The organism is Pseudomonas caspiana (genome assembly GCF_040224095.2).
Taxonomy (GTDB): Bacteria; Pseudomonadota; Gammaproteobacteria; order Pseudomonadales; family Pseudomonadaceae; genus Aquipseudomonas; species Aquipseudomonas caspiana.
This window is the reverse complement of the sequence record NZ_CP167995.1, coordinates 6031996-6147338: the sequence shown is the minus strand read 5'-3', so window position 1 is coordinate 6147338 and position 115343 is coordinate 6031996. Positions and strand designations below refer to the sequence as shown.

The 115343-nt window shown below is 56.9% G+C and carries 98 protein-coding genes (2 of these 98 only partly in view); 61 read left to right on the top strand and 37 right to left on the bottom strand.

The features are described 5' to 3' along the window. Positions 1 to 1071: the 3' portion of a Trk system potassium transporter TrkA gene (gene trkA, locus ABRP31_RS27685; RefSeq protein WP_087269476.1), read on the top strand. 303 nt of this gene lie to the left of the window's left edge; only the last 1071 of its 1374 coding nucleotides appear in the window; its start codon lies off the left edge, out of view; it ends in the stop codon at positions 1069 to 1071. A 154-nt stretch (positions 1072 to 1225) separates the two neighbouring features. Here the strand turns inward: trkA and ABRP31_RS27680 are convergent, their stop codons facing one another. Together ABRP31_RS27680 and ABRP31_RS27675 are read right to left on the bottom strand one after the other, a co-directional pair. Next, the gene (locus ABRP31_RS27680; protein ID WP_087269473.1) at positions 1226 to 2113 is read right to left on the bottom strand and encodes a lysophospholipid acyltransferase; all 888 of its coding nucleotides are present in this window, start codon (positions 2111 to 2113) and stop codon (positions 1226 to 1228) included. A gap of 38 nt (positions 2114 to 2151) precedes the next feature. Continuing rightward, a complete protein-coding gene (locus tag ABRP31_RS27675; protein ID WP_349971720.1) occupies positions 2152 to 2703 on the bottom strand; it encodes a DNA-3-methyladenine glycosylase I in 552 nt (183 codons plus the stop codon). An 80-nt stretch (positions 2704 to 2783) separates the two neighbouring features. Here ABRP31_RS27675 and glyQ point away from each other — a divergent pair, with 80 nt between their 5' ends. Genes glyQ through ABRP31_RS27655 form a run of 4 tightly spaced genes read left to right on the top strand, consistent with a single transcriptional unit; the run spans position 2784 to position 7171 of the window. Beyond that, positions 2784 to 3737 carry a glycine--tRNA ligase subunit alpha gene (gene glyQ, locus ABRP31_RS27670; RefSeq protein WP_020292021.1) on the top strand — a complete coding sequence of 318 codons (954 nt, stop codon included), beginning with the start codon at positions 2784 to 2786 and terminating at the stop codon, positions 3735 to 3737. Further along, complete coding sequence (glyS, locus tag ABRP31_RS27665; RefSeq protein WP_349971718.1) at positions 3734 to 5788, top strand: glycine--tRNA ligase subunit beta; 2055 nt, start codon at positions 3734 to 3736, stop codon at positions 5786 to 5788. The genes glyQ and glyS overlap by 4 nt, the downstream gene beginning before the upstream one ends. Before the next feature lie 14 nt (positions 5789 to 5802). After that, positions 5803 to 6354 carry a D-glycero-beta-D-manno-heptose 1,7-bisphosphate 7-phosphatase gene (gene gmhB, locus ABRP31_RS27660; RefSeq protein ID WP_349971716.1) on the top strand — a complete coding sequence of 184 codons (552 nt, stop codon included), beginning with the start codon at positions 5803 to 5805 and terminating at the stop codon, positions 6352 to 6354. Positions 6355 to 6400: 46 nt separating this feature from the next. Continuing rightward, positions 6401 to 7171 (top strand): lysophospholipid acyltransferase family protein, encoded by a 771-nt coding sequence (locus ABRP31_RS27655; protein WP_349971715.1) that lies wholly within the window; start codon positions 6401 to 6403, stop codon positions 7169 to 7171. Positions 7172 to 7519: 348 nt separating this feature from the next. Here ABRP31_RS27655 and ABRP31_RS27650 read toward each other — a convergent pair whose 3' ends face one another. Continuing rightward, positions 7520 to 8443, bottom strand: a complete 924-nt coding sequence (locus ABRP31_RS27650; protein WP_349971714.1) for an alpha/beta hydrolase — start codon at positions 8441 to 8443, stop codon at positions 7520 to 7522. Between the two features lie 106 nt (positions 8444 to 8549). On the opposite strand from ABRP31_RS27650, the gene ABRP31_RS27645 reads away from it, so the two are divergent. After that, positions 8550 to 9521, top strand: a complete 972-nt coding sequence (locus ABRP31_RS27645; protein WP_372489250.1) for a cupin domain-containing protein — start codon at positions 8550 to 8552, stop codon at positions 9519 to 9521. Between the two features lie 69 nt (positions 9522 to 9590). On the opposite strand, the gene gyrB is transcribed toward ABRP31_RS27645, so the two are convergent. From gyrB to dnaA, 4 genes are read right to left on the bottom strand one after another with little or no spacing between them, the layout of a single operon-like run. Beyond that, positions 9591 to 12008: a DNA topoisomerase (ATP-hydrolyzing) subunit B gene (gyrB, locus tag ABRP31_RS27640; RefSeq protein WP_349971713.1), complete on the bottom strand. Its 2418-nt coding sequence runs from the start codon at positions 12006 to 12008 to the stop codon at positions 9591 to 9593. A 4-nt stretch (positions 12009 to 12012) separates the two neighbouring features. Next, positions 12013 to 13116 carry a DNA replication/repair protein RecF gene (recF, locus tag ABRP31_RS27635; RefSeq protein ID WP_349971712.1) on the bottom strand — a complete coding sequence of 368 codons (1104 nt, stop codon included), beginning with the start codon at positions 13114 to 13116 and terminating at the stop codon, positions 12013 to 12015. Between the two features lie 20 nt (positions 13117 to 13136). Beyond that, positions 13137 to 14240, bottom strand: a complete 1104-nt coding sequence (gene dnaN, locus ABRP31_RS27630; protein ID WP_087269449.1) for a DNA polymerase III subunit beta — start codon at positions 14238 to 14240, stop codon at positions 13137 to 13139. Between the two features lie 38 nt (positions 14241 to 14278). After that, positions 14279 to 15790, bottom strand: coding sequence for a chromosomal replication initiator protein DnaA (gene dnaA, locus ABRP31_RS27625; RefSeq protein WP_349971710.1), 1512 nt, complete (start codon positions 15788 to 15790; stop codon positions 14279 to 14281). A 585-nt stretch (positions 15791 to 16375) separates the two neighbouring features. On the opposite strand from dnaA, the gene rpmH reads away from it, so the two are divergent. From rpmH to mnmE, 5 genes are all read left to right on the top strand, one after another. Next, positions 16376 to 16510: a 50S ribosomal protein L34 gene (gene rpmH, locus ABRP31_RS27620; protein ID WP_003213577.1), complete on the top strand. Its 135-nt coding sequence runs from the start codon at positions 16376 to 16378 to the stop codon at positions 16508 to 16510. Positions 16511 to 16526: 16 nt separating this feature from the next. Continuing rightward, complete coding sequence (rnpA, locus tag ABRP31_RS27615) at positions 16527 to 16928, top strand: ribonuclease P protein component (protein ID WP_087269447.1); 402 nt, start codon at positions 16527 to 16529, stop codon at positions 16926 to 16928. Continuing rightward, on the top strand, positions 16921 to 17166 hold the full coding sequence (yidD, locus tag ABRP31_RS27610; RefSeq protein ID WP_027901580.1) for a membrane protein insertion efficiency factor YidD: 246 nt from the start codon (positions 16921 to 16923) through the stop codon (positions 17164 to 17166). Before rnpA ends, yidD begins: the two co-directional genes overlap by 8 nt. A gap of 2 nt (positions 17167 to 17168) precedes the next feature. Then, a complete protein-coding gene (gene yidC / locus ABRP31_RS27605; RefSeq protein ID WP_087269444.1) occupies positions 17169 to 18851 on the top strand; it encodes a membrane protein insertase YidC in 1683 nt (560 codons plus the stop codon). Positions 18852 to 18929: 78 nt separating this feature from the next. Next, positions 18930 to 20300: a tRNA uridine-5-carboxymethylaminomethyl(34) synthesis GTPase MnmE gene (mnmE, locus tag ABRP31_RS27600; RefSeq protein WP_349971708.1), complete on the top strand. Its 1371-nt coding sequence runs from the start codon at positions 18930 to 18932 to the stop codon at positions 20298 to 20300. A gap of 52 nt (positions 20301 to 20352) precedes the next feature. Here mnmE and ABRP31_RS27595 read toward each other — a convergent pair whose 3' ends face one another. The 3 genes from ABRP31_RS27595 to ABRP31_RS27585 form a co-directional block, all read right to left on the bottom strand. Continuing rightward, positions 20353 to 22743, bottom strand: coding sequence for a TonB-dependent siderophore receptor (locus ABRP31_RS27595; RefSeq protein ID WP_372489244.1), 2391 nt, complete (start codon positions 22741 to 22743; stop codon positions 20353 to 20355). 155 nt (positions 22744 to 22898) lie between these two features. Continuing rightward, positions 22899 to 23846, bottom strand: a complete 948-nt coding sequence (locus ABRP31_RS27590; RefSeq protein WP_349971705.1) for a FecR domain-containing protein — start codon at positions 23844 to 23846, stop codon at positions 22899 to 22901. After that, positions 23843 to 24352, bottom strand: a complete 510-nt coding sequence (locus ABRP31_RS27585) for a sigma-70 family RNA polymerase sigma factor (RefSeq protein WP_087269432.1) — start codon at positions 24350 to 24352, stop codon at positions 23843 to 23845. Before ABRP31_RS27585 ends, ABRP31_RS27590 begins: the two co-directional genes overlap by 4 nt. Before the next feature lie 535 nt (positions 24353 to 24887). On the opposite strand from ABRP31_RS27585, the gene mnmG reads away from it, so the two are divergent. The 16 genes from mnmG (at position 24888) to glmS (ending at position 40708) form a co-directional block, all read left to right on the top strand. Beyond that, positions 24888 to 26780: a tRNA uridine-5-carboxymethylaminomethyl(34) synthesis enzyme MnmG gene (mnmG, locus tag ABRP31_RS27580; protein ID WP_349971704.1), complete on the top strand. Its 1893-nt coding sequence runs from the start codon at positions 24888 to 24890 to the stop codon at positions 26778 to 26780. Positions 26781 to 26785: 5 nt separating this feature from the next. Next, entirely contained in the window at positions 26786 to 27421 is a 636-nt protein-coding gene (gene rsmG, locus ABRP31_RS27575) for a 16S rRNA (guanine(527)-N(7))-methyltransferase RsmG (protein WP_087269429.1), read from the top strand. 18 nt (positions 27422 to 27439) lie between these two features. Then, positions 27440 to 28231: a ParA family protein gene (locus tag ABRP31_RS27570; RefSeq protein WP_087269426.1), complete on the top strand. Its 792-nt coding sequence runs from the start codon at positions 27440 to 27442 to the stop codon at positions 28229 to 28231. A gap of 9 nt (positions 28232 to 28240) precedes the next feature. After that, positions 28241 to 29113 (top strand): ParB/RepB/Spo0J family partition protein, encoded by an 873-nt coding sequence (locus ABRP31_RS27565; protein WP_349971703.1) that lies wholly within the window; start codon positions 28241 to 28243, stop codon positions 29111 to 29113. 146 nt (positions 29114 to 29259) lie between these two features. Next, positions 29260 to 29667, top strand: a complete 408-nt coding sequence (locus ABRP31_RS27560; RefSeq protein WP_087269420.1) for a F0F1 ATP synthase subunit I — start codon at positions 29260 to 29262, stop codon at positions 29665 to 29667. A 16-nt stretch (positions 29668 to 29683) separates the two neighbouring features. Next, positions 29684 to 30553, top strand: a complete 870-nt coding sequence (atpB, locus tag ABRP31_RS27555; protein WP_027901591.1) for a F0F1 ATP synthase subunit A — start codon at positions 29684 to 29686, stop codon at positions 30551 to 30553. 147 nt (positions 30554 to 30700) lie between these two features. Then, entirely contained in the window at positions 30701 to 30958 is a 258-nt protein-coding gene (gene atpE / locus ABRP31_RS27550; protein ID WP_002555987.1) for a F0F1 ATP synthase subunit C, read from the top strand. Positions 30959 to 31015: 57 nt separating this feature from the next. Further along, complete coding sequence (locus tag ABRP31_RS27545; protein WP_087269418.1) at positions 31016 to 31486, top strand: F0F1 ATP synthase subunit B; 471 nt, start codon at positions 31016 to 31018, stop codon at positions 31484 to 31486. 12 nt (positions 31487 to 31498) lie between these two features. Beyond that, positions 31499 to 32035, top strand: coding sequence for a F0F1 ATP synthase subunit delta (locus ABRP31_RS27540; protein WP_027901593.1), 537 nt, complete (start codon positions 31499 to 31501; stop codon positions 32033 to 32035). Between the two features lie 21 nt (positions 32036 to 32056). Beyond that, positions 32057 to 33601, top strand: a complete 1545-nt coding sequence (atpA, locus tag ABRP31_RS27535; RefSeq protein ID WP_032628510.1) for a F0F1 ATP synthase subunit alpha — start codon at positions 32057 to 32059, stop codon at positions 33599 to 33601. A gap of 50 nt (positions 33602 to 33651) precedes the next feature. Further along, a complete protein-coding gene (gene atpG, locus ABRP31_RS27530; RefSeq protein ID WP_087269415.1) occupies positions 33652 to 34512 on the top strand; it encodes a F0F1 ATP synthase subunit gamma in 861 nt (286 codons plus the stop codon). Between the two features lie 27 nt (positions 34513 to 34539). After that, entirely contained in the window at positions 34540 to 35919 is a 1380-nt protein-coding gene (gene atpD, locus ABRP31_RS27525; protein ID WP_087269412.1) for a F0F1 ATP synthase subunit beta, read from the top strand. A 44-nt stretch (positions 35920 to 35963) separates the two neighbouring features. Then, entirely contained in the window at positions 35964 to 36389 is a 426-nt protein-coding gene (locus tag ABRP31_RS27520; RefSeq protein WP_027901597.1) for a F0F1 ATP synthase subunit epsilon, read from the top strand. A 116-nt stretch (positions 36390 to 36505) separates the two neighbouring features. After that, a complete protein-coding gene (gene glmU, locus ABRP31_RS27515) occupies positions 36506 to 37873 on the top strand; it encodes a bifunctional UDP-N-acetylglucosamine diphosphorylase/glucosamine-1-phosphate N-acetyltransferase GlmU (RefSeq protein ID WP_349971702.1) in 1368 nt (455 codons plus the stop codon). 222 nt (positions 37874 to 38095) lie between these two features. After that, positions 38096 to 38863 carry a DeoR family transcriptional regulator gene (locus ABRP31_RS27510; RefSeq protein ID WP_349971700.1) on the top strand — a complete coding sequence of 256 codons (768 nt, stop codon included), beginning with the start codon at positions 38096 to 38098 and terminating at the stop codon, positions 38861 to 38863. Positions 38864 to 38872: 9 nt separating this feature from the next. Then, positions 38873 to 40708, top strand: coding sequence for a glutamine--fructose-6-phosphate transaminase (isomerizing) (glmS, locus tag ABRP31_RS27505; protein ID WP_349971699.1), 1836 nt, complete (start codon positions 38873 to 38875; stop codon positions 40706 to 40708). 29 nt (positions 40709 to 40737) lie between these two features. Here glmS and ABRP31_RS27500 read toward each other — a convergent pair whose 3' ends face one another. From ABRP31_RS27500 to lpdA, 8 genes are all read right to left on the bottom strand, one after another. Next, the gene (locus tag ABRP31_RS27500) at positions 40738 to 41283 is read right to left on the bottom strand and encodes an ankyrin repeat domain-containing protein (protein ID WP_349971697.1); all 546 of its coding nucleotides are present in this window, start codon (positions 41281 to 41283) and stop codon (positions 40738 to 40740) included. 69 nt (positions 41284 to 41352) lie between these two features. Then, positions 41353 to 42879: a catalase KatB gene (gene katB / locus ABRP31_RS27495; protein WP_349971696.1), complete on the bottom strand. Its 1527-nt coding sequence runs from the start codon at positions 42877 to 42879 to the stop codon at positions 41353 to 41355. 141 nt (positions 42880 to 43020) lie between these two features. Next, complete coding sequence (locus tag ABRP31_RS27490; protein WP_349971770.1) at positions 43021 to 43809, bottom strand: transporter substrate-binding domain-containing protein; 789 nt, start codon at positions 43807 to 43809, stop codon at positions 43021 to 43023. 134 nt (positions 43810 to 43943) lie between these two features. After that, the gene (locus ABRP31_RS27485) at positions 43944 to 45836 is read right to left on the bottom strand and encodes an acyltransferase family protein (RefSeq protein WP_349971695.1); all 1893 of its coding nucleotides are present in this window, start codon (positions 45834 to 45836) and stop codon (positions 43944 to 43946) included. 41 nt (positions 45837 to 45877) lie between these two features. Further along, positions 45878 to 47191 (bottom strand): hypothetical protein, encoded by a 1314-nt coding sequence (locus ABRP31_RS27480; RefSeq protein WP_349971693.1) that lies wholly within the window; start codon positions 47189 to 47191, stop codon positions 45878 to 45880. A 2-nt stretch (positions 47192 to 47193) separates the two neighbouring features. Continuing rightward, on the bottom strand, positions 47194 to 48501 hold the full coding sequence (locus ABRP31_RS27475) for a hypothetical protein (protein WP_349971691.1): 1308 nt from the start codon (positions 48499 to 48501) through the stop codon (positions 47194 to 47196). A gap of 414 nt (positions 48502 to 48915) precedes the next feature. Further along, positions 48916 to 50538 (bottom strand): glucan biosynthesis protein D, encoded by a 1623-nt coding sequence (locus ABRP31_RS27470; protein WP_349971690.1) that lies wholly within the window; start codon positions 50536 to 50538, stop codon positions 48916 to 48918. Between the two features lie 446 nt (positions 50539 to 50984). Then, on the bottom strand, positions 50985 to 52385 hold the full coding sequence (gene lpdA, locus ABRP31_RS27465) for a dihydrolipoyl dehydrogenase (RefSeq protein ID WP_349971689.1): 1401 nt from the start codon (positions 52383 to 52385) through the stop codon (positions 50985 to 50987). Between the two features lie 461 nt (positions 52386 to 52846). Between lpdA and ABRP31_RS27460 the strand changes: the two genes are divergently transcribed. The 5 genes from ABRP31_RS27460 to cfaB all read left to right on the top strand — a co-directional run bounded on the left by ABRP31_RS27460 (position 52847) and on the right by cfaB (position 60308). Next, positions 52847 to 54799, top strand: coding sequence for a protease modulator HflK (locus ABRP31_RS27460; RefSeq protein WP_349971687.1), 1953 nt, complete (start codon positions 52847 to 52849; stop codon positions 54797 to 54799). 11 nt (positions 54800 to 54810) lie between these two features. Continuing rightward, positions 54811 to 55863 carry a protease modulator HflC gene (locus ABRP31_RS27455; RefSeq protein ID WP_349971686.1) on the top strand — a complete coding sequence of 351 codons (1053 nt, stop codon included), beginning with the start codon at positions 54811 to 54813 and terminating at the stop codon, positions 55861 to 55863. Next, positions 55860 to 56927, top strand: coding sequence for a protease modulator HflK (locus ABRP31_RS27450; RefSeq protein WP_349971685.1), 1068 nt, complete (start codon positions 55860 to 55862; stop codon positions 56925 to 56927). The genes ABRP31_RS27455 and ABRP31_RS27450 overlap by 4 nt, the downstream gene beginning before the upstream one ends. After that, on the top strand, positions 56924 to 58849 hold the full coding sequence (locus ABRP31_RS27445; RefSeq protein WP_349971684.1) for a cation-translocating P-type ATPase: 1926 nt from the start codon (positions 56924 to 56926) through the stop codon (positions 58847 to 58849). The genes ABRP31_RS27450 and ABRP31_RS27445 overlap by 4 nt, the downstream gene beginning before the upstream one ends. A gap of 274 nt (positions 58850 to 59123) precedes the next feature. Continuing rightward, positions 59124 to 60308: a C17 cyclopropane fatty acid synthase CfaB gene (cfaB, locus tag ABRP31_RS27440; protein WP_087269334.1), complete on the top strand. Its 1185-nt coding sequence runs from the start codon at positions 59124 to 59126 to the stop codon at positions 60306 to 60308. A gap of 184 nt (positions 60309 to 60492) precedes the next feature. Here the strand turns inward: cfaB and cls are convergent, their stop codons facing one another. Further along, complete coding sequence (gene cls / locus ABRP31_RS27435; protein ID WP_349971683.1) at positions 60493 to 61932, bottom strand: cardiolipin synthase; 1440 nt, start codon at positions 61930 to 61932, stop codon at positions 60493 to 60495. Between the two features lie 169 nt (positions 61933 to 62101). On the opposite strand from cls, the gene ABRP31_RS27430 reads away from it, so the two are divergent. Then, positions 62102 to 62623 (top strand): DUF3617 domain-containing protein, encoded by a 522-nt coding sequence (locus ABRP31_RS27430; protein ID WP_027902491.1) that lies wholly within the window; start codon positions 62102 to 62104, stop codon positions 62621 to 62623. A gap of 1 nt (position 62624) precedes the next feature. Here the strand turns inward: ABRP31_RS27430 and folE2 are convergent, their stop codons facing one another. Next, a complete protein-coding gene (gene folE2, locus ABRP31_RS27425) occupies positions 62625 to 63524 on the bottom strand; it encodes a GTP cyclohydrolase FolE2 (protein ID WP_349971769.1) in 900 nt (299 codons plus the stop codon). A 105-nt stretch (positions 63525 to 63629) separates the two neighbouring features. Here folE2 and ABRP31_RS27420 point away from each other — a divergent pair, with 105 nt between their 5' ends. The 3 genes from ABRP31_RS27420 to ABRP31_RS27410 all read left to right on the top strand — a co-directional run bounded on the left by ABRP31_RS27420 (position 63630) and on the right by ABRP31_RS27410 (position 66923). Continuing rightward, positions 63630 to 64853 (top strand): N-acetylmuramoyl-L-alanine amidase, encoded by a 1224-nt coding sequence (locus ABRP31_RS27420; RefSeq protein WP_349971682.1) that lies wholly within the window; start codon positions 63630 to 63632, stop codon positions 64851 to 64853. Between the two features lie 211 nt (positions 64854 to 65064). After that, entirely contained in the window at positions 65065 to 66273 is a 1209-nt protein-coding gene (gene zigA / locus ABRP31_RS27415) for a zinc metallochaperone GTPase ZigA (protein ID WP_349971681.1), read from the top strand. Then, entirely contained in the window at positions 66273 to 66923 is a 651-nt protein-coding gene (locus tag ABRP31_RS27410) for a DUF1826 domain-containing protein (protein WP_349971680.1), read from the top strand. Before zigA ends, ABRP31_RS27410 begins: the two co-directional genes overlap by 1 nt. Positions 66924 to 67059: 136 nt before the next feature. Here ABRP31_RS27410 and ABRP31_RS27405 read toward each other — a convergent pair whose 3' ends face one another. Then, entirely contained in the window at positions 67060 to 67407 is a 348-nt protein-coding gene (locus ABRP31_RS27405; protein WP_372489485.1) for an NADH:ubiquinone oxidoreductase, read from the bottom strand. 41 nt (positions 67408 to 67448) lie between these two features. Here ABRP31_RS27405 and ABRP31_RS27400 point away from each other — a divergent pair, with 41 nt between their 5' ends. Next, positions 67449 to 68426, top strand: a complete 978-nt coding sequence (locus ABRP31_RS27400; RefSeq protein WP_349971677.1) for a CobW family GTP-binding protein — start codon at positions 67449 to 67451, stop codon at positions 68424 to 68426. 28 nt (positions 68427 to 68454) lie between these two features. Here ABRP31_RS27400 and ABRP31_RS27395 read toward each other — a convergent pair whose 3' ends face one another. Continuing rightward, entirely contained in the window at positions 68455 to 68847 is a 393-nt protein-coding gene (locus ABRP31_RS27395) for a DUF3301 domain-containing protein (protein WP_349971676.1), read from the bottom strand. Between the two features lie 113 nt (positions 68848 to 68960). Between ABRP31_RS27395 and pdxY the strand changes: the two genes are divergently transcribed. Then, positions 68961 to 69827 (top strand): pyridoxal kinase PdxY, encoded by an 867-nt coding sequence (pdxY, locus tag ABRP31_RS27390; RefSeq protein WP_027901707.1) that lies wholly within the window; start codon positions 68961 to 68963, stop codon positions 69825 to 69827. A 168-nt stretch (positions 69828 to 69995) separates the two neighbouring features. Here the strand turns inward: pdxY and ABRP31_RS27385 are convergent, their stop codons facing one another. Further along, positions 69996 to 70481 carry an acyl-CoA thioesterase gene (locus ABRP31_RS27385; RefSeq protein ID WP_027901706.1) on the bottom strand — a complete coding sequence of 162 codons (486 nt, stop codon included), beginning with the start codon at positions 70479 to 70481 and terminating at the stop codon, positions 69996 to 69998. Between the two features lie 298 nt (positions 70482 to 70779). On the opposite strand from ABRP31_RS27385, the gene ABRP31_RS27380 reads away from it, so the two are divergent. Next, entirely contained in the window at positions 70780 to 72543 is a 1764-nt protein-coding gene (locus ABRP31_RS27380; RefSeq protein WP_087269307.1) for a cation:proton antiporter, read from the top strand. A 138-nt stretch (positions 72544 to 72681) separates the two neighbouring features. Here the strand turns inward: ABRP31_RS27380 and ABRP31_RS27375 are convergent, their stop codons facing one another. The 3 genes from ABRP31_RS27375 to uvrD all read right to left on the bottom strand — a co-directional run bounded on the left by ABRP31_RS27375 (position 72682) and on the right by uvrD (position 76599). Further along, positions 72682 to 73089, bottom strand: a complete 408-nt coding sequence (locus ABRP31_RS27375) for an SMI1/KNR4 family protein (RefSeq protein ID WP_027901704.1) — start codon at positions 73087 to 73089, stop codon at positions 72682 to 72684. A 132-nt stretch (positions 73090 to 73221) separates the two neighbouring features. Further along, a complete protein-coding gene (locus tag ABRP31_RS27370; protein WP_087269304.1) occupies positions 73222 to 74070 on the bottom strand; it encodes a Tim44 domain-containing protein in 849 nt (282 codons plus the stop codon). 345 nt (positions 74071 to 74415) lie between these two features. Then, entirely contained in the window at positions 74416 to 76599 is a 2184-nt protein-coding gene (uvrD, locus tag ABRP31_RS27365) for a DNA helicase II (protein WP_349971673.1), read from the bottom strand. Positions 76600 to 76837: 238 nt separating this feature from the next. Here uvrD and ABRP31_RS27360 point away from each other — a divergent pair, with 238 nt between their 5' ends. The 3 genes from ABRP31_RS27360 to ABRP31_RS27350 all read left to right on the top strand — a co-directional run bounded on the left by ABRP31_RS27360 (position 76838) and on the right by ABRP31_RS27350 (position 80723). Next, the gene (locus ABRP31_RS27360; protein WP_087269298.1) at positions 76838 to 79345 is read left to right on the top strand and encodes a bifunctional diguanylate cyclase/phosphodiesterase; all 2508 of its coding nucleotides are present in this window, start codon (positions 76838 to 76840) and stop codon (positions 79343 to 79345) included. 152 nt (positions 79346 to 79497) lie between these two features. Then, on the top strand, positions 79498 to 80364 hold the full coding sequence (hexR, locus tag ABRP31_RS27355) for a transcriptional regulator HexR (RefSeq protein ID WP_087269295.1): 867 nt from the start codon (positions 79498 to 79500) through the stop codon (positions 80362 to 80364). A 134-nt stretch (positions 80365 to 80498) separates the two neighbouring features. Then, positions 80499 to 80723, top strand: a complete 225-nt coding sequence (locus tag ABRP31_RS27350) for a PA3496 family putative envelope integrity protein (protein ID WP_087269292.1) — start codon at positions 80499 to 80501, stop codon at positions 80721 to 80723. Here the strand turns inward: ABRP31_RS27350 and ABRP31_RS27345 are convergent. Then, positions 80677 to 81627 carry a LysR family transcriptional regulator gene (locus ABRP31_RS27345; protein ID WP_349971672.1) on the bottom strand — a complete coding sequence of 317 codons (951 nt, stop codon included), beginning with the start codon at positions 81625 to 81627 and terminating at the stop codon, positions 80677 to 80679. The genes ABRP31_RS27350 and ABRP31_RS27345 overlap by 47 nt on opposite strands. A gap of 184 nt (positions 81628 to 81811) precedes the next feature. Here ABRP31_RS27345 and ABRP31_RS27340 point away from each other — a divergent pair, with 184 nt between their 5' ends. The 4 genes from ABRP31_RS27340 (at position 81812) to ABRP31_RS27325 (ending at position 86971) form a co-directional block, all read left to right on the top strand. After that, positions 81812 to 83227: an acetyl-CoA carboxylase biotin carboxylase subunit gene (locus tag ABRP31_RS27340; protein ID WP_087269286.1), complete on the top strand. Its 1416-nt coding sequence runs from the start codon at positions 81812 to 81814 to the stop codon at positions 83225 to 83227. A 10-nt stretch (positions 83228 to 83237) separates the two neighbouring features. Continuing rightward, positions 83238 to 85046 (top strand): sodium-extruding oxaloacetate decarboxylase subunit alpha, encoded by a 1809-nt coding sequence (gene oadA / locus ABRP31_RS27335; protein WP_349971671.1) that lies wholly within the window; start codon positions 83238 to 83240, stop codon positions 85044 to 85046. A gap of 333 nt (positions 85047 to 85379) precedes the next feature. Beyond that, positions 85380 to 86696 (top strand): HipA domain-containing protein, encoded by a 1317-nt coding sequence (locus ABRP31_RS27330; protein ID WP_349971669.1) that lies wholly within the window; start codon positions 85380 to 85382, stop codon positions 86694 to 86696. Then, positions 86693 to 86971: a helix-turn-helix transcriptional regulator gene (locus tag ABRP31_RS27325; protein ID WP_087269276.1), complete on the top strand. Its 279-nt coding sequence runs from the start codon at positions 86693 to 86695 to the stop codon at positions 86969 to 86971. Before ABRP31_RS27330 ends, ABRP31_RS27325 begins: the two co-directional genes overlap by 4 nt. Before the next feature lie 93 nt (positions 86972 to 87064). Here ABRP31_RS27325 and ABRP31_RS27320 read toward each other — a convergent pair whose 3' ends face one another. From ABRP31_RS27320 to ABRP31_RS27305, 4 genes are all read right to left on the bottom strand, one after another. After that, complete coding sequence (locus ABRP31_RS27320) at positions 87065 to 87655, bottom strand: hypothetical protein (RefSeq protein ID WP_349971667.1); 591 nt, start codon at positions 87653 to 87655, stop codon at positions 87065 to 87067. A 221-nt stretch (positions 87656 to 87876) separates the two neighbouring features. Continuing rightward, a complete protein-coding gene (locus ABRP31_RS27315) occupies positions 87877 to 88551 on the bottom strand; it encodes a GNAT family protein (RefSeq protein ID WP_349971666.1) in 675 nt (224 codons plus the stop codon). 11 nt (positions 88552 to 88562) lie between these two features. Then, complete coding sequence (locus ABRP31_RS27310; RefSeq protein WP_349971665.1) at positions 88563 to 89009, bottom strand: GNAT family N-acetyltransferase; 447 nt, start codon at positions 89007 to 89009, stop codon at positions 88563 to 88565. 171 nt (positions 89010 to 89180) lie between these two features. Then, entirely contained in the window at positions 89181 to 89804 is a 624-nt protein-coding gene (locus ABRP31_RS27305) for an FMN-binding negative transcriptional regulator (RefSeq protein ID WP_349971663.1), read from the bottom strand. Between the two features lie 89 nt (positions 89805 to 89893). On the opposite strand from ABRP31_RS27305, the gene ABRP31_RS27300 reads away from it, so the two are divergent. Continuing rightward, entirely contained in the window at positions 89894 to 91453 is a 1560-nt protein-coding gene (locus tag ABRP31_RS27300) for a PLP-dependent aminotransferase family protein (protein WP_349971662.1), read from the top strand. Between the two features lie 215 nt (positions 91454 to 91668). Beyond that, a complete protein-coding gene (locus ABRP31_RS27295; RefSeq protein ID WP_087269259.1) occupies positions 91669 to 92880 on the top strand; it encodes a YeeE/YedE family protein in 1212 nt (403 codons plus the stop codon). A 117-nt stretch (positions 92881 to 92997) separates the two neighbouring features. On the opposite strand, the gene tkt is transcribed toward ABRP31_RS27295, so the two are convergent. Continuing rightward, positions 92998 to 95073, bottom strand: a complete 2076-nt coding sequence (gene tkt / locus ABRP31_RS27290) for a transketolase (RefSeq protein WP_349971661.1) — start codon at positions 95071 to 95073, stop codon at positions 92998 to 93000. Between the two features lie 263 nt (positions 95074 to 95336). Here tkt and ABRP31_RS27285 point away from each other — a divergent pair, with 263 nt between their 5' ends. Then, entirely contained in the window at positions 95337 to 96185 is an 849-nt protein-coding gene (locus ABRP31_RS27285) for a bestrophin family protein (RefSeq protein WP_372489484.1), read from the top strand. Positions 96186 to 96245: 60 nt separating this feature from the next. Here ABRP31_RS27285 and ABRP31_RS27280 read toward each other — a convergent pair whose 3' ends face one another. From ABRP31_RS27280 to ABRP31_RS27270, 3 genes are all read right to left on the bottom strand, one after another. Next, positions 96246 to 97214 (bottom strand): asparaginase, encoded by a 969-nt coding sequence (locus ABRP31_RS27280; protein WP_372489483.1) that lies wholly within the window; start codon positions 97212 to 97214, stop codon positions 96246 to 96248. A gap of 63 nt (positions 97215 to 97277) precedes the next feature. Beyond that, on the bottom strand, positions 97278 to 98726 hold the full coding sequence (locus ABRP31_RS27275) for a sodium:alanine symporter family protein (RefSeq protein ID WP_087269245.1): 1449 nt from the start codon (positions 98724 to 98726) through the stop codon (positions 97278 to 97280). A gap of 228 nt (positions 98727 to 98954) precedes the next feature. Further along, positions 98955 to 100379 (bottom strand): aspartate ammonia-lyase, encoded by a 1425-nt coding sequence (locus ABRP31_RS27270; RefSeq protein WP_087269243.1) that lies wholly within the window; start codon positions 100377 to 100379, stop codon positions 98955 to 98957. Between the two features lie 389 nt (positions 100380 to 100768). Here ABRP31_RS27270 and ABRP31_RS27265 point away from each other — a divergent pair, with 389 nt between their 5' ends. The 5 genes from ABRP31_RS27265 (at position 100769) to ABRP31_RS27245 (ending at position 104533) form a co-directional block, all read left to right on the top strand. Continuing rightward, positions 100769 to 101680 carry a LysR substrate-binding domain-containing protein gene (locus ABRP31_RS27265; RefSeq protein ID WP_087273817.1) on the top strand — a complete coding sequence of 304 codons (912 nt, stop codon included), beginning with the start codon at positions 100769 to 100771 and terminating at the stop codon, positions 101678 to 101680. A gap of 213 nt (positions 101681 to 101893) precedes the next feature. Then, a complete protein-coding gene (purE, locus tag ABRP31_RS27260; protein ID WP_027902272.1) occupies positions 101894 to 102385 on the top strand; it encodes a 5-(carboxyamino)imidazole ribonucleotide mutase in 492 nt (163 codons plus the stop codon). Between the two features lie 9 nt (positions 102386 to 102394). Then, positions 102395 to 103477 carry a 5-(carboxyamino)imidazole ribonucleotide synthase gene (locus tag ABRP31_RS27255; protein WP_349972593.1) on the top strand — a complete coding sequence of 361 codons (1083 nt, stop codon included), beginning with the start codon at positions 102395 to 102397 and terminating at the stop codon, positions 103475 to 103477. A gap of 188 nt (positions 103478 to 103665) precedes the next feature. After that, positions 103666 to 103914 carry a GlsB/YeaQ/YmgE family stress response membrane protein gene (locus tag ABRP31_RS27250; RefSeq protein ID WP_027902270.1) on the top strand — a complete coding sequence of 83 codons (249 nt, stop codon included), beginning with the start codon at positions 103666 to 103668 and terminating at the stop codon, positions 103912 to 103914. Between the two features lie 85 nt (positions 103915 to 103999). Beyond that, positions 104000 to 104533 (top strand): DUF3299 domain-containing protein, encoded by a 534-nt coding sequence (locus ABRP31_RS27245; protein WP_349972594.1) that lies wholly within the window; start codon positions 104000 to 104002, stop codon positions 104531 to 104533. Between the two features lie 123 nt (positions 104534 to 104656). Here the strand turns inward: ABRP31_RS27245 and ABRP31_RS27240 are convergent, their stop codons facing one another. Both ABRP31_RS27240 and ABRP31_RS27235 read right to left on the bottom strand, forming a co-directional pair. Further along, on the bottom strand, positions 104657 to 105565 hold the full coding sequence (locus ABRP31_RS27240) for a D-hexose-6-phosphate mutarotase (RefSeq protein ID WP_349972595.1): 909 nt from the start codon (positions 105563 to 105565) through the stop codon (positions 104657 to 104659). Between the two features lie 191 nt (positions 105566 to 105756). Continuing rightward, positions 105757 to 106158, bottom strand: coding sequence for an acyl-CoA thioesterase (locus ABRP31_RS27235; protein WP_027901946.1), 402 nt, complete (start codon positions 106156 to 106158; stop codon positions 105757 to 105759). 481 nt (positions 106159 to 106639) lie between these two features. Between ABRP31_RS27235 and ABRP31_RS27230 the strand changes: the two genes are divergently transcribed. From ABRP31_RS27230 to ABRP31_RS27200, 7 genes are all read left to right on the top strand, one after another. Next, on the top strand, positions 106640 to 107932 hold the full coding sequence (locus ABRP31_RS27230; protein WP_087273815.1) for an MFS transporter: 1293 nt from the start codon (positions 106640 to 106642) through the stop codon (positions 107930 to 107932). A gap of 171 nt (positions 107933 to 108103) precedes the next feature. Next, positions 108104 to 109093, top strand: coding sequence for a phosphate ABC transporter substrate-binding protein PstS family protein (locus tag ABRP31_RS27225; protein ID WP_087273813.1), 990 nt, complete (start codon positions 108104 to 108106; stop codon positions 109091 to 109093). 389 nt (positions 109094 to 109482) lie between these two features. Then, positions 109483 to 111516, top strand: a complete 2034-nt coding sequence (locus ABRP31_RS27220) for an ABC transporter permease subunit (RefSeq protein WP_372489482.1) — start codon at positions 109483 to 109485, stop codon at positions 111514 to 111516. Positions 111517 to 111585: 69 nt separating this feature from the next. After that, positions 111586 to 113202, top strand: coding sequence for a phosphate ABC transporter permease PstA (pstA, locus tag ABRP31_RS27215; protein WP_349972639.1), 1617 nt, complete (start codon positions 111586 to 111588; stop codon positions 113200 to 113202). 195 nt (positions 113203 to 113397) lie between these two features. Further along, positions 113398 to 114231 carry a phosphate ABC transporter ATP-binding protein PstB gene (gene pstB, locus ABRP31_RS27210; protein WP_027901941.1) on the top strand — a complete coding sequence of 278 codons (834 nt, stop codon included), beginning with the start codon at positions 113398 to 113400 and terminating at the stop codon, positions 114229 to 114231. 68 nt (positions 114232 to 114299) lie between these two features. After that, a complete protein-coding gene (gene phoU / locus ABRP31_RS27205) occupies positions 114300 to 115061 on the top strand; it encodes a phosphate signaling complex protein PhoU (protein WP_087273810.1) in 762 nt (253 codons plus the stop codon). Between the two features lie 207 nt (positions 115062 to 115268). Continuing rightward, positions 115269 to 115343: the start of a response regulator gene (locus ABRP31_RS27200; RefSeq protein ID WP_087273808.1), read on the top strand. It continues 840 nt past the right edge of the window; the window shows 75 of its 915 coding nt (coding positions 1-75); its start codon is at positions 115269 to 115271; its stop codon lies off the right edge, out of view.

Genomic DNA, 115343 nt, shown 5'->3' with positions numbered 1-115343 from the left:
GCGGCTTATCTGACTCGCGCAGGCCTGTTCGACAATGACGCGATTCCGGTCGACGTGCTGATCAGCCCTGAGCAAGTCGTCACCAACTACATCAAACGTCTGATCGAATACCCCGGCTCGCTGCAGGTGATCGACTTCGCCGGCGGCAAAGCGCAACTGGTGGCGGTCAAGGCCTATTACGGCGGACCGTTAGTGGGTCAGCAACTGCGCCAGTTACGTGAACACATGCCTAATGTCGACATGCGCGTGGCCGCCATCTTCCGCCGCGACCGGCCGATCTTGCCGCAAGGTGATACGGTCATTGAAGCAGACGATGAAGTGTTCTTTATTGCTGCCAAGGCGGACATTCGTGCAGTCATGAGCGAAATGCGCCGTCTGGACGAGAACTACAAACGCATCGTCATTGCAGGCGGCGGGCATATCGGCGAGCGCTTGGCGGAAGCCATCGAGAGCCGCTATCAGGTCAAAATCATCGAGATGAATCCAGCGCGCTGCCGACAGCTGTCGGAATCGCTGAACAGCACAGTCGTGCTGCAAGGCAGCGCGTCAGACCGTGATCTGCTGCTGGAAGAAAACATCGCCAACACCGACCTGTTCCTGGCCCTGACCAACGACGACGAAGCCAACATCATGTCGTCGCTGTTGGCCAAACGCATGGGTGCGCGCAAGGTGATGACCATCATCAACAACCCGGCGTATGTCGATCTGGTGCAGGGCGGCGAAATCGATATCGCGGTCAGCCCGCAACTGGCAACCATCGGCACCTTGCTGGCCCACGTTCGACGGGGTGATATCGTCAGCGTGCACTCACTGCGTCGCGGTGCAGCCGAGGCTATCGAGGTGGTTGCTCATGGCGATACCAAGTCCAGCAAGGTCATCGGCAAGGCCATCAAAGACATCGCACTGCCGTCGGGCACCACAATTGGCGCCATCATCCGCGCTGACGAAGTGCTCATCGCCCACGACGCCACCGTGATCGAAACCGGCGATCACGTGATCATGTTCCTTGTGGATAAAAAGTACATCCGCGATGTGGAGAGGCTGTTTCAGGTGGGGTTGAGCTTTTTTTAAGCAGCCAACTAGTCCCTCTCAATTGAAATGTTATTTCTGTGGGAGCTGGGCTTGCCCGCGATAAGGCTGGACGCGGTTCACTTTAGATCGTGCCCAGCCTTATCGCGGGCAAGCACCGCTCCCACAGGGTTCATCATTTCAAGTCATGACCTCATCAATACCAGCGGGCCTCTCCGGCAGGGCGTTTCTTGAAGCGCTTCATGGTCCACATGTACTGGCTCGGATAAGCCCGCACATATTTCTCCACCACCTGACTCATGGCCGCCGCCGATGTCGCAGTGTCGGTGCTGTACATGGCCTCGGGCGCAGCTTCCAGAACCACTTTGTAACCTGAACCATCCGGCAAGCGCATGGCATGCAGGAACACGCCGACGGCTTTGCCACCCGCCAGCATGTTGGGCACAAACTTGCTGGTCAGGGCTGTAGTGGCGAAAAACGGTACGAAGATCCCCGCTGATTCGGCTGGCTCTGGATCGGCCGGAATACCCACCGAGCCGCCTTTGCGCACCTCCTTGATGACGCTGAGAATGCCTTCCTTGGTGGACGCCGCCACGCGGTTGCCCAATTGCACGCGCTGTTTGCGCAGCAGGTCATCGACCGCCTTGAGCTTGGGCGGACGATAGAAAATGATCGGTTTGCACTGGCTGCAGTAGAAGTGGTTGAGCACTTCCCAGTTGCCCAGGTGACTGGTGATGCCAACGACGCCTTTACCGGACGCCAAGGCATCCTTGAGGACGTCGAGGCCTTCAACTTCACGTACCAGATCGATGGATTTCTGAGCAGGCCAGATCCAGGCACATGCGCTTTCGGTGAGGGTCTTGCCGATGTCCATCAAGCTACGGCCGACCAGACGCTCGCGCTCGGCAGGGTCCATTTCCGGAAAGCATTTAGCCAGATTGATGCGCGCAACCTCACGCGAACGGTTCGGCAGTTTCCACATCAGCCAGCCGATGCCTGCACCGACCCACTGCACCACGCGCCAGGGCAACAAGGCAAACAGTCGCAATGCGCCCACCATGAGGGCACCTTTAAACTTTTCCACAGATCACTCCCCAAAACTCAAGGCAGCCATTGTAACCGTCAGCGGACCAAAACCGCGTATCGATCACAATCCACGGTATGGTCCATGACCATGCCGCTCGACTGCATGTAGGCATAACAGATGGTCGGGCCCACAAAGGTAAACCCTGCTTTCTTCAATGCTTTGCTCATGGCCTCGGCCTCTGGCGTGATGGCCGGGACTTCGCTGCGGTCCTTGCGGTGGTTGATCTTCCTTTCACCGCCAACAAACGACCAGAGGAATTCAACCGGGTCGTCCAGCTTCAACCACGCCTGCGCATTGCGTCGCGCGGCATTGAGCTTGAGGCGGTTGCGGATGATGCCCGGCTCCTGCATCAGGACCTCAATGTCATCGTCGGTCATGGCGGCGATTCGATGCACATCAAAACCGAACATCACCTCGCGATAACGCGCGCGTTTCTTCAAAACCGTGATCCATGAAAGACCGGCCTGGAACCCTTCGAGCAAAAGCAACTCGAAGAGCTTCTGCGCGTCGCGCAACGGCACGCCCCACTCCTGATCGTGATAATCGATGTAAATCGGCTCTTCGTTGCACCAATAGCAGCGTGGCATAGGGCTTCCAAGGGTGGAGGTGCGGCCGAATCGGGTATACTCCCGCTCTTTAAATCGCAGCCCCAGTACAGGTGAATTTCGTGAGCCAGCCTACGCCAGCCGTGCGTACCTTCCAAGACTTGATCCTCGCCCTCCAGCAATACTGGGCCGAGCAAGGTTGTGTGGTACTTCAGCCCTACGATATGGAAGTAGGCGCCGGCACTTTCCACACTGCCACGTTTCTGCGCGCCGTAGGCCCGGAAACCTGGAACGCAGCCTATGTACAACCAAGCCGCCGTCCGACTGACGGCCGTTATGGTGAAAACCCGAACCGCCTGCAGCACTACTATCAGTTTCAAGTAGTTCTCAAGCCAAACCCGGACAACTTTCAGGAGTTGTATCTGGGCTCGTTGAAGCATGTCGGTCTGGACCCGCTGGTTCACGACGTGCGCTTCGTCGAAGACAACTGGGAATCGCCAACACTCGGCGCCTGGGGTCTGGGCTGGGAAATCTGGCTCAACGGCATGGAAGTGTCGCAGTTCACTTATTTCCAGCAAGCGGGCGGCATCGAATGCTACCCGGTGACCGGTGAGATCACCTACGGCCTGGAACGTCTGGCGATGTACCTGCAGAACGTTGACTCGGTTTATGACCTGGTCTGGGCTGACGGCCCGTTCGGCCGCGTGACCTACGGCGATGTGTTCCACCAGAACGAAGTGGAACAATCGACTTATAACTTCGAACACGCCAACGTCGACAAACTGTTTGAGCTGTTCGATTTCTACGAAAGCGAAGCCAAGCGTCTGATCGAACTGGATCAGCCACTGCCGCTGCCAAGCTACGAAATGGTTCTGAAGGCTTCCCATACCTTCAACCTGCTGGACGCTCGTCGCGCTATTTCGGTAACTGCTCGTCAGCAGTACATCCTGCGCGTTCGTACTCTGGCTCGCTCGGTCGCTCAGGCGTATCTGATGGCTCGCGCCAAGCTGGGCTTCCCGATGGCTCCACCTGATTTACGTGACGAAGTGCTGGCCAAGCTGGAGGCGCAACAATGAGTGCTCAAGATTTCCTGGTTGAACTGGGTACCGAAGAGCTGCCACCCAAAGCGCTCAACACATTGGCCGATGCATTTCTGGCTGGTATCGAAAAAGGCCTGCAGTCTGCGGGGCTGACTTACAGCGCCAAGCAGGTTTATGGCGCACCGCGTCGTCTGGCCGTGTTGATCACCGACCTGTCCACGCAACAGCCTGATCGCAGCATCAACCTTGACGGCCCGCCACGTCAGGCGGCTTTCGACGCGGAAGGCAACCCGACTCAGGCAGCCCTGGGTTTTGCCAAGAAGTGCGGCGTTGACCTGAGCGAAATCGATCAGAGCGGCCCCAAGCTGCGTTACAGCCAGAACATCGCTGGCAAGCCAACCGCCAGCCTGCTGCCGACTATCGTTGAAGACTCCCTGAACGACCTGCCGATTCCCAAGCGCATGCGCTGGGGCGCTCGCAAGGAAGAGTTCGTGCGTCCAACCCAATGGCTGGTCATGCTGTTTGGTGATCAAGTCATCGATTGCACGATTCTGGCTCAGACGGCTGGCCGTGAATCCCGCGGCCATCGCTTCCACCACCCGGAAAGCGTTCGCATCACCTCGCCAGCCAGCTACCTGAGCGATCTACGCAAAGCGTATGTATTGGCTGACTTCAACGAACGCCGTCAACTGATCACCAAGCGTGTCGAAGAACTGGCGACCCAACACGAAGGCACTGCCATCGTGCCGCCTAGCTTGCTGGACGAAGTGACTTCGCTGGTCGAGTGGCCGGTTCCGCTGGTGTGCTCGTTTGAAGAGCGCTTCCTGGAAGTGCCGCAAGAAGCCCTGATCACCACCATGCAGGACAACCAGAAGTACTTCTGCCTGCTGGATGCAGACGGCAAGTTGCTGCCACGCTTCATCACCGTTGCGAACATCGAAAGCAAAGACCCTCAGCAGATCGTGCTGGGCAACGAGAAAGTCGTTCGTCCACGTCTGACTGACGCCGAGTTCTTCTTCAAGCAGGACAAGAAGCAGAAGCTGGAAACCTTCAACGAGCGTCTACAAAACGTGGTGTTCCAGGCTCAGTTGGGCAGCGTTTTCGACAAGGCTGAACGTGTTTCTAAACTGGCTGCATTCATCGCGCCACGTATCGGTGGCGATGCTCAACGCGCAGCGCGCGCAGGTCTGCTGTCCAAGTGCGACCTGGCCACCGAGATGGTCGGCGAATTCCCTGAAATGCAGGGTATCGCCGGTTACTACTACGCCAAGGCTGACGGCGAAGCTGACGATGTAGCCTTGGCGCTGAACGAGCAGTACATGCCGCGCGGTGCAGGCGCTGAACTGCCAACGACGTTGACCGGTTCGGCAGTGGCCATCGCTGACAAGCTGGACACCCTGGTCGGTATCTTCGGCATCGGCATGCTGCCTACCGGCAGTAAAGACCCGTACGCATTGCGCCGTGCTGCATTGGGTATCCTGCGTATTCTGATCGAGAAGCAACTGGACCTGGATCTGATCGAGACTGTGAAGTTTGCAGTGGGTCAATTCGGTGCCAAGGTCAAAGCCGCAGGCTTGCAGGAACAAGTACTGGAATTCATCTTCGACCGCCTGCGTGCGCGTTATGAAGACGAAGGCGTCGAGGTGGCGGTTTATCTGTCGGTTCGTGCACTGCAGCCCGGCTCGGCGCTGGACTTCGATCAGCGTGTTCAAGCCGTTCAGGCGTTCCGCAAACTGCCGGAAGCTGCCGCGCTGGCCGCAGTGAACAAGCGCGTTTCGAATCTGTTGAGCAAGGCTGAAGGCAACATTGCCCAGACCGTCGAGCCCAAATACTTCGATAACGCTAACGAGTTCTCACTGTATTCGGCTATCAAGCAAGCGGATCAAGATGTGCAGCCAATGGCAGAAGCGCGTCAGTACAGTGAAACCCTCGCGCGTCTGGCAGCCCTGCGTGAGCCGGTGGATGCCTTCTTCGAAGCCGTGATGGTCAATGCCGAGGACGCCAGCGTACGCGCCAACCGCTATGCACTGCTGGCGCGTCTGCGTGGGCTGTTCCTGGGCGTCGCTGACATCTCGTTGCTAGGCTGAAGAAGGGACGTATTGTGAAGTTGCTGATCCTTGATCGAGATGGAGTTATCAATCATGACTCCGACGCTTACATAAAGTCGGTGGCGGAGTGGATTCCGATTTCAGGTTCGATCGAGGCCATCGCGCAACTGAGCAAAGCCGGCTGGACGGTTGCAGTCGCAACCAACCAGTCCGGCATCGCCCGGGGTTATTACGACCTGGCGACTCTGGACGCCATGCACGCGCGCTTACGTGAGCTGGTGGCGGAGCAGGGTGGCGAGGTCGGTTTAATCGTTTACTGTCCGCACCGGCCCGACGAGGGTTGCGAATGCCGCAAACCGAAACCGGGCATGCTGCAAACCATAGCCCGACACTACCAAGTGGATCTGGCAGGAATATGGTTTGTGGGCGACAGCAGCAGTGACCTGAAGGCCGCACTGGCCGTCGACTCACAACCGGTTTTGGTAAAAACCGGTAAAGGTGAGAAAACACTGGCCGGTTCGTTGCCCGCCAGCACGTTGGTTTTTGACGATCTTGCGGCGGTTGCCGCAGAACTTATCCACAATAGCGCTCCGCAAAAAAACTAGCGGTACGCTTGATGAACGGGCATTCGCCCGTACGGTAAAAGCAACTATGTCGATCATCCAGGCAATCAGGACTTTTTTCTTCTACCTGTTGCTAGGCACCAGCTCTCTGCTGTGGTGCACATTAAGCTTCTTCATCGCTCCGTTTCTGCCATTCAAGGCTCGCTATCGCTTCATCAACGTCTACTGGTGCCGCTGTGCAATCTGGTTGACTCGCGTATTTCTGAATATCCGTGTTGAAGTGACCGGTGCGGAAAATGTCCCCAAGACGCCCTGCGTGATCATCTCCAACCACCAGAGCACTTGGGAAACCTTCTTCCTGTCGCAGTACTTCTCGCCACTGAGCCAGGTGCTCAAGCGTGAGCTGCTGTATGTCCCGTTCTTTGGCTGGGCGATGGCGATGCTGCGTCCTATCGCAATTGATCGCGAGAACCCCAAAGCAGCACTCAAGCAAATCGCTAAGAAGGGCGACGAGCTGCTCAAAGACGGCGTCTGGGTACTGATCTTTCCGGAAGGCACCCGCGTCCCGTTTGGCCAGGTTGGTAAATTCTCTCGTGGCGGTACTGCATTGGCGGTCAACGCAAACCTGCCCGTGCTGCCAATCGCGCACAACGCTGGCAAGTTCTGGCCGAAGGAAGGCTGGGCGAAAAAGCCAGGGACTATTCAGGTCGTGATTGGCGAACCGATGTACGCAGAGGGCGAAGGCCCACGTGCCATTGCTGCACTGAACGACCGCGTTCAAACATGGAACGAAGACACTCAGAAAGCCTTGGGCTCGATCGCCGCACCGGTGTCGAGCAGCGAGCGAGCCGTAATCTGAGTTTTGTGGATAACCTGTGCACTGTTTTTGAATTTTTCGAAAAAATCGGCGGCAAAGCCTTGGATTTACTGCTTATTTCCGATGCTCATTAAGGGGCCAAAAACGTGCATAAGTTTTTATGAGCTTCTAAAACCGACCTTTTGGGGTCGGTTTTTTTATGTCTGATTTTGGGCATTTACCATAGAGACTTCTAGCGGCTCTGGTGGACTACCCCCCTTTCAAGCTATCCCTCATGGCGAAATCACTTCTGGTACCAAATACACGTTCCACGTGGAACATAACCTCATCCAATTCCGGTCTGAGGATCGCACCAGTCGCACATCGATCCGTTACCAAGCTTAGATGCGGTCACTTACTCGACGGCGTGGCACCTGTTGGTGATGCCATGAACGTCGATAAATCGTGATTGAAACGCGCCGATTCTTCCAGGAACGGAGCGTGGCCTGAGTTCTCATATACCTTTGTCTGAACGCGAGGATTCAACTGCTTTGCGCGCGCCACAGAGGGCTGAACATTGACGAGCTGATCCTTCGCCCCATACAGCATCAAGATGGGCACCTTTGCCTTGGGTATTCCCTCTGCGGCGGCCACCGTCATTGACGGAGTTGCGCGTGTCATTGTCCATGACGCCATCGCAGCATTCGACAACAGCAGTTCGAAAGTGGGCACATCCGGCTGGGTGTGGAAGCAAAGAGCGAGGAATTTACGTATGGCCTCCAGGTGTTTTTTGAGATCATCAGACGCCAGCCCCGTGTACACCTCCGGGTGTGAGGTAATCAACGCAACGTTAAGCTCGATCACGCCATCGACATACATGATCCCACCGAGATCAGCGTCACCATAAGCGGCCAGGTAATTGGATATAACTACTCCACCCAAAGACCAACCAACCAGCACCGGGCGCGGGCTGCCCGTCGCCTTCATAACAGCAGCCAGATCATCTGCGGATCGACGCCCGTCGAGATAAGCGCTGGAGTCTTCAGGCTTGTCGGAAAGGCCATGGCCTCGTAGGTCATAGGTGACCATACGGTAGCGTTGCAGCTCCGGACTACCCGTCTGCTTTTCCCAATTCAAGCGGCTACCGAGTAAACCATGAATGAAGATGATAGCCGGGCCATCTGGATTACCAGCCTCCTGAACGGCGATTCTGACGCCGTCCGGAGCAGTTACCGTGTAGCTCTTCTCAGCTGCGATAGATAGAGATGAAAGAGCTGCCAATAACGCTATCGCCCAAGCGCTGCCTAGCAATTGATAACCAAAACGATGACCCATGAGATGACTCCAGTGCCCAAAGTTGAGCATTGGAGTCTAGGTAGGCGGCAGACGGCGGTCTATGATCTGAGCTCTATAGATATTGATCAATCGTCCTGGAGTGATAATGGCTTTGCCTATTCAAACTGATCCAAGTGAGCTGATCAGCGAATTGTTATCAGGCATGCGTCTTACGGGCGTACAGTTTCGCAGAATAGAAATCCGGGACTTTCCGGGGGTGGGTTTCAGTAATGCAGTGGGTCGCGCGCAGTTTCACTTCGTAGGACGCGGGCCTCTCTGGCTCCGCAGCCCAGGCAACAACCTGTATCGAATGGATGCAGGGACCGCAGTCCTGATACCTCGTGGCGGACCTCATGCGATTTTGTCTTCCGAGAGAACGCCTTCGTCCAGCGCAAAGCCATTCGCCTTTGATTTTTTTAGCGAAGAGGAGGGGAGTGCTTGCCAAGGTCCGGTTATTTTCAGTTGCTGTATGGAGTTGGAACTTGGCGGCATGCAACCGCTGGTTGCTGCCATGCCAGAGGTATTACTGGCGAGTACACTGTCGCAGGCGTCACCCGAGATCTGCCCCATGCTGGACGCTATGGAGCGTGAGTCATTGATGTTAAAAGCCGGCCACCTGGGGATTCTGGCGCGCCTCGCCGAAGTGGTCGCTGCACTTGTCATAAGGGATTGGGTGGCAGATGAACGCGCTGGTGCAGCAGGATGGTTGGGAGCGTTACATGATCCTCGGCTGAGTAAAGCTCTTGTAATGATGCACAAACACCCCGGTAGAAGCTGGACAGTAGCGTCTCTGGCAAGCGAAGCAGGGCAGTCGCGCTCTGTTTTTGCCCAGCGTTTCCTTCAGGCTACTGGCGTTTCCCCGCTTCGATACCTCACGGATTTAAGGATGCGACTGGCTCTGCTTAGCCTGAGTCGCGAGCGACACCCCATAGAAACCATTGCAAGCCAGTTAGGTTACGGTTCATTGGCCGCGTTTGGCCGTGCATTCAAACGCTCGGTGGGTGTGTCTCCAGGCACGATCCGCACCTACAGTGAGGGCCTGAACACGCCTGAGCACCCAAGCAATTCAACGCCATAAAAAAAGCCAACCCAGAGGTTGGCTTTTTCATGGCGTAGTGAGAATGGCCGTTTCCGGCCACAACCTTATTTAGAAGTCCAGGTTAGACACTGCCAAAGCGTTGCTTTCGATGAAGTCACGGCGAGGTTCTACCGCGTCACCCATCAAGGTATTGAAGATCTGGTCTGCACCGATAGCGTCTTCAATAGTGACCTTGAGCATCCGGCGAACCGATGGGTCCATCGTGGTTTCCCACAACTGATCAGGGTTCATTTCACCCAGACCTTTGTATCGCTGGATGGTGTGACGCTTGGTGCTTTCTGCCATCAACCAGGCCAAAGCTTCCTTGAACTCGGTGACCTGCTTCTTGCGCTCGCCACGTTGAACGTAAGCGCCTTCTTCCAGCAATGTGCTGATCTGCAGACCCAAAGCGGTAACCGTCTTGTAGTCGTTACTGCCGAAGAAGTCACGGTTGAAGGTCACGTAGTTGGACAGGCCGTGGGAGATCAGTTCGACCTCTGGCAGCCAGACATTACGTTCGCGATCTTCACGCAGGCTGGCTTTGTAGACCAGACCCGACTTCTCACCAACGCGCAGACGTGCGTCAAACAGCGCCAGCCAGGCTTGCATGCCTTCGTGGTCAGACAGCTGCTCGAGAGTGACAGGAGGCAGGTAAACGAAGTGCTCGGTCAGTTCCTGCGGATACAAGCGCGACAGACGCTTGAGGGTCTTCATGACCATGCGGAAATCGTTAACCAGACGCTCAAGCGACTCGCCGGAGATGCCAGGTGCGGACTCATTCAGGTGCAGGCTCGCATCTTCAAGAGCCGACTGGGTCATGTACTCTTCCATGGCGTCGTCGTCTTTGATGTACTGCTCTTGCTTGCCTTTCTTGACCTTGTACAACGGTGGTTGAGCGATGTAGATGTAGCCACGCTCGATCAACTCAGGCAGCTGACGGAAGAAGAAAGTCAGCAGCAGGGTACGGATGTGAGAACCGTCGACGTCAGCATCGGTCATGATGATGATGTTGTGATAGCGCAGCTTGTCGATGTTGTACTCATCGCGGCCAATGCCACAGCCCAGGGCCGTGATCAAAGTACCTACTTCTTGCGACGAGATCATCTTGTCGAAACGCGCTTTCTCGACGTTAAGGATCTTACCCTTAAGAGGCAGGATCGCTTGGGTTTTACGGTTACGTCCCTGCTTGGCTGAACCGCCAGCAGAGTCACCTTCCACGAGGTACAGTTCGGAAAGGGCAGGGTCTTTTTCCTGGCAGTCAGCAAGCTTGCCCGGCAGACCGGCAATGTCCAGTGCGCCTTTGCGACGGGTCATCTCGCGAGCTTTACGAGCCGCTTCACGAGCGCGCGCAGCGTCGATCATCTTGCCAACAACGGCTTTGGCTTCGTTCGGGTTTTCCAGCAGGAAGTCAGAGAAGTATTTACCCATCTCTTGTTCAACTGCGGTTTTAACCTCGGAAGAGACCAGCTTGTCTTTGGTCTGCGAGCTGAATTTCGGGTCTGGCACTTTCACCGAAATAATCGCGGTCAGACCTTCGCGGGCATCGTCACCGGTGGTCGCAACCTTGTGCTTCTTGGCCAGACCTTCCTGCTCGATGTAAGCGTTAAGGTTACGCGTCAACGCCGAGCGGAAGCCCACCAAGTGCGTGCCGCCATCGCGTTGCGGAATGTTGTTGGTGAAGCACAGCAGATTCTCGTTGAAGCTGTCGTTCCACTGCAGAGCGATCTCGACGCCAATGCCATCGTCACGTTGAATATTGAAGTGGAATACCTGGTTGACCGCAGTCTTGTTGGTATTCAGATATTCAACGAAAGCACGCAAACCACCTTCGTACTTGAACAGCTCTTCCTTACCACTGCGCTCGTCACGAAGAACGATACCTACGCCAGAGTTCAGGAAGGAGAGTTCACGAATCCGCTTGGCGAGGATGTCCCAGCTGAAGTGGATGTTCTTGAAGGTTTCAGCGGAAGGCTTGAAGTGGATCTCGGTGCCGGTGGTATCGCTATCACCGACTATGCGCATTGGCTCCTGTGGAACACCGTGCACATAAGTCTGTTCCCAAATCTTGCCGCTACGACGCACGGTCAGTAACAACAGTTCGGACAAAGCGTTAACTACAGAAACACCTACACCGTGCAGACCGCCAGATACTTTGTAGGAGTTGTCGTCGAACTTACCACCAGCGTGGAGCACGGTCATGATGACCTCTGCCGCCGACACGCCTTCTTCTTTATGCACGTCTACCGGAATGCCACGGCCGTTGTCACGGACGGTGATCGATTCGTCAGGGTGGATGGTGATAGTGATGTCGTCGCAATGGCCAGCCAATGCTTCGTCGATCGAGTTATCAACAACCTCAAACACCATATGGTGGAGACCGCTGCCATCGTCAGTGTCACCGATGTACATTCCGGGACGCTTGCGTACGGCATCTAGCCCTTTCAGTACCTTGATACTGGAGGAGTCGTACGTTTGGTTTTCGCTCATGCAATCACTCCCGATGATCGTGGGTCTGGGTGATACGGCCTTGTTCCACGTGGAACAAAGCGACTGGCGTTTCCGTCTGCCAGCCGTCCCTCAGTAATTCGTGGTCTACACAGGTGATAAAAACCTGGCAGCGTAAGTCCTCAAGCAAGCGGCAAAGCGCGCGGCGATGGTGGTCATCCAGTTCAGACGGCAAGTCGTCGACCAGGTAAATGCACTGACCACGACGAGCCTGACTAACGAGATGACCTTGGGCAATACGCAGCGCGCACACCACCAGTTTCTGCTGACCCCGCGACAAGATATCTGCCGCATTATGCGCACCTAATCTAAGCCGCAAATCAGCTCTCTGTGGTCCCGCTTGCGTATGGCCCATTTGTTGATCGCGCTGGAGGGAAGAAGCGAGCACTGTGCTCAAGTCTTTTTCCTTGTCCCATCCACGGTAGTAACTCAGGGTCAAACCTTCGAGTTCAACCAGCTCGCTCAGAGTCTGTTCGAATACAGGTTTTAACGCCTTGATGTACGACCGGCGATACTCATCAATTTCATCGCTGGCGAGGCACAGTTCCCGGTCCCAAGCCGCTTGCGAAGCGCCGTCAAGTGTACCATGCCGAAGCCACGAGTTACGCTGCTTGAGGGCCTTCTGGAGGCGCTGCCAAGTAGCCATAAATCGAGGTTCCACGTGGAACACTCCCCAATCCAGAAACTGCCTGCGGATCTTTGGAGCGCCTTCGAGCAAACGGAAGCTGTCGGGATTGATGAGTTGAAGAGGTAATGTCTCCGCGAGCTGCGCAGCGCTACGAGCATTCTGCCCATCTATGCGGATTTGAAAGTCACTCTGACGATCTCGGGAAACACCGAGATTGCTGTGCCCACCTTCAACCAGATCTACCTGGCCAAAGACCGTACAAGCCGGTTGTTCGTATTGGATTACCGGCAGCAGTCGGGCGCTACGAAACGAGCGGGCGAGGCCGAGCAAATGGATAGCTTCCAGCACGCTGGTTTTGCCACTGCCATTAGCGCCGTGAAGGATGTTGATACGGGGGGAGGGGGAGAAGGTCACCGGGTGCAGATTGCGCACCCCGGTGACCGAGACGCGACTAAGAGACATCTAGCTTCTGCTGAACATGGTTACAGACGCATCGGCATAACTACATAAGCAGAGTCGTCATTATCAGATTCCTGCACCAGCGCACTGCTGTTGGAGTCAGACAGGATCAAACGAACTTGCTCGGTAGTCATTACGCCCAGCACGTCGAGCAAGTAGCTGACGTTGAAACCGATCTCCAGAGAAGCGCCGTTGTAGTCGACGCTGATTTCTTCTTCCGCTTCTTCCTGCTCGGGGTTGTTCGCTTGGATTTTCAGCTGACCACTGGCCAGTTGCAGACGGATGCCGCGGTACTTCTCGTTGGACAGAATTGCTGTACGGCTGAACGCTTCACGCAATGCCTGGCGATCGCCCAGTACGAGTTTATCGCCACCCTTAGGCAGGACACGCTCGTAGTCCGGGAATTTACCGTCAACCAGCTTGGACGTGAAAGTAAACTCGCCGGTGGTCGCGCGGATGTGATGCTGACCCAGAACAATACTGACGATACCGTCCTGTTCTGTCAGCAGGCGCGCCATCTCCAGAATGCCTTTGCGTGGAACGATTACCTGGTGACGATCAGCCTGTTCGATCTCGGCAGTCATCGAGCACATGGCCAAACGGTGACCGTCGGTGGCAACAGCTCGAAGAACACCGGCGCTCACTTCCAGCAACATACCATTGAGGTAGTAACGAACGTCCTGCTGAGCCATCGCAAAACTGGTGCGCTCGATCAAACGACGCAGCTTGCTTTGAACCAGGTTAAAGGTCAGCGAGCCAGGGCCTTCTTCAACGGTAGGGAAGTCATTGGCAGGCAATGTCGACAACGTGAAGCGGCTACGGCCAGCCTTGACGATCAGCTTTGCATCGTCAACCTTGATGTCGATCAGCACGTCGTTCGGCAGGCTTTTGCAAATGTCCATCAGCTTGCGTGCAGGGACAGTGATCTCGCCCGGCTCAGCAGGTTCTTCCAGCTGAACACGGCCAACCAGTTCGACTTCAAGATCAGTGCCGGTCAACGAGAGCTGCTGCCCTTCGACAACCAGAAGAACGTTGGAGAGCACCGGCAGGGTCTGGCGGCGTTCAACAACGCCGGCGACCAATTGCAGGGGTTTCAACAGGGCTTCGCGTTGAATGGTGAAATGCATGGTCTAGTCCCTTGCCTTAATAAGCTGCGCTGATGTCATCAAGTGGTCAGTGTACGCAGCAGGTTCTTGTAGTCCTCGCGAATATCCGCGTCGGATTCCTTCAATTCATTGATCTTGCGGCAAGCGTGCAGCACCGTGGTGTGATCGCGACCGCCAAACACATCGCCAATTTCCGGCAGACTGTGGTTAGTCAGTTCCTTGGACAACGCCATCGCCACCTGACGCGGCCGGGCTACAGATCGGGAACGACGCTTGGACAGCAGGTCGGAAATTTTGATCTTGTAATACTCGGCTACAGTGCGCTGAATGTTATCCACACTTACCAGCTTGTCCTGCAATGCCAACAGGTCTTTCAACGACTCGCGAATCAGCTCGATTGTGATCTCACGGCCCATGAAGTGCGAGTGAGCAATAACACGCTTGAGCGCACCTTCAAGTTCGCGAACGTTCGATCGGATACGTTGCGCAATAAAGAATGCAGCATCGTGAGGCAGATCCACCTTCGCCTGATCCGCTTTTTTCATCAGGATCGCGACCCGGGTTTCAAGTTCTGGCGGCTCGACAGCAACTGTCAGGCCCCAGCCGAACCGAGACTTCAGACGCTCTTCCAGCCCCTCAATCTCTTTCGGATAACGATCGCTGGTCAGAATGACCTGCTGACCGCCTTCGAGCAGAGCGTTGAAGGTATGGAAAAACTCTTCCTGAGAGCGCTCCTTTCGGGCAAAAAACTGAATGTCATCGATCAGCAACGCATCCACCGAACGGTAAAAACGTTTGAACTCATTGATTGCGTTCAACTGAAGCGCTTTGACCATGTCGGCCACAAAACGCTCCGAATGCAGGTATACCACTTTGGCATTCGGATTCTTCTTGAGCAGGTGGTTACCCACAGCATGCATCAAGTGCGTTTTACCCAAGCCCACACCACCATAAAGGAAGAGCGGGTTGTAACCATGCTTGGGATTATCCGCCACCTGCCAGGCAGCAGCGCGGGCCAGCTGGTTGGACTTACCCTCGACAAAATTCTCGAAGGTGAACGTGCGGTTCAGATAGCTGGTGTGTTTGAGGGCACCTTCAACCTGAACAGTACGTTGCTCGGCTCGAGCAGGCGCTTGCTGAGAACTGGCACCAGCCATCGGATCGAAGCTATCGCGAGAGGGCTCGTCGTTTACCTGTGGCTGTACGGGTACAGGAGTGGCCACCTGAGCAGGTGCGGGCGCCTGACTCACAGGCTGGCTCGCCGCTATGGCTTGCGAAGCAGCCGCAGCCAATGGCGCATTCGGTGCTGCACGAGGGGCGGAACTGCGCTTGCTACCTATTAATAGAGAAAGCGCGGGGGCCAAGCCTTGGCCATGCTCCCCCAACAGTTCAAGCAAACGACTCAGGTACTTTTCGTTGACCCAATCGAGAACAAAACGGTTCGGTGCATAGACACGCAACTCGTCGCCTTCGGCTTCAACCTGTAGCGGACGGATCCAGGTGTTGAATTGCTGGGCAGGCAGCTCATCGCGCAAAAGCTCTACGCATTGCTGCCAAAGTTCCAATGACACGGACATCCCCTAGGTTAAAAGCCGGTGAGGCAAAAACAGCCGCCATTGTACCGACCGCCGCGGTACTTATCCACATGTAGGTGGCTTGGAGTCCGGGATAAATCCAGCGTTTATATACAATCAAGCCGACCAACGGCATGTGCATAAGCCCTGTGGATAACCTAGCCTCAGCTCGTTGCATAACCAGACCCTGAAATCTGTGGATAAACGCTCTGTGGATAAAAGGCCATTCCACACACAGGTTTTCCGACAGCGCAGCACAGGCAGAGCACTGTTTCTCGACAGTGTTGTCATTCTCTGTACAGCTTGATTCTAGAGGCTTTAGAGTAGTTATCCACAGAAGATGTCCTGCCTTGCTTTAATAAGCTCTATAAAGAAGCTTTAAATACTTCTCTTCTTTATTTCTATATCTGGGCAAGACGTAAAACCTCGGGAAGCGGTGAAAAGTGATCCGAGAGCAGTTACATAACTAAATGAAGGAAACGTTGGTTGGAAATTGACCTAGAGGCTTGCTTTCTCTAGAATCCCCGGTCTCTTAAAACGGGGGCCATTCCGGCCCGTTGTGGACGAACCAGGTAACACGCCATGAAACGTACTTTCCAACCAAGCACTATCAAACGCGCTCGCACTCACGGCTTCCGTGCTCGCATGGCCACCAAGAACGGCCGTGCCGTCCTGTCGCGTCGCCGCGCCAAAGGTCGTGCGCGTCTGGCAGTTTGATAATCCGGCACTGGAGGTGAGTCAGGACTTCAGTCGGGAAAAGCGTTTGCTTACTCCCCGGCATTTCAAGGCAGTCTTTGACTCCCCTACCGGCAAGGTTCCGGGGAAAAATCTCCTGCTCCTTGCGCGCAACAACGACCTTGATCACCCCCGTCTGGGGCTGGTTATCGGTAAAAAGAGCGTCAAACTCTCCGTTGAGCGCAACCGCTTGAAACGCCTGATGCGCGAATCATTTCGCCACCACCAAGACAACTTGGTCGGCTGGGATATCGTGATTGTCGCGCGTAAAGGCTTGGGTGACGTAGAAAGCCCCGAATTGATTCAGCATTTCGGCAAGCTATGGAAACGTCTGGCACGCAGCCGGCCGACTCCAGAGGCAAAAACCGAAACTGCAGGGGTAGATAGTACCGATGCGTAAACTGGCACTCGTTCCGATCCAGTTCTATCGCTATGCCATTAGCCCGCTGATGGCCAGTCACTGTCGTTTCTACCCCAGTTGCTCCTGCTACGCGTATGAAGCCATTGAAAATCATGGCCTTCTGCGCGGTGGCTGGCTGACCTTTCGTCGATTAGGTCGCTGTCATCCGTGGAATCCCGGTGGTTATGACCCGGTTCCGCCTGTCCCTACCTCCCGTTCTTCTTCGATGGCCGAGTAATCATGGATATTAAACGCACGATCCTGATCGTCGCCCTGGCAATCGTGACCTATGTCGGGGTTCTGAAATGGAACCAAGACTACGGCCAAGCCGCCTTGCCGACTCAGAATGTTGCTGCCAGCACACCTGCACCGGGCATTCCGGACACGGCCACTGGTGCTCAAACGTCTGCAAGTGCAGATGTTCCTAGCGCTAATGGCGAAGCTGCTGCTCCTCTGGAAGCTCCGACAGTCGCCAGCAAAGACCTCATTCAGGTCAAAACCGATGTGCTCAACCTGGCAATCGACCCGGTCGGCGGCGACGTCGTTCAACTGCGACTGCCACTGTATCCACGTCGTCAGGATCATCCTGAAGTCCCGTTCCAGCTGTTTGATAACGGTGGCGAACGTACTTTTCTGGCACAAAGCGGCCTGACCGGTAGCAATGGTCTCGATGCTCGTCCAGCAGGTCGTCCGGTTTACTCGTCCGCACAGAAAAGCTACCAACTGGCCGATGGCCAGGAGAATCTGGTAGTCGAACTGAAGTTCACCGACAACGGTGTTAACTACATCAAACGCTTTACGTTCAAGCGCGGCCTGTACGATCTGGTTGTCAGCTACGAGATTGACAACCAGAGTGCCCAGCCTTGGTCGGGTAACCTGTTTGCTCAGCTGAAACGTGACGGCAGCGATGATCCATCTTCCACAACTGCCACGGGTACTGCGACCTACCTGGGCGCCGCACTGTGGACAGCTGCCGAGCCGTACAAAAAAGTGTCGATGAAAGATATCGACAAGGCTCAGCTCAAGGAAACCGTTCAAGGTGGTTGGGTTGCCTGGTTGCAGCACTACTTCGTAACGGCCTGGATCCCGAGCAAGGACACTGCCAACGCAGTTCAGACTCGTAAAGACAGCCAGGGCAACTACATCATCGGTTTTACTGGCCCGGCCGTAACAATTGCACCGGGTAGCAAAGGCGAGTTGAGTGCCACGTTGTATGCCGGTCCGAAAAGCCAGGCGGTACTGAAAGAGTTGTCCCCAGGTCTGGAATTGACCGTCGACTACGGCATCCTGTGGTTCATTGCCCAACCGATCTTCTGGTTGCTGCAACATATCCACGCCATTGTGGGTAACTGGGGCTGGTCGATTATCTTCCTGACCATGCTGATCAAGGGTCTTTTCTTCCCATTGTCGGCAGCCAGCTACAAATCCATGGCTCGCATGCGCGCAGTTGCTCCGAAACTCGCGATCCTGAAAGAGCAGCATGGCGACGATCGTCAGAAAATGTCGCAAGCGATGATGGAGTTGTACAAGAAAGAGAAGATCAACCCGCTGGGTGGATGCTTGCCAATTCTTGTACAAATGCCGGTGTTCCTGTCGCTTTACTGGGTTCTGCTTGAAAGCGTCGAGATGCGTCAGGCACCTTGGATTCTGTGGATAACCGACCTGTCGATCAAAGACCCGTTCTTTATTCTGCCGATCATCATGGGCGCGACCATGTTCATCCAGCAGCGTTTGAACCCGACTCCGCCGGATCCGATGCAGGCCAAGGTCATGAAAATGATGCCAATCATCTTCACGTTCTTCTTCCTGTGGTTCCCTGCTGGTCTGGTTCTGTACTGGGTTGTGAACAACACCCTGTCGATCGCTCAACAGGCTTACATCACTCGCAAGATCGAAGCGGCCACCAAAAAAGCCGAAGCTTGATCTAACCTGTGAATAAGTTTTACAAGGCGCCCCCTAGTGGGGCGTTTTGCTATCTGCTATTTGTCCCGGAGTCGCGCTATGAATGCCCCACGTGAAACCATTGCAGCCATCGCCACCGCACAAGGCCGCGGCGGGGTAGGCATCGTGCGTATTTCCGGCCCCCTTGCCGCCAAGGCTGCATCAGCTATCACAGGGCGGACTCTGAAACCGCGATTTGCACATTACGGCCCGTTTGAAGATGGGGCCGGGCAAGTCATCGATGAAGGTATCGCCCTGTATTTTCCCGGCCCTAACTCATTCACGGGTGAAGACGTTCTTGAGCTTCAGGGGCACGGTGGCCCGGTTGTTCTGGATATGCTGCTGCAGCGATGCCTGGAGTTAGGAAGTCGGCTGGCCCGGCCGGGAGAGTTTAGCGAACGGGCTTTCCTCAATGACAAGCTGGATCTGGCGCAGGCCGAGGCGATAGCCGACCTGATTGAAGCAAGTTCTGCACAGGCTGCACGCAACGCGTTGCGTTCATTACAAGGCGCGTTTTCGCGCCGTGTGGATAACTTGACCGAAAAGCTGATTGGTCTGCGTATCTATGTTGAAGCTGCGATCGACTTCCCGGAGGAGGAAATCGATTTTCTCGCCGATGGCCATGTGTTGAGTATGCTGGACAGTGTGCGCGACGAGTTATCCACAGTCATGCGGGAAGCTGGCCAAGGTGCTCTGCTACGCGACGGGATGACAGTAGTGATCGCAGGCCGGCCGAACGCAGGAAAGTCCAGTCTGTTGAATGCTCTGGCCGGTAAAGAAGCCGCCATCGTGACCGAAATTGCCGGCACTACCCGGGATATTTTGCGAGAACATATCCACATTGATGGTATGCCGCTACATGTGGTGGACACAGCCGGATTACGCGACACGGAAGACCAGGTCGAGAAGATTGGTGTGCAGCGGGCCCTCAAGGCAATTGGTGAAGCTGACCGTGTGTTGCTGGTTGTGGATGCAACAGCGCCAGAAGCACTTGATCCGTTCGCGCTATGGCCAGAGTTTCTGGAGCAGCGGCCGGATCCTGCAAAGGTGACCTTGATCCGCAACAAGGCTGATCTCAGCGGCGAAGCCATTGAGCTGCAGACCAGTAAGGATGGCCATGTCACCATAAGCCTGAGCGCCAAATCAGCAGGCGAAGGCCTGGATCTGCTGCGCGAGCATCTCAAAGCCTGCATGGGCTATGAGCAAACCTCGGAAAGCAGTTTCAGTGCCCGCAGGCGTCATCTCGAAGCGCTGCGTCATGCAAGCGGCTCACTTGAACATGGCCGGGCGCAGCTAACCATGGCGGGAGCAGGGGAGTTACTGGCTGAAGATCTGCGTCAGGCCCAGCAATCTCTGGCCGAGATCACTGGCGCATTTAGCTCCGATGATCTGTTAGGACGTATTTTTTCCAGCTTCTGCATCGGTAAATAGTCTGGGAAGCAGGCCATTGGGGATAACTCCAATGGCCAGGATATCCACAGACTTACCAGTTGTAGCTGACCGTGCCTAGCAACGTACGGCTGTCGCCCCAATAGCAGCGGCCCGCATCGTTGCAACCTGAGACGTATTCCTTATCGAACAGGTTCTTGGCGTTTACGTCCACCGACCAATGCTTGTCGATCTGGTAGCCAACGTTTGCGTCCACCAGAGTAACGTCGCCAGCATCTAGCTTGCCGTACAGCGCCGCTGGTGTGTATGAGAATGCGCTGTCGAAATAGCGTATGCCCGCCCCCACGTGGAAGCCATTGAGGTATCCATCAAGGAAACGATACTTGGCCCAGGCGGACGCCTGATTACGCGGCACACCAGTTATCTGATGGCCTTCGATCAATGATCCCGCGGCGTCCTTGGTTACACGGGCATCGGTGTAGGAATACGATGCCGTTAGGTTGAGGTTCTCATTGACGTCACTGTTGACCTCAAGCTCCACGCCCTTGGAGCGACTTTCACCGACTTGGCGATAGCTGGACGTTACCGAATCAAAGTAGGTGTCGTCTTGTTTGCGCAGGTCATAGATCGAGGCCGTAATAGCGGTGTTCCAGCCCACAGGTTCGTATTTGAAGCCTACTTCGTACTGGCTACTGGTGATCGGGTCGAGCGGTGTTCCACCGTTGGATATCTGCTGCACGGGTACGAACGCAGTTGAGTAGCTGACATACGGCGTAAAACCGTTGTCGAACTGGTACATGACGCCGCCCTGCCAGGTGAATTTCTTGTCGCTGGAGCTGATGTCGCCGCCGGGCGCCAGTTTGTTGCGGAAATCACTGTCTACCCAGTCCTGCCGGCCTCCAAGCAAGACTATCCAATTGTCGTACTTGCTCTGGATCTGCCCATAGAGGCCTTGCATCTGTTGTTCCAGCAGAGTGTTTTGCACTGCAATTGAAGTCACAGGATCCTGTGTATAAATCGGATCGAAGATGTTGATACTACCCGCAGCACCGGCGTTCCAGTCCTGGCTGAACGAGGTACGGTCAAAGCTGGCACCAAACAGCACCGTGTTTTCCAGCCCGCCAGTACTGAATTTTCCTTCCAGCTGATTATCCAGTGAGTAGACCATCGATTTGTTATAGCGATCGTAGGCCGTGACGTTCAACAACGTGCCGTAACCGCCGTTATTGAGGTTACCCGGCCAGGTTTCATGACGAGTAATCCGCGACTGCATGTAGCGTGAGTTCTGCCTGAACTGCCAATCGTCGTTGAAGCTGTGACTGAATTCATAGCCGGCGCTCCACATCTCGCGCTCGAAAGTGTTCCAGTCCGGCACGCCAAGCATGGTGTCCTTGTCCAGCTTGCCATTCGGGTTGCGCAGCAACGTCCCTGCAGCAGGAAGGCCCAGCTCCATGTTGGTGTGGTCCTTCTGGTAGCTGCCCAGAAGGGTCAAGCTGTTGTAGTCATCGAAATTCAAGGTCAGTGAAGGCGCGATGTACATCCGGTCATCAGGAACATGATCAGTTTGTGTATCTGCATTGCGGCCAAGCATGACGACGCGACCAAGAATATTGCCGGTCTCATCCAGCGGCCCGGATATATCCACACCCAATTGCCGACGGTTGTTTGAACCATAGCTGAGCTGAACCTCGCCTTGAGAGTCGGCGGTAGGCCGCTTGCTCACCACATTGACCAGCCCGCCCGGCGCGTTTTCACCGTAAAGAATCGACGAAGGCCCACGAAAGATCTCGACCCGCTCGAGTCCATAAGGCTCTGTGGTGGTGTCGTAACGATTTCCTTGTACACGCAAACCATCTCGCATCAAGCCGTAACCGTAGTCGGTGGCGTTAAAACCACGGATAAAGAAAAGATCCCCCGCCAGATTATCCCCAGCGGCAAAAGGCGGCGCGAAGATACCCGGCACATAACCCAACGCTTCCGTCAGAGTTTGAGTCTTCTGGTCTTTCAGGCGCTGGGCCGTGACGACTGAAACAGAACGCGGCGTTTCGGAAAGCGGCGTACTGGTCTTGGTCCCGGCACGACTCGTCTCTGCCTTGTAGCCGCGATCGGGCAAGGGGGATTCGATGCCTGTGGATAACATGCTGTTGATAGCCGTTGGAGCTAACAGTACAGAGCCGTTATTCGGGATCGGCTCGAGGATGTAACTTCCGGGGGCTTGTGTCGCGACCTGCAGTTTCGAACCCTGCAAGAGTATGGCAAAACCCTCTTCAACCGAGTACGTCCCCTGAAGCCCGGCACTTCGCAAGCTAGCGGTTTGAGCAGGGGAGAACGACAGAGTCACGTTGGAGGCCGAAGCGAACTGGTTCAAAGCACTGTCCAAAGGGCCCGCAGCAATGCTGTAGATCTGGGAAGCCGCTGCCGCGAAAACACTGCCAGGCAACATTGCGATACTAAAACCACTGGTCAGCAATAGGCCATAGCTCATGCATCGGCGGGACAAGTGTCGTCGGGTTTGAAGCGGAAGGGGCGGCAAGCGCATTTTGTTGTAGACCCTGAGGTGGTGGAATGTGCGTTCACCTGTAGGGCCGCGCCTGAATCAAAAAAGATAACCCTTACTCAACTTTTTTTCGTGAGCAGGCATCAGCCTGTTCGTTTGATCGAAACCCAATAGCGGGTGAAATAACGAACCTGGATGGGCAGGCTTGCCTGAAGATTGGCCAGGGCAGCGTCAGTTGCATCAAGCCGGAAAGCACCGGATACGCGCAATTTTGCAGCCTGCTCATCACATTGCATGACACCGGAACGATAGCGTGCGAGCTCATTGATGACATTGCCCAAGGGTTCGTTGAGCACAATCAACTGCCCGTCTGCCCAGGCTGCGGCAGTCTGTGGATAAATACGGCTTGGACTTATTTCACTGTTATTAAAGTCAGCGCCTTGACCAGCGCTGAGTAGCCGCGGAGTACCGTCAGAAACAGCGGGAACAATGCGCACTTGATCTTCCAGAACACCCACGCGGGTAGTGTTTTCCAGCTGTCGAACCGAAAACCGAGTGCCAAGAGCCTGAACTCGTCCTTGTTGAGTCTCGACATAAAAGGGCCGCGTATCTCCCTGCTTTCCGGTACGAACCAGGATTTCCCCGGCACGCAATCGGACGAGTCGCTGATGGCTGTCGAACACCACATCTATGGCCGAATCCGTATTGAGTTCTATCTGGCTGCCATCGGCCAATTCGACATGCTGGCGCCGACCAACTGGGGTTCGGTAGTCAGCCATTACATTTTTGAGGGCCGTATGTTGCTGGATATTCCACCCAAGATATCCGGTGCCCGCCACTGCAAGCAGTAATTTGAGAACCTGACGGCGTTGCTGCGGTTTGGAAAGGGCTCTACGCGTGAGGTGCGCAGGCATGTTGCCGAGGTTGCGCTGCAATTGCTCCATTTGCTGCCAGGCAATCCGATGAGCTGGATTGCTTTCCAGCCACTGCCGCCAGGCAGCCTCTTCTATCTGAGTAGGGGGCTCGCTTTGAAACTGCACAAACCAACTCGCGGCCGCTTCAAAGACTTTGCGGTCTGGGGACACGCTCATGACATTTGGGCCATGAGTAACGAACACTCAGTGAAAGCCCGAATCATGTGTTTCTTCACAGTGGTCAGTGAAACCTTCAACTCAAGGGCGATCTGTTGATAAGTCAGCCCCTCTGTCTGCGAAAGCATGAAGATTCGCTTCGTGCGTGAGCCCAGATCATCCAATGCCTTATCCACAGCCACCAGAGTTTCGATAATCAGAGCCTTGTCTTCCTCACTGATTACTGTGTGCTGCGGCCGCTCAGCCATTGCCTGCTGATAAGCCAGCTCGATTGATCTTCGTCGGTATCGATCAATGACAAGACCCCGGGCAACGGTAGCGAGATAGTCGCGAGGCTCGCGAATCTGCGTGGCATTAGCTGCGCCGAGAATCCGCACAAACGTGTCATGAGCCACATCGGCAGCATCGCAGGCATTGGATAGCCGTGTTCTGAGCCAACCATGCAACCACGAGTGATGCTGCTCATAGATACGCTGGACAGCTGTCGTATGGGAGTGAGAGGGCATAAGAGCAATCGGGAGTTAATGATAATGGCTATTATTAGCTTTTGTTTCGACATCCCACAATAGCGTCCCCATCAGGTCGGATTCATCAAAGCCACATCCATTTCCTCGCGGGTCTATCTCTATTTACCGCCCAATCAACAAAAACCAGTGACTTAAGCTCTGTGGATAAGGCCGCCTTAGCCCCGTTGATAAGTGGGCTTGAAAACTGCGCATAACCCCCTCTGTGGACAAGTACCCATTTAATCCACAGGCTTATGCCGGTTATCCCAACCCCTCCGGAGCAGATGATCACAGTGTTTTGATTCTCTGTACACATTGAAATATATGGTCTACAGCAATCTATCCACAGAAATGATGCTCAGTATAAATAGCATTTAAAATAAGGTTTTATAAATCTTCTTTCTTTTTAATTTCTATATCTGAGACTTTTCCACAGCTGGTTAAATTTTGTGCAACGGGTTCCTTTAAGGGGGGTGAAGTCCCTATACTTGTCAGCTATCCCAATTTCCCATCTAGAACAGGCACGAGGTGCGTGGTGGATTTCCCTTCCCGTTTTGAAGTGATCGTCATCGGTGGCGGTCATGCCGGTACCGAGGCCGCACTGGCGTCGGCACGTATGGGTGTAAAAACCCTTTTGCTGACCCACAACGTGGAAACACTGGGTCAGATGAGCTGTAACCCGGCTATTGGTGGCATTGGTAAAAGCCACCTGGTCAAGGAAATCGACGCCTTGGGCGGCGCTATGGCTATGGCCACGGACAAAGGTGGTATCCAGTTCCGTGTGTTGAACAGTCGCAAGGGCCCGGCAGTACGGGCAACTCGTGCCCAGGCTGATCGTGTTCTGTACAAAGCAGCTATTCGCGAAACAATCGAAAACCAACCGAACCTGTGGGTATTTCAGCAGGCCTGTGATGACTTGATCGTTGAGCAGGACGAAGTACGTGGTGTTGTGACCCAAATGGGCCTGCGGTTCATGGCTGATGCGGTGGTCCTGACAACGGGTACGTTCCTGGGTGGACTTATCCACATCGGTATGCAGAATTATTCGGGCGGTCGCGCAGGTGATCCGCCATCAATCGCGCTGGCTCATCGTCTACGTGAATTGCCGTTGCGAGTGGGTCGTCTGAAAACCGGTACCCCCCCGCGCATCGATGGCCGCTCGGTCGATTTCTCGGTGATGACAGAGCAACCGGGTGACACACCGATTCCTGTCATGTCGTTCATGGGCTCCAAGGAACAACATCCATCGCAGGTCAGTTGCTGGATCACTCACACCAACGCCCGGACTCACGAAATCATTGCGGCCAACCTCGATCGTTCGCCCATGTATTCCGGTGTTATCGAAGGTGTGGGTCCACGTTACTGCCCATCGATCGAAGACAAGATTCATCGATTTGCCGACAAGGAAAGCCATCAGGTCTTCATCGAGCCTGAAGGTTTGACGACGCATGAGCTGTATCCGAACGGCATCTCGACTTCGCTGCCATTTGACGTGCAATTACAGATCGTCCGTTCGATACGCGGTATGGAAAATGCCCACATCGTGCGTCCTGGCTATGCGATCGAATATGACTACTTCGATCCTCGCGATCTGAAGTACAGCCTGGAAACCAAGGTCATCGGCGGTTTGTTTTTCGCAGGACAAATCAACGGCACCACCGGTTACGAAGAAGCCGGTGCGCAAGGTTTGCTGGCCGGAACCAACGCGGCCTTGCGTGCGCAGGGCAAGGAAAGCTGGTGCCCGCGACGTGATGAGGCGTACATCGGTGTGCTCGTGGATGACTTGATTACCCTGGGTACCCAAGAGCCGTACCGGATGTTCACTTCCCGTGCCGAATACCGCCTGATTCTGCGTGAAGACAACGCCGATTTGCGCCTGACCGAAAAGGGCCGAGAACTGGGTCTGGTCGACGATCAACGTTGGGCTGCGTTCTGCACCAAGCGCGAAAACATCGAACTGGAAGAGCAACGTCTGAAAAGTACCTGGGTCCGTCCGGGTACTGAGCAGGGCGAAGCCATTTCCAGTCATTTCGGCACACCGTTGACTCATGAATACAACTTGCTCAACCTGTTGACCCGCCCGGAAATCGACTATGCAAGTCTGGTTTCCATTACGGGTCACGGCAGCCCTGATCCGCAAGTGGCTGAACAAGTCGAGATCAAGGCCAAATACGCGGGTTACATTGACCGCCAGCTGGATGAAATCACCAGGCTGCGCGCGAGTGAAGATACAAAATTGCCTGAAGACATCGATTACACGACCATTTCCGGCCTGTCGAAAGAGATCCAGAGCAAGCTGGGGATAACTCGTCCTGAAACGCTAGGACAAGCTTCTCGAATCCCGGGCGTTACGCCTGCAGCAATTTCCCTGTTGATGATTCACCTGAAAAAACGCGGCGCGGGCCGTCAGTTGGAGCAAAGCGCTTGAGTTCTATGGTCACCCCGCAACACGCCGAAGAGTTATCCCGAGGCGCTCAGGAACTGGGTGTAAAACTCAGCGAAAGCCAGCACTCGCAACTGCTGGCTTACCTGGCCCTTTTGATCAAATGGAACAAGGCCTACAACCTGACCGCTGTGCGTAATCCAGACGAAATGGTTTCACGCCACTTGCTCGACAGTTTGAGCGTGGTGCCTTTCGTCGAAGGCGAGCGCTGGCTGGATGTGGGAAGTGGCGGGGGAATGCCTGGTATTCCGCTGGCCATCATGTTTCCGGAGATGAAAATCACGCTCCTGGACAGCAACGGCAAGAAAACCCGGTTTCAGACTCAGGTCAAACTCGAGCTCAAGCTGGATAACGTCGAAGTTATCCACAGCCGCGCCGAGTCCTTTCATCCGGAGTTGCCGTTTACCGGGATCGTTTCCCGTGCGTTCAGTAGCCTGGAAGACTTTACTGGGTGGACTCGCCACATGGGCGACACCAATACGCGATGGCTGGCGATGAAAGGCCTGCATCCGACCGATGAACTGGTAGCATTGCCCGCAGATTTTAAAGTGGATAGCGCACAAGCCTTGACCGTACCTGGTTGCCAAGGCCAACGCCATCTGCTGATACTGCGCCGCACGGCATGACTGGGAACCCAAGCAAGCATGGCTAAGGTATTCGCGATTGCGAACCAAAAAGGTGGTGTGGGTAAAACCACCACCTGTATCAACCTCGCAGCATCGCTGGTTGCCACCAAGCGCCGCGTGCTGCTGATCGATCTCGACCCTCAGGGCAACGCCACGATGGGCAGCGGTGTGGATAAACACGCCCTGGAAAACTCGGTCTATGACCTGCTGATTGGCGAATGCGACCTGAATGAGGCGATCCAGTTTTCCGAGCATGGCGGTTATCAACTGCTCCCGGCCAACCGCGATCTGACGGCGGCCGAAGTTAACCTGCTCGAAATGAAGATGAAGGAAAGCCGTCTGCGCAACGCGCTGGCGCCGATCCGCGAAAACTACGATTACATCCTGATCGACTGCCCGCCGTCATTGTCGATGCTGACGTTGAATGCGTTGGTTGCTGCAGACGGAGTAATTATCCCCATGCAGTGCGAATATTTCGCTCTGGAAGGTCTCAGTGACCTTGTGGATAACATCAAGCGCATTGGTGAACTGCTCAATCCGGCTCTGAAAATAGAGGGTTTGCTGCGCACCATGTACGACCCGCGTTTAAGTCTGATCAACGACGTATCTGCGCAGCTCAAAGAGCATTTTGGCGAACAGCTGTACGACACCGTCATCCCGCGCAACATACGTCTGGCCGAGGCACCGAGTTTCGGTATGCCGGTTCTGGCTTACGACAAGAGTTCCCGTGGTGCATTGGCCTACCTTGCTCTGGCAGGGGAAATGGTTCGTCGTCAACGGCGCGGTTCGCGCACAGCTCAGCCAACTTAAGGAAATCCCATGGCCGTCAAGAAAAGAGGTCTCGGACGTGGGCTGGACGCACTTCTGAGCAGTCCAACCGTCAGTTCCCTCGAAGAACAAGCCGTCAAGGCCGATCAGCGTGAACTGCAGCACATCCCGCTGGACCTGATTCAGCGCGGCAAGTATCAGCCACGTCGGGACATGGATCCTCAGGCGCTCGAAGAGCTTGCCCAATCGATCAAGGCCCAGGGTGTCATGCAACCGATTGTGGTGCGTCCGATCGGTGATAACCGTTTTGAGATCATTGCCGGTGAGCGTCGCTGGCGTGCGAGCCAGCAAGCCGCGATGGAAACCATCCCGGCGATGGTCCGCGATGTGCCGGATGAAACCGCTATCGCCATGGCGCTGATCGAGAATATTCAGCGCGAAGATCTCAACCCCATCGAAGAAGCAGTCGCTTTACAACGTTTGCAGCATGAATTTCAGCTTACCCAGCAGCAAGTTGCCGACGCGGTCGGCAAGTCACGAGTCAGTGTTGCCAACCTGCTGCGCCTGATTGCGTTACCGGATGTGATCAAAACCATGCTGTCCCACGGCGACCTGGAAATGGGTCACGCTCGTGCACTGCTCGGTTTGCCTGAAGATCAGCAGGTGGAAGGGGCGCGACATGTTGTCGCACGTGGTCTCACGGTTCGCCAGACGGAAGCGCTCGTACGCCAGTGGTTGAGTGGAAAACCTGCGGCTGCCGAGCCGGCCAAGACCGATCCGGATATCAGTCGACTCGAACAGCGTCTCGCCGAGCGGCTGGGCTCTGCGGTGCAAATTCGTCATGGGCAGAAGGGCAAAGGTCAGTTAGTGATCCGGTATAACTCGCTGGATGAGCTCCAGGGTGTGCTTGCCCACATCCGCTGAAACAATTGCACTGTAGCGTGTAGTCGGAAATCACTACCTGAAGGTTGAATAGGGGCTGAACCGCCCCTATACTCTGCGCGCATTTTGTCGGCACAAATTATGCCAAGTTATTGATTTTGGCGGCCGACGCACGAGGAGCAGTAGTGATGGAGACACGCATGCCAAACCGCTTGCCGTTCCATCGACTGGCGGTTTTCCCGGTACTGCTGGCTCAATTTATTGTCCTGCTGCTGGCAGCCCTGGCGCTGTGGCAGTGGCATGGAGTCGTAGCCGGATATTCGGGGCTGTGCGGAGGCCTGATAGCCTGGCTGCCCAATTTGTACTTTGCTCATAAGGCTTTCCGGTTTTCCGGGGCTAGAGCAGCGCAAGCCATAGTCCGGTCATTTTATGCCGGCGAGGCGGGCAAACTGATTTTTACGGCAGTGCTTTTTGCATTGACCTTTGCAGGTGTGAAGCCATTGGCGCCGATAGCGGTATTCGGCGTGTTCATGTTGATCCAGGTGGTCAATTGGTTCGCTCCCCTGCTGATGAGAACAAGACTTTCGAGACCTTAGGGCGTTTGAGGCACACATGGCAGAGCAAACAGCTTCGGGCTATATCCAGCACCACTTGCAGAACCTGACTTTCGGTCAGTTACCAGATGGCGGCTGGGGTTTTGCCCACACCGCTGCAGAAGCGAAGGAAATGGGCTTTTGGGCTTTCCACGTCGATACTCTCGGCTGGTCTGTTGCCCTGGGTCTGATTTTTGTCCTGATTTTCCGTATGGCCGCCAAGAAGGCAACTTCTGGTCAACCGGGCGCGCTGCAGAACTTCGTTGAAGTGCTGGTCGACTTCGTAGACGGCAGCGTGAAGGACAGCTTCCACGGTCGTAGCCCGGTGATTGCACCGCTGGCGCTGACCATTTTCGTCTGGGTGTTCCTGATGAACGCCGTCGACCTGGTTCCAGTTGACTGGATTCCTCAGTTGGCGATCCTGATCTCGGGCGATTCGCACATTCCTTTCCGCGCTGTTTCGACCACTGACCCTAACGCCACGCTTGGCATGGCTCTGTCGGTCTTCGCGCTGATCATTTTCTACAGCATCAAGGTCAAGGGCATCGGCGGCTTCATCGGCGAACTGACCCTGCACCCGTTCGGCAGCAAGAACATTTTTGTTCAGGCGCTGTTGATTCCGGTGAACTTCCTGCTTGAATTCGTGACTCTGATTGCCAAACCGATTTCGTTGGCACTGCGTCTGTTCGGCAACATGTACGCTGGCGAGCTGGTATTTATCCTGATCGCCGTCATGTTCGGCAGCGGCCTGCTCTGGCTCAGCGGCCTGGGCGTGGTTCTGCAATGGGCGTGGGCTGTATTCCACATCCTGATCATCACCTTGCAGGCGTTCATCTTCATGATGCTGACCATCGTGTATCTGTCGATGGCTCACGAAGATAACCATTAAGACTCGCCTGGCGCGTCTGGATGTACCTCTCGCTTCGGCGAGAGGAGGCCGCAAGCGGGAAACCGCAAGGGCTGATGTAAAACGATTTGTTTTACCGCTTTAATCTAAGAAAACCTAACCAATACGACGTAAAAGTCGGGAGGAAAGATGGAAACTGTAGTTGGTCTAACCGCTATCGCTGTTGCACTGTTGATCGGCCTGGGCGCACTGGGTACTGCAATCGGCTTCGGCCTGTTGGGCGGCAAATTCCTGGAAGGCGCAGCTCGCCAGCCAGAAATGGTTCCAATGCTGCAGGTTAAAATGTTCATCGTTGCCGGTCTGCTCGACGCCGTAACCATGATCGGTGTTGGTATCGCTCTGTTCTTCACCTTTGCGAACCCCTTCGTTGGTCAACTCGCTGGCTAATCTCTCGATTCTTCGAGGTGATTGGTGTGATGGACAACGAACGAGCGAGGTGTTGGCGTGAACATTAATGCAACCCTGATTGGCCAGTCCGTTGCGTTCTTCATTTTTGTGCTGTTCTGCATGAAGTACGTTTGGCCTCCGGTCATTACGGCTTTGCACGAACGTCAGAAGAAGATCGCGGATGGACTGGACGCTGCCAGCCGAGCAGCTCGCGACCTGGAGTTGGCCCAAGAGAAAGTGGGTCATCAACTGCGCGAAGCTAAAACTCAGGCAGCCGAGATCATTGAGCAAGCCAAGAAACGCGGTACTCAGATTGTTGACGAAGCCCGTGAACAGGCTCGCGTCGAAGCTGACCGTGTGAAGGCTCAGGCTCAGGCCGAGATCGAACAGGAATTGAACGGCGTCAAAGACGCGCTGCGCGCCCAATTGGGTAGCCTGGCAGTCGGCGGTGCCGAGAAGATCCTGGGTGCCACAATCGATCAAAACGCGCACGCGGAGCTGGTTAATAAACTGGCTGCTGAAATTTAAGCGAGGGCGATCATGGCAGAACTGACCACGTTGGCCCGACCTTACGCTAAGGCAGCCTTCGAGCACGCCCAGGCCCACCAGCAACTGGCCAATTGGTCAGCCATGCTCGGCCTGGCTGCAGCAGTGTCGCAAGACGACACCATGCAGCGCGTACTCAAGGCCCCGCGACTGACGAGCGCAGACAAGGCCACCACTTTTATTGAAGTGTGTGGCGACAAGTTCGATGCCAAGGCACAGAATTTCATTCACGTCGTTGCTGAAAACGACCGTCTCCCGCTTCTGCCGGAGATCGCCGAACTGTTCGACCTGTACAAGGCCGAGCAGGAAAAATCGGTCGATGTGGATGTCACCAGTGCTTTTGCATTGAACCAAGAACAGCAAGACAAACTCGCCAAGGTTCTCAGTGCACGGCTCGGCCGGGAAGTGCGCCTGCATGCTGCGGAGGATGCCACCCTTATCGGTGGTGTCGTAATCCGCGCCGGCGACCTGGTTATCGATGGCTCAGTTCGCGGCAAACTCGCGCAACTAGCCGAAGCATTGAAATCTTGAGTTTGAAGGGGCAGCAGAGCAATGCAGCAACTCAATCCTTCCGAAATAAGTGAAATCATCAAGGGTCGCATCGACAAGCTCGATGTAACCTCCCAAGCCCGTAACGAAGGCACTGTCGTCAGCGTATCTGACGGCATCGTGCGGATTCACGGTCTGGCCGACGTAATGTACGGCGAGATGATCGAGTTTCCGGGCGGCGTCTACGGTATGGCGCTGAACCTTGAGCAAGACTCTGTAGGTGCTGTGGTACTGGGCGCATACACGACTCTGGCTGAAGGCATGAGCGCCAAGTGCACTGGCCGCATCCTCGAAGTTCCGGTTGGTAAGGAACTGCTGGGTCGCGTAGTCGACGCACTGGGTAACCCAGTTGACGGCAAAGGTCCGCTGAACAACACCGAGACCGATGCGGTCGAGAAAGTTGCTCCAGGCGTGATCTGGCGTAAGTCGGTAGACCAGCCTGTACAGACTGGCTACAAGGCTGTCGATGCCATGATTCCAGTCGGCCGTGGCCAGCGTGAGCTGATCATCGGTGACCGTCAGATCGGTAAAACCGCTCTGGCCATCGACGCGATCATCAACCAGAAAGACAGCGGCATCTTCTGCGTATACGTAGCAATCGGTCAGAAACAATCGACCATCGCCAACGTTGTTCGCAAGCTCGAAGAAAACGGCGCACTGGCTAACACCATCGTCGTGGCTGCAAGTGCTTCTGAATCCGCTGCGCTGCAATTCCTTGCACCGTACTCGGGTTGCACCATGGGTGAATTCTTCCGCGACCGCGGTGAAGACGCGCTGATCGTTTATGACGATCTGTCCAAGCAAGCAGTGGCTTACCGCCAGATTTCCCTGCTGCTGCGCCGTCCACCAGGCCGTGAAGCTTACCCAGGCGACGTGTTCTATCTCCACTCCCGTCTGCTGGAGCGCGCATCGCGTGTTTCCGAAGAGTACGTAGAGAAGTTCACCAACGGCGCAGTGACCGGCAAAACCGGTTCCCTGACCGCATTGCCGATCATCGAAACTCAGGCTGGCGACGTTTCCGCGTTCGTTCCGACCAACGTGATTTCCATCACCGACGGTCAGATCTTCCTGGAATCGGCCATGTTCAACTCTGGCATCCGTCCAGCAGTGAACGCCGGTGTTTCGGTATCCCGTGTGGGTGGTGCCGCTCAGACCAAGATCATCAAGAAGCTCTCCGGTGGTATCCGTACCGCTCTGGCTCAGTACCGTGAACTGGCAGCATTTGCCCAGTTTGCTTCTGACCTGGACGAAGCGACCCGTAAGCAACTTGAGCATGGTCAGCGCGTTACCGAGCTGATGAAGCAGAAGCAATACGCACCAATGTCGATTGCTGACATGGCGCTGTCGCTGTATGCCGCTGAGCGTGGGTTCCTGACCGACATCGAAATCGCCAAGATTGGCAGCTTTGAACAAGCGCTGATTGCTTACTTCAACCGCGATCACGCCGATTTGATGGCGAAGATCAACGTGAAGGGTGACTTCAATGACGAAATCGACGCTGGCATGAAAGCCGGTATCGAGAAGTTCAAGGCCACCCAAACCTGGTAAGCCGCAGCGGGGGCCGCAAGGCTCCCGCTTGCTAACCTGATAGGTGTTACATGGCAGGCGCAAAAGAGATTCGCAGCAAGATTGCGAGCATCAAAAGCACGCAAAAGATCACCAGCGCCATGGAAAAAGTGGCGGTCAGCAAAATGCGCAAGGCTCAAATGCGCATGGCTGCTAGCCGTCCTTACGCGGAGCGCATCCGCCAGGTGATTGGTCATCTTGCCAACGCTAACCCGGAATACCGCCACCCGTTCATGGTCGAGCGCGCTGTAAAGCGTGTCGGCTATGTCGTAGTGAGCAGTGACCGTGGTCTGTGCGGTGGCTTGAATACCAACCTGTTCAAGGCTCTGGTCAAGGACATGGCGGTAAACCGTGAAAACGGCGTAGAGATCGATCTGTGCGTGGTTGGCAGCAAAGGTGCGGCATTTTTCCGCAACTTCGGCGGTAACGTCGTCGCTGCGATCAGCCACTTGGGCGAAGAGCCGTCGATCAATGATTTGATCGGCAGCGTCAAGGTGATGCTGGATGCCTACCTGGATGGCCGTATTGATCGCCTGTCCGTGGTATCCAACAAGTTCATCAACACCATGACCCAGCAGCCAACAGTGGAGCAATTGATTCCGCTGGTGGCAACCCCGGATCAGAAACTCAAGCACCACTGGGACTATCTCTACGAACCCGATGCCAAAGAGCTGCTTGACGGCTTGATGGTTCGCTACGTTGAGTCGCAGGTGTACCAGGCGGTGGTCGAGAACAACGCAGCTGAACAAGCAGCGCGGATGATCGCGATGAAGAACGCCACAGACAACGCCGGTGATTTGATCAGTGATTTGCAGCTGATCTACAACAAGGCGCGTCAGGCAGCGATCACCCAAGAGATCTCGGAAATCGTCGGCGGCGCTGCCGCGGTTTAACGGTTCAAATATTAGAGGAACCAGCTAATGAGTAGCGGACGTATCGTTCAAATCATCGGCGCCGTGATCGACGTGGAATTCCCACGCGATAGCGTACCGAGCATCTACAACGCGCTGGAAGTCAAAAGCGCGGCAGGGACCACCCTGGAAGTTCAGCAGCAGCTGGGCGACGGCGTGGTTCGTACCATTGCGATGGGCTCCACCGAGGGCTTGAAGCGTGGTCTGGAAGTTTCAGACTCTGGCAAAGCCATCTCCGTACCAGTCGGTAAAGCGACTCTGGGCCGGATCATGGACGTGCTGGGCAACCCGATCGACGAAGCTGGCCCGATCGACACCGAAGAACGCTGGGGCATTCACCGTGCTGCGCCGTCCTTCGCTGAACAGGCTGGTGGCAACGATCTGCTGGAAACAGGCATCAAGGTTATCGACCTGGTTTGCCCGTTCGCCAAGGGTGGTAAAGTCGGTCTGTTCGGTGGTGCCGGTGTAGGCAAAACCGTAAACATGATGGAACTGATCCGTAACATCGCCATCGAGCACAGCGGTTATTCCGTGTTCGCCGGTGTGGGTGAGCGTACTCGTGAGGGTAACGACTTCTACCACGAGATGAAGGATTCCAACGTTCTGGACAAAGTGGCACTGGTTTACGGTCAGATGAACGAGCCGCCGGGTAACCGTCTGCGCGTAGCACTGACTGGCCTGACCATGGCCGAGAAGTTCCGTGACGAAGGTAACGACGTTCTGCTGTTCGTCGACAACATCTACCGTTACACACTGGCCGGTACTGAAGTATCCGCACTGCTGGGCCGTATGCCTTCCGCAGTAGGTTACCAGCCGACCCTGGCTGAAGAGATGGGTACTCTGCAAGAGCGCATCACTTCCACCAAAAACGGTTCGATCACTTCCATCCAGGCCGTATACGTACCAGCGGATGACTTGACTGACCCGTCGCCAGCGACCACGTTTGCCCACTTGGACGCGACCGTTGTACTGTCCCGTGACATCGCCTCCCTGGGTATCTACCCAGCGGTAGATCCACTGGATTCGACTTCGCGCCAGCTGGACCCGAACGTTATCGGCCAGGAACACTACGACACCGCTCGCGGCGTTCAGTACGTGTTGCAGCGCTACAAAGAACTGAAGGACATCATTGCGATCCTGGGTATGGACGAGCTGTCGGAGACTGACAAACAGTTGGTTAACCGTGCTCGTAAGATCCAGCGCTTCCTGTCGCAACCGTTCTTCGTGGCTGAAGTCTTCACTGGTGCATCGGGTAAATACGTTTCCCTGAAAGACACCATTGCTGGCTTCAAAGGCATCCTCAACGGTGACTACGACCACCTGCCAGAACAAGCGTTCTACATGGTCGGCGGCATCGAAGAAGCGATCGAGAAAGCCAAGAAACTGTAATCCCAGCGCCCGGCAACGGGCGCTAATCAGGTCGAGGCAAGCAAATGGCTATAACAGTCCATTGCGATATCGTCAGCGCGGAAGGAGAAATTTTCTCCGGTCTGGTCGAGATGGTGATTGCGCACGGTAACCTGGGTGATATCGGTATCGCTCCAGGCCACGCGCCGCTGATCACTGATCTGAAACCAGGTCCGATCCGCTTGATCAAGCAGGGCGGAGCAGCCGAGGTGTTTTACATCTCGGGTGGTTTCCTCGAGGTTCAACCGAACATGGTCAAGGTGCTTGCCGACACTGTGCAACGTGCTGATGACCTGGACGAAGCCTCTGCTCAGGCGGCCGTAAAGGCAGCCGAGAAGGCCCTGAACGAAAAAGGCGCAGATTTCGATTACGGATCTGCGACTGCTCGTCTGGCCGAGGCCGCAGCCCAGCTGCGTACCGTTCAGCAAATTCGCAAGAAGTTCGGCGGCTAACCCCGTCGTCTTCTGCGCGATTGAGAAAAAGGGTAGCCTCGGCTACCCTTTTTCTTTTTTCAGGATCTGCCGACGCTTGTGGATAAGTGACGCGGCGCGCCTCAGTTGGAAATCCCATGTCTCTTGATATCGTAATTCTCGCGGCAGGCCAAGGCACTCGCATGCGCTCGGCACTCCCGAAAGTTCTGCACCCAGTTGCCGGTGACTCCATGCTTGGCCATGTTATCCACAGCGCTCGGCAATTATCGCCGCAGCGCATCCACGTGGTGATTGGTCATGGTGCGGATATCGTCCGTGAGCGTTTGGCCGCCGACGATCTGAATTTCGTCATGCAAGACAAGCAGTTGGGCACAGGACACGCTGTGGCTCAGGCACTGCCGGAGTTGACCGCCGAAACCGTGCTGATTCTCTACGGCGATGTGCCGCTCATTGAAGTTGAAACGCTGCAGCGCCTGTTGAAGCAGGTCAATGGCGAACAGCTGGGTCTGCTGACCGTCAACCTTGACGATCCAACCGGTTACGGCCGCATCGTGCGCGACGAGCAGAACCGCGTGCGTGCCATCGTCGAGCACAAAGACGCGACAGAAGCCCAGAAGGCTATTAACGAAGGCAACACAGGTATTCTCGCTGTCCCAGGCAAGCGCCTGGCTGACTGGCTGGGACGACTATCGAACAACAACGCTCAAGGCGAGTATTACCTGACTGATGTGATCGCCATGGCAGTTAATGATGGTCTGGTGGTTGCTACTGAGCAGCCTCATGACGCCATGGAAGTTCAAGGTGCCAACGACCGCAAACAACTGGCTGAGCTGGAGCGTCACTATCAGCTGCGCGAAGCTCGACGCTTGATGGCGCTGGGCGTAACGCTGCGCGATCCGGCCCGTTTTGATGTGCGCGGCGACGTGACAGTGGGGCGCGATGTGCTTATCGACATCAACGTCATCCTCGAAGGCCGGGTCATCATTGAAGATGACGTGGTCATTGGCCCGAACTGCGTGATCAAAGACAGCACCTTGCGCAAAGGTGTGGTGGTTAAGGCCAACAGTCATCTGGACGGCGCAATCATGGGCGAGGGCAGCGACGCCGGTCCATTCGCTCGTTTGCGTCCCGGCAGCGTCTTGGGAGCTAAAGCCCATGTGGGTAACTTTGTAGAGCTCAAGAATGCTCGTCTGGGCGAAGGTGCCAAGGCCGGGCATCTGACCTATCTGGGCGACGCTGAAATCGGCGCGCGCACTAACATCGGTGCCGGTACGATCACCTGTAACTACGACGGCGCGAACAAGCACAAGACTGTGCTTGGTGAAGACGTATTCATCGGCTCCAATAACTCGTTGGTTGCCCCTGTGGATATCTTGTCAGGCGCCACTACGGCTGCAGGCTCGACTATCAATCAGGATATTCCGGCCGAACAGTTAGGCGTCGCTCGCGCCCGCCAGCGCAACATCGAAGGCTGGAAGCGCCCGGTTAAAATAAAGAAAGACTGAAGTTATCCACAGAGCGGTAACTTGCTCTCTGTAGGAGGTCACGAGCAACGTGAGGCAGCGATTGCGGCCGTCGTAACCTCCGTGCTCTTCTACAGAGTATGCATTTCAAATCCACCATTGATGTGATGCCTGACGAAGAGTCGGCGCATCAACGCTTGACGACTATCTCCGAATAGGTTTTGATTGCCGCCGTTATCTTCCGAATCGAAACTTAAGTCTCCCATGTCGAAACGCAATACACCTCAACGACGTCACAACATCCTTGCGTTGCTCAGCGAGCAGGGTGAGGTGAGCGTAGATGAATTGGCCAAGCGCTTCGACACTTCCGAAGTTACGGTTCGCAAGGATCTGGCGGCACTCGAAAGCAATGGCCTGCTTTTGCGTCGCTACGGAGGCGCTATCACTTTGCCTCAGGAACTGATTGGCGAGAACTCGCAGCCCGTCTCCAAGTACAAGCAAGCCATCGCCCGTGCGGCAGTGAAGCGGATTCGGGAGCATGCGCGAATCATCGTCGACAGCGGCAGCACCACGGCGGCGTTGATCCCCGAACTCGGCCAGCAGCCGGGCTTGGTGGTCATGACCAACTCTCTGCATGTCGCCAGTGCGCTGAGCGAACTGGAGCAAGAGCCTGTTCTGTTGATGACTGGTGGTACCTGGGACCCGCACTCGGAGTCTTTCCAGGGGCAGGTCGCAGAACAAGTGCTGCGCTCCTACGATTTTGATCAGTTGTTCATCGGTGCCGATGGCATCGACCTGGCTCGCGGTACCACCACTTTCAACGAGTTGCTGGGGCTGAGCCGCGTCATGGCTGAAGTTGCCCGAGAGGTGGTGGTGATGGTCGAGGCGGACAAAGTAGGTCGCAAGATACCCAACCTGGAGCTGCCCTGGAGCAGTATCCATACCCTGATTACTGATGATCGCCTGCCACTTGAGGCGCGCGAACAGATACAAGCCCGCGGCATAACCCTGATTTGTGCCGCTGTCAGCTAGGAGAAACTTATGTGTGGAATTGTCGGCGCAGTCGCTGAACGCAACATCACCGCCATCTTGGTCGAAGGGCTCAAGCGTCTGGAATACCGTGGTTACGATAGCGCGGGCGTCGCGGTGTTCAGTAACGCCGGTGTGCTTGATCGCCGCCGTCGTTCTGGCAAGGTCAGCGAACTGGAGCAGGCACTGGCAGGTGAGCCATTGCTGGGTCGTCTCGGTATCGCCCACACCCGTTGGGCTACCCACGGTGCACCTTGTGAACGCAATGCCCACCCGCACTTTTCCGGTGACGAACTGGCAGTTGTCCACAACGGCATCATCGAGAACCACGAACCATTGCGCGAGCGCCTCAAGGGCTTGGGCTATGTATTCGTCTCCGACACTGACACCGAAGTCATCGTCCACTTGCTGCACCACAAACTCAAAGACACCCCTGACCTGACCGTTGCGTTGAAAGCGGCTGTAAAAGAGCTGCACGGCGCATACGGTCTGGCAGTGATCAGTGCCAAACAGCCAGACCGACTGGTCGCCGCCCGCAGCGGCAGTCCGCTGGTGGTGGGCTTGGGCCTTGGGGAAAACTTCCTCGCGTCCGACCAAATGGCGTTGCGTCAGGTCACCGACCGTTTCATGTATCTGGAAGAAGGCGATATCGCTGAAATCCGTCGTGAAAGCGTGCAGATCTGGGCTGCGGATGGTTTGCCGGTTGAACGTGAAATCGTGCAATACCGTGAAGGCGCAGAGGCTGCTGACAAAGGCGAGTTCCGCCACTTCATGCTCAAGGAAATCCACGAGCAGCCGAAAGTCGTGCAGCGCACACTTGAAGGCCGCCTGGGTCAGCAACAAGTGTTGGTGCAAGCGTTTGGTCCACAAGCGGCTGAACTGTTCGCAAAAGTGCGTAATGTGCAAATCGTTGCCTGCGGTACCAGCTACCACGCAGGCATGGTCGCGCGTTACTGGCTGGAAGGGCTGGCAGGCATTCCATGCCAGGTGGAAGTTGCCAGTGAGTTCCGTTATCGCAAAGTAGTGGTACAGCCGGACACCCTGTTCGTCTCGATTTCCCAGTCCGGCGAAACCGCTGACACCCTGGCCGCACTGCGTAACGCCAAGGAGCTGGGCTTCCTGGCCAGCCTCGCCATCTGCAACGTCAGCATCAGCTCGCTGGTTCGCGAGTCCGACCTGACATTGCTGACCCAGGCCGGTCCTGAAATCGGCGTAGCGTCGACCAAAGCCTTTACCACCCAACTGGTCGCACTGCTGTTGCTGACTCTCTCTCTGGGTCAGGTTCAAGGCACATTGGCTGAAGGCGTTGAAGCCGAGCTGGTTGAAGAGTTGCGTCGTCTGCCTACTCGTCTGGGTGAAGCGTTGGCCATGGACAGCACGGTCGAGAAAGTCGCCGAGTTGTTCGCCGAGAAGAACCACACCCTGTTCCTGGGCCGTGGCGCTCAGTTCCCGGTAGCTATGGAAGGTGCACTCAAACTCAAAGAGATCTCTTACATCCACGCCGAAGCCTACCCGGCAGGCGAGCTTAAGCACGGTCCTTTGGCTTTGGTCGACAGCGATATGCCGGTGGTCACCGTTGCACCGAACAACGAGCTGCTGGAAAAGCTGAAATCCAACCTGCAGGAAGTACGCGCCCGTGGAGGCGAGCTGATCGTCTTCGCTGACGAACAAGCCGGTATGAGCAATGGCGAAGGCACCCACGTCATCGCGATGCCGCACATCGTCGACGCCTTGGCACCGATTCTCTACACCATCCCGTTGCAACTGCTTTCGTATTACGTAGCGGTATTGAAGGGGACGGACGTTGACCAGCCACGTAACTTGGCCAAGTCAGTGACCGTGGAGTAAGTTATCCACACCCCGGACAGCCTTCGCCCTCACTGCGAAGGCTGCGCCGTCTTAAACTCCCCCCGCTCAAGATTCTGCACCTGATTACCCATGGCATCCGTGGCGTTCAGGTCGGCGCCTTTGGCGGCGAGGGAATCAAGGATCTCTTTGCGGTGGAAAAGGGCGGCGTACATCGCTGCGGTCTGGCCTGCATTATTACGCTGGTCTGGCGCGCAGTCGGCGGCGACCAGTTGCCGGGCGATGCTCAGCTCACCCTTGAAGATGGCACCCATCAGCGCGGTGTTGCCTCTGAGGTCCTTGGCGCATGGATCAGCACCCGCATTCAGTAATTGCGTCACTGTGTCTTGATGACCGTGATACGCGGCGAGAATCAGCGCGGTATAGCCCTTTTCGTCCTGAACGTTCAGGTCGAATCGGGCGTTGATGAATTCGTTGAGCATGTCCTCTCGGCCTTCACGCGCTGCCTGGAAATACAGTGCGCGCAACTGCGCTTGAGTGTCGGTGGTGGTTGCTTCGTTCGTGGCAGCGCTGGCTGTGGCTGCGCACAATAGCAACGCGAATAGAATTCTGCGCATGTTCATACCCTCTTAAAAGACCCGGCTCGCTACGCTTCAGCCAGATAGCTGAAGCGTGCGAGTTATTGATCAGTCCTTCAGTGCGGCAGCGAGCTGCTTGACCTTGTCGAGGTCGCCTTTGGCAACTTTGGTCACGCCTGTGCCGTATTCCGGATCAGCCTTGTAGAGGAACGAGAGCATGATGTTTTTGCTTTCGGTGTCGGTAGTGGCCAGCGACTCGCCAAAGCTTTGAATCAAGTCCTGCTGGTCTTTTTTGCTGTACGAACGATACAAGTCGCCCGCCTGTTTGAAGTTCTGCTCGCGCTGAATCTTCGCTTGTTGAGTGCTGCCAGACAGCGGCAGCTGGCTGTAGCGAGCGGTTTCAACAGCAGGGCGCGGGTTGAGGCGGCTTGGCTCATAGTTGACGCCGGTTGTGGTGTTGCCGCTGTTCAGCGAACCGTCCTGATTGCCGTTGTTGACCTTAACCTTTGGCGCGTTGATCGGCAGGCTGAAGACGTTGGTGCCGACGCGGTACAGCTGAGTATCGGCGTAGGAGAACACCCGGCCTTGCAGCAGACGGTCTTCCGAAGGCTCGATGCCCGGTACGACGTTGGCCGGAGCCATGGCGACCTGCTCGGTTTCCTGGAAGAAGTTATCCACATTCTTGTTCAGGACCATCTGGCCAATCTTGCGCTCGGGAACGTCCGGCCAGATTTTGGTCGCATCCAGCGGGTCGAAATCAAACTTGGCCAGGTCTTCAGGTTTGATGACCTGAACGTAAAGGTCCCATTTCGGGAAATCACCTTTCTTGATTGCGTCTACCAAGTCGTTGGTCAGGTGGCTGTAATCCTTGGACTGGACCTCGGCAACCTGCTTGGGATCAAGGTTTTTCAGGCCTTGCAGGCTTTTCCAGTGGAACTTGACGTAGTTCACTTCGCCTTTGGCATTCACCAGTTTGTAAGCGTGAACACCGTTGCCATCCATGGTGCGATAGCTGGCAGGTGTGCCTTCGTTGGAATACAGCAGAGTCAGGGTGCGAGTCGCTTCCGGCACGTGGGAGAAGAAATCGAAGCGGCGCGAGTCGTCATCCAGGTTGGTGCGTGGGTCAGGCTTGAACGCATGCACCATGTCCGGGAACTTGATGGCATCACGAATGAAGAACGTCGGGAAGTTGTTGCCGACCAGATCCCAGTTGCCGTCTGCGGTGTAGAACTTGGTCGCAAAACCGCGCGGGTCACGCAGGGTTTCCGGCGAATGGTTACCGTGTACCACCGAGGAGAAGCGCACGAATACCGGGGTGTGCTCACCTTTGCTGAAGACTTTTGCCTTGCTCAGGTCCGAAGCACCTTCCGAGGCAACGAACTCCCCGTGTACGCCGGTACCGCGCGCGTGTACGACGCGCTCAGGAATGCGTTCGCGATCAAAGCGCTGGAGTTTTTGCAGCAGTTGCACGTCCTGCAGCAGGACTGGGCCGGTTGCACCGGCGGTCTGGGAGTTCTGATTGTCGCCAACAGGGGCGCCATTATCACGGGTCAGGGTGTCGGCGTAGGCTGCGGAGGTGGCCATCAGGCTTGCTCCAATCAGGCTAACTGCGACATGGAAGCGAGGTAGGGGCATCTCAGGTCTCTCTCTATTTTTGGTTGTTTTGAGAGCCTAAGCGTAAAGACGAGTCTTGCCATTCATGAATTGTTTAAGGCTATGTCATTGATAAATTTAGAAATATGAACTTAATCCGGATTTAGTGATCGTTCTTGACTTTCAACAGGTTACGTCCGCTTTTTGGCACCCGTCGGGCTTGTGAGACGAGAGATACGACGTGCGAATCCTGGCTACTTCGCCGCTGCGGATCATTGATCGGATGGCTTTGTTTATGGCGGGCAGGTGAGCCGCCAGTTCGGGCTGCAGCTTGATGCTGACATGGGCATCACTGAGTAATGCACCACGCTGGAAAAGGTCTGGATCCATGTGTTGTTCTGCAACAAGGTAGTCGAACAGGTCGTCGACCATTGCGATCGCATCAACGCGTCTGGCCAACAGCAGTTGAAGCAGCGCCGAGTCTTCAGAGGTTTCCAGTTCGACCAGCCGTTTGTCTGCGAAAGACGGGTCCATATTCAGATAGGTATAGCCCCGGATAGTGCCTATGGTCAGGCCCTGTAACTTATCCACAGGGATTTTGGCGGCAGGGCTTCCTTTGAGGACATACAGGTGTTCCTTGACCCGCAGGTAGGGTTCGGAAAAAACAAAATGATCGAGTTCATCTTTGCTGTTCCACTGCGCAGAGTCGGCGAAGTTCATATCAAGTTCGTCTTTGCCCAGCATGGCTTGCAGCCGATTGACCGGGTAAGAAACGAACTGCGCTTCAATATTGGCCAGTTGCAAGACGCGTCGGGCGATATCGGTGGATATTCCGCGCAGATTGCCTTGTTCATCCTCATAGCTGAACGGCCGCCACTGGCTGCCTCCAACCTGATAAATCTCTGCGTGCGCTAAACCTGTCAGGCTTAGCGCCGTCAGCATCCAGCCAAGAAATATTTTTGGTAAAAACATGCTCAACTCTGCCTCCTTGCAAAATGGCTTGCGCTCAACTTAGCAGCCAAACGTGGCGACGATGTGAAGATTTTTTCAGGACGCAAAAAAGCCCGCACTGATCAGGGTCAGGCGGGCTTGTTTTACGCGGGCAGCTATCGAGCGATCTGTTTGCTCAGCTCCGGAAGAACAAAGTTTTTCACGATGTACAGCGAGCCTTTTTCACTGAGGTGTCCTGAATCAATTTGCAGCAGCGAATCGTCCTGCAACCGGACTAGGCAGGAGTTGGCCACGCATAGCTTGTCGATCAGTGACACAAAGTCGACGGCCTGAGGATCAATCAGCCGACGTGTTGCCCGATCAGTCGCCATGACGCTCTGATCGAGGGCCGGGTCGCTGATGTGCGACTCGTTCAGACCCCAATGACGATTGGCAATGACGCTTGGCAGGGAAGGGCTCCATTGCGGCAGCGGCCCCAGCAGAACGATGTGTTTGACGCCGTAGCTCTTGAGGCGGGCGGCAATGTTGCTCCATTGGGTTTTGTCGTGCTGATCTTTCTGGGCAATCACCACCACCTCAGGACGTAGCTCGCGAATACTTTGCAATGCGGTTCTGTTGGAGTAGTTGCAGGTCAGGCGTGGCGCAGTGGCGCGTCCGTTGTCTTGAGTCAGGCTGGGTTTGCAGCCTGCGGAGGCGACTTGATAGAACGGCGTGTCATGGGCCAGCAAGGTTCGTAAACCCAGGGATAGCGCCTGAGCGTGGGAGTCGCCCCACAGGAAGACGCCCCCCTGTCCGCGTTTCTCTGTGCAGGAGGGGTCAATGGCGGAGAGGCCGCGCTCGGTGAACGCGGAAAAGGCATCGCATTTTAGCCAGTACGTTTCATAGAGATTTTTCTGCCGGTCGGCGTAGTCCTGAACAAAGCGCGCCTTGTCCGAGATGCTCACCGTGCGCAGGGGAGAAACCGCACCCTCTGTCGCATTCACGGCACCCGCTGCGACAAGCACCGAGCCGATCAACGCGCTGACCGGGGCGAATCTCCAGCGGAATTTGCCGGGGGCCGTGTTGGGGGCCTTTTCGATCAGCTCATAAGACGCCAAGCCCAGGCCAAAGGCGCACAGCATGCCGATCAACAAATTGGATGTTTCGCCCAGATAACCTGAGTAGCTCATGAACACCACGACCGGCCAGTGCCAGAGGTACAGCGAGTAAGACAGTTTCCCTGTCCACTGTGAGAACCGGTTGCCGGTGACGAACGAATCCTGTCGCGCGGCGACGATCACTGCCAAGGTACCCAGCACCGGCAGCAGCGCCAGATAGCCAGGCCATACATCCTTCTCTGAGAGCACAAGGAAACTTGCCAGCATCAGTCCTAGGCCAACGCGTTCCAGGGCTCGTTGATGCAACGGTTGAAGCCTGATCGGGAATACACAGGCGGCAGCGCCGACCAACAGTTCCCAGGCCCGCGTCGGCAACAGATAGAACGATGGCTCAGGCCATTTGAATGAGGCGAATACACAAAAGCCAAACCCGGCCAGACAGGCGCAAAGGATCAACCAACGCAGGTTTCGCAAGGCAATCACTCGGCTCAACGCCAGCAGTACCACTGGATACACCATGTAGAACTGCCACTCCACCGACAACGACCATGTGTGCAGCAACCACTTTTCGTGTGCCCCAGGGGTGAAGTATCCCGCTTCGAACCAGTAAACAATGTTGGATACGAACCCCAGGCTGGCGGCAATGTGTTTGCCCAGTTCGCTGTAGTCCTGCGGCAGCAGGTAAAACCAGCCCGCCAGCAGAAGCACAAAGCACAGTGCTGCCAGGGCCGGAACAATGCGTCGGGCGCGGGACTTGTAGAACGCCAGCAAACTGAAGCGGCCGGCGTCCAGATTGCGCACGATGATGCCGGTGATCAGGTATCCAGAGATCACGAAGAAAATATCCACGCCCGCAAACCCGCCGGGCAACCAGCCGGGATTGAAGTGATAAAGCAGCACTGCGATCACTGCGATAGCGCGCAATCCATTGATGTCTTTTCTGAAGTCCATGGCGCTCTTCTTGGCGTTGACGGCTGGGGCAGGGAATGAGGTCAGGGGCGTTGCGGCGTGGCTGTATCGGAGTTCAGGCTGATGATTTTCGGGAAGCGGGTGAGCGTTACTGGAGCAGAGCACTGATCGTCCTGACAGCGCCAGAATGCCTCTCCAGACATTTGTCCTTTGCCGGGGTCGGCAGTGTCGATGAACATGACCGGGCCTCTCATCTGCCGGCTACTGGTGATCAACTGCTGGCGAGGTCCATCGGTAGCCCATGCCGCGATGACATGTTCATTGCCCTTACTGAAATGCAATTGGTAAACGTTGGCGGACTGGACACTGCGCTGAGCGTCCCAGGCAAAATGCTTGATAACGTCGGCGATGGCATTGACCGCACCATAGGCGGGCTTGGGTGACAGGTCCTGATTGAGCAGGCCGAAGTTGTGCTCCTGGTCGGCTCTGTCTGGCCCGTCGTTGACCAGGTCGTACCACCAGACGCCTTTGATGTTGGGAATGGTGCGAGCAAACAACAGAATCCGCGCCAGATAAGCTGCCTGAGTTTGCGGCGTATTCCCGCAGGGGCCTTTGTGGCTAGGCCAGGCCATCTCCGTGAGGTAGATCGGCACCGCGCGCCCGGCCTTGGTGCGGATGTGCTGTTCATAATCGCGCAGCCATTGCACCCAGCTTTCGGGGTTGTTGCGCCCGTCGGCGGCGCAATGGGCGTAGGGATGAATCGAAAGCCCATCAACCAGACCCAGCATGCCTGCGTCGATCAGCCTGTCCGCGAACCCGCCATCCATGCCTTCTGGCGTTATCGAGCCTGCAAGGATTTTGGCTGGCGTCCCGTTGACCTGTGTGGTGTTCTTGCGGATCAACGGCACTGCTTCGCGCACCAGTGTGGCGTAGTCGGCGCTTAGTTGCGGATCTCGGGGGGCTTCAAGGTCCCACTCGTTCCAGATCTCGTAAAAGTCGACTTTGTTGCCCAATTGCCCGGTGACGTAATCCACGTAGTTCAGATACCCCGCTTTGACCGCTGGTGCGCGCGGTTTGGCGTTGTCATGAAACGACGTGCTGTAGTCCAGAATGGTCAGCCTGTTCAAGTTCAGGCTGGTGGCGGTGTTCAGGTAATCACGCCATGGCGCGATGATGCGCCACTGGTTGGGCTTGGGTTCCGCCGTTGACCAGAAGGCATCGTCTTTAACCGCTGAAAAACCCGCTTTTGCGGCAAGTTGCAAAGCGGGTCTTGGCGACGCATCGAAGTTCATCAGATGTGTGCTGATGCCCAGAATGAAGGCTTCTTCGGCGTGGAGCGCCGTGCATGTCAGCCAGGCAACGCAGGCCAGTCCGGTTGCGAATCGTTTGCCTGCCATCCTCAGTACGCCGTCGGTGAGGGCGACAGATGAAATGCTTGAGGGCGTGGAGTTTTGCGGCTATCCAGAAGCTTGTCGGACAGCGCATGCCCTATCGCCAGACCAAGGAAAAGATTGGCCACAGTGACTTCAAACATATCGGTGGTCCAACTGATCATGCAGCAGCAGAAGGTAATCGCCAGCATCGCTCTGCCGACATGGCTGTCTTGATCGGTCAGGGTAAAGAACAGTGGAATCTGCATGAGATAGAGCAACACGCCGCCCAGCCCGAGCATCGCCCACAGATACATCGCGCTGCTGTCCGAACCGACCAGCATCTCACCGCCAGGTACCGGAAACAGCGAGGCTGCGCCGCCGAACATGCCAAACCCCGCACCGGTCAGGGTCCAGCCTTCTTTGCTGATGGCGTGGGCGACGTTTGGCCACGTATTGATCAATCGGTCATACAAGGTGCCTAGCGCGGAGTTGCTGCTGCTCACGGTATGCAGGTCAAAGTCATACACCATGCCCAGCACAGGGAGCGTCAGCCCTGTCAAAACGGCGAGGGTGCAGACAATACGCGTCGTCCAGCGCATACGGCTGATCAGCAGTAACGCCAGGGTCATTGCGAAAGCGGCGGCAGGGGCTTTGCTGGTGGTCAGGACGATGGCGTACAAAGCCACCGGGCTCAACAGCAGCCACAACAGCCGAGAGCGCAGCAGTACCAACAGATACAAGCTGAAGATTGCGATCAGAATCGACAAGACATTGGAAACACGGGCGAAACCGGCGATGCGGTCTTCTGTGTCCGTGGTCCACGATGTATTGGCGCTCAGCTCGGCGTCGCCAATGCTGTAGCTGTAGCCCTTCCACGGTACGGCCGTGAATTTATCCAGCGCAATCCCGATCAGTGATGCCGCCAGACACAGGCCTATCACCCAGAGAAGCAACCTTCGACGATGGAACAGGTGCTCGCTACAGACCAGGCCGAACAGCAACGGGCTGATGCCAAACAACGCGAAGGCGACGTTGTTCAGGCTAGCGCCGTGCAGCATTGCCAGCACACTCGAAACCATCAATAGCAGCATGCTCATCCAGACCATGCGACCGGCTTTGTAATCGCGCAGCTCCAACGCAAACATCACCAAGCAGGCAATCTTGGGCAGGTACAACAAGGGTGCGATGCCCGCCTTATCGAAGTAAAAGCGCAGCGCACCGGAAAAGGTTTCCATCAGGATCAGGCTGATGGCAACCCATACCACCACTGTCGATTTGTTGAAGGCCAGAATCGACGAGCGAGCGTCGCCGCTGTTTGCAGGGTTCAACATCATGTGTTCTGCCTCGGGATTGCTGATGTGAGGGGAGTTGCACTTCTGTTGTAGGGGCTAGCTTGTTGGCGAGGCTGCATGTTTGTGTACGCAGGCCTGACGTCTCGCGAACAAGTTCACTCTTACAGGCGGTGGGATATGCAGAAAAAACCATCATCCACGCTACCGCTCATCAACCATGGGGAATGGTCAACGCGGCAGGAAAACAGGGAGGGTGAATCAGAAAGGACAGGGGTTATATCAGCCTGAGTTCGCCGAACTGTCAATCAATTCGTCAATATTCGAACATATTACTGATGTGAGGAAATCAGTAGGTTTATAACCTTTTGAATTTAGTAAGAATTAAAAATTGGCGTGTAAGGCGTGAATATTCAGAGGTGCTTGCATAGCTGCAAGGCACCTCTGAACCGGATCGGGTTACGACGGATATTTACGCTTGTCAGGCGCAGGCGGGAAGTACTGATAGAGCCAGGTTTCGCTGAGCGTCCGGTCTTGAGTCTTGATGTACATACGCATCTGCACCGGCTCGACCGAGTCGCTGTCTGGCAGCCAGTCGAAAATGATCCGATAACCTTTGATGTCCGGCAGCACGAGGATGTTGAACTCCTGCAGCTTGCCGTGCGAGACGGTCACGATAGGTTCGATAGCGGTGCCTTCCGGCAGGCTTTCCAGGCCGCCGCCGTTGAAGTCCACGGCAAAGCGTCGGGCCCAGAACTTCGGGTAATGCTCGCCCGGTGCCCAGCCTTCCGTGAAACCGCCCATACCCGAGCGAGTGGCATGCACTTGTGCCAGAGGCGTACGCACCGGTGGCAGCGGGGCCCAATACAGCTTGTAGCCGTAATTGACCGACTGACCGGCCTTGATCTTGTCCTTCGGCGTCCAGAACACCACGATGTTATCCATGGTCTCGCCGGTGGTAACGATTTCCACCAGATTGACCGCGCCTTCACCCCATGGCGTCGTCGGTTCTACCCACAGGCTTGGACGACGGTGGTACCAGTCAACGGTGTCTTGATAGCTGGCGAACTCATGGTCGGTCTGCACGAGACCGAAACCCTTGGGGTCTTTATCGGCGAAGGCATTGAATTGAAGGCTGGGCGGGTTGTTCAGCGGGCGACAGATCCACTCGCCGTTACCGCGCCACATGGCCAGACGATCCGAGTCGTGGATTTGCGGGTGAATGGTGTCGCACATCCGGCGCTCGTGGGTGCCGCAGCTGAACATGCTGGTCATCGGCGAGATGCCCATCTGATCGATGTCGGTACGCGCGTTGATGTTCGCGTCGATGTCCATGACCACCTGGCCTGACTGGCAATCGATATCGAAACGGTAGGCACCGGTGCAGCTTGGCGAATCCAGCAGCGCGTAAACCACAAAGCGGGTGGCATTCTTGTCCGGGGTTTCAAACCAGAACTTGGTGAAGTCGGGGAATTCTTCCTGACGCTTGGCGTAGGTATCGATGGCCAGACCGCGTGCCGACAAGCCGTATTGCTTGTTGCTGTCCACTGCGCGGAAATAGCTGGCGCCGAGGAACGAGACCACGTCATTGATGGCGATTTCTGGCGCCTTAAACAGCTTGAAACCGGCAAAGCCCAGGTCACCTTTGACCAGCGATTTGTCGATGCCGCTGGACTCGTAATTGAACAGTTCGTGGCGGAAGTGCACTTCCCGGGACTCTTTGGTCTTCGGGTTAACGCTGTACATGCGTACCGGCGTTTTGAAGCCCATACCGACGTGGAAGAAATGCACGTCCAGTTGGCCGTTAAGCTCGTTCCACAAGGAGTGGCCAGCGTCGTATTTGATGGCGTTGAACTGCTGCGGTGTCATGTTTGCCAGTACAGGAGGCAGTACTTGCTTGTTGCTGACGTAACCCCGACCAGCCAATTGCTTGGCGTGGGCTTTCAGTGCATCGAAGTCAAAATGTTCGATTTCGCCGTCGGCCGTGGCGGCCATCGCGCGTGCAGCAAAAAGCCCCGAGGCTGGCACGCTGCTATAAGCCGCCAGCGCCATGGATGCTTTCAGGAGAGTCCTGCGATTCATAAGGTGAAGCCCCTAACGAGTACTGTGCATCCTGCACAAGAAAATTGCGCGCTACGACTCCTTGCTGAACGCCAAAGTACCGACAACAGATAACAAACACAGCATCTGGTTCGAAAAAAACATAAATAATTACGATTTAGATGTGCCGGAATTGTTTCTGGATGGCGCATTCCCCTCTGTGGGAGTGGTGTGTGATCCAGACAATGGCGCGATGATGTGATACCGGCTTTAGCCGGGAATAGGCCGTGACAGGCACTGAAAATGTCGTTAGAAACACTGCTTTCCTGGCTGAAGCCGGTCCCGCGTCAGTTCATCCTGTGGGAGCCGGGCTTGCCCGCGATAAGGGCACCGCAGATATCTGCCCCGTCGCATCAAGCCCATCGCGGGCAAGCCCTGCTCCCACAGGTTCTGCGCAATCCCGTAAGACCGGGTTTGTACTGCTGCCTTCAAGACTGCGTCGGCAACCCGATCACACTCATCGCGGCCTGGCGCAAGGCTTCGGAGCGGGTAGGGTGGGCGTGGCTGATCAGGCCGATGTCATCGGACGATGCGGCGAACTCCATGGCGACACAGAACTCGGCAATCATTTCACTGACGCTGGGGCCTACAAGATGCACGCCGAGAATTTCGTCCGTACGTTCATCCGCCAGGACCTTCGCGAAGCCGTCAGTCTCGTGGTTGACCTTGGAGCGGCTGTTGGCGCTGAACGGGAATTTGCCGATCTTGTACGCACGCCCATCTGCCTTGAGCTGCTCTTCAGTCTTGCCAACGCTGGCCAGTTCCGGGCGGGTGTAGATCACATTGGGGATCAGGTTGTAATTCACTTCACCGGCCTTGCCGACGATACGCTCCAGACATACCGTCGCTTCGTCTTCGGCCTTGTGCGCGAGCATTGGCCCTGAAGTGACGTCGCCAATCACCCAGACATTATCTGCCGCCGTACGATGGCCTTTGTTCTCGAGCATGCCGCGTTTATCGACTTCAAGGCCGACCGTCTCCAGCCCCAGACCTTTGGTGAAAGGCCGCCGCCCGATGGAGACCAGCACGTAATCGGCTTCGATCAGCTCCGCTTCGCCACCCGCGGCAGGCTCGACACTGAGATTCACGCCGTGATCTGTTGTGGTCGCGGCGGTAACCTTTGAGCTGAGTTTAAAGGTGATGCCCTGGCGCGATAGCGAACGTTGCAACGTCTTGCCCGCTTCCAGATCCGTGCCGTGGGCAACGTGATCAAGGTATTCCACCACCGTAACTTTTGCGCCCAGACGGCGCCACACCGATCCCAGTTCCAGACCGATAACACCTGCGCCAATCACCACCAGATGCTTGGGCACTTCTGGCAGAGACAGCGCGCCGGTGGAGTCCAGAATGCGTTTGTTGTCGATCTCTACACCGGGCAGCGGGGTAGGCTCGGAGCCGGTAGCGATGATGATGTCCTTGGCTTGCAGCTCGGTCTCCACGCCTTGAGCGTCGGTGACGATGACTTTGCCCGGGCCTGCGATGCGTCCCCAGCCTTTGATCCATTCTGCCTTGTACTTGCGAAACAGGAACTCGATGCCCTTGGTCAGGGCCCCCACGCTGTCGCCTTTCTGTTTCATCATCTGCGCCAGATTAAGCGTCGGCGTAACCTCGATGCCGAGCTTGGCGAATTCCTCACCCGCAGCCGACTCGTACAGCTCCGACGCGTGCAGTAGCGCCTTCGAAGGAATGCAGCCGACGTTCAGGCAAGTACCGCCCAATGTTTCACGGCCCTCAACGCAAGCCACGCTCAGGCCCAACTGACCGGCACGAATGGCTGCGTTATAGCCGCCCGGGCCGCCACCGATAATCACAACGTCATAGCTGCTCATAGCCTTCTCCTTTTGTCGTGGACGCCGCGCTGTCATGTGGCAAACGCGGATCCTGTAGGAGTGAGCTTGCTCGCGATAACGGTCGACCTGTTGAGAAGTTGCCGTCTGGTCTGACGCTATCGCGAGCAAGCTCACTCCTACAGGGTCGACGTTTGCCTCCGACAGGGCATGGGTTTAACGGAGTGCAGTACCCAAAAAATCAGGTGATCACCGTCTTTAAATTATGGTTGTAATATTTACTGCTTTGGGCGTCAAGCACAGGTCTTGATTGCCAGTACTGTCGACAGGAAATGCGCTGCCAAGCGCGTCGTAGATGTGAGCGTAGAGCCTCGCCCGAAATGTGCCCCGTACCTGACAAAAATTTCACTGTTACTGTTATATCGTAACGCCATATCCTGTCGGTTCAGCCCGCCGCAATTGCCGGGCTATGGCAGCAACATTCGGTGAGTTCTGGGGCGTCGATGCGGGTTGATCTGGATGTTGAACACGGCAGCCTTAACGGTCTGCCCAGGTTTCAAAGAGCCGCGGTTCATGCGGCGCGGCTGCAACGCCTGACCTGGACAACGGGTGGCGCAGGTATTTCTGGATTGATTCTGGCGTTGTTCGCTGACTTGTTCGCAGCGAATACGCTGTGGGCTGCGGTGCTGGTTAACGCTGCGGTAGCGTTGTTGCTGTTAGCCGCTGCTCTGCAGTCCGCCCACGGCGTTGCGCAATGGCGTGCTTTGGCGTTGAAAGGCGGCGAGCCTCAGGTTGCGCCGTACATCCATGAGCTTGAGGACACTGGCTGGTATGAGCGGCTCCTTGCGCGCATCAGCAACCTGGGCAGTTCGATGTTGGCGCAAATTGGCGCGCCTACCCTATGGCTGGCCGGCTGGGCAGTGCTGGCGCTGATCTGCCTGGAAGCCGTTTGGGATCTATCACTGCCGGGTAATGATCTTTCACGAATGGGCAGCGTCGCGGGCAGTGCGGCGGTGTTGTTGGCGTTCGGCCTGCTGGTCCTTGAGCGCCAGTTCAGTGCTGAGCAGGCCGAGTGGCCGGAAGCTGCGCAACTGGCGCAGATGACCCGCGTGGCGATTGCGGTGCTGCTGATCGGTGCGGTGTGTCTGTTTTTCTCCAGCGTCGAACGCCCATGGACAGCCCGGTTGGCGGTGCTGAGCGGATTGTCGCCGGGCCTCGTTGCCATCGAACTGCTGATCCGCGCGGCGTTATCGCTATTCAATCCGCGTAATCCCCGCGTCGAGCCGCGTCTGACGGCCAGCAGTTTCATGGCGGGCCTGTTGCGCTGGCCGCCGCAACCTTTGCAGGCCCTCCAGCACGAATTACATAACCGTTTTGGCATCGACCTGCGGCAGATCTGGGCCTTCACCTACATGCGGCGGGCGTTTCTGCCCATCTTGGCATCAGTCGTGGCGCTGGGGTGGGCGCTCAGCGGTGTGCATGAAATCCCCATGCAAGGACGCGGCATCTACGAGCGTTTCGGCAAGCCGGTAGAGGTGCTCGGGCCTGGATTGCACGTTGGCCTGCCCTGGCCCTTTGGCCGGGTATTGGCGGTTGAAAACGGTGTGGTTCACGAACTGGCCACCAGCGTCGCCGATGCGAGCGGTGTCACTTCTGCTCCTGTGTCCGATTCAGCAGAAGGGCCAGCGCCGGCCAGCACCAACCGTTTGTGGGACGCCAGCCATATCAATGAAAAGTCCCAGGTGATCGCCAGCAGTGCAGGCGACAAGCAGGGCTTTCAGATCGTCAACATGGACGTGCGTCTGGTCTATCGCATCGGCTTGAGCGACGAAGCCGCCATGGCCGCCACTTACAACAGCGCCGATGTGCCGATGTTGATTCGCAGCACCGCCAGCCGGGTGCTCGTGCACGACTTTGCTTCGCGGACGCTGGACGAATTGCTGGGCGAGCAGCGCTCCGACCTTGCGCGTGATATCGGCAATGCGATCCAGGCAGACTTGCGGCGACTCGACAGTGGTGTGGAGATTCTTGCCACGGTGGTTGAAGCCATTCACCCGCCTGCGGGAGCGGCCAACGCTTACCACGCGGTTCAGGCCGCGCAGATTGGTGCTCAGGCGCTGATTGCCCGGGAGCGGGGCGCGGCCAGCAGCACGTCCAATGTGGCGCAACTCAACGCCACTCAAACCCATGACAAAGCCACCGCCAGCGCTCGGGAAGTCATGGCTAACGCTCAAGCCGCGCAACTGCGTTTCAGTGCCGAACAGCAGGGTTACGCCAGAGCGGGGCAGGCGTTCTTGCTTGAGCAGTACCTGACGCAACTCAGCCAGGGCCTTGCCCACTCGAAAATGCTGGTGCTCGATCACCGTCTGGGCGGGGCGAACAACGCGCCGACCATCGACCTGCGTACCTTCACCCTACCGGCAGACCCAACGGCGCCGCGTAAAGCCGTTCAGTAAGGAGTCGTCCCTTGAGTCTGTTTCATAACCACGATCACGCCGGTCACGATCACAGCGGCCACGGCCATGACGGTCATCATCACGGTCACCACCATCACGGCGAATCATCCGGCTCTGCCGCCTTTCCATGGCGTCGGGGAATGCTCGCGGCATTGTTGATCGCGTTTGCCGTGGCAGCGGCCAGTCTGGTTCAGGTTCGCTCGGGCGAGGCGACGGTCATTACCCGTTTCGGTAATCCTTCGCGAGTGTTGCTGGAGCCGGGTTTGAACTGGCGCTGGCCTGCGCCTTTCGAGGCGGCGATACCGGTGGACCTGCGTTTACGCACCACGTCCAGCGGCTTGCAGGATGTCGGCACGCGTGACGGGTTGCGCATCATCGTTCAGGCCTATGTCGCGTGGCAGGTTCAGGGCGATGCGGACAACGTGCAACGCTTCATGCGAGCCGTGCAAAACCAGCCGGACGAAGCGGCGCGGCAGATCCGCACGTTTGTGGGTTCTGCGCTGGAAACCACGGCCAGCAGTTTTGATCTGTCGAGTCTGGTGAACACCGACGCCAGCCAGGTGCGGATCAGCGAATTCGAAAACCAACTGCGTCAGCAGATTGATCAACAATTGCTCACCACCTATGGCGTGCGCGTCTTGCAGGTCGGGGTTGAGCGTTTGACCCTGCCTTCGGTGACGCTCAACGCCACTGTGGACCGGATGCGTGCCGAGCGCGAAACCATCGCTACCGAACGCACCGCCGTGGGCAAGCGCGAAGCGGCGCAGATTCGTTCGGCAGCCGAGCGTGATGCGCGAATCGTTGAAGCAGACGCTACGGTCAAGGCCGCCGATATCGAAGCTCAATCCCGAGTCGAAGCCGCGCAAATCTACGGCCGTGCTTATGCCGGTTCGCCGCAGTTGTATAACCTTCTGCGCTCACTGGACACGCTCGGGACCATTGTTACCCCCGGCACCAAACTGATTCTGCGCACCGATGCCGCGCCGTTCAAAGTGCTGGTTGATGGCCCGCCCACGCTGGATGGCTCTCCAACGCCGAATGGCAAAGCCGGGTCGCAACCATGAGTGAGCACGGCGCCTCAGGCAATCAACGACCGGCCTCGAACAACCCATGGTTGCAGGCCAGCCGTTTGGCGTTTCTGGCCCTTTATGGCGTGACGATTCTGGCAGCGTTGGGTTGGGCAGCGTCCAACGTGCGGCAGATCGATCCGCAAAACCGTGCCGTGGTGTTACGCATGGGCGCACTGGAGCGAGTCCAGAATGCCGGGCTGCTGACAGCCTGGCCGCAACCGTTTGAACAAGTGGTGCTGCTGCCGTCTGCGGACCGGGTGATTGAACGGCGTGTGGAGACTTTGCTGCGTTCGTTCTCGGCTGTGCAGGCCGACAAGGCTGCAAGCTTTGCGGCACCCATGAGCGATGCGCTGGCCGGGTCGGGTTATCTGTTGACCGGGGACGCCGGGGTGGTGCAACTGGACGTCACGGTTTACTACAAAGTCAGCGACCCGTACGCCTTCGTCCTGCAGGGTGATCATGTGGCGCCAGCGCTGGACCGACTCGTCAATCGCAGTGCCGTGGCGCTGACGGCGGCGCGGGATCTGGACACCATTCTGGTCGCTCGCCCCGAGCTGGTTTCGGCCGACAGCCAGTCAGCCGAACGACGTGAACGCCTGCGTGGCGATCTGGTGCGCGGTATCAATCAGAGGCTCGCAGAGCTGAGTGCCACGGGCGTCGGCATTGGTATCGAAGTAACCCGTGTCGATGTTCAATCGAGTTTGCCCGGTGCAGCCATCAACGCTTTCAACTCGGTCCTGACCGCCAGCCAGCTCGCTGATCAAGCCGTGGCGAATGCGCGCAACGACGCTGAAAAGCTTATCCAGACGGCAAACCAGCAGGCCGATCGTACCTTGCAAGTGGCGCATGCCCAGGCATCCGAGCGTCTGGCCAAAGCTCAGACCGATACGGTCACGGTGGCCAGCCTGAGTGAGTCGATGCACTCCGGGAGCGACCCCGGTTTGCTGCAACGCCTCTATCGCGAACGCGTGCCAAAAATCCTCGGCCAAGCGGGTTCCGTGACCGCTGTCGATCCCCGTGACGATTCCCGCCTGATCATTCAGGGAGCAGAACAATGAGTGGCGAAGCCGTTCACGAATCAGCAGGGCAGAGCATGCTCAGCGCCCCGGAAAAACGCAGCGCTGCACGACAGTTGACCTTGGCGATGCTGGCGCTGGGGCTGTTGGGGTTGGGTCTGATCTGGCGTTTTGTCGCGCCGGATCAGTTTGGCGTCAGCCAGCTTTTGTTGGGCGCGGCTTCCGTGCTGGTGGCGATCCCGGTAGTCAGCGCCGGTTGGCACAGCCTGCGTTATCCCAGCCTGCACGGTGTCACTGATCAGTTGATCGCGCTGGCGATGCTGGGCGCCTGGGCTACCGGAGACCTGATGACGGCCGCACTGCTGCCCATCATCATGATCTTTGGCCATGTGCTGGAAGAGCGCAGCGTCATCGGTTCTCAGGAGGCTATTCAGGCGCTGGGCCGCCTGACCCGCAGCCATGCGCGGCTGATCAAGGCCGATGGCAGCGTGGAGGAAGTGGATAATTCGACGCTGGCTGCGGGGGATCAGGTTGAAGTCCGTGCGGGCGATAGGGTGCCCGCTGACGGACGAGTGATCTCGGGTCAGGCCAGTCTGGACACCGCGCCGATTACCGGTGAGTCAGTGCCACTGGAGGCCAGGGCCGGGATTGAAGTGTTTGGCGGGGCGATCAATCTGGATGGTCTGCTGCATATTGAAGTGACGCGCACCGGTCAGGATTCCACACTGGGCAAAGTGATCGCGCTGATGCAAAGCGCCGAGCGCTCCAAGCCACCGATCACCCGGCTGCTGGAGCGTTATGCGGGCAGCTACATGGTGCTGGTGTTGCTGATTGCCGCAGTGACCTGGTTCGTCACCAATAACGCTCAGGCCATGCTCGCCGTGCTGGTTGCCGCTTGCCCGTGTGCGCTGGTGCTATCGGCTCCGGCGACGGCCATCGCAGGTATCGCCGTGGCGGCAAGACACGGGATTCTGATTCGCAGCTCGGCCTTTCTGGAAGAGCTGGCCGACCTGACTTCTCTGGTCGTCGACAAGACCGGCACCCTGACTTTTGGCACGTTAAGAATTGAGTCTGTGCATAGTGTGGGGCCTGAGTCGCCGCACTTTCTGCCATTGGCGGCAAGCCTGGGCAGCGCGAGCAGTCACCCTGTCAGCCGCGCGCTGGCCAGTCTGATTGCCAAGGATCAGCAGTTGGCGCTCAGCGATATTCGCGAGCTTCAGGGTTTGGGTGTGGTGGCGACGAGCGAACTGGGCATTGCTGCACTGGGCCGTCCCGAGTTGTTCGAGCAACTGGGCATCACCACCGCAGTGGTCCCGATTCACGACGGTCCGATTGCCGGTCTGGCACTCGACGGTGTGTTTCTCGGTTGGCTGTTGCTGGCCGATACGCTGAAGCCAGAGGCCCGTGCAGCCTTGGTTGAACTGCGCGAGCTGGGCCTGGGCAGGCAGTTGCTGCTGACCGGTGACCGGCAAACCGTGGCGAACACACTGGCACTGGAAGTCGGCATTACCGACGTGCAGTCACAAGCCTTGCCTGAGGATAAGTTGACCCGGGTACGGGCTGAAATCAGTCGCGGCTTCCGGCCGATGGTGGTGGGCGATGGCATCAACGATTCCCTCGCCCTCAAAGCAGGTGTCGTGGGGGTGGCGATGGGCGCGGGTGGCGCCGATATTGCGCTGGCATCAGCAGATATCGTGTTGATTGGCAGTGATCTGCGAAGGCTGGGAACCTGTGTTCGACTGAGCCGACAATGCCGTCGAACGCTACAGGTCAACGTCATCATCGGTCTGGGTTGGACCCTTGCGATTGTGGGCCTGGCTGCTTTCGGCTGGCTGGGCGCGGCCGGAGCAATGGTCGCCGCCATCCTGCACAACCTGAGCACGCTGCTGGTGCTGGGTAACGCTGGCAGACTGCTGCGATTGCATGAGCCGTTGGGCGAATTGTCAGCCGCAGCGCGCCATTGACTCTGTAAGGGTCGCGCAAACGGCGGGCTAGAGCGGTCTGCTAAGTATAAAAAATTGCTTGAGCTTTGAAGAACTCTGTTACAAATTAATAGTCAGTCAAGTAGAGCGCTGCATTTCCAGCGTCATGGCTGTCTCGAATCAGGTGGGGTACAGGGCTGTTCCCGGAAGTCGATTCGTAGTTATTGGTTATAGACCCTATAGCGGGCCAGTCCTATTGCAGGACTGATCCTCGACTACGCTTTTTCAAGTTCTTGATCATTGGGGGTTTACTCAAATGCTCGCGCAACTTCCACCGGCCCTACAGAATCTTCACCTCCCGCTACGTCTCAAGCTCTGGGATGGTCATGAGCTCGACCTCGGGCCTATGCCCAGCGTCACTATCGTCGTCAAAGACCCCCGACTGGTTTCCGACTTCTCCCACCCAAGCCTCGATCTGCTGGGCAGTGCGTTCGTGGAAGGTCGGCTGGATATGGAGGGCTCCATCAGCGAAGTCATGCGGGTTTGTGATGAGCTGACTCAAGCACTGGGTGATGATGAGGATGACAGCAGCCCGGTCCGCTCCCACCATGATAAAGCGACTGATGCGGCGTCGATTTCCTACCATTACGATGTTTCCAACGAGTTCTACCAGCTCTGGCTGGACAAGGAGATGGTGTATTCCTGCGCCTATTTCAAAACCGGCAATGAAAGCCTTGAACAAGCGCAGCAAGACAAATTCCACCATCTGTGCCGCAAGTTGCGGCTGAAGCCGGGCGAGTACTTGCTGGATGTCGGCTGTGGCTGGGGAGGCCTGGCCCGTTTCGCCGCGCGAGAATACGGCGTGAAAGTGCTCGGTATTACCTTGAGTCGCGAGCAACTGAAGCTGGCCAGAGCCCGCGTCAAGGCTGAAGGCCTGGAGGACAAGGTTGATCTGCAGTTGCTCGACTATCGGGACCTGCCTCAGGACGGTCGCTTCGACAAAGTGGTCAGCGTAGGCATGTTTGAGCACGTGGGGCATGCCAACCTGGCGCTTTATGCCCAGCGCCTGTTTGGCGCGGTGAAGGAGGGCGGGCTGGTGATGAATCATGGCATTACCGCCAAGCATATCGACGGTCGTCCTGTGGGGCGCGGTGCCGGTGAGTTCATCGGCCGCTATGTTTTCCCGAACGGCGAGCTTCCCCACGTATCGAAAATCAGTGCTGACATCAGCGAGGCGGGGCTGGAAGTAGTGGATGTCGAAAGCCTGCGCCTGCATTACGCTAAAACCCTCGAGCACTGGAGCACCCGACTGGAAACGCATCTGGAGCAGGCCGCTGCCATGGTCCCGGAACAAACGCTGCGCATCTGGCGCTTGTACCTGGCTGGCTGCGCCTACGGGTTTGCCCATGGCTGGATCAATCTGCATCAGATTCTGGCGGTCAAACCTCGCGCCGATGGCAGCCATGATTTGCCATGGACGCGCGCAGATATCTATCGTTAGTTGATCAATGTGCAATAGTTTTCACGCAGTCTGCGTAAGAGCGCGCGAGTACCGCGAGGCCACGATAGCGATGCACCAGACGGGCCGCCATCGCGGCCTCGCGGTGCTCGTAAGCAGCTCCTACAGAAAAGCATTCCAGATCAGATAGTTATTTTTGAAAGGAGCGGGCCTTTCCCCTGTCACTTCAGAGGATCGGTGAAATCAACCGCGCGATGCGCATTCCTAATTGTTGCAAGTGGTGCGTTTCCCGGCTTTCCTGTTCCGAGACTTCATGCGCCAGTGCGAAATCGTCGTTAAGCATCTGCTCCACTTCGCTGGCGAAATCACCGTCGACGGTGAGCAACATCAGTTCGAAATTCAGGCGAAACGAGCGGTTGTCGAGGTTGGCACTGCCGATTGCGGTGATCTCGTTATCGACCAATACCACCTTCTGATGCATGAAGCCGGGCCCGTAACGAAACACCCGGACACCTGCGCGCACTGCTTCGAAGGCGAACAAGGTTGAGGCGGCATACACCACGTAATGGTCCGGACGTGAGGGCAATAGCAGCCGCACGTCCACACCGCGCAACACCGCAAGGTGCAAGGCGGCCGACACTGCTTCATCAGGCACGAAGTACGGACTGGTTATCCACACCCGCTCCGTTGCGGCGTGGATCGCTTCAACGAAAAACAAGGAGCAGGTTTCCTGCTTGTCCGCCGGTCCGCTCGTCAGCAATTGGCATAGCACGCCATCTTCCGGGAAGCTGTCCGGCAGGCTCAGGGGCGGTAATTCCCGTGTCGCCCAGAACCAGTCTTCGGCAAATGACTCCTGCAAGCAGGCAACCACTGGCCCGATGACTTGCACATGGGTGTCGCGCCAGGGGGACAGCGGCGGTTTGAGGCCGACGTACTCGTCGCCGACGTTGTGCCCGCCGAGGAAGCCTTTCGTACCATCAACGACCACGATCTTGCGGTGATTACGAAAGTTGATCTGGAACCTGTTGAGCCAGCCGCCGCGCGTCGCGAATGCCTTGATCTGCACGCCACCTTTGCGCAGTTTTTCGCTGTAGCTGCCCGGCAGTGCGTGACTGCCGATGCCGTCATATAAAACGTAGACGGCCACGCCTTCAGCGGCTTTTTCTAAGAGCAGCTCCTGCATGCGTCGGCCCAACGCGTCGTCATGGATGATGAAGAACTGAATCAGGACCGTCTGCTTCGCCTCGCGGATGGCGTCGAAGATTGCGCTGAACGTCGCATCGCCATTGATCAGCAGCTTCACCTCGTTATTGGCGAGTGCCGGAGTATTGCCCAGTTTTGGCATGGCGCGTAGTGACGCATACGCTTCCGAGCGTCTGGCGGCGACGGCCTCTTCAATCCAGGGGCGCCAGTTCATATCACTGATGGCGGTGCGCATTTCTTCGTTAGCCTGACGTCGCGCCTTGATATACGCATCAAATGAACTGCGACCGAACACCAGATAGGGGATCAGGGTGAAATAGGGGATAAACAGCAGCGGCATTGCCCAGGCAATCGAGCCTTGCGCAGTCCGCACTGTCAGCAATGCATGAATCGCGGCGATAATCCCGAGCAGATGAATGAATCCAATGACATAGCCGAAGAAATACGGGCTGTGGTAATCCATTCGTGATCTTTCCTTAGGCACCATTGCTGCTTAACAGACCACAGCGGGTGCGGATTGTCGCTATTTTATTCACGGTGCAACTGGCTGCATGATCTGCCGTCTAAGCCTCATCGTCCGGCGGCCATGTGCGGTTGCTCCTGTCCCTCAAGGGTTGAACAAGGATCCAGTAATGAAGAAATCCACTTTGGCATTGATGTGCTGTCTGGTTGCGCCATTGGCTCAGGCGCAAATGCTGCAACCCGGTCTGTGGGAGTTGACGTCCAGCAACATGCAAGTGGATGGTCAAGCCATGCCAGACCTGCAAATGATTCTGGGGCAGTTGAAAAACCTGCCGCCAGAACAGCGCGCCATGGTTGAGCGCAATCTTGAAAATCAAGGCGTAACGCTGGCGGGTAAAGGCGTGCGCTTTTGTCTGACCGATGCGCAGGTAAAAGGCGATGACATCCCGCTGACTGATCCAAAGTCCGGCTGCACGCAACGCATCACCGAGCGGAATGGTAAAAACTGGAAATTCACCTTCAGTTGTCCAAAAGCTCAAGGTAATGGTCAGGCTCAGTTCTTGAGCGATCGAGAGTTCACCACCCATGTGATCGGCACATTCAATGCCACCGGCCAACAGCAGAACGGCAGCATGGACACCCGCGCGGTATGGCAGGGCGCGCAGTGTGGTGCGGTCAAACCACGGACCTGATTTACATACTTCCCTCGGCGCTCCAGCTACTCTGAGCGACAGCGTCGTGGGCGTGCAGGCTTTCAGCGTGCACGACTTTCACCGTGAAGGACTTCAACAGCGGGTTGCGTTGCAGTGAGCGATGCAGGCGTCTTGCAGCATCCTCACAGAACATCAGGTTCTGCCCGTTCGCAAGAGCGAAAGCCTGCTCGTCTGCACGCTTGACCGCCGTCTGTACGGCGGTTCCGAGCGCTGCTTCAGCTTGGTCGATCAAGTGCTGAAGTGGAAATTCTTTAGTTAATTCATTGAGTTGCACGTGCAAGTGCGCAGTGCTGCGTTGGCTGTGCGGCGTTGCAACGATACCTTCGGCGGTGCCTAGCCAGTCAAGAACACTTTGATAATCCAGCTCCGCGCTGGCGAAGTCTTCAGTGAACTGCTGCTGGATGAGCTGCCTTGCCAGAGCTGCTGAGCAGGGACAGGTGGATGAGTAGCCCACGTCAATTTTTAGTTCCACGTGGAACATATCGCTTTCAAGACTCGCCAATATGCTGATTGGATAGGCTTTCCAGCCTGCCAATGGGCTAACCAGCGCCGGGCGTTTGAGCAGGCATTCGGTATGAATATTCAAATAGGCACGTTGAGACAGGCCTTCGTGACTTTCTAGAAAACACAGCAACACCTCCTGAACTGAGAGAGGCGTTAGCTCCTTGCCCTCCATCAATTCAAGCGCCAGATACAGGCGCGACATATGGATGCCCCTCGCGCTTCCATCCTCCAGGCTAACGCCTGCATCGACTTTCGCGCTGACGTGGTGTCCTTCAATGCATACGGGCAACGCGATTCCACACATACCCACCCAGTCCAGCGGCTGTGCCTGGCGGGAGGCTTGCGATGCAATATCCGGAAGTGAAGCAAGTTTCATGAAAGAGGCCATCAGTCGAGTAAATCATCACGTTATACTATAACTATAATTTCGACGATTTCTTTTTTGGGCTGGGATGCTCTTCACTTTTGAACGGGTCATCGCATGCACCGCCGTCAGATTCTGCTTAACCTGTTGCTGGTCAGTGCTGCCTTCGCATTGCCGCTAGGTGCCAACGCTGCTCAGATCCGCAATGCCCGTCTGTGGCGTACCGACGACAAACTACGTCTGGTACTGGACCTCAGTGGTCCTGTGCAATACAAAACCTTTACCCTCGGCGCGCCGGACAGACTGATCATCGACATCAGCGGCGCACGTCTGAGCGGGGATTTCAGTCAGCTCGCGTTGCAAGACACGCTGATCAAATCGATTCGCTCCGGGCACTACGGGCAGGGCGATGACACGCGTATCGTTCTCGACCTGACCGGACCCGTGAAACTCAACAGCTTTCTGCTGGGGCCTGCTGGCGATCAGGGGCATCGTTTGGTTCTGGACCTGGGCGCAGAGGGCGCTGCTGCGCAACAACTGGCGGTGCAGCCGGCGCAACGCGCGCCGGTCGTCAGTGACAAACAGCACCCCAAGCGCAACATCATGGTGGTGGTCGATCCGGGGCATGGCGGTAAGGACCCAGGCGCGGTGGGAGCCAAGGGCGAGCGGGAAAAGGATGTGGTGCTTTCCATCGCTCAACTGTTGGCCAAACGACTGAAGCGGGAAAAAGGCTTTGATGTGCAACTGGTGCGCAATGACGACTTCTTCGTGCCGCTGCGCAAGCGCGTCGAGATTGCTCACAAGCACAACGCTGACATGTTTATCTCGGTGCATGCCGACGCGGCACCGCGCCTGACCGCTTCCGGCGCATCGGTATTTGCTTTGTCCGAAGGCGGCGCTACATCAGCGACTGCTCGCTTTATGGCGCAGCGCGAGAACGGCGCGGACTTGTTGGGTGCCACCAGCTTGCTCAACCTTAAAGACAAGGACCCGATGCTGGCCGGGGTCATTCTCGACATGTCGATGAACGCCACCATCGCCGCCAGCCTGCAGTTGGGCAATACCATCCTCGGTAGCCTGGCGAACATCACCACCCTGCATCAAAAACGCGTCGAACAGGCCGGGTTTGCGGTCCTCAAGTCGCCGGATGTGCCGTCGATTTTGGTGGAAACCGGATTTATCTCCAACGCCAAAGACAGCCAGCGGCTTGTGACAGCACGCCATCAACAGGCTGTGGCGGATGGATTGTTCGACGGATTGCAGCGGTATTTTCAGCGCAATCCGCCGGTTGATTCGTACATGGCTTGGCAGCAAGAGCAGAAGAAAACCGGGCAGGTTTAACGTTCTACTGTGGGAGCCGAGCGTGGTTGCGATGAACGATATCGCTGTGTTTCAGGCACTCCGCCATCGCGGCCTCGCGTTGCTCGTGCGCTCCTACAAAGACAGGTTTACTGTTTGCATTGTTATACTATAACATTAATCGGGTGATTGATCGGTGCCTCGCACCGCCATGCGAACAGGGTCAAAACCCTGCAACCTGATGAGAATCCCGATGCCAAACCGCCTTCCTGTAACCGTTCTATCCGGCTTTCTCGGTGCCGGTAAAAGCACGTTGTTGAACTACGTATTGCGCAATCGCGAAGATCTGCGGGTTGCCGTTATCGTCAACGATATGAGCGAGATCAACATCGATGGCGGCGAAGTTCAGCGTGATGTCAGCCTGAACCGCGCAGAAGAAAAACTCATCGAGATGAGCAATGGCTGTATCTGCTGCACCCTTCGCGAAGACCTGCTCGAAGAAGTCAGCCGTCTGGCTCAGGACGGACGATTTGATTATTTATTGATCGAGTCCACCGGCATTTCCGAGCCGTTGCCAGTGGCGGAGACTTTCACGTTTCGTGATGAAGCAGGTAAGAGCCTCACCGACATGGCGCGGCTGGACACCATGGTCACAGTGGTCGATGGGGTGAATTTCCTGCTCGACTACCAGGCGGCAGAAAGCCTTGCGACTCGGGGTGAAACCTTGGGTGAAGATGACGACCGCTCGATCACCGACCTGCTCATTGAGCAGATCGAGTTCGCTGATGTGATCTTGCTCAGCAAGATCGACCTGATCAGTTCCAGCGAGCGCGAAGAGTTGATCGCGATTCTGCAGCGACTCAATGCCAATGCCGAAATCATTCCGATGGTGATGGGCGAGGTGCCGTTGGCGAAGATCCTCAACACCGGTCGGTTTGACTTCGAACGGGCGTCATTGGCTCCTGGCTGGCTCAAGGAGTTGCGCGGTGAGCATGTGCCGGAAACCGAGGAATATGGCATCGCGTCCACAGCTTATCGCGCTCGGCGACCATTTCACCCGGAGCGCTTCTTCAGCTTCATTGATCGCGAATGGACCAACGGCAAACTGCTGCGCTCTAAAGGCTTTTTCTGGCTGGCCAGCAAGCATCAGGACGCGGGCAGTTGGTCTCAGGCCGGAGGTTTGATGCGCCACGGCTTTGCTGGTCGCTGGTGGAGGTTCGTGCCACGTGCGCATTGGCCCCAGGATGAAGAAAACATCACCGCGATCATGGACAACTGGACCTCACAAACCGGTGACTGCCGGCAGGAATTGGTGTTCATCGGTCAGAACATCGACTTTGCGCAACTCACCGCCGAACTGGATAAATGCTTGCTCACCGATGCGGAAATGGCCTTGGGCACCGATGGCTGGGTGGCGCTCCCCGATCCATTTGGACCATGGCATGAAGGGGAGGCTGCGTAATGCTCGCGACGGTATTGAAATGGCAGCCCCGCATCCGTCAGGTTCAGGGTGATACTCCGGCCATCCTTAGCCAGGTATTGGAAGACGATGTGAATCTGGCGGTCTGGCAGCGTCAGTTGCCTGCGCACATCGAAGACTTTGGCGCGCTGCTGCTTTCCCTGAACGAGCCGCTGGCGGAGGCCATCACGCTGGAGATAAGCGATGACGATACGCCGCCGAATCTTCAGAGTTTCGCTTCTGCTTACGCCGACCTGGAAGGCTATGCGGGTTTTATCGCCGACGTTTCATGGCTGATCAGCGCTTATGCCTGCCTGTTGGGGGCCAAGCGAGTGGGCGTTAGATTGCGGGTGCTGGATAAAGCCATGTGCCCGCGTTTTCATGTGGATCACGTACCAGCGCGCCTGATTACCACCTATGCCGGTGTCGGCAGCCAGTGGCTCAAGGAGGGCGCGATCGACCGTCGACAGTTGGGCGACCCACAGGCCGAGCCTCGGGATGCGCTGAAGATCAGGCAAATCAATTGCGGCGACGTGGCGTTACTCAAGGGCGAGCGCTGGACCGGCAACGAAGGCCAAGGCCTTGTGCACCGTTCGCCGCCGTTGCAGCGTGATGAACGGCGGTTGCTGCTGACCCTGGATTGGTTGGCTTAGAAGCATGTTGAGCATGGGATCTGATTTGTGTGGGAGCAGAGCTTGCTCGCGATAAGGCTGGACCCGATCTAAAGCGAACCGCGTTCAGCCTTATCGCGAGCAAGCTCTGCTCCCACAGATACAGGGGTTCCCCCATTCACGGCACCAACCACTTCCCCTGACTCTGCCCCTCACAAAACGGCTTCAAATACTGCGCATCGCTGGCCACGCCGTAATAGTGAATGTCTTCGCGATACGGCATATTGGCGACTTGCGCGTTGCTGCAAATGCCAAAGGCTCCAGTGGGGCATTGCTCCAGAAACGTCACATCGGTTTTCTGCCCCGCGAGTTGCGGCTGGCAAAAGCCGTCATGAAACAATTTGGGCGGGATGTTGCGGTTGGCCTGACAGACTTTAACGTCCAGCCGTTCGGCCTGACTGTGCACCAGACAGGCCTCGGCCCATGCGCTTCCTGCGCTGGTTGCCAGTATCATCCCCAGAAACATCCCGATCCTGGCCTTTAACGCCTTCGTCATAAGCGACCACCATGCTGCAGAACATCCCGACCCACGTCATCGGCGGACCTTTGGGGGCAGGCAAGACCAGCCTCATCAAACATCTGTTGGCGCAGAAGCCGGCAGATGAGCGCTGGGCGATCCTCATCAATGAGTTCGGTCAGATTGGCCTGGATGCCGCGCTTCTGACCACGGCCGACGATGGTATCGCACTTGGCGAAGTGGCTGGCGGTTGCCTGTGTTGCGTTAACGGCGCGCCCTTTCAGATCGGTCTGGGTAGGCTCCTACGAAAATCCAGGCCGCATAGGTTGTTGATCGAGCCGTCCGGCCTCGGTCATCCCGCACAGTTGATTGAGCAGTTGCAGCAAGCGCCCTGGCTGGGTGTGCTCACGGTTCAGCCGAGCGTGATGGTGCTCGACGCAGCGGCATTAGCCGCTGGTCATCCATTGCCACCGAGTCAGGAATCCGCGCTGAACACCGCAGGGCTACTGGTTTTGAATAAGTCAGCGAAACTGGATGCGGTAACACGCCAGCGAATCATTGAGCAATTGCCCTTGGGAGAAGTGATCTGGACCGAGCAGGGCAGACTCTTGCTGACTGAATTGCCTGGCGTATCCACAACGTCCGGTTCGCTTGTGGATAAATCCGCTGTGGATAACCTCTCGCTGCCCAAGAGCTTGGGGCAGCTTCCTGCGATATGGGCAGATCCAGTCCAACCGATTTACCTCAGTCAGAGTCAGCAAGAAGGCTGGAGCATCGGCTGGCGTTGGCACCCTAGCCAGCGTTTTGATCTGAGGCGTCTGGAAATGTGGTTGCAGGGAATGAACTGGCGCCGCGCCAAACTGGTTATCCACAGTGGGAGCGGCTGGATGTCAGGCAACGCCGTCTCGGGGGACGTTGTGCAGTGGCAGGCCAGCGAGTGGCGACGGGATTCTCGGCTTGAATTGATCTTCTCGCAGCCACAGGATGAGGACCGTTTGCAGGTTGAACTGGCTGCTTGTTTGCTCTAGAACAACTTATCCACAAGCCGCGCGTGATTTACTGCTTCCACTTGTTGTGTTCTTGCCGCCATTGGCTCAGCTGGATAATTTCCGCGCTAGGGGGCGGCGTTTTCATCTCGAACGGGTAGGGCGCCAGTTCAATCTGCGCGTTGTGTGCGCCAAACATGGTAATAGTGCCAGGGTGGCGTTGCTCGCCGGTGACAGTGAACTCGAAGTTATACACACGGGCCAGTCGTTTGTGTCCCTGTGCATCTCGGGCAAAGGTCAGTTTGCGCAGCGCCACGTTGCCATCCAGCAACTCCACATCCAGTTTTGCGCAGTGCTGCTTGACGCGCTCCAGGGCGCGTTCGCGCAAACCATGGGCATGCCATAGCCATGCCGCACCAGTGGCCAATAGCATCAGGACAAACATGTTTCCCAAGGTCAGCATGAAGAAGCACTCCAACAAAGTGCCACCAGCTTAACTGTCTCTGGGGATTTGCAGCCATACTGCGCGACTTAAATTTCTTGCTACTGCATTTGCATCGTGTTCAGGAACCCCAGATGAAACGTACACCCCATTTGCTCGCCATTCAGTCCCATGTGGTTTTCGGCCACGCAGGCAACAGCGCTGCGGTGTTTCCGATGCAACGCATCGGGGTGAATGTTTGGCCGCTCAACACGGTGCAGTTCTCCAACCATACCCAGTACGGGAAGTGGGCTGGCGACGTATTGCCTCCGCAACAGATCCCCGCGCTGATCGACGGTATTGCGGCGATTGGTGAGTTGGGCAATTGCGATGCGGTGCTTTCCGGCTACCTGGGCAGCGCCGCCCAGGGCCGAGCAATTTTGGTGGGCGTTGAGCGGATCAAAGCCGCCAATCCTAATGCGCTTTATCTGTGCGATCCGGTGATGGGGCATCCCGAGAAAGGCTGCAGCGTACCCGCCGAAGTCAGCGATTTTCTGCTTGAAGAAGCGGCAGCGGTGGCGGACTTCATGTGCCCGAATCAGTTGGAGCTCGATAGCTTCTCTGGCCGTAAACCTGAGTCGCTGTCCGATTGCGTGGCCATGGCGCGCGCCTTGTTGGACCGAGGCCCGAAAGCCATTGTGGTCAAACACGTGGATTATCCCGGCAAGCCCGCTGACGGCTTTGAAATGTTGCTGGTGACCGCCGATGGCAGCTGGCACTTGCGTCGCCCGCTACTGGCCTTTCCGCGCCAGCCAGTGGGTGTCGGCGATCTGACGTCCGGATTGTTCCTGGCCCGTGTGCTGCTCGGGGATGAACTGGTCGCGGCATTTGAATTTGCGGCCGCCGCAGTACATGAAGTCTTGCTGGAAACTCAGGCGTGCGGCAGCTACGAACTGGAACTGGTCCGCGCCCAGGACCGCACGGCTCATCCTCGGGTGAGGTTTGAGGCGGTGCGGTTGTAGAGTGTGGTCAGCACGGTCCCCTGTGGGAGCTGGGCTTGCCCGCGATAAACGATCACGCGGTGCATCTTATATCTGCGTCTCGTATGTCGCGGGCAAGCCCGGCTCCCACAGGAATAGCATTCCAATTGATAGTCTGTGTCGCCTGATATATCGGGGTTGAGTCTCGCCTTACAGCGTCTCGTCCTTGATTTCCTGATAACGCTTTTCCAGTTCCTGGCGGATCTGCCGACGCTGTTGGGCCTGAATGTAGCGGCGTTTGCCGTCCGGGCTTTCTGGCTCCAGCGGCGGCACGCTCGCCGGTTTGCGCTGGTCATCCACGGCAACCATGGTGAAGAAGCAGCTATTGGTGTGACGCACCGAGCGCTCGCGGATGTTTTCCGTGACGACCTTGATGCCGACTTCCATTGAAGTGTTGCCCGTGTAGTTCACCGACGCCAGGAAGGTCACCAGTTCACCGACATGGATTGGCTCGCGGAAAATCACTTGGTCCACCGACAGCGTCACCACGTAGCGGCCTGCATAGCGGCTCGCACAGGCATACGCCACTTCGTCGAGGTATTTCAACAGGGTGCCGCCGTGTACGTTGCCAGAGAAGTTGGCCATGTCCGGGGTCATCAATACAGTCATCGACAGCTGGGCGTTTCCGGGTTCCATAGCGTACTCACGATCAAGGCGGTTCAGAAATTGCACCTTATGGCGGTGCTTACGGATTCAAGCGTTGTGTGACAGTTATCGGGACGCTTGTTGGCTGTAAGCCGTCACGCGTGACGCCGATCTGTTTCCATATATTGCACCGGCTTTATCAACGAATGTGCAGTGTTAACCTGCAAAAGCCCGTGGAGCGGGCAAATTCTTACAAATTAATCAGATTTCTGCAGTGCAGTAGCTGAATTCTCCTTCGTTTGGCGAGAATTCGGCTGGCAGCAATGCGTTTCATAAGGAGCCGGACCCCATGCATGCCATCAGCTTTATTCAGGACTTGGCAGTAATCATGCTGGTGGCTGGCGTCGTGACCATCCTCTTTCATCGCCTCAAGCAGCCGGTTGTACTGGGGTACATCGTGGCGGGCTTTATCATTGGCCCGCACACGCCGCCGTTCGGGCTGATCCATGACGAAGACACCATAAAGACCCTCGCCGAGCTTGGGGTCATTTTCCTGATGTTCTGCCTGGGGCTGGAGTTCAGCCTGCGCAAGTTATTCAAAGTTGGCGCAACGGCCTTCATTGCGGCGTTTCTCGAAATCACCCTGATGATCTGGATCGGCTATGAAATCGGTCAGTACTTTGGCTGGAGCACCATGGATTCGCTGTTCCTCGGCGCGATCCTGGCGATTTCTTCGACGACCATCATCGTCAAGGCGCTCAATGACCTGAAGATGAAGAACCAGCCCTTTGCGCAATTGATCTTTGGCGTGTTGATCGTCGAAGACATTCTGGGCATTGGCATCATTGCCTTGCTGTCCGGGATCGCCGTCAGTGGTTCGGTCAGCTCGGGCGAAGTGTTCTCCACGGTCGGCAAGCTTTCGCTGTTCATGATCGTTGCCTTGGTAATCGGCATCCTGCTGGTGCCGCGTTTGCTGGCTTACGTGGCGAAGTTTGAAAGCAATGAGATGCTGCTGATTACCGTGCTGGGCCTGTGCTTCGGTTTCTGCCTGCTGGTCGTGAAGCTGGAATACAGCATGGTGTTAGGCGCATTCCTGATTGGCGCAATCATGGCCGAGTCGCGCCAGCTGCTGAAAATAGAACGCCTGATCGAACCAATTCGCGACATGTTCAGCGCAATCTTCTTTGTCGCTATTGGCTTGATGATCGATCCCGCGATCCTGGTTCAATATGCCTGGCCGATTGCGGTCATCACCGTTGCAGTTGTCCTTGGCAAAATGCTGTCCTGCGGGCTGGGTGCATTTCTCGCCGGTAATGATGGCAAGACCTCGTTACGCGTGGGCATGGGCCTGTCACAGATTGGCGAATTTTCCTTCATCATCGCGGCGCTGGGCATGACCTTGCAGGTCACCAGCGACTTCCTCTACCCGGTGGCGGTCGCTGTCTCCGCAATCACAACATTGCTGACGCCTTATCTGATTCGCGGCGCCGACCCGTTGTCGAACCAACTGGCGAGCATCATGCCTCGCCGCGTAGCGCGGGTGTTCGGCATGTACGGTGAGTGGCTACGCAGCATTCAGCCGCAAGGTGAGGGCGCGCTGCTGGCATCAATGATTCGGCGGATTCTGTTGCAGGTCGGGGTCAATCTGGCGTTGGTCGTCGCCATCTTCTTCTGCGGGGGCTATTTTGCCGAGCGTATCGGCGTGTACATCAGCGACTGGGTCAGTGACGTGGGTCAGCAGAAAGCCTGGATTTGCGGGGCTGCCTTGTTGCTTTCGCTGCCTTTCCTGATCGCGGCCTATCGAAAGCTCAAGGCGTTGTCGATGTTATTGGCTGAGATGGGCGTCAAGCCGGAGATGGCCGGCCGGCATACGGCGAGAGTGCGCAAAGTGATCGCCGAGGTGATCCCGCTGCTGTCTTTGCTGGTGATCTTCGTCATGCTCGCCGCGCTATCCGCGAGCATCCTGCCGACAAACGAATTGCTGATTCTGATCGCCGTGATCGCAGCCATCGTCGCGGCAGTGGCATGGCGCTGGTTCATCAGAGTGCATACGCGGATGCAGATCGCGTTGCTGGAGACGCTGGGGAATAATCAGGAGTCGAATGAGCATTAGGTCGGAACGTACGCCCTGTTCTTTTGTGGGAGCGGTGCTTGCCCGCGATAAGGCTGGACGCGGTTCACTTTAGATCGCATTGACCTTATCGCGGGCAAGCACCGCTCCCACATGAAGCAGACAGTGAGGCTACATGACTCAGCTTTCCAGCCAGACGTCCCGCGCCCAGTGCCATACCGATTCCCAGCTTTCTTCGGTAACCAGCTCTTCTTCGCCAGACCACAGCACCACGGTGCCGTCTTCTTCGACGCAGTAGTAGTCTTCACCGTCCTGGCAGATCGGGATCAGCTCGCGCGGCACGCCGATATCCCAGGCCGAGGCGGCGACTTCGGGCAGGTAAGTGTGCGATCCGGGGTCGGTAACGGTCACCGGCTCAAGGCTGCCGTACACCACGTCGCTCACCGTCAGGAGGAATTCCTTGAAGACGAAGGGGATATTGATGAACAGCTGTTCTTCGACCTCAACGAGTTGGTCCTCGTCGGGTAGCTCCAGCGGAACCGGAACAGGTTCATTCGCTTCGCGTAATTGTTCAATGACTTCTTCCACGGCCTGGCTCCTCTGACTTGATGGCGCGGTTTATACAGTAGCTTAAAGGCTTTCTCAAAATAACTATCCCAACGGATAAAACAAAAACCCCGGACAAGTCCGGGGTTCTGCTTACTCGTGGAGCGGTCTAAATCAACCGTTCTGGCGAATACCTGCAACCAGCCAAGGCTGATTATCGCCCTGAGCACGCTCCATGTTCCAGCTTTCGCTGAACACTTCACCCTGATCGAAGCGCGAAGACTTGGACACACCGCTGAATGTCAGCGTGGCGATGGTCTTGTCAGCGCGATCATCCAGGCCGTCCAGTTGAACGTTCAGGTTGTCGATATAGGTCGACTGGAAAGCGTCGCCCAGATCCGCACGTTCCTTTTTCAGGAACTGCAGCATTTGTGGAGTCACGAACTCTTCGATCTTGTCCATCTCGTTCGCATCCCAGTGCTGCTGCAGCGACTGGAAGTGGCTACGAGCGGCTTCAAGGAAGCGGGTTTCGTTGAACCAGGCCGGAGCGTTGATCACCGGAGCGGCTGCGGCTGCACCCGAACCACCGAAGATCGAGTTCTGGGCAGGCTGTTGAGCGCTTTCACGCTGGTAAGTCATCGGGCCAGCGGCGGTAGCCATCTGCTCGCCTTGTTGCTTACGACGACGTGCCGCGATGAAGCGGAAGATCAGGAAGGCAATGACCGCCATGATCAGGATGTCGAAGATTTGCATCCCCTGGAAGCCGTCGCCCATGAACATGGAAGCGAGCAGGCCGCCGGCAGCGATACCGGCCAATGGGCCGAGCCAGCGGGAAGCACCGCTAGCAGCAGGGCGACCAGCAGCGGTTGGCGCTGCAGCTGGAGTGGTCGGAGTGGCTTGGCGCGACTGGTGACTTGGCGCCGAGCCCATGCTCTTGCCGCCACCGAAACGCGCAGCGTTGGCTTCAAAGCTCATGGTGAGCCCGATGCACAGCGCCATAGCGATGCTTAGAAAACGTTGCATAAGGGTATTCCCGTTTTGTGGATTGCACGCGCGCCATATTGCATAGGGCATATGTGTCTGGCTAGCGGCCATATGTTTCCGGCTTTTGCGTGATTGCCGAAGACCCTATGTAGGTTGGTCCGTAAGGCTTCGGTGAAAGTTCTGTAGGACGGATCGCCGGACAGTGTCATCTATATGGAGGTGACCGGGTGCTGATTCAATCTGCCGCTGCATGACTGCTGTCTGTGGGAGCTGGGCTTGCCCGCGATAAGGCTCGATACGGTTCACATGAAACCGCGTTGACCTTATCGCGGGCAAGCCCAGCTCCCACAGGAAGTATTTCCCTTCAGACAACGAGTCAGCAGTCTAAATCGCTTCCAGCTTCGCGTAGCCCATCATCAGCCACTTGCTGCCTTCGGCGAAGTTGACCTGCACCCTTGCCTGAGCGCCAGCGCCTTCGAAGTTCAGGATCACCCCTTCGCCAAACACCGCGTGTTGCACACGCTGGCCCAGGGTAAAGGCGGTTTCCGGGATACCGGTGCCGTTGAACAGGTTGCTGGTGCTGACTTTCTGCGTACCGCCGAAAGGTCGGCTAACGCTGTTGGACAAGCGCACTTCCTGAATCAGCAGCGGCGGTATTTCACGTACGAAGCGCGACACCTTGTTGTAGGTCTCGCTGCCGTACAGGCGACGGGTTTCTGCGTAGGTCATCACCAACTGTTGCATGGCGCGGGTAATGCCGACATACGCCAGACGTCGTTCCTCTTCCAGCCGGCCCGGCTCTTCCAGGCTCATCTTGTGCGGGAACAAACCTTCTTCCATGCCCACGAGGAACACGTAAGGGAATTCCAGGCCCTTGGCGCTGTGCAAGGTCATCAGTTGAATGCTGTCTTCGTGCTCTTCGGCCTGGGTATCTCCGGCTTCCAGCGACGCATGGCCGAGGAATGCAGCCAACGGGGTCAGTTCGGCGTCTTCTTCGTTGTTTTCGAAGTTACGCGCTGCGCTGACCAGTTCCTCAAGGTTTTCTACCCGAGCCTGGCCTTTTTCGCCTTTCTCTTCCTTGTGGTAGTTGATCAGCCCGGACTGCTCGATGACGGTTTGCGTCATCAAATGCAGCGGCATCTCCATGACCTTGGCCGCAAGGTTTTCGATCAACTCGACGAAACCGCCCAGCGCGCTTGCCGCACGGCCGGTCAGGCCTTTATTGGCGATCAGTTGACGAGTGGCTTCCCACATCGAGACGTCGGCATGGCGAGCATGCTGACGAATCGCTTCGACGGTTTTTTCACCGATGCCGCGGGCCGGAACGTTGATGATCCGCTCCAGTGCCGCATCGTTGCCACGACCTTCGAGCAAGCGCAGGTAAGCCATGGCGTTCTTGATTTCAGCACGTTCAAAAAAGCGCTGGCCGCCATAAATGCGGTACGGAATTCGTTCGCGCAGCAACGCTTCTTCAAGCACCCGTGATTGGGCGTTGGAGCGATACAGAATGGCGATTTCGCTACGGGAGAGACCGGTCTTGAGTGCGCTCTCGATGGTTTCGACCACGTAACGGGCTTCGTCGTGTTCGTTGAAGGCCGCGTACAGATTGATCAGTTCGCCATCGCCGACATCCGTCCACAGCTCTTTGCCCATGCGGCCGCTGTTATTGATGATCAGTCCGTTGGCCGCTTTGAGAATGCTGGCGGTCGAGCGATAGTTCTGCTCAAGACGAATGACTTCGGTGTCCGGGAAGTCAGAAGAATACTGGTGGATGTTCTCGATCTTCGCGCCACGCCAGCCGTAAATCGACTGGTCGTCGTCGCCCACTACCATCAAGCTGTCGCCACCTTGCGCCAGCAAGCGCAGCCATGCGTACTGCACGGCGTTGGTGTCCTGGAATTCGTCCACCAACACATGGCGGAAGCGCCGCTGGTAATGGGCAAGGAGGCCAGGATTGTCACGCCACAGGTCAAGCGCGCGCAGCAGCAGCTCGGAAAAGTCGATCACCCCGGCGCGCTGACAGGCAGCTTCATAGGCTTCGTAGATCGACTTCATGGTAGTCAGGAACAGATCGCCGCTGGCCTGAATATGCTTGGGCCGCAGGCCCTCGTCTTTCTGGCCGTTGATAAACCACTGGGCTTGTTTGACGGGCCAGCGTTGTTCATCCAGGCCTAGCTCGCGCATGACGCGTTTGACCAGACGTTGCTGATCATCACTGTCCAGAATCTGGAAGGTCTGCGCCAGATTGGCTTCCTGCCAGTGTGCCCGCAACAGACGGTGCGCCAGGCCGTGGAACGTGCCTACCCACATGCCTGCCGGGTTGATGCCCATCAGTTGTTCGATCCGATGGCGCATTTCTGCGGCCGCCTTGTTGGTGAACGTCACCGACAGGATCGAATGTGGCGAGGCTTGCTCGACCTGGATTAACCAGGCGATGCGATGCACCAGCACACGGGTTTTGCCGGAACCAGCGCCGGCCAGGACCAACTGACGACCCACGGAGGCAGCTACGGCCTGGCGTTGGGCATCGTTGAGGGAATTAAGCAGAAGGGAGAGATCATCGCGCATCGACGCATTCTAGGGTGCCGAGCGAAACCGGGCAAACCATGCTTTGCCCTAATCGACAAAACCTGTCCTCGGCGACGGTCAGTCACCACCCGTCCAAACTGACCGGGTGTCCGATTTAAGCGATTGCGGCAGGTCGACTGGCGAACTGCCATTTATTATGAATGTACACGTTTGGTCTACGGCGGCGCTTGTGTATGCTCCCGGCACGTTCAAGGCCACAACACTATAAGAATTTGCCATGACTTCGAATTTCAGTGCCGTAGATACCGCCAGGTTGAATCGGCGCACTATTCATAAACAGTACGCCAGCCAATTGGCCGTTGAGCGCACCCGCATGCTGTATCAGGGGTCGTTGCTACCGACGCTGTTCATGTTTATCAATGGTTTGGTTTGCGCCTGGCTGCTATGGGAGCCGGAGCGCTATCTGCTGGTCGGCGTCTGGCTCGGCTGGCTAATAGCATTGGTCAGCCTTCGGGTTTTTCAGGTCGCCGCTTTCCGCGGTGCATCGCCCGAGCGTCGCGCACTGCCTGTATGGGGGCAGACGTTTTTGCTTGGGGCCTGCGCCAGCGGTCTGACCCTGGCCAGTGCCGCGCTGGTGCTGGTGCCGGTCGAAAACTTTCAGCAGCAAGCCTGGGTATTTGGTTTGATCGGCGTGGCGACGCTGTCGGCAAGTATTGCCTACGCGGTGAGTATTACCGCGTTCCTGACTTTTACCCTGGCGTGTCTCCTGCCGCCGATTGCCTATCTGTTCTGGGGCGGTGACGTTCCTTTGCGGGGGTGGGGCTGGTTAGGATTAATCCTGTTATTGGCGTTGAGCGTGGTTGCCTGGCAGGTCAATCGCCTGATTCATCGTGGTCTGATCAGGCGCTTTCAGAATCAGGCACTGATCGAAGTTCTGCAGCAGGCCCAGACCCAAAGTGAACAGCTCAACATCGAACTGGCCCGGGAAATCGAGCAGCGCCGCAAGGCCGAGCGCAGCTTGCGTGAGGCGCATGCCGAGTTGGAAACCCGTGTTGCTCAGCGTACTCAAGAGCTCGAAGAAGCCAATCTTGCCCTGAGTAAAAGCCCACCTCGACTGGCCGCTACAGTGTTTGAAGCGGCCAGCGAAGGTATCGTTATTTTCGATCCGGACTACAACATCCTTGCGGTTAATCAGGCGTTCAGCCGGGTAACCGGCTACGAGCAAGAGGAAATGGTCGGACGCAAAGTGACTGATATCGCCAGCAGCCGAGATGCCCGACGAAATTTCCAGACCATTCATCAAGCCCTTGAACAAACGGGCTGCTGGCAGGGGGAGCTGGTAGAAACCCGAAAGAATGGAGAGTTGTACCCGCAGTGGCTGCATCTCAGCGTAGTCCGGGATCTGGCCGGTAATATGAGTCATATCGTCGGCTTTTTCGCCGATCTCTCCGCTCGGAGAGAGTCAGAGGAGCGGATGCGTTATCTGACCCATTTTGACGAGTTGACCGGACTTGCTAACCGGTCGCTGTTCAAGGAGCGGCTGCGCGAAGCCAACCAACGGGTGCGCCAAGGTGGCAGGAGTCTGGCACTGCTGCATATCAATCTGGATCGCTTCAAATTACTCAACGACAGCTTGGGCCACGAGGTTGCGGACCAGTTGCTCAAACACGTCTCGCGGCGTCTCGGGAGTGCACTGCCAGAAGCGGATACCATCGCCAGGTTGTCGGGCGATGAGTTTGCCGTGCTGTTCGACTCGTACGGCAATCTGTCCAGTCTGACTCGTGTCACCACGCGACTGTTGGCCAAGCTGCGAACGCCCATCGCCGTCGCGGGGCATGATTTAGTGGTCAGCGCCTCGGTAGGCATTAGCTTGTTGCCCGATTCGGCGCGGGAAATCTCGGCGCTGGTCAGTCAGGCCAATATAGCCATGCAGCATGCCAAGCACCTGGGCGGTAATAACTTCCAGTTCTTCACTGAAAGTCTGCAAGCCAGCACCCTTGAGCGTCTGCAGCTGGAAATTCAACTGCGCAGAGCCATTGAAGATAAGCAGTTGGAAGTGTTCTATCAGCCGAAGCTGTCCCTGGCGACCGGACGGCTTGATGCGGCGGAAGCTCTGGTGCGTTGGCGTCATCCAGAACGCGGCATGGTGCCGCCGGGAGACTTCATCAGTCTGGCGGAGGAGACGGGCCTGATCGTCTCCATCGGCGAGATAGTCCTGCGTGAAGCGTGTCGCCAGGCGTGCGAATGGCAGAGCCAAGGGCTTGAGCCTATTCGGGTGTCGGTCAACCTGTCGGTGCATCAACTACGTCAAGGCAAGCTGGTCACTCTGGTGCGACACGTGCTCGAGGAAACCGGCCTTGCCCCTCATTGGCTAGAGCTGGAATTAACCGAAAGCCAATTGCTCGACAGCGTCGAGCACATCATCACGACCTTCCAACAGTTACGGGAGCTGGGTGTGAAGCTGGCCATTGACGATTTTGGCACTGGCTATTCGTCTCTGAGCTACCTCAAGCGCTTTCCGGTTGATTACGTGAAGATCGATCAAGCGTTCATTCGCGGGTTGGGCGAAGGCACTGAAGACGCCGCAATCACTCGCGCAATTATCGCCATGGCCCACAGCCTCGGTTTGAAAGTCGTAGCAGAGGGCGTTGAAACTCAGGCGCAACTGGATTTCCTGCGCAGTAACGATTGTGATGAGGTGCAAGGGTATTTGATCAGTCGGCCGATTGAGGCTGATGCGCTGGCCGGAGTCTTGAAGGAAAACGTCAACCGCGTCTGGTCCTGATGTAGGACTTGTCCTTTCTTACTGTTGGATTTCTCTTCAAGTCGTCCGTGTTTGCCAGACCTGGTTCGTTTAACTGGGCGTCCCGCAGGTCATGTAGTATAACTACAAGAAAGCTACATCCCGTCCCATGCACCTTTGCCGAGTCTGCCCCTTTGAATCTGCTGCAACACATCGCCCAGTCACGCCATCTGTTACGCAAGTCGGAGCTGAAAGTCGCCGACCACGTGCTGCTTGACCCAGCGGCTGTGATGCACAGTTCCATGGCCGATCTGGCGCATAGCGTTGGTATCAGTGAGCCGACCATCGTGCGCTTCTGCCGCGCCATTGGTTGTACCGGCTTTCAGGATTTGAAGCTCAAGCTGGCACAGAGTCTTGCTGCCGGGGCTAGTTTTGGCCAGTTCGCGATCCACGAAGATGACTCGGTCGCGGACTACAGCCTGAAGATTTTTGACACCACCCTGCACACGCTGATGGAAGTTCGCGAAAACCTTGATCCCCATGCTCTGCAGTTGGCTGTAACGGCCATGGCGGCGGCAAAGCGGGTCGAGTTTTACGGCTTTGGTGCGTCGGGGGCAGTGGCGGCTGATGCGCAGCATAAGTTCTTCCGGCTTTTGCTCAGCGCGGCGGCTTATTCAGATCCGCACATGCAGGCCATGTCGGCCGTTACCTTGACGCCGACCGATGTTGCGGTCTGCATTTCTCAGTCCGGGCGCTCCAAGGATTTGCTGATTACGGCGAATCTGGTCCGCGAGACAGGCGCGACGTTGATCACTTTGTGCCCAAGCCAGACGCCGTTGGCCGAACTGTCGTCAGTCAATCTGGCGATTGATGTGCATGAGGACACCGAAATCTATACGCCTCTGACCTCGCGCATCGCGCATCTGGTAGTCATCGATGTGTTGGCAATGGGTGTCGCGATGGCGCGCGGCCCTAGCCTGGTCAACCATCTCAAGAGCGTGAAGCGCAGCTTGCGCAGTCTTCGTCTTTCGCCTAAATCGATCAAATCCCACGAAGATTGAACGGCTGATTCAGGGCTGACGATGCGTCGTTAGCGTCAGGCCTTCAGTTTTCACCAATTTGTAATGCATCCGCCGCGTTACCGTCACAGCCTTTGGGCACCCTGATACTCCCGCAACGCACTGGGAGACAGGATATGCCTCGGCACTACGATGACTCGCAACAGAGCAGCACCGTCAAAACCCGCCGTCAGCAGGAAGATCAGCGACGTATGGGGTTTCGTCGGGCAATAGAAAGCTATTGCGAAGCGCGTCGGCTCAATCAGGAGTTGTGCGACTTCGAAGAGAGCGTTTCAGAGCGCTTCTGGCAGGCCGCTAAACCTTTGGAAGGCGCCCGTCGAAACGCTCCATCAGCTGGCTGATCTGCGCACGTTCGGTGCGGATGAACGCTTGGAAGGCGTGCGCCACGGGCGACAGACGTCGATCCTTGGCCTGCACCACGCACCAACTGCGATACAACGGTAACTCTGCCACCGGTAACTCTTTGAGCATGCCGGTGGCAAGTTCCAGGCTCACCGCGTGACGAGTCAGCATCGCGATGCCCAGCCCGGCCAGTACACTTTCACGCTGCGCTTCGTGGGCCGACATCTCGATGGTTGTCGTGAAGTGCACACGCTTGTCTTTGAAATATTCTTCGCAGGCTTTGCGAGTCCCCGAACCATTTTCCCGGATCAGTAGCGGATAGGGCTCCAGGTCCTTGAGCGCCAGTGCGCGTGCGTCGCACAACGGATGATCGGGCGGGGCGACGGCTACAATCGGATTATTGAGGAACGGCAGGAACTCCAGGCCCATATCCTGCGGGACCATGGACATCACCACCAGATCATCGCGGTTGTCCGACAGCCTCCGGATGACTTGGGCGCGGTTGACCACGGTCAGGCTCAGAACCACGTCCGGGTAGTTGCGTTTGAAAGCGGCAAACAGGTGCGGAATGAAGTATTTGCAGCTCGACTCAACGGCCAGCTTCAACTGCCCTTGCAGTGAGCCCTGCATATCAGTGAGTTGCATATCCAGGTTTTCCAGGCGCCCGAAGATATCGCGACTGGCCGATTGCAGCGCTTCAGCGGCTTCGGTCAGGTACAGCTTTTTCCCGACGTATTCAAACAGCGGCTGGCCTACCAGTTCCTCAAGCTGACGGATTTGCAGGCTGACAGCCGGTTGAGTGAGTGACATTTCTTCCGCTGCTCTGCTGTATGAACGCAGATCACACACCTCGTTGAAAATTCGCAGCTGACGCAATGTCATACGCATCAATGACTTACGCATATTTGCCGGCTCCGCCTGGTCGCTGAAGCGACAACTATAAGTGTTTACTTATACACAGCCCAATTTTTACTCATTTTTATTAATTCCTGATCGGGCATAGGGTGTTCCTGCGGCAATCAACCACACGCGCTGTTACAAAAACTGGTTCAACTACAAAACCGGTTCTACGGTCGAGGGAATACTCGTGATAACAAAAATCCTGATCGCCAACCGCGGTGAGATCGCTGTCCGGATCGTGCGCGCTTGCGCCGAGATGGGCATCCGTTCGGTGGCAATCTTCTCCGACGCCGACCGTCACGCGTTACACGTAAAGCGGGCGGACGAAGCCCATAGCATTGGTGCCGAACCTCTGGCGGGATATCTGAACCCGCGCAAGCTGGTCAATCTTGCGGTAGAGACTGGTTGCGATGCGTTGCATCCGGGCTATGGCTTCCTTTCGGAAAATGCCGAACTGGCTGACATCTGCGCTGAACGTGGCATTAAATTCATAGGTCCATCTGCTGAAGTCATCCGCCGCATGGGGGACAAGACTGAAGCGCGCCGCAGCATGATCAAAGCTGGCGTGCCAGTGACGCCGGGTACCGAAGGCAACGTTGCCGATATCACTGAGGCGCTGCAGGAAGGGGACCGCATCGGTTACCCGGTCATGCTCAAGGCTACCTCGGGCGGTGGCGGTCGGGGTATTCGTCGTTGCAACAGTCGAGAAGAGCTGGAGCAGGCGTTTCCGCGAGTGATTTCCGAGGCGACCAAGGCATTTGGCTCGGCAGAAGTTTTCCTCGAAAAGTGCATCGTCAATCCCAAGCACATTGAAGCGCAGATCCTTGGCGATAGCTTCGGCAACGTCGTGCACCTGTTCGAGCGTGATTGTTCGATTCAGCGCCGCAACCAGAAGTTGATCGAGATCGCTCCCAGCCCGCAACTGACTCCAGAGCAACGCGCCTACATTGGCGATCTGTCGGTACGCGCGGCCAAGGCAGTGGGCTACGAAAATGCCGGTACTGTGGAGTTCCTGCTCGCCGAGGGCGAGGTGTACTTCATGGAGATGAACACCCGGGTGCAGGTGGAGCACACCATCACCGAGGAAATCACCGGTATCGATATCGTCCGCGAACAGATTCGGATCGCGTCCGGCCTGCCGCTGTCGGTCAAGCAGGAAGACATTATTCACCGCGGTTTTGCTCTGCAGTTCCGGATCAATGCCGAAGACCCGAAGAACAACTTCCTGCCGAGCTTCGGCAAGATCACCCGGTATTACGCGCCCGGCGGCCCCGGCGTGCGGACCGATACAGCGATCTATACCGGTTACACCATCCCGCCGTATTACGACTCCATGTGCCTGAAGTTGATTGTCTGGGCGCTCACGTGGGAAGAGGCGATGGACCGTGGCTTGCGCGCACTGGATGACATGCGTCTGCAAGGGGTGAAAACCACTGCCGCGTATTACCAGGAGATTCTGCGTAATCCGGAATTCCGTAGCGGTCAGTTCAATACCAGTTTCGTTGAAAGCCACCCTGAGCTGACCAACTACTCGATCAAGCGCAAACCCGAAGAGCTGGCCCTGGCCATCGCTGCTGCCATCGCCGCCCATGCAGGCCTGTGAGGAATACGTAATGTCCAAGAAGATTTTTGTAACCGACACCATCCTGCGTGACGCTCACCAGTCTCTGTTGGCCACCCGGATGCGCACCGAAGACATGCTGCCGATCTGCGACAAGCTCGACAAGGTTGGCTATTGGTCGCTGGAGTGCTGGGGCGGCGCGACGTTTGATGCCTGCGTTCGCTTTCTGAAAGAAGACCCGTGGGAGCGCCTTCGCCAACTGCGCGCGGCATTGCCGAACACACGTCTGCAAATGCTGCTGCGCGGCCAGAACCTGTTGGGGTATCGCCACTACAGCGACGACGTGGTCAAAGCCTTCGTTGCGAAAGCGGCGGTCAATGGCATTGATGTGTTCCGTATCTTCGACGCCATGAACGATGTGCGTAACCTGCGCATCGCCATCGAGGCGGTGAAAGCCGCTGGCAAACATGCTCAGGGCACCATCGCCTATACCACCAGCCCGGTACACACCATCGAGGCCTTCGTTGCCCAGGCCAAACAGATGGAATCCATGGGTTGCGACTCGGTGGCGATCAAGGACATGGCCGGTTTGCTGACACCTTATGCGACGGGTGAACTGGTCAAGGCGCTCAAAGCCGAGCAGTCGCTGCCAGTGTTCATCCACTCCCATGACACGGCTGGTCTGGCCGCTATGTGCCAACTCAAGGCTATCGAGAACGGTGCGGACCATATCGACACCGCCATCTCCAGCTTCGCCTGGGGCACCAGCCATCCGGGCACTGAGTCCATGGTTGCCGCCCTTAAAGGCAGCGAATTCGATACCGGCTTGAACCTGGAGCTGCTGCAGGAAATTGGTCTGTATTTCTACGCAGTTCGTAAGAAATATCACCAGTTCGAAAGCGAATTCACGGCTGTCGACACCCGTGTGCAGGTCAACCAGGTGCCTGGCGGGATGATTTCCAACCTCGCCAATCAGCTCAAAGAGCAGGGCGCGCTGAACCGTATGGGCGAAGTGCTGGCCGAGATTCCGCGAGTACGCAAGGACCTTGGATATCCGCCGCTGGTCACGCCGACCTCGCAGATCGTGGGTACTCAAGCGTTCTTCAACGTGTTGGCCGGTGAGCGTTACAAGACCATCACCAATGAAGTGAAGCTTTACCTGCAAGGCGGTTATGGCAAGGCGCCGGGCCAGGTGGACGAAAAGCTGCGCCGTCAGGCCATCGGCAATGAAGAACTGATCGATGTTCGGCCTGCGGACCTGCTAAAGCCGGAAATGACCAAACTGCGCGGCGAAATTGGCGCTTTGGCTCAATCTGAAGAGGACGTGCTGACTTATGCCATGTTCCCGGACATCGGCCGCAAGTTCCTCGAAGAGCGCGCTGCGGGCACCCTCAAGGCTGAAGAGCTGCTGCCTATCCCTGAAGCGGGTGGTGTGAGCAAGCCGGGAGGCGAGGGCGTACCCACCGAGTTCGTTATCGACGTGCATGGCGAGAGCTACCGTGTGGACATCACCGGGGTGGGCGTCAAGGCCGAAGGCAAGCGCCACTTCTACCTTTCCATCGATGGCATGCCGGAAGAAGTGGTGTTCGAACCGCTCAACGAATTTGTCAGCGGCGGCGCCAGCAAGCGAACCCAGGCAAGCGCACCAGGCCATGTCAGCACGGCCATGCCCGGTAACATCGTCGATGTGCTGGTCAAGGAAGGCGACATGGTCAAAGCCGGTCAGGCTGTACTGATCACCGAAGCGATGAAAATGGAAACCGAAGTCCAGGCTGCAATCGCTGGCAAGGTAGTCGCTATTCACGTGGCCAAGGGCGATCGGGTCAACCCGGGCGAGATACTGGTTGAGATTGAAGGTTGAATGCATTGATCTCTGAACTCCCGACTCTACCTCGGCGCACATAACACCATGCTGTGGTGCGTGAAACAGGGAGCTTGTAGGAACGCACGAGCACCGCGAGCCGCGAAAGCGGTGTATCAGAAAGACCGCCATTGCTGCCTCGCGGTGCTTGAGCTACTACAGAGATAACGGTTAGATTTCCTCGGGGGGCCTATATGGCTCCCTTTTTTACTTCAAAAATTATTAACTGCATTAAATTGCATCTATTGCCCAGCGCATGAGTCAGGAAATGCACTATAGTGCAGATATACGCACTTTTACTGGCTGGCAGGTGCAATAAATTGCAGGCGTCCCATGTATAACCTCACTCTTCAGATTTATGGCAGTGGCGTCTGGAAGGATGCCATGACCCTTTCGTTTGACGATCCTGAAAAAGGGTTTCTCGGTCCATGCCGCTTCGCCTACAAGGCGGCTTACGTTCTGGACGCATACCCGAACTCTTTCTCCCAAGGCGTGAGCGCCCGCCTGCCGGTGGATTTTGAAACATTCTCATTGCGTGAGGCCCCGGCTTTTCTGCATGACATTGCTCCTTCTGGCGCGGCCAGGCGCTTCCTGATCATCCAGCTAGGTCGACAAAAGCCGGAAGGTTTGAGCGACGACTTGTACCTGCTTGGGCGCAGCACGCCCGCTCCCATTGGCAACTTGCGGGTCAAGGAGTCAGTCGCCGTCCTGGAAGAGGGCGAGGCCATGGGCTTTACGCGTGCGGATGTCATCACCCGTGACCAGCACTTTCTTGAATATGCCTATGAACAGGGCGCTGCCATTGGTGGGGCTACCGGTGCGGGGGGCGAAGCGCCGAAGCTGTTGATGACGCAAGGCCTGGACGGCTTGCTTTACCCGGATGCGGTACTGGCTGATGAACAAGCCAAAGAGCACTGGTTCATCAAGCTCGCCCGCAATCAGGCTCTGAACAATGATCAGGATATCTTGCGCAGTGAGTACTTGTACTACAGGGCGCTGCAAACGCTGGGCATCGACACTGTCGCGACAGAGGATATGGCACTGGAGGAGGCGAACAAGCCAAGCCTGTGGATGAAACGCTTTGACCGTCGTATCACAGAGCAAGGTGTGGAGCGACTGGCGGTAGAGTCTGTCTATTCGCTGGCCGGAGTAACGATTCCAGGCAGTCGCATGGATCATCAGGAGGTGATCACGCTTCTGAGTGGGTTATGGTCGCAGGCCGGGCAGAAGGCAGAAATACCTGATCTGGTGGCCGAATACCTTCGCCGTGATTTGATTAATCAAATCCTTGGTAACTCGGATAATCACGGTCGCAATACGGCAATTATTCGCAGCCAAGACGGTTATCGACTGGCACCTATTTATGATCTTGCACCCATGGTCATGGATTCCGAGGGCATCACTCGTACAACCAAATGGTCGAAGTCCATCGAGCGAGCAGGTGTCGTCAACTGGCGCGCGGCATGTGATGCACTGGCAGATATTCTTGATCCGCAGCAGGCTTTCGAGCGCTTGCGTCAAGACGCCCAACAGCTGAGAGCGCTGCCGGATATATTGCGCGACAGCGGTCTGCCTGACGCGACGTTCAACCATCCAGCCATTGCCTTGGGCAAGCTGGATCAGCGGCTGACCACCTGGGGGCTGCAATGACCTTATCCATCGATGCCCGCGCGCTGCTGATCGAAAGCGTTCAGCAGGGCATTGCTGACGGTAGCCTCGAGATGGGCGAAGCGGTCAAGCGGCTGCGAGTTGAGGGCGCGAGGCTGCATCAAAGCCAGTACGCCAAGATGTGCAAAATCTCGGTGCGCACGCTGATTCAGATCGAGCAAGGTGAGGGTAATCCGACGCTCAAGTCGTTGAATGCGGTATTCCGGCCGTTTGGTTTGCAGATGGGCGTGGTGAGGCGTCATAAGCAGATCAATTGATGACGTCTCACCACGTATGAGGAAGCCCCAGCCCAGCTCTTGGCCTCTATGGATAGATGACCTCACAGGTTGAGAGGGGCAGGTCCAATCTCGTTATGATTTTTTATAGCGTTGTTGGATTACCTCAGCCACCTGCCTGAAGCTGATGCTTTTGGTCGCGATCTTCTGCATACCTTCTTCCGGCAAGTAGCCGAACTTGACGTAAAGGATTTCTCCTTGGGCCATCTGTGCCTGACTCAAGCCATCGAACGACTTTTTCATGGCATCCAGACTGGTCGGGCTTGCAACGAGCGTTACCCAGTCCGGTACCGGAATGGTGCTGGCAAAATAATTCACTACATTGACCAGTGCGTCGCCAATAGGAAACACCGCAGTGAATCGATCTTTGGGCTTGAACCTTGCGATACCCATGTAGATATCCGGCAGGTCTTTGATATTGCTGTCGACCCCATGCTTTTGATGAGAAAGAAGGTACTCGAAGATCTGCAATGACGTACCGACAATGATCAGCGACTGAGCGCCCACAGCGCTGTCCGAAAAAGTATGTCGGAGGGTACTTGCGACCGGGAGGGATTTCTTCCACTCCCCACGGTCGAGGATAACGCTGCCGTATTTACCGTTGTGCAAAACCGGGGCAGGGACCCGCCACGGGTTTTCTTGCTTTGCTGCAGCTAATACATTCATGTCACAACATCCTTGTTGTTTTATTGCGGGTTAATGAGCGTATGCCTGATTGGCATGAACTAAACCTTAGCCCGACGAAGGTTTTTTGTTCGGCCGCTAACGGTTTTGTGTGTAACGGGTTGTTGATGGCTGTACCGCGCAGGAGCCGCTGTTCTCTCAGCCCATACGTCCTTCATATCCGAAGGCATTTGCTCTCCTGCGCGGTACATGAACCATATCGGTCAGATTCCGCGAAACGCCTCCAGCCCCTTTAACTGCTGCCCATCCTTGAAGTTATCCACAGCCAGCCAGCTCTCGAAAGCCTGCTGCAGTTGAGGCCACTCCTTGTCGATAATCGAATACCAGGCCGTGTCACGGTTCACGCCTTTGACCACCATGTGCTGGCGGAATGTGCCTTCGTAGCTGAAACCGAACCGCTCCGCCGCGCGTTTTGAGCGGGCGTTGTTGGCGTTGCATTTCCATTCCAGGCGGCGGTAACCCAGCGTGAAGGATTCCTTTGCCAATAAATAAATCGCCTCGGTACCTTTCGGCGTGCGTTGCATCGATGCGCCGAAGGTCACGTGGCCGATTTCTATTCGGCCATGAGCCGCCACGATGGACATCAGGCTCAGGTAACCATCAACAGCGCCCGTCGCCTGGTCCACCACCGTGTAGAACCACGGGTCGGTATCTGCTTCGTGGCGGCTCAACCAGGTATCAAACTCGCTGCGCTCCAGAAATGGTCCGTAGGGCAAGTAATCCCAAAGCTTCGGATCGGAGCCGGGACCTTGCAGCGCATCCCATAAGCCGTCGGCGTGGCGCGCAACGCTGAGTTTTTCCAGGCGAATGAAGCGTCCTTCCAGTGTTCGGGCATCTGGCAGTGCGACGGCTTGCCAATCAGGTACAGGGGTCGACATAGATGAGCTTCCTAGAGCGCTTTGCGAAATTGGATTAAGCCCGGGCGTTCAGCGATACGTTCATACAGCTGAATGGCGGTGGCGTTGGTTTCGTGAGTCAGCCAGTGAACCTTATCGCAATCATTGGCCTTGGCGGTTGCATACACGTACTCGATCAACCGTCGGCCAACGCCAGTACCGCGTTGCTGGGGAGCGACCAGCAAATCCTGAAGGTAACAGGCGTTAGCGATGCTCCAGTTGGAGCGATGGTAGATGAAATGGACCATGCCCACCGCTGTGCCGTCCTGCCAGGCCAATGCCGCGTTGGTTGGTTCAGACGGGTCGAGAAAGCGCGCCCAGGTGCTGGCAGTCACGGCGTCGGACAGCTCGGTTTTGTAAAAGCGCAAGTAGGCCTGCCACAGCGGTAGCCACGCGGCGTGGTCCTGTTCGGTTACCGGGCGAATCTGAATATCGGTCACAGCGGTCTCCTATCGTAATAACCAACTGAATAAATGCTTTTTTCTGTAGGAGCTGCCGAAGGCTGCGAAGCATTATCTGACACACCGCGATCGCAGCCTTCGGCAGCTCCTACAGGCCCTATGTTTGCCGCGAGACAGCGTGCAGATCCGGATTTGCGTCAAAAAACACTTTCAGCTCATCAACTGAGCCAGTTCCTGATCTTTGATATCTGCGCTTGCGGCCAGCCCGTCACGCAGGCCTGCAATGTCCGCTGCCGCACGGTTCTGGCTGAGTTTGCGTTTACCTTCCAAGCGCTCAATGGGCAATGCAAAGCCGACAATGGCACCCAGCATCTTGTCGATGTAATCGGCAGGTGCGTCGGCCACCGCCCAAGGGTTGATGCGCCCGCTTTCATGTTTGTCGGTCAGGCCGCTGACGACATCCAGCAGTCTCTGCGGATCATTGAAAACCTGCGCGACGCCGTAGGCGTGAACGGCCACGTAATTCCAGGTGGGTACTACTTTGCCGTGTTCAGCCTTGGCCGGATAAAACGACGGGCTGATGTAAGCTTCTGCGCCGGGAAAAATCACCAGTGCCTGCGCGCCGTTTTCCAAAGCGCGCCACTGCGGGTTGGCCTTGGCCAAATGTCCATATAGCGTGCCATTTACGCCTTGATCGGTCCGCAACAACAGCGGCAAATGACTGGCCTGCATGCCGTGCTCGTCATGGGTAACCAGAATCGCCAGCCGGGTCTGCTCGATCAGGCCATGCAGGCTGTCAAGGTCGTCGTCTTTGAAAGCGCTCGGTATGTACATGGAAATATCTCTTGGCCGAAGTCTCAATCCTAGGCAGGCTATTGGTTGGTTGTAAGAGCCATTAATTGTCAATTTGATAGGGCCAATGCATGTCCGGATTGCTGCCGTCTTTCCCGTTCAGCCTTGCGGGTATTGAGCTTGATCGCCGTCAGGGGTTGAGCCGCCAGCTCTATCAAACGCTGCGTGCACGTATCCTCGACGGGCGCTTGAGCGGTGGGACGCGTTTGCCGGCAAGTCGCGATCTGGCTGAATCCCTGGGTATTTCCCGCAATAGTGTGATGCGTGCCTACGACCAGCTCTATGCCGAGGGTTTCACCGATGGGCGTGTGGGCGACGGAACCTATGTGGCTCAATTATCAAGTCAGGTACTCCCCGACAGAAAATTATCCACAAAAGTGTCCACAGGGTTATCTACAGGCTTACCCACAGCCTTATCCACAAAATCAGAGGAATCACTGCTAAATCTTCCTGACGAAGTTATCCACAGTTCAGCCATTAAGAAGCTTGAGAGTCATCATCTCGGCGCGTATCTGCCGAGTGCGCCGAGGGCCTTCAGAGTCGGTGTTCCGGCGTTTGATCTGTTTCCGTTTGCCGTTTGGGGCAGGCTTTACGCGGCCTTTTGGCGAAAGCCTGATCTGGCGATGCTGGGTTATGGTCCGGCGGCAGGCGACACACGTCTGCGCGAGTTGATCGCTGCTTATCTGCGTACCTCGCGCGGTCTCCAGTGTCGCGGTGAGCAAATAGTAATCACTAGTGGCGCACAGCAAGCGATTAGTCTTTGTGCACAGCTGCTATTGGAGGAGGGTGACGGTGTTGCGATAGAGAATCCCGGCTATCGCGCCGCTGGTCATGCGTTTGCCATCGCCGGGGCAAAGTTGCATGGCATCGATGTTGATGAAGACGGTATGTGCTGTGAGCAGCTGCAGCGGCACGCCTGCAAGCTGGCTTATGTCACGCCGTCCCATCAGTACCCCATGGGCGTGGTGATGAGCCTGGCTCGACGCCTCGAATTGCTTGATTGGGCGCAGAAGACCCGAGGCTGGATTGTCGAGGATGACTACGATGGCGAGTACCGCTACAGCGGAGCGCCATTGGCACCGTTGGCGGCGCTGGATCGCAGCGGACGCGTTTTGTATGTCGGCACATTTGGCAAGATTGCTTATCCGGGGTTGCGCCTCGGCTATCTGGTGCTGCCTGCGGGGTTGGTTGAACCGTTTAGCCGTCGACGTGCTGTGGACATGCGCCACTCCGAAGTGAGTACCCAGGCGGTGATGGCCGAATTCATTGCTGCGGGACACTTCCAGCGCCACATCCGCCGAATGCGCCGTGCGGCATTGAGTCGTCGTAATACTTTGCTCCGTCACTGGCCCGAGGGCATACCGGGCTGCGCAGCGATGCCCAAAGTCGTTGCCGGACTGCATGTGGCAGTGAGAGTGGCCAGCCTAGAGCGGGAAACAGAACTGATCGAAAAAGCTAAAAGTGTCGGCGTCGAAATCAGCCCGCTGAGCGGGTACTGGCTACCGGAATCCGGCGAGCCTGTGGATAACAGAGCAGGACTGGTGCTGGGATTTGCCGCGGTGCCTGAGGCGGACATTGTGGATGCTTTGGAAAGGTTGAAGCAGGTTTGGCGAGTGAAACCTGATTTTTGATAGGTCGCCCTGTGCCCCTGACACATCGCTATCACGAAGCGAACACTGGGCCTGTAGGAGCGCCACCCCGGTCGCTCCTACAGAAAATGCATTTCAATTCAGTGAGTTGTTTTTATAGGGGTCAACCTTTGCCGCGCAACAGCGCCTCGGCAGGATCATGAAAGCTTGTGCGCGATATACTCGCTGCCATTACCCCTTTAAAACCGAGACTTCCCATGAGTACTTCTCTTGCTGCGGCGCCGGCTCGCAAGCCCGGTGCGCCGCTGATTGCTGTTTTCCTGCTGTTGTTCATCGCTATGTTTCTGCTGAGCAGCGTTGGCGTACGTCAGGTCCTTCTGCTGATCGTCGGTGCGGCATTGGGCCTGACCCTCTACCACGCAGCTTTCGGTTTTACTTCCGCGTGGCGTGTGTTCATCCGTGAGCGTCGTGGTGCGGGCTTGCGGGCGCAGATGGTCATGCTGGCCATCGCCGTCGTGCTGTTCTTCCCCGCCTTGGGCGCAGGAACTCTGTTCGGTCAGCCGGTGAATGGTCTGGTTGCGCCTGCGGGTGTATCCGTGGTGTTTGGTGCCTTTATCTTCGGCATCGGCATGCAACTGGGTGGTGGTTGTGCGTCCGGTACGCTGTTCACAGCGGGCGGCGGCAATGCGCGGATGCTGGTGACGCTGCTGTTCTTCATCCTCGGCTCGCTGATTGCGACTCACCACGTTGACTGGTGGTTCGCACTGCCGTCTTTCCCGGCGACCTCCATTGTTAAAAGTTTTGGTGTGGTCCCGGCATTGGTGCTGAGCCTGGCGGTGTTCGCGGTCATTGCGTTCGTCACTGTGCGTCTGGAAAAACGCCGTCACGGCCAACTGGAATTGGCAGTGACCAGCGAGCATGTTGGCTTGCGTCGCTTCCTGCACGGTCCATGGCCACTGGTGTGGGGGGCGATAGGTTTGGCATTGCTCAACTACGCAACCTTGGCCCTGGCCGGTCGTCCATGGGGCATCACTTCGGCATTCGCCCTGTGGGGCGCAAAGGTCGCAGGTTCTCTGGGCGTTGATGTCGGCAGTTGGGCGTTCTGGCAGATGCCAGCCAATGCCAAAGCGCTGGCCGCTCCGGTATGGGAAGACATCACCAGCGTGATGGACATCGGCATCATGATCGGTGCGTTGCTGGCGGCAGGGTTGGCAGGAAAATTCGCCCCAAACCTTAAAATCCCGGCGCGTTCGATAGTCGCGGCAGTGATCGGTGGTCTGTTGTTGGGCTACGGTTCGCGCTTGGCTTACGGCTGCAACATCGGTGCGTACTTCAGCGGTATCGCCTCCGGCAGCCTGCACGGGTGGTTGTGGTTGGTGGCGGCTTACGTCGGCAACGTGGCAGGCGTGAAATTCCGCCCGTTCTTCTTCCCGGGTGAGAAGCCGCAGGTTGCGTTGAGCGGTTGCTGAGTTGTTCGCTAAGCAATAACTGTAGGAGCGAACTTGTTCGCGAAGCGCCAGTACAGACAGCAGATCAATTTGCTTGTCTAAATCGCCTCGCCAACACGTTGGCTCCTACAAGGTTTGTCATCGTCCAATCTGCTCCTTCGCCAGTTTGACGATGTTTTCCACCGTAAACCCGAACTTGGCTTGCAGTTTGTCGATAGGAGCCGAAGCGCCGAAGGTGTTCATCGTGACCTTGGCGCCTGTGTTACCCACATATCGATCCCAACCCAATGGGCCTGCCTGTTCCACTGCAACCCGAGCAGTGACAGAAGGCGGGAATACGCTGTGGCGATAGGCCTGATCCTGATCCTCAAACAACTCCCAACTCGGCATCGATACCACACGTGCAGCAACGCCTTGGGCTTTCAGTTGCTCGAAGGCCTGCACGGTCATCCCAACCTCGCTGCCGGTGGCAATCAGAATCACCTCAGGTTCGCCGTCTTTGGCATCGGCTAATACATAAGCGCCTTTTGCCAGACCTTCGGCTGAGCTGTATTGCGTGCGGTCCAGCGTGGGCAGCGGTTGTCGCGAAAGCACGATGCACGAGGGGCGACTGGTTTGCGCCAAGGCGACTTTCCAGGCCTGTGCGGTTTCGTTAGCGTCGCCGGGGCGCAGCGTCAGTAAACCGGGGGTAGCGCGAAGCTGTGTCAACTGCTCGATAGGCTGGTGAGTCGGGCCGTCTTCGCCAACGCCGATGGAGTCGTGGGTGAAGACAAAGATCACCGGCAACTCCATGATCGAAGCCAGACGAATCGGCGGCTTCATGTAATCGCTGAACACCAGAAACGTTGAGGTGTAAGGCCGTACGTAAGACAGCGCCATACCATTGGCGATCGAGCCCATGGCGTGTTCGCGAATGCCGAAGTGCAAGTTGCGACCGCTGTAATTGTCGGCGGAAAAACTCCCGGCTCCGTCGAACGTCAGGTTGGTCTTGGTCGACGGTGACAAGTCAGCCGATCCGCCCAACAACCAAGGGATTTTCGCCGCGAAAGCATTGAGGACCTTGCCTCCCGACGCACGCGATGCAATGCCCTTGGCGTCGGTCTCGAAGGCTTGCAAGTTTTCCTGCCAGTGCTCGGGCATTTCTCCGGCGCGCATGCGTTGTAGCTCATCGGCCAGATCCGCTTGTTCTTCTTCCAGCTTATGGAGAGCGCCTTGCCAAGTTTCATAATCATGGGCATTGCGTTCAATCAGGGCGTCTCGCAGCCAGGTGCGAGCTTCGTCGGGCACCAGGAAGCTGGCGTTTTCGTCCCAGCCATAGGATTTCTTGGTCAGCTTGATTTCATCTTCACCCAACGGCTCGCCGTGGGCCGCTGCGGTGTTGTGTTTGTTGGGCGAACCAAAGCCGATCACGCTGTCGACCACGATCAGGGTTGGCGCATCATCGGTGCGTTTAAACACTTCGATGGCGCGGGCCAACGCTTCGGTATCGTTGGCATCGGCCACATGCAGGGTATTCCAGCCGTAGCCTTCAAAGCGGGTCTGGACGTCTTCGCTGAAGGCCAATTCAGTGTGGCCTTCGATGCTGATGGTGTTGTTGTCGTAGATCCAGCACAGATTGGCGAGCTTCAAATGCCCGGCCATGGACGCCGCTTCTGCGGTTACACCCTCCATCATGTCGCCGTCGCCACACAGCACATACACGTTGTAATCGAATAGCGTGCGGTCAGGTGCATTGAAGCGTTCACCCAGCCAGCGCTCGGCCATCGCCATACCAACGCTGTTGGCACAGCCTTGACCGAGCGGGCCGGTGGTGGTTTCAACGCCCGTGGTCATGCGGTATTCCGGGTGGCCGGGGGTCTTGGAGTCCATCTGACGAAACTGCTTGATGTCCTCAAGGCTTACCGCCGGTTTGCCCGAAGGCTCGCCGTGCTCATCGATTTCAACCACCCCCGCCAGGTGCAGCAGCGAGTACAACAACATGGAGGCATGACCGACTGACAGTACGAAGCGGTCGCGATTCGGCCAGTCCGGGTGTTCAGGGTGGTAGCGCAGGAACTGATTCCAGACGGTATAGCCCACCGGCGCCAACGCCATGGGCGTACCGGGGTGGCCAGAGTTGGCCTTCTGCACGGCGTCCATGGCCAGGGTGCGAATGGTGTTGATACAGAGTTGGTCGCGTGCGGTGCGTTGTTCGCTGGAAAAAGACGAGCCCATTGAATTAACCCTCAGTGACGTGCTGCTGAACATCCAGATAAGTGTGGAGCGCAGCCGAGGGCGGTTTGTTCATTGTATTTTGGGGCTGTCCGATGGCCATCACGGGTCAACCTTAACTGAACATTAAACGGTTCAGCTTTTATGCGGTCAGCGGCGAACCATATACCTCAACTGCATTCGAAGCAGGGAGCGGCGTGTATTACGCAGTAGCCCATGAGGTAATCGTTTTGAAGCAAGCCATCGTCGATAAATACCGTTTCTTAATGAAAACCATAGGTTATGTAGGCTGGTCACTGTTCTGGCTGCTGATCTGGGACATAGTGGTCACAGCCGACTTCATGCTGTTCCTGGACCGCAAGATCAGCCTGCCCTCGTTGCCGTTGACCTTGCTGGCATCTGCGCTGGTAGTGCTCACCAGCTTCCGTAATTCCAGCGCCTATAACCGTTGGTGGGAAGCACGCACCTTGTGGGGCGCGATGGTGAATAACTCCCGCAGCTTCGCCCGTCAGGTGCTGACGCTGGTTGAGGATGACGGCGAGTTGAATCCCGTGAAAGCAGTGTTGCTGCGTCGCCATGTGGCCTTCGTGAAATGCCTGTCTGCGCATTTGAAGGGTGAGTCCTGTAGCGACGAAGTACAGTCATTGATAACCCGCGAGGAATACGCACGCAGGCACGAAACCAACAACTTCCCCAACGACATACTTAATGCGTCCGCTGCACTGTTGGCCAAAGAGTACAAAGCAGGCCGTCTGGACAGCATCCGTCTGGCGCGTCTCGAGTCGACAATGGTGGAACTCTCCAACTGCCAGGGCGGGATGGAGCGTATCGCCAACACGCCGCTGCCTTATCCCTACGTGGCGTTCCCGCGTTTGTTCATCAGCCTGTTCTGCGTGATCCTGCCAATTGGCCTGGTGGACACATTGGGCTGGTATACGCCACTGGCATCGACCGTTGTCGGCTTCATGCTGCTGGCCATCGAAAAGATCGGCACCGACCTGCAAAGCCCGTTCAAAGCCAGCGAACACGAAATCCAGATGACCAAGCTGTGCGAAAACATCGAGCGCAACCTGGATTCGATGCTTCGCGATGCGAAGGTTGAGTGCACGGCTTAGTAATTTTTGACCCAAAACCTGTAGGGGCTCACGAGCACCGCGAGGCCGCGATTTAGTGGCTTAACGCAGCTCCCCGCACAGATCCACTTCAACCAGCCGACGCACTTCATCAAGTGGCAGGCCTGCACCCAGCAACAGGTGCAGCTTGCCCAGCGTTGCTTCACGGGTCATGCCGCCGCCGGACAACACGCCTGCATTGCGCAGACGGCTGCCAGCCTCGTAGACGTCCAGTTCGACGCCGCCTTCATGGCACTGCGTGATTGCAACGACGCAGATGCCTTGTTGGTGGGCGCGTTCCAGACTGGTCAGGAACGCCGGATCATCGCTGGGACCGGTGCCACTGCCAAAGCATTCGAGCACCAGACCCTGAATGCCGCTGTCGATGACGGCGTTCAGCTGTGCTGCACCGATACCGGGAAACAACGGCAGGATGGCAACGCTGGCCGCGACTTTAGGCAGGCGATAATCCAGTGGCGCGGGGTGCGCAACAGAAGTTTCGCCGCTGTGGGCGCGGTTCAGCGCTGCGAACGGATGGCGGCCGAAGCTGCGGATTTTTGCACAACGGGTCGGGGCCAGCAGTTCACTGTGGAAGTACAAATGCACGCCCGGCTTCAGACCTTTGCCCAGCTCGACCAGTGAACCGTTGACGTTTTCCCAGGCATCACTGTCCGGGACGCCAGCGGGTAGCATTGAGCCGGTGAACAGCACCGGAGCATCAAGCCCCAGCAACTGGAAGCTCATGGCTGCGGCGCTGTACGCCAGGGTGTCAGTCCCGTGAAGGATCAACACCGCGTCGCAACCCTCGACATCGACGGCATCGATGACTGCTTCGCGCAGACGTAGCCAGTAGGCAGGCGTCATGTTGGCGCTGTCGATCAACGGGGCCATCTCACGAAAGCGCCACTGTGGGACCGCAAGATCAGGCCGCTCGGCCAGTTGCCCGGCCATGCGTGCCTCAAAACCCGAGGCCGGGGCCAGGCCGTTGGCGCTGGCCTGCATGCCGATGGTGCCGCCGGTATAAAGAACCATGACTCGCTGAGCGGGTTGTGGCTGTTCATAAGTCACGGTTCTTCTCCGGTATGACGTTAACTATCAGGCTTGGGTAGCGGGCTTTGCCGTGGCATCAACCGGGTTGACCGGTGTCTGGTCAGGGTTGGCAGGCCATGCGGTGCGGTCCAGGTCCAGATCCGGGAACTGGCTTGAATCGAATACTGGAGTCTTGATGCCCGCCTTACGTTGCGCATCGTAGTCACGCAGGATGCGCATGGCGACTTTGAACAACATTGCCAGCGCGATCAAGTTGACGAAGGCCAGCAACGTCATGGTGATGTCGGCGAAGGCGAACACGGTGTTGAGATCAACGACGGCACCCCAGAGGATCAGCACCAATACGAAAACCCGATAGCCGACGATGGCTTTCTTGCTCTCGCCCACCAGGAAACGCAGGCTGTTTTCGCCCAGGTAGTAGTTGTAGAGAATCGAGGTGAAGACGAACAGTGCCAAGGCAACGCTGATGAAGATACGGCCCCAGTCACCGACCACGGCTGCCAGCGAGTTCTGTGCCAGAACAATACCGTTGCCGCTGTAGCCCACGTCGTAAATGCCCGAGAGCAGAATCAGCAGCGCGGTGCAGGTGCAGATCACAAAAGTATCGAGGAACACGCTGAATGCCTGAACCACACCTTGTGAAATCGGGTGCTCGACCTGTGCAACGGCAGCCACGTTCGGCGCACTGCCCAGACCGGCTTCGTTAGCGAACACGCCGCGCTTCACGCCCATGACGATTGCGCTGCCGATCAGGCCGCCAAAAACCGGGTCCAGACCAAATGCGCTTCTGACGATAGTCGCCAGCATGGCTGGAACGTGGTCGATCTGCAGGACGATGACGTAGATGGTCACAGCGATATAGATCAGGGTTTTGACCGGTACCAGAAGGTCTGAAATCGCCGCGATACGCTTGATGCCACCGACGAATGCAAGGCCGAGCAGCACAACCAGGCAGATGCCGGTGGTCATGGTGTCGATGCCGAACGCGCCTTTGAGGGAGTCGGTGACTGCGTGGGATTGCAGGCCGTTGAAGGCAAAACCGAAGGTCACCAGCAGCAACAGTGCCATGACCATACCGAGCCAGCGCTTACCCAGACCATGCTGGATGTAATACGCCGGACCACCACGGAACTGGCCTTCGGAGTCTTTGCGTTTGTACAGCTGAGCGAGTGAACACTCGATGAAGCTGCTGGCCATGCCCACCAGTGCGGTGACCCACATCCAGAACACGGCGCCCGGGCCGCCCAATGTTACGGCGATACCGACACCGGCAATGTTGCCTGCGCCGACCCGGCCTGCAAGGCTGAGCATCAATGCCTGGAAGGAACTGAGCTGGCCGGTGCTGTTGCGTAAACTATCCCTGAAAACAGCGAACATGTGGAAAAAGTGGCGAAACTGGACGAAACGCGAACGAATCGTGAAATAACCGCCGAGCCCTACGATCAGTACGATCAGCACTTTGCCCGAAAGGAAGTCGTTAATGACTTCAAGCATTGGAGAATCCTCGCTGTTGTTTTTAGGGGGCGCGCACTATACCGGTGCGCTCGTCTTGCGTCTGCAATACTTTTCCTTTCCAGTGCAGCGATACGTCCTTGTTGTTTTTGGCAGTGGGCGTTTTGCAGGTAAAAAAAAGGGTCCGGAGAGAATCATCTCGGGACCCCCAAAAGGGAGAGGAGTGTCTAGTCCCTCAACCTGGTGAGCGTGTTGCAGTCGTGCAATTCATCAGGCCTTCAACGGGACCAGACGTGGAGCAATCATGTTTTCCGGCCGCAGGATGTCGTCGAGCATGGCGTCGTCGAGCAAGCCCTCTTCGCGGACCAGTTCCAGTACGCCACGGCCGGTTTCCAGCGCGATACGGGCGATACGGGTAGCGTTTTCATAGCCGATGTACGGGTTCAGCGCGGTGACCAGGCCGATGGAGTGTTCGACCAGTTCGCGGCAGCGGGTCTCATTGGCGGTGATGCCGACGATGCAATGCTCGCGCAGCATGTCCATGGCGCGTTGCAGCAGGCGGATCGAATCGAAGATCTTGTAAGCGATCAGCGGCTCCATCACGTTGAGCTGCAGCTGACCGCCTTCGGCTGCCATGGTCAGTGCCAGGTCGTTGCCGATGATTTCGAAGGCAACCATGTTGACCGCTTCCGGGATAACCGGGTTGACCTTGCCAGGCATGATCGAGCTGCCTGGCTGACGCGCTGGCAGGTTGATTTCGTTGATGCCGGTGCGTGGGCCGCTGGACAGCAGGCGCAAGTCGTTGCAGATCTTCGACAGTTTGACGGCGGTACGCTTGAGCATGCCGGAGAACAGCACGAAGGCGCCCATGTCGGAGGTGGCTTCGATCAGGTCAGCAGCCGGAACCAGCGGTTGGCCGCTGATGATCGCCAGACGATCGACGGCGAGTTTCTGGTAGCCAGGGTCGGCGTTGATACCGGTACCGATGGCAGTGCCGCCCAGGTTTACTTCGGTCAGCAGTTCTGGTGCCAGGCTGCGAAGGCGGTTCAGGTCTTCGGTCAGCGTCGTAGCAAAGGCGCGGAATTCCTGGCCGAGGGTCATCGGCACGGCGTCCTGCAATTGGGTACGGCCCATTTTCAGTACGTGGTTGAATTCCTGGCCCTTGGCTGCGAATGCCTGAATCAGGCTGTCGAGGCTGGCCAGCAGGGCGTCGTGACCCAACAGCAGACCCAGACGAATCGCCGTCGGGTACGCATCGTTAGTCGACTGTGCCATGTTGACATCGTTATTGGGATGCAGCTGTTTGTAGTCGCCTTTCTCAAAGCCCATGGCTTCCAGAGCGATGTTGGCGATGACTTCGTTGGCATTCATGTTGGTTGAAGTGCCAGCGCCACCTTGAATCATGTCCACCACGAAGTGCTCGTGGAAATCGCCGCGAATCAGACGTGCACAGGCTTCACTGATAGCCGCATGCTTGGCTGCATTGAGGTGGCCCAACTGGTGGTTTGCGTCAGCGGCCGCCTGTTTGACCATCGCCAGCCCGACAACCAGCTTCGGGTAATGGGATAGCGGAACGCCGGAAAGGTGAAAATTGTTCACCGCTCGCAACGTTTGAATACCGTAATAGGCGTCAGCGGGTACTTCGAGAACACCAAGCAGGTCTTTTTCGATGCGCGATGATGCAGGCGAGGACATGATAGAGATAGTCTCAAGAGAGGCACGGACAAAGCCGGAACGCTGGTGATACTGGTCCTCTGGCATATTTTTGACCAATGCTGTTACATACTGGGCCATGCCGAAACGGCATAATGCAGGTGTGACGCGATAGGTGTTACTGGCGTGTATATACATTTCCGGCGGTTAGCAGGATCTTTGTGAGCGAATTACAACTATCTGATTTGGAATACTCTTCTGTAGGAGCGCACGAGCACCGCGAGGCCGCGATGGCGTCCTGTCTGATACACCGCCATCGCGGCCTCGCGGTGCTCGTGCGCTCCTACAGATCCAATGTCAGCTTCGCGACTGGGCAGCTTCTACAGAATTCATTCCAATTCAGATGGATAGGGTGCAGGTAAGAGGACAACATGAATCTGGAAAGCAAATGGCTGGAAGACTTCAGCGCGCTGGCTTCCACGCGCAGTTTTTCCCAGGCGGCAGAAAAGCGGTTTGTGACACAACCAGCGTTCAGTCGGCGCATTCGCAGCCTTGAAGCGGCGTTGGGGCTGACGCTGGTCAATCGCTCGCGTACGCCCATCGAACTGACGGCAGCTGGCCAGCTGTTTCTGGTCACCGCACGTACCGTGGTCGATCAACTGGGCGAAGTGTTGCGCCACTTGCATCACCTGGAAGGCGGGCAGGGTGAAGTCATGCAGGTTGCCGCCGCTCACTCTTTGGCGCTGGGCTTCTTCCCACGCTGGATTGCTCAGTTGCGCAACGAAGGTCTGAACATCGCGACCCGGCTGGTCGCCACCAATGTCGGTGACGCGGTGCATGCTTTGCGCGAAGGCGGCTGTGACTTGATGCTGGCGTTCTACGACCCGGACGCCGCCCTGCAAATGGACCCGGAGATTTTCCCTTCACTGCACTTGGCACACACTGAGATGCTGCCGGTATGCGCGGCGGATGAAAGTGGCGAACCGTTGTTCAGTCTGGAGGATGGCAGCAGCGTGCCGCTTCTGGCGTATAGCGCTGGTGCTTTTTTGGGGCGTTCGGTGAACCTGTTGCTGCGTCAGCGGAACCTGCGCTTCACCACAATTTACGAAACAGCCATGGCTGACAGCTTGAAAAGCATGGCGCTGGAAGGTCTGGGCATTGCGTGGGTACCCCGGCTCAGTGTGCGTGCCGAGTTGGCCCGCGGTGAGCTGGTTGAGTGTGGCGGCCCGCAATGGCACATTCCGCTGGAGATTCGCTTGTACCGCTGCGCCTTGGTGCGCAAGGCCAACGTGCGTTTGTTGTGGCGCAAGCTCGAGAGCTCCGCGACACCCGATGGCGCTTGACCCGTAGGTCAGTAAATACGTGGTTTACAGGTCAGAAGCACCTCACAAGACAGATGGTCGCGGGGGGTGCTTCAAACGCAACTCTTTGGGGTATACTGCGCGGCCTTTGGCCGGCTCGACCGGTCATTTTTCGTACAGCAAGCCACGCCGGTCCTCCCGCGTGGCTTGTTTGTTTTTTGATGCGCCTGCGGGCGCCCGATGAGAGGCACGACGATGAGCGCACTGGTTGGCGTGATCATGGGCTCCAAGTCCGATTGGTCCACCCTTAGCCACACCGCCGATATGCTGGAAAAGCTCGGCATTCCGTACGAAGTGAAAGTGGTGTCTGCGCACCGCACTCCGGATTTGCTGTTCCAGTATGCCGAACAGGCTGAAGCACGCGGCATTGAAGTGATCATCGCCGGTGCTGGCGGTGCTGCTCACTTGCCGGGCATGTGTGCAGCCAAGACTCACCTGCCGGTACTGGGCGTTCCAGTCCAGTCCTCCATGCTCTCAGGCGTCGACTCGCTGCTGTCCATCGTGCAGATGCCAGCCGGCATTCCGGTTGCGACCCTGGCCATTGGCAAAGCTGGCGCGATCAACGCAGCACTGCTCTCGGCCAGCATCCTGGGCGCCAAGCACCCACAATTCCACGCAGTGTTGAAGAAATTCCGCACTGAGCAGACAGACAGCGTTCTGGACAATCCAGATCCGCGCGACGCCTGAGGTTTTGCAATGAAGATCGGTGTAATCGGTGGCGGCCAACTGGGCCGCATGTTGGCCCTGGCAGGAACCCCGCTGGGGATGAACTTCGCCTTTCTGGACCCCGCGCCAGACGCGTGCGCAGCGGCATTGGGCGAACATCTGCGTGCCGATTACGGCGATCAGGATCATCTGCGTCAGCTGGCTGACGAAGTGGATCTGGTGACCTTCGAATTCGAAAGCGTGCCTGCTGAAACCGTGGCGTTCCTGTCGCAGTTCGTGCCGGTTTATCCGAGTGCCGAAGCGCTGCGCATCGCCCGCGATCGCTGGTTCGAGAAGAGCATGTTCAAAGACCTGGGCATTCCAACGCCTGAGTTCGCCGACATTCAGTCCCAGGCAGATCTGGACGCTGCAGTCGCCGCTATCGGTCTGCCTGCGGTGCTCAAGACCCGCACGTTGGGTTACGACGGCAAGGGCCAGAAAGTGCTGCGTACCGCAGCTGACGTCGAAGGTACTTTCGCGGAGCTGGGTAGCGTTGCCTGTCTGCTGGAAGGCTTCGTGCCGTTTACCGGTGAAGTGTCGTTGATCGCCGTACGCGCTCGTGACGGGGAAACCCGTTTCTACCCGCTGGTGCACAACACCCACGACAACGGCATCCTGCGTATTTCCATCGCCAGCACCGATCATCCGCTGCAGGCCCTGGCTGAAGACTACGCCGGTCGTGTGCTCAAGCAACTCGATTACGTTGGCGTACTGGCCTTCGAGTTCTTTGAAGTCGATGGCGGTCTCAAAGCCAACGAAATCGCGCCTCGCGTGCACAACTCCGGGCACTGGACCACTGAAGGCGCCGAATGCAGCCAGTTTGAAAACCACCTGCGGGCGGTTGCCGGCTTGCCGCTGGGCTCTACCGCCAAGGTGGGGGAGAGCGCGATGCTCAACTTCATCGGTGAAGTGCCTGCTGTGGATGAAGTGACTGCCATTGATGACTGTCACCTGCATCACTACGGCAAAGCGTTCAAGGCGGGCCGTAAAGTGGGCCACGCCACCGTGCGCAGCGCAGATCGCGCAACGCTGGATCGCCAGGTGAAGCTGGTTGAGGCGCTGATCAAAAACTGATCAGCACGCATTATAAAATGCGATATCAATTGAAATAGTTTCTGTAGGAGCTCGTGAGCACCGCGAGCTCCTACAGATTTTGCGTCAGCCTTTCGCATTGAACCATTCCAACTGCGCACCTCTCTGATAGCGTGATGCCGATGGCTGACCAAGCTTCGGCATATCACTTATTTGAGAGGGAAAACGGCATGGGTATTATCGGAACCATCTTCATCGGCTTGATCGTTGGCCTGCTGGCGCGTTTCCTCAAGCCAGGCGACGACAGCATGGGTTGGATCATGACCATTCTGTTGGGCATCGGCGGTTCGCTGGCGGCCACTTATGGCGGTCAGGCGCTGGGCATCTATCAAGCGGGCGAAGGCGCTGGCTTCCTGGGTGCGCTGGTTGGCGCAATCGTACTGTTGGTGATCTTCGGCCTGATCAAAAAGAAAAGCTGATGTTCGACGGCCCTCTGCGTTCCGGCACGCAGAGGGCTAGAATGCCGGGCAGTTATTCAACTTCCCACTCTTGCCGAGTCTGTCGATGCGTCGTCTTTTAGTAATCCCCCTGCTTTTGATCTGCAGCCTCGCCCGCGCTGAGATCCCTGAAACCGACTGGCTGGATCTGATGCCCAAGTCGGATCAGAAAGCCCTCGAAGCCATGCCTGAAATCGATCATAACTCCCCGGAAGCCCAAGGGACGTTTGATAGCAAAGGTGGTCTGAAACAGAGCAAGGGTTTGCCCGCTGTCATGTACTCAGCCAAGACCGTGCCTGCCATGAACGGCAAGGAAGTGCGTCTTGGAGGTTATCCCGTGCCGCTCGAAACGGATGCCAAGGGCCACAGCACGCTGTTTTTCCTTGTGCCGTATCCGGGCGCTTGTATCCACGTACCGCCACCACCGCCCAACCAATTGGTGCTGGTGCGTTACCCCAAAGGTTTGAAGATCGAAGACATCTACACGCCGCTGTGGGTGGTCGGCAAACTGAAGGTTGAGAAGGTCAGCAATGACTTGGCTGACGCGGCTTATGCAATGGATGCAGAGAAAGCGCGGGTTGTGGTTGAGGCGGATTTGTAGCTTTCACGCTTACTGTGGGAGCCGAGCTTGCTCGCGATAAGAGCGCTGCGGTTTAACTAAGAAATTGCAGCGCCTGAATCGCGAGCAAGCTCGGCTCCCACAAAGTACTCGCCTCTAGATGGGTCAGGCTTCTGACAAAGACTCAGCCCAGATACTCACATCCAGAACATGCATCTGATCCGGCTCCAGCGTCACGATATCGTCCAGTACGTTGGCGGTTTCGACGCAGACCATGCCCTGCCAGCCGTCAGCGGCCATGTCTTTAAAGCTTTTGGTTTTTTCGGTCCACGGATTCCACACGATGGCTGACTTCGAGCCATTGGTGCAGATGTGGATTTTGCGCTGCCATGTCGGGTCGACAATGCTCAGCATGTCCGGGGTGTTGAGGTAGATGCGGTCGGTCTCGCCTGCGAATTTCAGATCGCCGGACTGATTGCGCTCTTCCCAGTTTTCCAGGGTTTCAATGTAACGCAGGCCGTCGAGGCCTTTGATGCTGATCTCGCGTACATCGCTGACGGCGAAGTAGGTGTGCAGTGCCTGGCTAAAGCTCACGGTTTCAGTGCCGGAGTTATAACTGACGAGGCTAACGTTCAGTGCTTCGTCCAGACGAATGCTCAGTTTCAAGCCCACGTTATGCGGCCAGCCTGGCAGCTTGCCTTCCGTCTTGGGCTGGATGAAATCGACGATCAAGGCGTCGTCATCTTCGGCCATGCCCATCAATTCCCAGTCGATGGCACGAACTTCGCCGTGAGCCTTGGCAGGCTCGTCGCTTACGCGCATGGCCTGCACGCTTTCCGGGTTGCGCTGAAGATTGCCGAACCAAGGCCAGCAGACAGGCATACCACCGCGAATCGGGGTGCCTTTCTTGAAAACCGCCTGATCATTGGACCAGATCAGCGGCTGCTGCCCGGCAAGCTTGTAGCTGACGATATGCGCACCTTGCTGGGCGACAACGAGTTCGGCTTCACCGTGGCTGATTCTCCAGCAGTTCAGCTCATCGATGGTGACGGATTCGACCTGGGGCGTTGGCATATAAAGAACTCTCAAACAAAGACTAAGACAAAATGGACCGTGTCCAGGTCGATGAGTTTACCTTGATCCTTGCCGCAGCGCGGTTTCTGTGGGAGCCGAGCTTGCTCGCGATAAGGGCGGCACGGATATCAGGTCAATCGCGTCCAGCCGTATCGTCGGAATGCCGCCCAGATCAAGCCACGCTCCCACAGTTACCTGCGAGCAGGCACCGAACGCGTCCGCCCGCTGCCATCAATGGCCACGAACACAAACACGGCTTCAGTCACTTTGCGCCATTCGCTGGACAGCGGGTCATCACTCCAGACTTCAACCATCATCTGGATGGAGCTGCGGCCGATTTCCAGCGCCTGGGTATAGAAGGACAACTGCGCGCCCACCGCCACTGGAACCAGAAACGCCATACGATCAATGGCGACGGTGGCAACGCGCCCGCCAGCGATCTTGCTGGCCATTGCCGTACCGGCCAGGTCCATCTGGGAAACCAGCCAGCCGCCGAAGATATCGCCGAAGCCATTGGTTTCGCGGGGTAGAGCGGTAATTTGCAACGCGAGATCGCCTTGCGGGATTGGATCTTCTTGTTCGAACTCGATCATGCCTAGGGTGCCTCTGACCCATGACTCTTAGTATTGTTGCCGCGGTTGGCAGGCGCCATTCAAAACCATTTGCATGAACATAAAACGTTCAGCGCAGGCGGAACACCTGAAGGGGAAACTCTGCGAAAGCGGCTGAATGGCAGCTGATTTCGCACAGCACCCCCGACTGACTGAGGCTTGTGCGCTACATTCCGACACACAACCGACAGTAACCCGACGGTCTGCGAGTATATCGGGCGACGCGTCATGAAACGACCATCGAGTACTGATTTCGACGATATACGCATCAGGCTGTGTGCTTTTTGAAACAATTTGCTATCGTGCCGGACCCGACAAGGCGGCATGACTGCCTGTGTCACGCAATTTTGGTGCCTATCCGCACAGTTGCTCCGGACAATCGCAGTTGCAGGCCACCCCGCCGTAACCTGCTTTACTGTCGCTAACCCTATTCAAGAGAAGCCTTCTTAGAGAAGTATTGTTCATGTCAACTGTGCCTTCGAGTACCGCGCAGCCTTCGCGCCCGCTGACCCGCAACGACTACAAGACCTTGTCGCTGTCCGCGTTGGGCGGCGCGCTTGAGTTCTACGACTTCATCATTTTCGTGTTCTTCGCGGCGGTGGTCGGCAAGCTGTTCTTCCCGGCAGACATGCCGGAGTGGCTGCGCATGATGCAGACCTTCGGTATTTTCGCTGCTGGTTATCTGGCGCGCCCTCTGGGCGGCATCATCATGGCGCACTTCGGCGACCTGTTGGGGCGCAAGAAAATGTTTACCCTGAGCATTTTCATGATGGCGGTGCCGACGCTGATCATGGGTCTGCTGCCGACGTATGCCCAGATCGGCATGTTGGCGCCGATTCTGCTTCTGCTGATGCGCGTCATTCAGGGCGCAGCGATCGGCGGTGAAGTGCCGGGCGCCTGGGTTTTCGTGTCCGAGCACGTTCCTGCGCGTTACATCGGCTATGCCTGTGGCACGCTGACCTGTGGTCTGACGGCCGGCATTCTGCTGGGCTCGCTGATGGCGACCCTTATCAACAGCATCTACACCCCAATTGAAGTGTCGGATTACGCATGGCGTATCCCGTTCCTGGTCGGTGGTGTGTTCGGCCTGTTGTCGGTATATCTGCGTCGTTGGTTGCACGAAACGCCAGTGTTCGCCGAACTGCAATTGCGCAAAGCGCTGGCCGATGAAGTGCCGCTCAAGTCGGTGCTGCGTGACCACCGTGGTGCCGTTGCAATCTCGATGCTGCTGACCTGGTTGCTGTCGGCGGGGATCATCGTGGTTATTCTGATGACCCCGACTATTTTGCAGGGCGCGACCTTCGGCTTCCCGGCTGCTGTGGCCCTGAAGGCCAATAGCCTGGCGATCGTTTTCCTGAGTCTGGGTTGCATCGGTTCGGGCGCACTGGCTGACCGCATTGGTGCTGGCCGTGTGTTCCTGTTTGGCAGCCTGGGTTTGTTGATCTGCTCATGGACCATGTACCACACGCTGGCGGCCAATCCTGACTGGTTGTTCCCGCTGTATGCAGTGACCGGCCTGTTCGTTGGCGTCATTGGCGCAGTGCCGTACGTGATGGTCAAGGCATTCCCGGCTGTAGTGCGTTTCTCGGGGTTGTCGTTCTCATACAACCTGGCTTACGCGATTTTTGGCGGCCTGACGCCGATGGTCGTGACGCTCATGCTCAAATCCAGCCCTATGGCACCCGCTTGGTACGTGGCGATTCTATGTGTGCTGGGCATGCTGATTGGCTGCTACCTGATCGCCAAAAAGCGCTGATCGTTGGAGTCTGAAGACTTCCGTTTCATGCCGCGCGCTACTCGAGACCGCCATTCCTGAAAAGGGTGGCGGTCTTTCATTTAATTGTCACAATTAAGTCATAGAGTCGTCACGCTTGCGGCCAATACTCGGGCCAACGGACCTATTTCTTCACCTCGCTCGGAGCAAGGTATGACTTTCAAGCGTTTGATCACTGCACTGACCTTCGTTGCCGCTGGCGTCGCTGCTGCCAATGCGGTTGCTGCTGTTGATCCGGCGATCAAACCGTACGTGAAAACGTCGGGTGTCTCGGGCAACCTGTCGAGTGTGGGCTCCGATACGCTGGCGAACCTCATGACGCTGTGGGCTGAGGCTTACAAGAAAGAATATCCGAGTGTGAACATCCAGATTCAGGCGGCTGGCTCGTCCACTGCACCACCGGCGCTGACTGAAGGCACTGCGAATCTCGGTCCGATGAGTCGCAAGATGAAAGACGGCGAGCTGTCGGCGTTTGAACAGAAGTACGGCTACAAACCCACAGCTATCCCGGTTGCAGTCGATGCCCTGGCGGTTTTCGTCCACAAGGACAACCCGATCAAGGGTCTGACCATGGCGCAAGTGGATGCCATCTTCTCGGTCACCCGCCTGTGCGGCGCCAAAGCGGACGCCAAAACCTGGGGTGATGTGGGCGTCACCGGTGATCTGGCGAACAAACCGATTCAGTTGTTTGGTCGCAATTCAGTGTCCGGTACGTACGGCTACTTCAAGGAAGAAGCCCTGTGCAAAGGCGATTTCAAAGCCAACGTCAACGAGCAGCCGGGTTCTGCTTCGGTCGTAAGCTCGATCAGCAGTTCGCTCAACGGCATTGGTTACTCGGGTATTGGTTATAAAACGTCCAGCGTTCGCACCGTGCCATTGGCCAAGAAGGACGGCGGCGAGTTCGTTGAAGACAACGAAGCCAACGCGTTGAACGGCACTTATCCGCTGTCGCGTTTCCTCTATGTCTACGTCAATAAGGCCCCGAATAAACCGCTGGCCCCGCTGGAAGCTGAGTTCATCAAGCTGGTGCTGTCGAAGCAGGGTCAGGAAGTGGTCATGAAAGACGGCTACATCCCACTGCCGCCAAGAGTGGTAACCAAGGCGCTGACCGATCTGGGTCTGCAGGAAGCTGCTGCAAAATAATCCGGGTTGCGGTGGGATCTGTTCTAATCAGGTCCCACCGTTAACTGAACAGTTCGCTGCCATGATCGTAGGTGGCGGGCTTTTTTGCGTCACCCCGCTGTAATGTTTTTGTCATACAGGGCGGCTAGGGTGTGCGCATGAATGATCTGGCCAATTCATCGATGAATCAGAATTCACCTGCCAAGCGCATTGATTTCAATACGCCTGAGCTGCAACGCAGGCGCCGCATACGCGCTGTCAAGGACCGCCTGACCCGTTGGTACGTCGCCATTGGCGGCCTCGCCGTGCTCGCGGCGATCACCTTGATCTTCTTCTATCTGGCCTATGTCGTTGCACCGTTGTTTCAAGGCGCGAGCCTGAACAAGGAAGACGCTCTGAAGCCTGCCTGGCTGAACGATGCGGGCAAGTCGCTGATGCTGACTGTCGAAGAACAGAACCAGGTCGGGATGCGCATTTCCGACAAGGGCGAAGCCGTGTTTTTCGGCATCACAGACGGCGCAGAAATCAAACGAGTCAGCCTGCCGTTACCTGCGGGCGTGAGCGTGGCTTCTATCGGGCAGGATCAGCCCGGTACGCCGCTGATTGCATTGGGCCTGTCCAATGGTCAGGTGTTGGCATTCAGACACAGCTACCTGATCACTTACCCCAATAATCATAAGACCATCACGCCGACGATCACCTGGCCTTACGGCGAAGCGCCGCTGGTGCTGGATGAAGAGGCGCGGGCGGTTGAGCATGTCAGCATCAACGCTAACGGCGAGAAGCTGTTGATTGCGGGCACCACTGGCACCAAGCTGCACGTGCTGTCGCTGGCGCGCGAAGAAAACATGATGACCGGCGAAGTGACCAGCGAGCAAAGCCGCATCGACTTGCCGCAGATGTCCGAGGCAGTCAAAGCCATTTACATCGATCCGCGCCAGCAATGGCTGTATGTGATCAACGGCCGCGCTCAGGCCGACGTGTTCAGCCTGCGTGATCGCACACTCAATGGCCGTTACAAACTGCTTGAAGACGGCAATGCCGAGATCACCGCCAGCACCCAATTGGTTGGCGGCATTTCATTGATTATCGGTAACTCCAAAGGCGGGATGGCCCAGTGGTTCATGGCGCGCGACGTCGATGGCGACCAGCGCTTCATGCACATTCGCGACTTCAGGATGGGCAGTGCGCCGATTACCCAGATCACTGCCGAGCAACGGCGTAAAGGCTTCATCGCGCTGGATGCATCGGGTCAGCTCGGCGTTTTCCATAGCACCGCGCATCGCACTTTGTTGGTCGAGAAGGTCGCTGATGGCTCTGGTATTTTTGCCCTGTCACCGCGTGCGGACCAGATCCTGGTAGAGCAGGGCGGTGCGTTGCGGCCGATGAGCTTGAAAAATCCGCACCCGGAAGTCTCCTGGAGCGCATTGTGGGGCAAGGTCTGGTACGAGAATTACGACGCGCCCAAGTACGTCTGGCAGTCGACCGCGTCCAACAGCGATTTCGAGCCCAAGCTGAGTCTGGCACCGCTGACCTACGGCACGCTCAAAGCCGCGTTCTATGCCATGTTACTGGCCGCGCCTCTGGCTGTTGCCGCCGCGATTTACACCGCCTACTTCATGGCCCCGAGCCTGCGCCGCAAGGTCAAGCCGGTGATCGAACTGATGGAAGCCATGCCGACGGTGATTCTCGGCTTCTTCGCCGGTCTGTTTTTGGCACCGTATCTGGAAGGTCATTTGCCGGGTGTCTTCAGCCTGATGCTGCTGACGCCCATCGGTATCCTGCTCGCCGGGTTTGCCTGGAGCCGCTTGCCTGATTCGATTCGCTTGCGGGTTCCCGATGGTTGGGAGAGCGCGATCCTGCTGCCGGTGGTGCTGCTGGTGGGCTGGTTCTCGCTGAGCATGAGCCCGCATCTGGAAAACTGGTTCTTCGGCGGTGACATGCGCATGTGGATCTCCCACGACCTGGGCATCACTTATGACCAGCGCAACGCACTGGTTGTCGGCATAGCGATGGGCTTTGCGGTTATCCCGAATATCTACTCGATTGCCGAAGATGCGGTGTTCAGCGTGCCTCGCGGCCTTACGCTGGGTTCGCTGGCACTGGGTGCCACGCCGTGGCAGACCCTGACCCGCGTGGTAATCCTCACTGCAAGCCCGGGGATTTTCTCGGCGCTGATGATCGGCATGGGCCGTGCAGTGGGTGAAACGATGATCGTACTCATGGCCACCGGCAATACGCCGATCATGGACATGAACCTGTTTGAGGGGATGCGCACTCTGGCGGCCAACGTGGCCGTGGAGATGCCTGAGTCGGAGGTGGGTGGCAGTCATTACCGAGTGTTGTTCCTCGCGGCGCTGGTGCTGCTGATGTTCACCTTTGTGATGAACACCCTCGCAGAGCTGATCCGTCAGCGCCTGCGCAAAAAATACTCGTCTCTCTAAGGAAGGTAGAAGTTCGTGAAACAGAACTCCCTCAAGAGCTGGTTTAAAACAGGCGCCCCCGGCGTCTGGATGAGTGCGGGCGCGGTATCCATTGCGGTCATCATGACGCTGGGTTTGTTGTCGGTAATTGCCGTGCGTGGTCTGGGGCACTTTTGGCCGGCCGATCTGATGTACGCGCAATACGATGTGCCCAATCAGGAGAAACACGTTCTGATTGGCGAAGTCGTCGAGCAAGAACAAGTCCCTCGCGCACGCCTCAAGGGTGCGGGTTTGCCTGTGCCGGAAGATGGCCCGGAGTTCATGACCCGTGAGCTGGTCAAGGTCGGCAATCGTGACGTCAATCCCAGCGATTTCACCTGGGTCGTTGGCGAATGGATATCCAACCAAAACCTGTCGCCTGAGCTGATGACCCTTGAGCGTCGCGAGTGGGGTAACTTCTACGGCTATCTGGTCAACGTCAAAGAGGGCGGCAAGGTCGTCGCTGAGGGCGAAGCGGCCTGGCCGACGCTGCAAGACCGCATCAAGCGCGTTGAAGGCCTGGCCCGCGAGCTTTATCAGCTGGAAAAGAAAGACGTTGGCGCCATCAACCACGGCATCGAACGGTTGCGTCTGCAGGCCCGCAAGCTGGAGCTGGACGGCAAGCTTGATGCGCAGGCCCAGGCCGATATGGCCAGCGAGCGCGCCGAGCTCGACAGTCGCTATAAAGTCATCGAAGAGCGTCTGAGCTCGCTGCACGAGGCTTTTGATCGTGACAGCCTCACTGCCCGTGATGCAAATGGCAAGGAAGTCGAAATCAGCCTGGGCAAGGTCGTGCATGCCTACCAGCCCAACGCCATGGGCACGATGACCAAGCTGGGTTTTTACTTCAAGAAACTCTGGGAATTCCTCAGCGAAGATCCGCGGGAAGCTAACACCGAGGGCGGGATTTTCCCGGCGATTTTCGGCACGGTGATGATGACCCTGATCATGGCGGTGATCGTCACGCCGTTTGGGGTGCTGGCGGCGGTTTACTTGCGTGAATACGCCCGGCAAGGCCCGGTGACCCGCTTGATTCGCATTGCCGTGAACAACCTCGCGGGCGTTCCGGCCATTGTTTATGGCGTGTTCGGGTTGGGCTTCTTTGTGTATGTGCTGGGCGGATCTCTGGATCGGCTGTTCTTCCCCGAAGCCTTGCCCGCGCCGACTTTTGGTACGCCGGGCCTGCTCTGGGCGTCGCTGACGCTGGCATTGCTGGCCGTGCCGGTAGTGATCGTGGCGACTGAAGAGGGTCTGGCGCGCATCCCGCGCACTATTCGTGAAGGCTCGCTGGCGCTAGGGGCGACCAAAGCCGAGACGCTGTGGAAGATTGTTCTGCCCATGGCCAGCCCGGCGATGATGACCGGTCTGATTCTGGCCGTGGCCCGTGCCGCCGGTGAAGTGGCGCCGTTGATGCTGGTGGGCGTGGTCAAACTGGCCCCGTCGCTGCCGGTAGACGGCAACTACCCTTACCTGCATCTGGATCAGAAGATCATGCACCTGGGGTTCCATATTTACGACGTGGGCTTCCAGAGTCCCAATGTCGAGGCCGCTAGACCGTTGGTATACGCCACGGCGCTGTTGCTGGTGTTAGTGATTGCCTTGCTCAACCTGTCGGCGGTGGCTATTCGTAACCACCTGCGCGAGAAGTACAAGGCGTTCGACAGTTGATTGAAATGAAGAGGTCGCCCAACCACTGGGCTGTAGGAGCTCACGAGCAGCGCGAGGCAGCGATAGCGGCTGGTCTGACACACCGCTTCGCGGCCGTCGTCACCTGCGACTGCTCCTACAGGCCCGATTAGTCAGACAGTCATATTTGTTTGAGAAGGGCGATTCAACAGAATGGTTAGCGTACGGAGCAATTCCATGCAGCATGAAAACCCGGCACGAGGCATCAACATGTCGGCCCTGGGGCGCAATAAGTCCGGCTTGCATCTGGCTGACGAGACCGTGGCTATCGAAGTGCCGGGTTTGAACCTGTTCTACGGTGACAAGCAGGCATTGTTCGATGTCAGCCTGAATATTCCGAAGCAGCGTGTGACGGCTTTCATTGGTCCGTCCGGCTGCGGCAAGTCGACTTTGTTGCGCACGTTCAACCGCATGAACGATCTGGTCGATGGTTGCAGCGTAAAAGGCGCAATCAATCTGTACGGTCACGATATCTACACCAAAGGTGAAGATGTCGCCGAATTGCGCCGTCGTGTCGGCATGGTGTTTCAGAAGCCCAACCCATTCCCCAAGACCATCTACGAAAACGTGGTGTATGGCTTGCGGATCCAGGGCATCAACAAAAAGCGCGTGCTCGATGAAGCTGTCGAGTGGGCACTCAAGGCCGCAGCGTTATGGGACGAGGTCAAAGACCGTCTGCATGAGTCAGCGCTGGGTCTATCCGGTGGTCAGCAGCAACGTCTGGTGATTGCCCGGACCATCGCCGTGGAGCCGGAAGTCCTGCTGCTCGACGAACCCTGTTCAGCGCTCGATCCGATTTCGACGTTGAAAGTTGAAGAGCTGATCTACGAACTGAAATCCAAATACACCATTGTGATCGTTACCCACAACATGCAGCAGGCGGCACGGGTTTCGGATTACACCGCGTTTATGTACATGGGCAAACTGGTCGAGTTCGGTGACACGGACACGATGTTCACCAACCCGGCTAAAAAACAGACTGAAGATTACATCACCGGTCGTTACGGCTAGGTCCTGCTCAAACCCCTGAAGCACCGCTGCGTTTTCGCACTTAACCGGACGTTCCAAGGACACCAAGCATGATTCATAAAGACAGCCTCACGCATCACATCTCGCAACAGTTCAACGCTGAGCTTGAAGAAGTACGCAGCCATCTGCTCGAAATGGGCGGTCTGGTCGAGAAGCAGGTCAACGATGCCGTGACTGCCTTGATCGAAGCGGACTCCGGTCTGGCCCAGCGCGTTCGTGAAGTCGACGACCGCATCAACCAGATGGAGCGCAACATCGATGAAGAATGCCTGCGCATTCTGGCGCGTCGTCAGCCAGCGGCTTCGGACCTGCGTTTGATCATCAGCATTTCCAAGTCGGTGATCGACCTGGAGCGCATCGGTGATGAATCGACCAAGATCGCCCGTCGCGCCATTCAGCTATGCGAAGAAGGCGAATCACCGCGTGGTTACGTCGAAGTTCGCCATATTGGCGATCAGGTGCGCAACATGGTTCGCGATGCCCTGGATTCGTTTGCTCGCTTCGACGCCGAGCTCGCGCTTTCCGTGGCCCAGTACGACAAAGTTATCGACCGCGAGTACAAGACCGCCTTGCGCGAGCTGGCGACTTACATGATGGAAGATCCGCGCTCGATCTCCCGCGTACTCAACGTGATCTGGGTGCTGCGTTCGCTGGAGCGTATCGGCGACCACGCCCGTAACATTTCCGAGCTGGTCATCTACCTCGTACGTGGAACCGACGTGCGGCACATGGGCCTCAAGCGCATGAAAGAAGAGGTGCAGGGGATCACTAGCGAAAGCGCTAATGTTCCGGACAAATCTGACGATAAGTAAGATTGCCTGCGAAAAAACGCCCAGCTCGCAGCTGGGCGTTTTTGTTCTCGGGCGTGAGAAATTCCAGCCGCCCGCGAATTAAATGTCCTGGCGCCGTCAAACACGTTGGCCTTTGGCCATCAGCCAGCGCTATGCTTGCCGAAATATAGGGTGTGTTCAGCATCAACGCGGTTCGCCAGCAATGGCGACACACCCGCAGGAGCGTCGATGAGTAAGATCAGTGTTTTGATTGTGGATGACGCGACTTTCATCCGCGATTTGGTTAAGAAAGGTCTGCGCAAT

Coding starts and splice junctions, on each gene's coding strand:
- ABRP31_RS27300 (WP_349971662.1), top strand. CDS start 89,894: ATGTCCGGATTGCTGCCGTCTTTCCCGTTCAGCCTTGCGGGTATTGAG.
- folE2 (WP_349971769.1), bottom strand. CDS start 63,524: ATGAAACTTGCTTCACTTCCGGATATTGCATCGCAAGCCTCCCGCCAG.
- ABRP31_RS27445 (WP_349971684.1), top strand. CDS start 56,924: ATGAGTGGCGAAGCCGTTCACGAATCAGCAGGGCAGAGCATGCTCAGC.
- uvrD (WP_349971673.1), bottom strand. CDS start 76,599: ATGCGCGATGATCTCTCCCTTCTGCTTAATTCCCTCAACGATGCCCAA.
- ABRP31_RS27330 (WP_349971669.1), top strand. CDS start 85,380: ATGTATAACCTCACTCTTCAGATTTATGGCAGTGGCGTCTGGAAGGAT.
- ABRP31_RS27565 (WP_349971703.1), top strand. CDS start 28,241: ATGGCCGTCAAGAAAAGAGGTCTCGGACGTGGGCTGGACGCACTTCTG.
- ABRP31_RS27370 (WP_087269304.1), bottom strand. CDS start 74,070: ATGCAACGTTTTCTAAGCATCGCTATGGCGCTGTGCATCGGGCTCACC.
- ABRP31_RS27265 (WP_087273817.1), top strand. CDS start 100,769: ATGAATCTGGAAAGCAAATGGCTGGAAGACTTCAGCGCGCTGGCTTCC.
- atpD (WP_087269412.1), top strand. CDS start 34,540: ATGAGTAGCGGACGTATCGTTCAAATCATCGGCGCCGTGATCGACGTG.
- ABRP31_RS27325 (WP_087269276.1), top strand. CDS start 86,693: ATGACCTTATCCATCGATGCCCGCGCGCTGCTGATCGAAAGCGTTCAG.
- pstA (WP_349972639.1), top strand. CDS start 111,586: ATGAGTGCGGGCGCGGTATCCATTGCGGTCATCATGACGCTGGGTTTG.
- tkt (WP_349971661.1), bottom strand. CDS start 95,073: ATGGGCTCGTCTTTTTCCAGCGAACAACGCACCGCACGCGACCAACTC.
- ABRP31_RS27410 (WP_349971680.1), top strand. CDS start 66,273: ATGCTCGCGACGGTATTGAAATGGCAGCCCCGCATCCGTCAGGTTCAG.
- ABRP31_RS27500 (WP_349971697.1), bottom strand. CDS start 41,283: ATGCGCAGAATTCTATTCGCGTTGCTATTGTGCGCAGCCACAGCCAGC.
- ABRP31_RS27570 (WP_087269426.1), top strand. CDS start 27,440: ATGGCTAAGGTATTCGCGATTGCGAACCAAAAAGGTGGTGTGGGTAAA.
- ABRP31_RS27560 (WP_087269420.1), top strand. CDS start 29,260: ATGGAGACACGCATGCCAAACCGCTTGCCGTTCCATCGACTGGCGGTT.
- ABRP31_RS27270 (WP_087269243.1), bottom strand. CDS start 100,379: ATGTCCTCGCCTGCATCATCGCGCATCGAAAAAGACCTGCTTGGTGTT.
- cfaB (WP_087269334.1), top strand. CDS start 59,124: ATGCTCGCGCAACTTCCACCGGCCCTACAGAATCTTCACCTCCCGCTA.
- rsmG (WP_087269429.1), top strand. CDS start 26,786: ATGGTCACCCCGCAACACGCCGAAGAGTTATCCCGAGGCGCTCAGGAA.
- recF (WP_349971712.1), bottom strand. CDS start 13,116: ATGTCTCTTAGTCGCGTCTCGGTCACCGGGGTGCGCAATCTGCACCCG.
- ABRP31_RS27405 (WP_372489485.1), bottom strand. CDS start 67,407: ATGTTTCTGGGGATGATACTGGCAACCAGCGCAGGAAGCGCATGGGCC.
- gyrB (WP_349971713.1), bottom strand. CDS start 12,008: ATGAGCGAAAACCAAACGTACGACTCCTCCAGTATCAAGGTACTGAAA.
- glmS (WP_349971699.1), top strand. CDS start 38,873: ATGTGTGGAATTGTCGGCGCAGTCGCTGAACGCAACATCACCGCCATC.
- atpB (WP_027901591.1), top strand. CDS start 29,684: ATGGCAGAGCAAACAGCTTCGGGCTATATCCAGCACCACTTGCAGAAC.
- ABRP31_RS27345 (WP_349971672.1), bottom strand. CDS start 81,627: ATGCGTAAGTCATTGATGCGTATGACATTGCGTCAGCTGCGAATTTTC.
- ABRP31_RS27590 (WP_349971705.1), bottom strand. CDS start 23,846: ATGAGCGTGTCCCCAGACCGCAAAGTCTTTGAAGCGGCCGCGAGTTGG.
- ABRP31_RS27400 (WP_349971677.1), top strand. CDS start 67,449: ATGCTGCAGAACATCCCGACCCACGTCATCGGCGGACCTTTGGGGGCA.
- atpG (WP_087269415.1), top strand. CDS start 33,652: ATGGCAGGCGCAAAAGAGATTCGCAGCAAGATTGCGAGCATCAAAAGC.
- oadA (WP_349971671.1), top strand. CDS start 83,238: ATGTCCAAGAAGATTTTTGTAACCGACACCATCCTGCGTGACGCTCAC.
- ABRP31_RS27245 (WP_349972594.1), top strand. CDS start 104,000: ATGCGTCGTCTTTTAGTAATCCCCCTGCTTTTGATCTGCAGCCTCGCC.
- ABRP31_RS27350 (WP_087269292.1), top strand. CDS start 80,499: ATGCCTCGGCACTACGATGACTCGCAACAGAGCAGCACCGTCAAAACC.
- ABRP31_RS27485 (WP_349971695.1), bottom strand. CDS start 45,836: ATGGACTTCAGAAAAGACATCAATGGATTGCGCGCTATCGCAGTGATC.
- lpdA (WP_349971689.1), bottom strand. CDS start 52,385: ATGAGCAGCTATGACGTTGTGATTATCGGTGGCGGCCCGGGCGGCTAT.
- glyS (WP_349971718.1), top strand. CDS start 3,734: ATGAGTGCTCAAGATTTCCTGGTTGAACTGGGTACCGAAGAGCTGCCA.
- phoU (WP_087273810.1), top strand. CDS start 114,300: ATGATTCATAAAGACAGCCTCACGCATCACATCTCGCAACAGTTCAAC.
- ABRP31_RS27230 (WP_087273815.1), top strand. CDS start 106,640: ATGTCAACTGTGCCTTCGAGTACCGCGCAGCCTTCGCGCCCGCTGACC.
- ABRP31_RS27295 (WP_087269259.1), top strand. CDS start 91,669: ATGAGTACTTCTCTTGCTGCGGCGCCGGCTCGCAAGCCCGGTGCGCCG.
- atpE (WP_002555987.1), top strand. CDS start 30,701: ATGGAAACTGTAGTTGGTCTAACCGCTATCGCTGTTGCACTGTTGATC.
- ABRP31_RS27305 (WP_349971663.1), bottom strand. CDS start 89,804: ATGTACATACCGAGCGCTTTCAAAGACGACGACCTTGACAGCCTGCAT.
- ABRP31_RS27490 (WP_349971770.1), bottom strand. CDS start 43,809: ATGTTTTTACCAAAAATATTTCTTGGCTGGATGCTGACGGCGCTAAGC.
- ABRP31_RS27430 (WP_027902491.1), top strand. CDS start 62,102: ATGAAGAAATCCACTTTGGCATTGATGTGCTGTCTGGTTGCGCCATTG.
- ABRP31_RS27315 (WP_349971666.1), bottom strand. CDS start 88,551: ATGTCGACCCCTGTACCTGATTGGCAAGCCGTCGCACTGCCAGATGCC.
- yidC (WP_087269444.1), top strand. CDS start 17,169: ATGGATATTAAACGCACGATCCTGATCGTCGCCCTGGCAATCGTGACC.
- ABRP31_RS27480 (WP_349971693.1), bottom strand. CDS start 47,191: ATGGCAGGCAAACGATTCGCAACCGGACTGGCCTGCGTTGCCTGGCTG.
- ABRP31_RS27540 (WP_027901593.1), top strand. CDS start 31,499: ATGGCAGAACTGACCACGTTGGCCCGACCTTACGCTAAGGCAGCCTTC.
- ABRP31_RS27650 (WP_349971714.1), bottom strand. CDS start 8,443: ATGGGTCATCGTTTTGGTTATCAATTGCTAGGCAGCGCTTGGGCGATA.
- purE (WP_027902272.1), top strand. CDS start 101,894: ATGAGCGCACTGGTTGGCGTGATCATGGGCTCCAAGTCCGATTGGTCC.
- ABRP31_RS27360 (WP_087269298.1), top strand. CDS start 76,838: ATGACTTCGAATTTCAGTGCCGTAGATACCGCCAGGTTGAATCGGCGC.
- ABRP31_RS27385 (WP_027901706.1), bottom strand. CDS start 70,481: ATGGAACCCGGAAACGCCCAGCTGTCGATGACTGTATTGATGACCCCG.
- pstB (WP_027901941.1), top strand. CDS start 113,398: ATGCAGCATGAAAACCCGGCACGAGGCATCAACATGTCGGCCCTGGGG.
- mnmE (WP_349971708.1), top strand. CDS start 18,930: ATGAATGCCCCACGTGAAACCATTGCAGCCATCGCCACCGCACAAGGC.
- ABRP31_RS27395 (WP_349971676.1), bottom strand. CDS start 68,847: ATGCTGACCTTGGGAAACATGTTTGTCCTGATGCTATTGGCCACTGGT.
- zigA (WP_349971681.1), top strand. CDS start 65,065: ATGCCAAACCGCCTTCCTGTAACCGTTCTATCCGGCTTTCTCGGTGCC.
- ABRP31_RS27240 (WP_349972595.1), bottom strand. CDS start 105,565: ATGCCAACGCCCCAGGTCGAATCCGTCACCATCGATGAGCTGAACTGC.
- ABRP31_RS27280 (WP_372489483.1), bottom strand. CDS start 97,214: ATGGTTCTTTATACCGGCGGCACCATCGGCATGCAGGCCAGCGCCAAC.
- ABRP31_RS27595 (WP_372489244.1), bottom strand. CDS start 22,743: ATGAGCTATGGCCTATTGCTGACCAGTGGTTTTAGTATCGCAATGTTG.
- ABRP31_RS27585 (WP_087269432.1), bottom strand. CDS start 24,352: ATGCCCTCTCACTCCCATACGACAGCTGTCCAGCGTATCTATGAGCAG.
- ABRP31_RS27275 (WP_087269245.1), bottom strand. CDS start 98,726: ATGCTTGAAGTCATTAACGACTTCCTTTCGGGCAAAGTGCTGATCGTA.
- ABRP31_RS27235 (WP_027901946.1), bottom strand. CDS start 106,158: ATGATCGAGTTCGAACAAGAAGATCCAATCCCGCAAGGCGATCTCGCG.
- ABRP31_RS27675 (WP_349971720.1), bottom strand. CDS start 2,703: ATGCCACGCTGCTATTGGTGCAACGAAGAGCCGATTTACATCGATTAT.
- yidD (WP_027901580.1), top strand. CDS start 16,921: ATGCGTAAACTGGCACTCGTTCCGATCCAGTTCTATCGCTATGCCATT.
- ABRP31_RS27475 (WP_349971691.1), bottom strand. CDS start 48,501: ATGATGTTGAACCCTGCAAACAGCGGCGACGCTCGCTCGTCGATTCTG.
- ABRP31_RS27655 (WP_349971715.1), top strand. CDS start 6,401: ATGTCGATCATCCAGGCAATCAGGACTTTTTTCTTCTACCTGTTGCTA.
- rpmH (WP_003213577.1), top strand. CDS start 16,376: ATGAAACGTACTTTCCAACCAAGCACTATCAAACGCGCTCGCACTCAC.
- ABRP31_RS27460 (WP_349971687.1), top strand. CDS start 52,847: ATGCGGGTTGATCTGGATGTTGAACACGGCAGCCTTAACGGTCTGCCC.
- atpA (WP_032628510.1), top strand. CDS start 32,057: ATGCAGCAACTCAATCCTTCCGAAATAAGTGAAATCATCAAGGGTCGC.
- ABRP31_RS27320 (WP_349971667.1), bottom strand. CDS start 87,655: ATGAATGTATTAGCTGCAGCAAAGCAAGAAAACCCGTGGCGGGTCCCT.
- ABRP31_RS27250 (WP_027902270.1), top strand. CDS start 103,666: ATGGGTATTATCGGAACCATCTTCATCGGCTTGATCGTTGGCCTGCTG.
- ABRP31_RS27520 (WP_027901597.1), top strand. CDS start 35,964: ATGGCTATAACAGTCCATTGCGATATCGTCAGCGCGGAAGGAGAAATT.
- ABRP31_RS27380 (WP_087269307.1), top strand. CDS start 70,780: ATGCATGCCATCAGCTTTATTCAGGACTTGGCAGTAATCATGCTGGTG.
- pdxY (WP_027901707.1), top strand. CDS start 68,961: ATGAAACGTACACCCCATTTGCTCGCCATTCAGTCCCATGTGGTTTTC.
- ABRP31_RS27225 (WP_087273813.1), top strand. CDS start 108,104: ATGACTTTCAAGCGTTTGATCACTGCACTGACCTTCGTTGCCGCTGGC.
- dnaN (WP_087269449.1), bottom strand. CDS start 14,240: ATGCATTTCACCATTCAACGCGAAGCCCTGTTGAAACCCCTGCAATTG.
- glmU (WP_349971702.1), top strand. CDS start 36,506: ATGTCTCTTGATATCGTAATTCTCGCGGCAGGCCAAGGCACTCGCATG.
- ABRP31_RS27450 (WP_349971685.1), top strand. CDS start 55,860: ATGAGTGAGCACGGCGCCTCAGGCAATCAACGACCGGCCTCGAACAAC.
- ABRP31_RS27510 (WP_349971700.1), top strand. CDS start 38,096: ATGTCGAAACGCAATACACCTCAACGACGTCACAACATCCTTGCGTTG.
- ABRP31_RS27470 (WP_349971690.1), bottom strand. CDS start 50,538: ATGAATCGCAGGACTCTCCTGAAAGCATCCATGGCGCTGGCGGCTTAT.
- ABRP31_RS27285 (WP_372489484.1), top strand. CDS start 95,337: ATGAAAACCATAGGTTATGTAGGCTGGTCACTGTTCTGGCTGCTGATC.
- ABRP31_RS27420 (WP_349971682.1), top strand. CDS start 63,630: ATGCACCGCCGTCAGATTCTGCTTAACCTGTTGCTGGTCAGTGCTGCC.
- ABRP31_RS27645 (WP_372489250.1), top strand. CDS start 8,550: ATGGCTTTGCCTATTCAAACTGATCCAAGTGAGCTGATCAGCGAATTG.
- ABRP31_RS27255 (WP_349972593.1), top strand. CDS start 102,395: ATGAAGATCGGTGTAATCGGTGGCGGCCAACTGGGCCGCATGTTGGCC.
- cls (WP_349971683.1), bottom strand. CDS start 61,932: ATGGATTACCACAGCCCGTATTTCTTCGGCTATGTCATTGGATTCATT.
- katB (WP_349971696.1), bottom strand. CDS start 42,879: ATGCCCCTACCTCGCTTCCATGTCGCAGTTAGCCTGATTGGAGCAAGC.